The 113,450-nt window shown below is 66.4% G+C and carries 105 protein-coding genes and 2 tRNA genes (1 of these 107 only partly in view); 61 read left to right on the forward strand and 46 right to left on the reverse strand.

The window, feature by feature from the left end:
• Positions 1–1,243, forward strand: partial view of a glycoside hydrolase family 3 C-terminal domain-containing protein gene (locus MRBLWO12_RS18800; protein WP_363558251.1) — the 3' portion only. Its footprint begins 1,046 nt before the window's first position; only the last 1,243 of its 2,289 coding nucleotides appear in the window; its start codon lies beyond the left edge, outside the window; the stop codon is at positions 1,241–1,243.
• A 170-nt stretch (positions 1,244–1,413) separates the two neighbouring features.
• On the opposite strand, the gene MRBLWO12_RS18805 is transcribed toward MRBLWO12_RS18800, so the two are convergent.
• Genes MRBLWO12_RS18805 through MRBLWO12_RS18825 form a run of 5 tightly spaced genes read right to left on the reverse strand, consistent with a single transcriptional unit; the run spans position 1,414 to position 6,610 of the window.
• A complete protein-coding gene (locus MRBLWO12_RS18805; RefSeq protein ID WP_363558253.1) occupies positions 1,414–2,814 on the reverse strand; it encodes a rhamnulokinase in 1,401 nt (466 codons plus the stop codon).
• Positions 2,811–2,948, reverse strand: coding sequence for a hypothetical protein (locus tag MRBLWO12_RS18810; RefSeq protein WP_363558255.1), 138 nt, complete (start codon positions 2,946–2,948; stop codon positions 2,811–2,813). Before MRBLWO12_RS18810 ends, MRBLWO12_RS18805 begins: the two co-directional genes overlap by 4 nt.
• Positions 2,945–4,996, reverse strand: a complete 2,052-nt coding sequence (locus tag MRBLWO12_RS18815; RefSeq protein WP_363558257.1) for a bifunctional aldolase/short-chain dehydrogenase — start codon at positions 4,994–4,996, stop codon at positions 2,945–2,947. The genes MRBLWO12_RS18810 and MRBLWO12_RS18815 overlap by 4 nt, the downstream gene beginning before the upstream one ends.
• A 52-nt stretch (positions 4,997–5,048) precedes the next feature.
• A complete protein-coding gene (gene rhaI, locus MRBLWO12_RS18820) occupies positions 5,049–6,215 on the reverse strand; it encodes an L-rhamnose isomerase (protein ID WP_363558259.1) in 1,167 nt (388 codons plus the stop codon).
• Positions 6,212–6,610: an L-rhamnose mutarotase gene (locus MRBLWO12_RS18825; RefSeq protein WP_363558261.1), complete on the reverse strand. Its 399-nt coding sequence runs from the start codon at positions 6,608–6,610 to the stop codon at positions 6,212–6,214. Before MRBLWO12_RS18825 ends, rhaI begins: the two co-directional genes overlap by 4 nt.
• A gap of 156 nt (positions 6,611–6,766) precedes the next feature.
• Here MRBLWO12_RS18825 and MRBLWO12_RS18830 point away from each other — a divergent pair, with 156 nt between their 5' ends.
• Positions 6,767–7,771, forward strand: a complete 1,005-nt coding sequence (locus MRBLWO12_RS18830; protein ID WP_363558263.1) for a LacI family DNA-binding transcriptional regulator — start codon at positions 6,767–6,769, stop codon at positions 7,769–7,771.
• A gap of 28 nt (positions 7,772–7,799) precedes the next feature.
• Here the strand turns inward: MRBLWO12_RS18830 and MRBLWO12_RS18835 are convergent, their stop codons facing one another.
• The 6 genes from MRBLWO12_RS18835 to MRBLWO12_RS18860 all read right to left on the reverse strand — a co-directional run bounded on the left by MRBLWO12_RS18835 (position 7,800) and on the right by MRBLWO12_RS18860 (position 16,964).
• The gene (locus MRBLWO12_RS18835; protein WP_363558265.1) at positions 7,800–9,410 is read right to left on the reverse strand and encodes an MFS transporter; all 1,611 of its coding nucleotides are present in this window, start codon (positions 9,408–9,410) and stop codon (positions 7,800–7,802) included.
• Positions 9,407–10,141, reverse strand: a complete 735-nt coding sequence (locus MRBLWO12_RS18840) for an ion channel (protein ID WP_363558267.1) — start codon at positions 10,139–10,141, stop codon at positions 9,407–9,409. The genes MRBLWO12_RS18835 and MRBLWO12_RS18840 overlap by 4 nt, the downstream gene beginning before the upstream one ends.
• A complete protein-coding gene (locus tag MRBLWO12_RS18845) occupies positions 10,138–11,604 on the reverse strand; it encodes a DUF2252 domain-containing protein (RefSeq protein ID WP_363558269.1) in 1,467 nt (488 codons plus the stop codon). Before MRBLWO12_RS18845 ends, MRBLWO12_RS18840 begins: the two co-directional genes overlap by 4 nt.
• Before the next feature lies 1 nt (position 11,605).
• The gene (locus MRBLWO12_RS18850) at positions 11,606–13,009 is read right to left on the reverse strand and encodes a hypothetical protein (RefSeq protein WP_363558271.1); all 1,404 of its coding nucleotides are present in this window, start codon (positions 13,007–13,009) and stop codon (positions 11,606–11,608) included.
• 14 nt (positions 13,010–13,023) lie between these two features.
• Positions 13,024–14,148 (reverse strand): AI-2E family transporter, encoded by a 1,125-nt coding sequence (locus MRBLWO12_RS18855; protein ID WP_363558273.1) that lies wholly within the window; start codon positions 14,146–14,148, stop codon positions 13,024–13,026.
• A gap of 98 nt (positions 14,149–14,246) precedes the next feature.
• Positions 14,247–16,964 (reverse strand): LuxR C-terminal-related transcriptional regulator, encoded by a 2,718-nt coding sequence (locus MRBLWO12_RS18860; protein WP_363558275.1) that lies wholly within the window; start codon positions 16,962–16,964, stop codon positions 14,247–14,249.
• On the opposite strand from MRBLWO12_RS18860, the gene MRBLWO12_RS18865 reads away from it, so the two are divergent.
• Together MRBLWO12_RS18865 and MRBLWO12_RS18870 are read left to right on the forward strand one after the other, a co-directional pair.
• Positions 16,963–17,220, forward strand: a complete 258-nt coding sequence (locus MRBLWO12_RS18865; RefSeq protein ID WP_363558277.1) for a hypothetical protein — start codon at positions 16,963–16,965, stop codon at positions 17,218–17,220. The two genes, MRBLWO12_RS18860 and MRBLWO12_RS18865, sit on opposite strands and share 2 nt — an antisense overlap.
• A 43-nt stretch (positions 17,221–17,263) precedes the next feature.
• Entirely contained in the window at positions 17,264–17,644 is a 381-nt protein-coding gene (locus MRBLWO12_RS18870) for an SHOCT domain-containing protein (protein ID WP_363558279.1), read from the forward strand.
• On the opposite strand, the gene MRBLWO12_RS18875 is transcribed toward MRBLWO12_RS18870, so the two are convergent.
• Together MRBLWO12_RS18875 and MRBLWO12_RS18880 are read right to left on the reverse strand one after the other, a co-directional pair.
• Positions 17,595–18,731, reverse strand: a complete 1,137-nt coding sequence (locus MRBLWO12_RS18875) for a DUF998 domain-containing protein (protein WP_363558281.1) — start codon at positions 18,729–18,731, stop codon at positions 17,595–17,597. The genes MRBLWO12_RS18870 and MRBLWO12_RS18875 overlap by 50 nt on opposite strands.
• Positions 18,728–19,168 (reverse strand): DUF7144 family membrane protein, encoded by a 441-nt coding sequence (locus MRBLWO12_RS18880; RefSeq protein ID WP_363558283.1) that lies wholly within the window; start codon positions 19,166–19,168, stop codon positions 18,728–18,730. The genes MRBLWO12_RS18875 and MRBLWO12_RS18880 overlap by 4 nt, the downstream gene beginning before the upstream one ends.
• A 192-nt stretch (positions 19,169–19,360) precedes the next feature.
• On the opposite strand from MRBLWO12_RS18880, the gene MRBLWO12_RS18885 reads away from it, so the two are divergent.
• The 9 genes from MRBLWO12_RS18885 (at position 19,361) to MRBLWO12_RS18925 (ending at position 28,087) form a co-directional block, all read left to right on the forward strand.
• Positions 19,361–19,449: transfer RNA gene (locus tag MRBLWO12_RS18885), tRNA-Ser, on the forward strand.
• 404 nt (positions 19,450–19,853) lie between these two features.
• Positions 19,854–21,431, forward strand: coding sequence for an ABC transporter substrate-binding protein (locus MRBLWO12_RS18890; RefSeq protein ID WP_363558285.1), 1,578 nt, complete (start codon positions 19,854–19,856; stop codon positions 21,429–21,431).
• Between the two features lie 76 nt (positions 21,432–21,507).
• Positions 21,508–22,461 (forward strand): ABC transporter permease, encoded by a 954-nt coding sequence (locus MRBLWO12_RS18895; protein ID WP_363558287.1) that lies wholly within the window; start codon positions 21,508–21,510, stop codon positions 22,459–22,461.
• The gene (locus MRBLWO12_RS18900; protein WP_363558289.1) at positions 22,458–23,366 is read left to right on the forward strand and encodes an ABC transporter permease; all 909 of its coding nucleotides are present in this window, start codon (positions 22,458–22,460) and stop codon (positions 23,364–23,366) included. Before MRBLWO12_RS18895 ends, MRBLWO12_RS18900 begins: the two co-directional genes overlap by 4 nt.
• On the forward strand, positions 23,366–24,385 hold the full coding sequence (locus MRBLWO12_RS18905) for an ABC transporter ATP-binding protein (protein WP_363558291.1): 1,020 nt from the start codon (positions 23,366–23,368) through the stop codon (positions 24,383–24,385). Before MRBLWO12_RS18900 ends, MRBLWO12_RS18905 begins: the two co-directional genes overlap by 1 nt.
• Positions 24,382–25,422, forward strand: coding sequence for an ABC transporter ATP-binding protein (locus tag MRBLWO12_RS18910; RefSeq protein ID WP_363558293.1), 1,041 nt, complete (start codon positions 24,382–24,384; stop codon positions 25,420–25,422). Before MRBLWO12_RS18905 ends, MRBLWO12_RS18910 begins: the two co-directional genes overlap by 4 nt.
• Positions 25,419–26,921 (forward strand): M81 family metallopeptidase, encoded by a 1,503-nt coding sequence (locus MRBLWO12_RS18915; protein ID WP_363558295.1) that lies wholly within the window; start codon positions 25,419–25,421, stop codon positions 26,919–26,921. Before MRBLWO12_RS18910 ends, MRBLWO12_RS18915 begins: the two co-directional genes overlap by 4 nt.
• Positions 26,914–27,327 carry a RidA family protein gene (locus MRBLWO12_RS18920; RefSeq protein WP_363558297.1) on the forward strand — a complete coding sequence of 138 codons (414 nt, stop codon included), beginning with the start codon at positions 26,914–26,916 and terminating at the stop codon, positions 27,325–27,327. The genes MRBLWO12_RS18915 and MRBLWO12_RS18920 overlap by 8 nt, the downstream gene beginning before the upstream one ends.
• Positions 27,320–28,087 (forward strand): IclR family transcriptional regulator, encoded by a 768-nt coding sequence (locus MRBLWO12_RS18925; RefSeq protein WP_363558299.1) that lies wholly within the window; start codon positions 27,320–27,322, stop codon positions 28,085–28,087. Before MRBLWO12_RS18920 ends, MRBLWO12_RS18925 begins: the two co-directional genes overlap by 8 nt.
• Before the next feature lie 6 nt (positions 28,088–28,093).
• Here MRBLWO12_RS18925 and MRBLWO12_RS18930 read toward each other — a convergent pair whose 3' ends face one another.
• Both MRBLWO12_RS18930 and MRBLWO12_RS18935 read right to left on the reverse strand, forming a co-directional pair.
• Positions 28,094–28,855 carry an SDR family NAD(P)-dependent oxidoreductase gene (locus MRBLWO12_RS18930; protein ID WP_363558301.1) on the reverse strand — a complete coding sequence of 254 codons (762 nt, stop codon included), beginning with the start codon at positions 28,853–28,855 and terminating at the stop codon, positions 28,094–28,096.
• Entirely contained in the window at positions 28,855–29,943 is a 1,089-nt protein-coding gene (locus MRBLWO12_RS18935) for a PLP-dependent lyase/thiolase (RefSeq protein ID WP_363558303.1), read from the reverse strand. Before MRBLWO12_RS18935 ends, MRBLWO12_RS18930 begins: the two co-directional genes overlap by 1 nt.
• A gap of 30 nt (positions 29,944–29,973) precedes the next feature.
• On the opposite strand from MRBLWO12_RS18935, the gene MRBLWO12_RS18940 reads away from it, so the two are divergent.
• From MRBLWO12_RS18940 to MRBLWO12_RS18975, 8 genes are all read left to right on the forward strand, one after another.
• A complete protein-coding gene (locus tag MRBLWO12_RS18940; RefSeq protein WP_363558305.1) occupies positions 29,974–31,020 on the forward strand; it encodes a dihydrodipicolinate synthase family protein in 1,047 nt (348 codons plus the stop codon).
• On the forward strand, positions 31,017–31,958 hold the full coding sequence (locus MRBLWO12_RS18945; protein WP_363558307.1) for a succinylglutamate desuccinylase/aspartoacylase family protein: 942 nt from the start codon (positions 31,017–31,019) through the stop codon (positions 31,956–31,958). Before MRBLWO12_RS18940 ends, MRBLWO12_RS18945 begins: the two co-directional genes overlap by 4 nt.
• 27 nt (positions 31,959–31,985) lie before the next feature.
• On the forward strand, positions 31,986–32,840 hold the full coding sequence (locus tag MRBLWO12_RS18950) for an SMP-30/gluconolactonase/LRE family protein (RefSeq protein ID WP_363558309.1): 855 nt from the start codon (positions 31,986–31,988) through the stop codon (positions 32,838–32,840).
• An 85-nt stretch (positions 32,841–32,925) separates the two neighbouring features.
• On the forward strand, positions 32,926–35,712 hold the full coding sequence (locus tag MRBLWO12_RS18955; RefSeq protein ID WP_363558311.1) for an FG-GAP repeat domain-containing protein: 2,787 nt from the start codon (positions 32,926–32,928) through the stop codon (positions 35,710–35,712).
• Positions 35,712–36,749 (forward strand): sialidase family protein, encoded by a 1,038-nt coding sequence (locus MRBLWO12_RS18960; protein WP_363558313.1) that lies wholly within the window; start codon positions 35,712–35,714, stop codon positions 36,747–36,749. The genes MRBLWO12_RS18955 and MRBLWO12_RS18960 overlap by 1 nt, the downstream gene beginning before the upstream one ends.
• Before the next feature lie 48 nt (positions 36,750–36,797).
• The gene (locus tag MRBLWO12_RS18965) at positions 36,798–38,183 is read left to right on the forward strand and encodes a sialidase family protein (RefSeq protein ID WP_363558315.1); all 1,386 of its coding nucleotides are present in this window, start codon (positions 36,798–36,800) and stop codon (positions 38,181–38,183) included.
• Positions 38,184–38,256: 73 nt separating this feature from the next.
• Entirely contained in the window at positions 38,257–38,958 is a 702-nt protein-coding gene (locus MRBLWO12_RS18970) for an RraA family protein (RefSeq protein ID WP_363558317.1), read from the forward strand.
• Between the two features lie 45 nt (positions 38,959–39,003).
• On the forward strand, positions 39,004–40,143 hold the full coding sequence (locus MRBLWO12_RS18975) for a dienelactone hydrolase family protein (protein WP_363558319.1): 1,140 nt from the start codon (positions 39,004–39,006) through the stop codon (positions 40,141–40,143).
• A 37-nt stretch (positions 40,144–40,180) separates the two neighbouring features.
• Here MRBLWO12_RS18975 and MRBLWO12_RS18980 read toward each other — a convergent pair whose 3' ends face one another.
• The 5 genes from MRBLWO12_RS18980 to MRBLWO12_RS19000 form a co-directional block, all read right to left on the reverse strand.
• Complete coding sequence (locus tag MRBLWO12_RS18980; RefSeq protein WP_363558321.1) at positions 40,181–40,636, reverse strand: nuclear transport factor 2 family protein; 456 nt, start codon at positions 40,634–40,636, stop codon at positions 40,181–40,183.
• A 49-nt stretch (positions 40,637–40,685) separates the two neighbouring features.
• Positions 40,686–41,240, reverse strand: a complete 555-nt coding sequence (locus MRBLWO12_RS18985) for an RNA polymerase sigma factor (RefSeq protein ID WP_363558323.1) — start codon at positions 41,238–41,240, stop codon at positions 40,686–40,688.
• Positions 41,241–41,243: 3 nt separating this feature from the next.
• Entirely contained in the window at positions 41,244–41,714 is a 471-nt protein-coding gene (locus MRBLWO12_RS18990; RefSeq protein WP_363558325.1) for a hypothetical protein, read from the reverse strand.
• Between the two features lie 441 nt (positions 41,715–42,155).
• On the reverse strand, positions 42,156–43,748 hold the full coding sequence (locus tag MRBLWO12_RS18995) for an MFS transporter (RefSeq protein ID WP_363558327.1): 1,593 nt from the start codon (positions 43,746–43,748) through the stop codon (positions 42,156–42,158).
• A 3-nt stretch (positions 43,749–43,751) separates the two neighbouring features.
• Positions 43,752–44,558 (reverse strand): tyrosine-protein phosphatase, encoded by an 807-nt coding sequence (locus MRBLWO12_RS19000; RefSeq protein ID WP_363558329.1) that lies wholly within the window; start codon positions 44,556–44,558, stop codon positions 43,752–43,754.
• A 229-nt stretch (positions 44,559–44,787) separates the two neighbouring features.
• On the opposite strand from MRBLWO12_RS19000, the gene MRBLWO12_RS19005 reads away from it, so the two are divergent.
• The 5 genes from MRBLWO12_RS19005 (at position 44,788) to MRBLWO12_RS19025 (ending at position 49,008) form a co-directional block, all read left to right on the forward strand.
• A complete protein-coding gene (locus MRBLWO12_RS19005; RefSeq protein WP_363558331.1) occupies positions 44,788–46,407 on the forward strand; it encodes a sodium-dependent transporter in 1,620 nt (539 codons plus the stop codon).
• Positions 46,404–46,538, forward strand: a complete 135-nt coding sequence (locus MRBLWO12_RS19010; RefSeq protein ID WP_363558333.1) for a methionine/alanine import family NSS transporter small subunit — start codon at positions 46,404–46,406, stop codon at positions 46,536–46,538. Before MRBLWO12_RS19005 ends, MRBLWO12_RS19010 begins: the two co-directional genes overlap by 4 nt.
• 112 nt (positions 46,539–46,650) lie before the next feature.
• A complete protein-coding gene (locus tag MRBLWO12_RS19015) occupies positions 46,651–47,514 on the forward strand; it encodes an AraC family transcriptional regulator (protein WP_363558335.1) in 864 nt (287 codons plus the stop codon).
• A gap of 73 nt (positions 47,515–47,587) precedes the next feature.
• Positions 47,588–48,328: a hypothetical protein gene (locus MRBLWO12_RS19020; protein ID WP_363558337.1), complete on the forward strand. Its 741-nt coding sequence runs from the start codon at positions 47,588–47,590 to the stop codon at positions 48,326–48,328.
• 59 nt (positions 48,329–48,387) lie between these two features.
• On the forward strand, positions 48,388–49,008 hold the full coding sequence (locus MRBLWO12_RS19025; protein ID WP_363558339.1) for a GyrI-like domain-containing protein: 621 nt from the start codon (positions 48,388–48,390) through the stop codon (positions 49,006–49,008).
• Between the two features lie 2 nt (positions 49,009–49,010).
• On the opposite strand, the gene MRBLWO12_RS19030 is transcribed toward MRBLWO12_RS19025, so the two are convergent.
• Both MRBLWO12_RS19030 and MRBLWO12_RS19035 read right to left on the reverse strand, forming a co-directional pair.
• Positions 49,011–49,658 (reverse strand): LysE family translocator, encoded by a 648-nt coding sequence (locus MRBLWO12_RS19030; protein WP_363558341.1) that lies wholly within the window; start codon positions 49,656–49,658, stop codon positions 49,011–49,013.
• An 82-nt stretch (positions 49,659–49,740) separates the two neighbouring features.
• Entirely contained in the window at positions 49,741–50,133 is a 393-nt protein-coding gene (locus MRBLWO12_RS19035; protein WP_363558343.1) for a nuclear transport factor 2 family protein, read from the reverse strand.
• Positions 50,134–50,220: 87 nt separating this feature from the next.
• On the opposite strand from MRBLWO12_RS19035, the gene MRBLWO12_RS19040 reads away from it, so the two are divergent.
• From MRBLWO12_RS19040 to MRBLWO12_RS19095, 12 genes are all read left to right on the forward strand, one after another.
• On the forward strand, positions 50,221–50,601 hold the full coding sequence (locus MRBLWO12_RS19040) for a winged helix-turn-helix transcriptional regulator (RefSeq protein WP_363558345.1): 381 nt from the start codon (positions 50,221–50,223) through the stop codon (positions 50,599–50,601).
• Positions 50,602–50,712: 111 nt separating this feature from the next.
• Complete coding sequence (locus MRBLWO12_RS19045) at positions 50,713–50,997, forward strand: hypothetical protein (protein WP_363558347.1); 285 nt, start codon at positions 50,713–50,715, stop codon at positions 50,995–50,997.
• Positions 50,994–53,201: a glycogen debranching protein GlgX gene (glgX, locus tag MRBLWO12_RS19050; RefSeq protein ID WP_363558349.1), complete on the forward strand. Its 2,208-nt coding sequence runs from the start codon at positions 50,994–50,996 to the stop codon at positions 53,199–53,201. Before MRBLWO12_RS19045 ends, glgX begins: the two co-directional genes overlap by 4 nt.
• Positions 53,198–55,546: a malto-oligosyltrehalose synthase gene (gene treY, locus MRBLWO12_RS19055; RefSeq protein WP_363558351.1), complete on the forward strand. Its 2,349-nt coding sequence runs from the start codon at positions 53,198–53,200 to the stop codon at positions 55,544–55,546. The genes glgX and treY overlap by 4 nt, the downstream gene beginning before the upstream one ends.
• Positions 55,543–57,312, forward strand: coding sequence for a malto-oligosyltrehalose trehalohydrolase (gene treZ, locus MRBLWO12_RS19060; protein ID WP_363558353.1), 1,770 nt, complete (start codon positions 55,543–55,545; stop codon positions 57,310–57,312). The genes treY and treZ overlap by 4 nt, the downstream gene beginning before the upstream one ends.
• Positions 57,313–57,383: 71 nt before the next feature.
• A complete protein-coding gene (locus tag MRBLWO12_RS19065; protein WP_363558355.1) occupies positions 57,384–58,691 on the forward strand; it encodes a cysteine desulfurase in 1,308 nt (435 codons plus the stop codon).
• On the forward strand, positions 58,688–59,131 hold the full coding sequence (gene sufU / locus MRBLWO12_RS19070; RefSeq protein WP_363558357.1) for a Fe-S cluster assembly sulfur transfer protein SufU: 444 nt from the start codon (positions 58,688–58,690) through the stop codon (positions 59,129–59,131). Before MRBLWO12_RS19065 ends, sufU begins: the two co-directional genes overlap by 4 nt.
• A gap of 39 nt (positions 59,132–59,170) precedes the next feature.
• Entirely contained in the window at positions 59,171–60,109 is a 939-nt protein-coding gene (locus MRBLWO12_RS19075) for a GNAT family N-acetyltransferase (RefSeq protein WP_363558359.1), read from the forward strand.
• 66 nt (positions 60,110–60,175) lie between these two features.
• On the forward strand, positions 60,176–60,829 hold the full coding sequence (locus MRBLWO12_RS19080) for an NADPH-dependent F420 reductase (protein WP_414685499.1): 654 nt from the start codon (positions 60,176–60,178) through the stop codon (positions 60,827–60,829).
• Positions 60,830–60,948: 119 nt separating this feature from the next.
• The gene (locus MRBLWO12_RS19085; protein ID WP_363558363.1) at positions 60,949–61,605 is read left to right on the forward strand and encodes a GntR family transcriptional regulator; all 657 of its coding nucleotides are present in this window, start codon (positions 60,949–60,951) and stop codon (positions 61,603–61,605) included.
• A 122-nt stretch (positions 61,606–61,727) separates the two neighbouring features.
• Positions 61,728–61,973, forward strand: a complete 246-nt coding sequence (locus MRBLWO12_RS19090) for a hypothetical protein (protein ID WP_363558365.1) — start codon at positions 61,728–61,730, stop codon at positions 61,971–61,973.
• Entirely contained in the window at positions 61,970–62,842 is an 873-nt protein-coding gene (locus tag MRBLWO12_RS19095) for a hypothetical protein (protein WP_363558367.1), read from the forward strand. Before MRBLWO12_RS19090 ends, MRBLWO12_RS19095 begins: the two co-directional genes overlap by 4 nt.
• A gap of 33 nt (positions 62,843–62,875) precedes the next feature.
• On the opposite strand, the gene MRBLWO12_RS19100 is transcribed toward MRBLWO12_RS19095, so the two are convergent.
• Both MRBLWO12_RS19100 and MRBLWO12_RS19105 read right to left on the reverse strand, forming a co-directional pair.
• On the reverse strand, positions 62,876–63,415 hold the full coding sequence (locus tag MRBLWO12_RS19100; protein WP_363558369.1) for an MOSC domain-containing protein: 540 nt from the start codon (positions 63,413–63,415) through the stop codon (positions 62,876–62,878).
• Between the two features lie 58 nt (positions 63,416–63,473).
• Positions 63,474–64,313 carry an SDR family NAD(P)-dependent oxidoreductase gene (locus MRBLWO12_RS19105; RefSeq protein ID WP_363558371.1) on the reverse strand — a complete coding sequence of 280 codons (840 nt, stop codon included), beginning with the start codon at positions 64,311–64,313 and terminating at the stop codon, positions 63,474–63,476.
• A gap of 131 nt (positions 64,314–64,444) precedes the next feature.
• On the opposite strand from MRBLWO12_RS19105, the gene MRBLWO12_RS19110 reads away from it, so the two are divergent.
• Positions 64,445–65,026 (forward strand): asparagine synthase, encoded by a 582-nt coding sequence (locus MRBLWO12_RS19110; RefSeq protein ID WP_363558373.1) that lies wholly within the window; start codon positions 64,445–64,447, stop codon positions 65,024–65,026.
• A gap of 66 nt (positions 65,027–65,092) precedes the next feature.
• Positions 65,093–65,165: transfer RNA gene (locus MRBLWO12_RS19115), tRNA-Arg, on the forward strand.
• Positions 65,166–65,292: 127 nt separating this feature from the next.
• Here MRBLWO12_RS19115 and MRBLWO12_RS19120 read toward each other — a convergent pair.
• Positions 65,293–66,234, reverse strand: coding sequence for a LysR family transcriptional regulator (locus tag MRBLWO12_RS19120; protein ID WP_363558375.1), 942 nt, complete (start codon positions 66,232–66,234; stop codon positions 65,293–65,295).
• 126 nt (positions 66,235–66,360) lie between these two features.
• Here MRBLWO12_RS19120 and MRBLWO12_RS19125 point away from each other — a divergent pair, with 126 nt between their 5' ends.
• Together MRBLWO12_RS19125 and MRBLWO12_RS19130 are read left to right on the forward strand one after the other, a co-directional pair.
• Positions 66,361–67,353 carry a putative oxygenase MesX gene (locus tag MRBLWO12_RS19125; RefSeq protein ID WP_363558377.1) on the forward strand — a complete coding sequence of 331 codons (993 nt, stop codon included), beginning with the start codon at positions 66,361–66,363 and terminating at the stop codon, positions 67,351–67,353.
• Positions 67,354–67,372: 19 nt separating this feature from the next.
• Positions 67,373–68,410: a methionine synthase gene (locus MRBLWO12_RS19130; RefSeq protein WP_363558379.1), complete on the forward strand. Its 1,038-nt coding sequence runs from the start codon at positions 67,373–67,375 to the stop codon at positions 68,408–68,410.
• A gap of 7 nt (positions 68,411–68,417) precedes the next feature.
• Here MRBLWO12_RS19130 and MRBLWO12_RS19135 read toward each other — a convergent pair whose 3' ends face one another.
• The 5 genes from MRBLWO12_RS19135 to MRBLWO12_RS19155 form a co-directional block, all read right to left on the reverse strand.
• A complete protein-coding gene (locus tag MRBLWO12_RS19135; RefSeq protein WP_363558381.1) occupies positions 68,418–69,440 on the reverse strand; it encodes a LacI family DNA-binding transcriptional regulator in 1,023 nt (340 codons plus the stop codon).
• On the reverse strand, positions 69,437–70,357 hold the full coding sequence (locus tag MRBLWO12_RS19140) for a carbohydrate ABC transporter permease (protein WP_363558383.1): 921 nt from the start codon (positions 70,355–70,357) through the stop codon (positions 69,437–69,439). The genes MRBLWO12_RS19135 and MRBLWO12_RS19140 overlap by 4 nt, the downstream gene beginning before the upstream one ends.
• Complete coding sequence (locus MRBLWO12_RS19145; protein WP_363558664.1) at positions 70,354–71,235, reverse strand: carbohydrate ABC transporter permease; 882 nt, start codon at positions 71,233–71,235, stop codon at positions 70,354–70,356. Before MRBLWO12_RS19145 ends, MRBLWO12_RS19140 begins: the two co-directional genes overlap by 4 nt.
• A 76-nt stretch (positions 71,236–71,311) precedes the next feature.
• Positions 71,312–72,649: an ABC transporter substrate-binding protein gene (locus MRBLWO12_RS19150; protein WP_363558385.1), complete on the reverse strand. Its 1,338-nt coding sequence runs from the start codon at positions 72,647–72,649 to the stop codon at positions 71,312–71,314.
• Between the two features lie 42 nt (positions 72,650–72,691).
• Entirely contained in the window at positions 72,692–74,164 is a 1,473-nt protein-coding gene (locus MRBLWO12_RS19155; RefSeq protein WP_363558387.1) for a GH32 C-terminal domain-containing protein, read from the reverse strand.
• A gap of 217 nt (positions 74,165–74,381) precedes the next feature.
• Here MRBLWO12_RS19155 and MRBLWO12_RS19160 point away from each other — a divergent pair, with 217 nt between their 5' ends.
• The 5 genes from MRBLWO12_RS19160 to MRBLWO12_RS19180 are packed head-to-tail and all read left to right on the forward strand — an operon-like array spanning position 74,382 to position 79,788.
• Positions 74,382–75,098, forward strand: a complete 717-nt coding sequence (locus MRBLWO12_RS19160) for a response regulator transcription factor (RefSeq protein WP_363558389.1) — start codon at positions 74,382–74,384, stop codon at positions 75,096–75,098.
• The gene (locus MRBLWO12_RS19165) at positions 75,095–76,582 is read left to right on the forward strand and encodes a sensor histidine kinase (RefSeq protein WP_363558391.1); all 1,488 of its coding nucleotides are present in this window, start codon (positions 75,095–75,097) and stop codon (positions 76,580–76,582) included. Before MRBLWO12_RS19160 ends, MRBLWO12_RS19165 begins: the two co-directional genes overlap by 4 nt.
• A 39-nt stretch (positions 76,583–76,621) precedes the next feature.
• Positions 76,622–77,476, forward strand: coding sequence for a polyphosphate polymerase domain-containing protein (locus tag MRBLWO12_RS19170; protein WP_363558393.1), 855 nt, complete (start codon positions 76,622–76,624; stop codon positions 77,474–77,476).
• Between the two features lie 24 nt (positions 77,477–77,500).
• Positions 77,501–78,175, forward strand: coding sequence for a DUF4956 domain-containing protein (locus tag MRBLWO12_RS19175; RefSeq protein ID WP_363558395.1), 675 nt, complete (start codon positions 77,501–77,503; stop codon positions 78,173–78,175).
• An 11-nt stretch (positions 78,176–78,186) separates the two neighbouring features.
• Positions 78,187–79,788 (forward strand): CotH kinase family protein, encoded by a 1,602-nt coding sequence (locus MRBLWO12_RS19180; protein WP_363558397.1) that lies wholly within the window; start codon positions 78,187–78,189, stop codon positions 79,786–79,788.
• A gap of 98 nt (positions 79,789–79,886) precedes the next feature.
• Here MRBLWO12_RS19180 and MRBLWO12_RS19185 read toward each other — a convergent pair whose 3' ends face one another.
• Entirely contained in the window at positions 79,887–80,819 is a 933-nt protein-coding gene (locus MRBLWO12_RS19185; RefSeq protein ID WP_363558399.1) for a LysR family transcriptional regulator, read from the reverse strand.
• 77 nt (positions 80,820–80,896) lie between these two features.
• Between MRBLWO12_RS19185 and MRBLWO12_RS19190 the strand changes: the two genes are divergently transcribed.
• Positions 80,897–82,627, forward strand: coding sequence for an L-aspartate oxidase (locus MRBLWO12_RS19190; protein ID WP_363558401.1), 1,731 nt, complete (start codon positions 80,897–80,899; stop codon positions 82,625–82,627).
• A 93-nt stretch (positions 82,628–82,720) separates the two neighbouring features.
• Here MRBLWO12_RS19190 and MRBLWO12_RS19195 read toward each other — a convergent pair whose 3' ends face one another.
• The gene (locus tag MRBLWO12_RS19195) at positions 82,721–83,029 is read right to left on the reverse strand and encodes a hypothetical protein (RefSeq protein ID WP_363558403.1); all 309 of its coding nucleotides are present in this window, start codon (positions 83,027–83,029) and stop codon (positions 82,721–82,723) included.
• A gap of 75 nt (positions 83,030–83,104) precedes the next feature.
• A complete protein-coding gene (locus MRBLWO12_RS19200) occupies positions 83,105–83,737 on the reverse strand; it encodes a hypothetical protein (RefSeq protein WP_363558405.1) in 633 nt (210 codons plus the stop codon).
• Positions 83,738–83,792: 55 nt separating this feature from the next.
• On the opposite strand from MRBLWO12_RS19200, the gene MRBLWO12_RS19205 reads away from it, so the two are divergent.
• The 5 genes from MRBLWO12_RS19205 (at position 83,793) to MRBLWO12_RS19225 (ending at position 88,304) form a co-directional block, all read left to right on the forward strand.
• A complete protein-coding gene (locus MRBLWO12_RS19205) occupies positions 83,793–85,295 on the forward strand; it encodes an L-serine ammonia-lyase, iron-sulfur-dependent, subunit alpha (protein WP_363558407.1) in 1,503 nt (500 codons plus the stop codon).
• 66 nt (positions 85,296–85,361) lie between these two features.
• A complete protein-coding gene (locus MRBLWO12_RS19210) occupies positions 85,362–86,114 on the forward strand; it encodes an AAA family ATPase (RefSeq protein ID WP_363558409.1) in 753 nt (250 codons plus the stop codon).
• Positions 86,115–86,154: 40 nt separating this feature from the next.
• On the forward strand, positions 86,155–86,751 hold the full coding sequence (locus MRBLWO12_RS19215; protein ID WP_363558411.1) for a TetR family transcriptional regulator: 597 nt from the start codon (positions 86,155–86,157) through the stop codon (positions 86,749–86,751).
• A 39-nt stretch (positions 86,752–86,790) separates the two neighbouring features.
• Positions 86,791–87,573: an ABC transporter ATP-binding protein gene (locus MRBLWO12_RS19220; RefSeq protein ID WP_363558413.1), complete on the forward strand. Its 783-nt coding sequence runs from the start codon at positions 86,791–86,793 to the stop codon at positions 87,571–87,573.
• Complete coding sequence (locus tag MRBLWO12_RS19225) at positions 87,570–88,304, forward strand: ABC transporter permease (protein ID WP_363558415.1); 735 nt, start codon at positions 87,570–87,572, stop codon at positions 88,302–88,304. Before MRBLWO12_RS19220 ends, MRBLWO12_RS19225 begins: the two co-directional genes overlap by 4 nt.
• Before the next feature lie 20 nt (positions 88,305–88,324).
• Here MRBLWO12_RS19225 and hrpB read toward each other — a convergent pair whose 3' ends face one another.
• The 3 genes from hrpB to MRBLWO12_RS19240 all read right to left on the reverse strand — a co-directional run bounded on the left by hrpB (position 88,325) and on the right by MRBLWO12_RS19240 (position 93,329).
• A complete protein-coding gene (gene hrpB / locus MRBLWO12_RS19230) occupies positions 88,325–90,877 on the reverse strand; it encodes an ATP-dependent helicase HrpB (RefSeq protein ID WP_363558417.1) in 2,553 nt (850 codons plus the stop codon).
• A gap of 205 nt (positions 90,878–91,082) precedes the next feature.
• Positions 91,083–92,690 carry an SPFH domain-containing protein gene (locus tag MRBLWO12_RS19235; protein ID WP_363558419.1) on the reverse strand — a complete coding sequence of 536 codons (1,608 nt, stop codon included), beginning with the start codon at positions 92,688–92,690 and terminating at the stop codon, positions 91,083–91,085.
• A 210-nt stretch (positions 92,691–92,900) separates the two neighbouring features.
• Positions 92,901–93,329, reverse strand: a complete 429-nt coding sequence (locus MRBLWO12_RS19240; protein ID WP_363558421.1) for a MarR family winged helix-turn-helix transcriptional regulator — start codon at positions 93,327–93,329, stop codon at positions 92,901–92,903.
• Between the two features lie 584 nt (positions 93,330–93,913).
• Here MRBLWO12_RS19240 and MRBLWO12_RS19245 point away from each other — a divergent pair.
• Entirely contained in the window at positions 93,914–94,885 is a 972-nt protein-coding gene (locus MRBLWO12_RS19245) for an IS481 family transposase (protein ID WP_363558423.1), read from the forward strand.
• An 82-nt stretch (positions 94,886–94,967) separates the two neighbouring features.
• Here the strand turns inward: MRBLWO12_RS19245 and MRBLWO12_RS19250 are convergent, their stop codons facing one another.
• Together MRBLWO12_RS19250 and MRBLWO12_RS19255 are read right to left on the reverse strand one after the other, a co-directional pair.
• Positions 94,968–96,116, reverse strand: coding sequence for an amidohydrolase (locus MRBLWO12_RS19250; RefSeq protein WP_363558425.1), 1,149 nt, complete (start codon positions 96,114–96,116; stop codon positions 94,968–94,970).
• Positions 96,117–96,184: 68 nt separating this feature from the next.
• Entirely contained in the window at positions 96,185–97,651 is a 1,467-nt protein-coding gene (locus MRBLWO12_RS19255) for an MFS transporter (RefSeq protein ID WP_363558427.1), read from the reverse strand.
• A gap of 78 nt (positions 97,652–97,729) precedes the next feature.
• Here MRBLWO12_RS19255 and MRBLWO12_RS19260 point away from each other — a divergent pair, with 78 nt between their 5' ends.
• From MRBLWO12_RS19260 to MRBLWO12_RS19270, 3 genes are all read left to right on the forward strand, one after another.
• Complete coding sequence (locus MRBLWO12_RS19260; RefSeq protein ID WP_363558429.1) at positions 97,730–98,755, forward strand: Lrp/AsnC family transcriptional regulator; 1,026 nt, start codon at positions 97,730–97,732, stop codon at positions 98,753–98,755.
• A gap of 80 nt (positions 98,756–98,835) precedes the next feature.
• Entirely contained in the window at positions 98,836–100,239 is a 1,404-nt protein-coding gene (locus MRBLWO12_RS19265; RefSeq protein ID WP_363558431.1) for an L-serine ammonia-lyase, read from the forward strand.
• Positions 100,240–100,253: 14 nt separating this feature from the next.
• Positions 100,254–101,465, forward strand: coding sequence for a metal-dependent hydrolase family protein (locus MRBLWO12_RS19270; protein ID WP_363558433.1), 1,212 nt, complete (start codon positions 100,254–100,256; stop codon positions 101,463–101,465).
• 10 nt (positions 101,466–101,475) lie between these two features.
• Here MRBLWO12_RS19270 and MRBLWO12_RS19275 read toward each other — a convergent pair whose 3' ends face one another.
• The 3 genes from MRBLWO12_RS19275 to MRBLWO12_RS19285 form a co-directional block, all read right to left on the reverse strand.
• Positions 101,476–102,264, reverse strand: a complete 789-nt coding sequence (locus MRBLWO12_RS19275) for an alpha/beta fold hydrolase (protein ID WP_363558435.1) — start codon at positions 102,262–102,264, stop codon at positions 101,476–101,478.
• A 5-nt stretch (positions 102,265–102,269) separates the two neighbouring features.
• On the reverse strand, positions 102,270–103,124 hold the full coding sequence (locus tag MRBLWO12_RS19280; RefSeq protein ID WP_247955618.1) for an enoyl-CoA hydratase/isomerase family protein: 855 nt from the start codon (positions 103,122–103,124) through the stop codon (positions 102,270–102,272).
• Positions 103,125–103,261: 137 nt separating this feature from the next.
• Positions 103,262–103,945, reverse strand: coding sequence for a TetR/AcrR family transcriptional regulator (locus MRBLWO12_RS19285; protein ID WP_363558437.1), 684 nt, complete (start codon positions 103,943–103,945; stop codon positions 103,262–103,264).
• A 146-nt stretch (positions 103,946–104,091) separates the two neighbouring features.
• Here MRBLWO12_RS19285 and MRBLWO12_RS19290 point away from each other — a divergent pair, with 146 nt between their 5' ends.
• Positions 104,092–105,540, forward strand: coding sequence for an MFS transporter (locus MRBLWO12_RS19290; RefSeq protein WP_363558439.1), 1,449 nt, complete (start codon positions 104,092–104,094; stop codon positions 105,538–105,540).
• A gap of 273 nt (positions 105,541–105,813) precedes the next feature.
• Here the strand turns inward: MRBLWO12_RS19290 and MRBLWO12_RS19295 are convergent, their stop codons facing one another.
• From MRBLWO12_RS19295 to MRBLWO12_RS19315, 5 genes are all read right to left on the reverse strand, one after another.
• On the reverse strand, positions 105,814–106,254 hold the full coding sequence (locus MRBLWO12_RS19295; protein ID WP_363558441.1) for a hypothetical protein: 441 nt from the start codon (positions 106,252–106,254) through the stop codon (positions 105,814–105,816).
• Positions 106,255–106,455: 201 nt separating this feature from the next.
• Complete coding sequence (locus MRBLWO12_RS19300) at positions 106,456–107,127, reverse strand: response regulator transcription factor (RefSeq protein WP_363558666.1); 672 nt, start codon at positions 107,125–107,127, stop codon at positions 106,456–106,458.
• The gene (locus MRBLWO12_RS19305) at positions 107,108–108,286 is read right to left on the reverse strand and encodes a sensor histidine kinase (RefSeq protein WP_363558443.1); all 1,179 of its coding nucleotides are present in this window, start codon (positions 108,284–108,286) and stop codon (positions 107,108–107,110) included. The genes MRBLWO12_RS19300 and MRBLWO12_RS19305 overlap by 20 nt, the downstream gene beginning before the upstream one ends.
• 13 nt (positions 108,287–108,299) lie before the next feature.
• Positions 108,300–109,112 carry an ABC transporter permease gene (locus tag MRBLWO12_RS19310; protein ID WP_363558445.1) on the reverse strand — a complete coding sequence of 271 codons (813 nt, stop codon included), beginning with the start codon at positions 109,110–109,112 and terminating at the stop codon, positions 108,300–108,302.
• On the reverse strand, positions 109,109–110,026 hold the full coding sequence (locus tag MRBLWO12_RS19315) for an ATP-binding cassette domain-containing protein (protein ID WP_247957580.1): 918 nt from the start codon (positions 110,024–110,026) through the stop codon (positions 109,109–109,111). The genes MRBLWO12_RS19310 and MRBLWO12_RS19315 overlap by 4 nt, the downstream gene beginning before the upstream one ends.
• Before the next feature lie 872 nt (positions 110,027–110,898).
• Between MRBLWO12_RS19315 and MRBLWO12_RS19320 the strand changes: the two genes are divergently transcribed.
• The 3 genes from MRBLWO12_RS19320 (at position 110,899) to MRBLWO12_RS19330 (ending at position 113,205) form a co-directional block, all read left to right on the forward strand.
• A complete protein-coding gene (locus tag MRBLWO12_RS19320) occupies positions 110,899–111,639 on the forward strand; it encodes a metallophosphoesterase family protein (protein WP_363558447.1) in 741 nt (246 codons plus the stop codon).
• 333 nt (positions 111,640–111,972) lie between these two features.
• Positions 111,973–112,161 (forward strand): hypothetical protein, encoded by a 189-nt coding sequence (locus MRBLWO12_RS19325; protein ID WP_363558449.1) that lies wholly within the window; start codon positions 111,973–111,975, stop codon positions 112,159–112,161.
• 159 nt (positions 112,162–112,320) lie between these two features.
• Positions 112,321–113,205 (forward strand): phosphotransferase, encoded by an 885-nt coding sequence (locus tag MRBLWO12_RS19330; RefSeq protein ID WP_363558451.1) that lies wholly within the window; start codon positions 112,321–112,323, stop codon positions 113,203–113,205.
• Positions 113,206–113,450 lie beyond the last annotated feature (245 nt).

A 113,450-nucleotide genomic window follows, 5' to 3' on the forward strand; every position in this document is an offset into this window, starting at 1 on the left:
GCTCATCAACCCGACCAGGGTGGATGCCGCGCTCGACGAACTGCGTGCGGTCGGCGGCGACAATGTCACGTACGCGGCGGGCTTCGCAGTCGCAGGGGGTGCCGTCGCCGCATCGGGACGCAGCGCCGATGAACTGCGTGACGAGGCCGTGGCCGTGGCTGCCGCCGCCGAGGTCGCGGTCGTGCTGCTGGGCCTGCCCGCCGCCGAGGAATCCGAGGGCTTCGACCGTGAGCACATCGATCTGCCCGCCGAACAGCTCGCACTGCTGGATGCCGTGATCGCGGCCAACCCGCGCACGGTGGTCGTGCTGTCCAACGGTGGCGTGGTCGCCCTGCCGTTCGCCGATCGGGTGCCGGCGATCGTGGAGACCTGGCTGCTCGGTCAGGCCGGAGGTGGCGCGGTCGCCGATGTGCTCTACGGTGCCGTGAACCCCTCGGGCAAGCTGGCCGAGACTGTTCCGGTGCGCCTGGAGGACAACCCGTCCTTCGGAAACTTCCCCGGCGAGTTCGGGCACGTCCGCTACGGCGAGGGACTGCTGGTCGGTTACCGCTGGTACGACGCCAAGGGCCTCGAGGTGACATACCCGTTCGGGCACGGACTCTCGTACACGACGTTCGAGTACGGTGCAGCCTCGGCATCGGTCGCGGCGGATGGCGATATCGTCGTGAGGGTCGACCTGACCAACACCGGCGACCGTGACGGTCGCGAGGTCGTGCAGGTCTACGTCGCCCCGGCGCAGTCGATCGTGCAGCGCGCCCCGCGTGAGCTCAAGGCGTTCTCGTCTGTCGCGCTCGCCGCAGGGGAGACCCGCACGATCGAGCTGGTCGTGCGCCGCGAAGACCTGGCGTACTGGGATGTGCGCGTCGACCGCTGGGTCGTCGAGGGCGGCGAGTACGCGGTCGAGGTGGCGGCGTCGAGCCGCGACATCCGCTCATCCGTCACTGTCGAGGTCGCGGGTGACGACGTGCAGCAGGACCTGACGATGAACTCCTCGGTCGGTGACGTGCTCGCCCACCCGGTCGCCGGCCCCATCGTGATGGGCGCACTCGGCGGCTTCATGAGCGAGCTCAGTGGAGCAGATTCGGCGGCGGCATCCATGGTGCCGAACGACGACGCGATGCAGAAGATGATGGCGTCGTTCCCGATCGGGCGCCTCGTCGGCTTCCCGGGTGTCGCGGTGACCTACGAGCAGGTCGAGCAGCTGATCGCCGCCGCGAACGCAGGAGTCGTGCCGGCGCAGTAGCCCGTCATGCCGCGTCGAGACCCGCACCGTGCCACGCGCGCCGAGACCCACCGCGCGCGCCGAGACCCACCACGCCGAGCGTCGGGGGCGGTGGGTCTCGGCAGGCGCGGTGGGTCTCGAGGAACCGGGCGCCGGGTCAGCAGCGGTACCCGTGCGGTGTCGGGGCCGGGTCAGGCGCGAGGGGCGAAGCGCTCCGGCTCGTGCGTCGCGGCGACGAGGGCGCGCAGCTCCTCGAGCGACGAGGGTGCGGCGCCCAGGGCCCGGGCCTGCACGAGCACGTTGCCCAACGCGGTGGCCTCGACCGGACCGGCCAGCACGGGCAGATCGGTGCGGTCCGCCGTGGCCTGGCAGAGCAGGCGGTTGAGCGAGCCTCCGCCGACGAGGTGGATGCTGTCGAGCTCACGACCGGACAGAGCGGAGGCGGTCTGCACGGCCTGAGCGAACGCGGTCGCGATCGACTCCACGATCGACCGGGCGAACGCCGGGCGCGATGCGGGCGCGTCCGGACCGAGCAAAGCCGCGATGCGCGCGGGCATGTCGCCGGGCGCGCTGAGGCTGGGGTCGTTCGCATCGAACAGTGGCACGTCGTCGGTGACGGCGGATGCCGCGGCGAGGAGCGCAGGCAGGTCGATCGCCGTGCCGTCCTCTGCTTCCCACGTCCGCACGGTCTCGCTGAGCAGCCAGAGCCCGGTGACGTTGTGCAGGAAACGGTAGCGCCGGTCGACGCCGAGCTCATGTGTGAAGTTGGCCTCGCGCGCAGCATCCGTGAGCACCGGCTCGGTGAGCTCGATGCCGACCAGCCCCCAGGTGCCGCAGGAGATGTACGCCGAGTGCGGTGTCGACAGGGGAGCGGCGACCACCGCGGACGCCGTGTCGTGCGAGCCGACCGCGATCACCGGCAGATCCTTGCCGATGCGTGCGGCGAGCTCGGGGCGCAGGCGGCCGATGGTCTCGCCGGGGTCGATGAGCGTGGGCAGGATGCGCGACGGGATGCCGAGGCGGTCCGCCAGCGCCGTGTCCCAGTCGCCGTCCGTGACACCGAGCAGGCCGGTGGTCGAGGCGTTCGTGCGTTCTGCGACGGCGGTGCCCGTGAGCAGGAAAGCGATGAGGTCGGGGATCAGCAGCGCGCTGTCTGCCGCGGCGAGGTGCACGTCGACCCGGTACTGGTACAGCGTGTTGAACGGCAGGAACTGCAGTCCGTTGCGGGCGTAGAGCTCGGCGGAGGGCGCGATCTCATGTACCTCTGCGACACCGCGGACCGTGCGCTCGTCGCGGTAGTGGAACGGCTCGGCGAGGAGTTCGCCGCCCCTCACCAGGCCGTAGTCGACGGCCCACGAGTCGATGCCGATGCTCTGGATGTCGGGTTCACGGCGCACCGCCTCGGCGAGGCCGTCGAGCACGTGCTCGTACAGCGCGCCGAAGTCCCAGTGCAGGCCGTCCGCGCGCTCGACTGGACCGTTCGGGAAGCGCGAGACGAGCTCCAGGTCGAGCCCCCCATCGCCGATGCGCCCGATCATGACCCGTCCGCTGGTCGCACCGAGGTCGACCGCGGCGACAGCGTGCCGGGTCATGCGCGCGCCGCGTCGGTCGTCGAGTGCACGGCATCCGCGCGAGTGCACGGGTTCGCGACGTCGGCAGGGCGTGCAGTCGACAGCATCCCGTGCACTCGACGGCGCTCCACGCGCCGGCGGGAGGAGATGCTCATCGCAGGAACGCGGCGGCCACGCCGGAGTCGACCGGGATGTGCAGGCCCGTCGTGCGGCTGAGCTCGGGGCCGGTGAGCACGTACACGGCATCCGCGACGTTCTCGGGCACGACCTCGCGCTTGAGGATCGTGCGGTTGGCGTAGAACTGGCCAAGGTCTTCTTCGGCGACGCCGTAGGTCGCGGCGCGGTTCGCACCCCAGCCAGAGGCGAAGATGCCGGAGCCGCGCACGACGCCGTCGGGGTTGATGCCGTTGACGCGGATGCCGAACTCGCCGAGCTCGACCGCGAGCAGACGCACCTGGTGCGCCTGGTCGGCCTTGGTCGCGGAGTACGCGATGTTGTTCGGACCGGCGAAGACCGAGTTCTTCGACGAGATGTAGATGATGTCTCCGCCGAGCTTCTGGTCGATCAGCACGCGGGCGGCGGCCTTCGACACCAGGAACGAGCCCTTCGCCATGACGTCGTGCTGCAGGTCCCAGTCCTTCTCGGTGGTCTCCAGCAGCGGCTTCGACAGTGACAGTCCGGCGTTGTTGACGACGAGGTCCACGCCGCCGAACGCCAGCACCGCGTCGTTCAGTGCTGCCTGGATCGCGTCGGCATCTGCCACGTTCGCCGCGACGCCGATCGCGACGTCGGTGTTGCCGAGCTCGGCCGCCGCAGCCTGGGCCTTCTCGAGATCGAGGTCGGCGATCACGACGCAGGCGCCTTCGGCCGCGAGACGCGTGGCGATGGCCTTGCCGATGCCGGAGGCGGCACCGGTCACGAACGCGATGCGTCCCTGGTGCGACTTCGGCTTCGGCATGCGCTGCAGCTTGGCCTCTTCCAGCGCCCAGTACTCGATGCGGAACTTCTCGGCGTCGGAGATGGGGGAGTACGTCGAGAGCGACTCGGCGCCGCGCATCACGTTGATCGCGTTGACGTAGAACTCGCCGGCCACGCGGGCGGTCTGCTTGTTCGCCCCGTACGAGAACATGCCGACGCCAGGCACCAGCACGATCAGCGGGTCGGCGCCGCGGATGGCGGGGGACTCGGCGGTCGCATGCGCGTCGTAGTACGCCTGGTAGTCGGCGCGGTACTCGGCGTGCAGCTCGTGCAGGCGGGCGATCTGCTCCTCGGCGGTCGCGGTGGCCGGGAGGTCGAGGATCAGCGGCTTGACCTTGGTGCGCAGGAAGTGGTCGGGGCAGCTGGTGCCGAGGGCAGCGAGCTCGGGGGCGCGCTCCGAGGCGAGGAAGTCGAGCACGACCTCGGCGTCGGTGAAGTGTCCGACCTGCGGCTTGTCGGTCGAAGCGATGCCGCGGATGGTGCCGGCCAGGGCGGCCGCGCGCTCACGGCGCTCGGCCGCCGGAAGAGCCTCAAAACCGGTGCGCACGCCGCCGAAGGGAGCGGGCTTGCCGTTCGCCTCGATGTACGCGGCCGCGGTGTCGATGATCCACAGCGAGTGGGACTCGGCCTCCTCCGACGTGTCGCCCCAGGCTGTGATGCCGTGGCCGCCCAGGATGCAGCCGATCGCCTGGGGGTTCTTCTCCTTGATGGCGGCGATGTCCAGTCCGAGCTGGAAGCCGGGGCGGCGCCACGGCACCCACACGACACGCTGCCCACCAGCGCCGTCGCCGAAGATCTTCGAGGTCAGCGCCTCGCCGTCTGCCGCGGTCGCGATCGCGATGCCGGAGTCCGGGTGCAGGTGGTCGACGTGCGCAGCATCCACGAGGCCGTGCATCGCGGTGTCGATCGACGGAGCGGCCCCGCCCTTGCCGTGCAGGCAGTAGTCGAACGCCGCGACCATCTCGTCCTCGCGGTCGAGGCCCGGGTACACGTCGACGAGTGCGCGCATGCGGTCCAGGCGCAGCGCCGCGAGGCCCTGTTCGGTGAGCGTGCCCAGGTCGCCGCCCGAGCCCTTGACCCACAGCAGCTCGACCGGCTGTCCGGTCACCGGGTCGGTCTCGGTGCCTTTCGCGGAGGTGTTGCCGCCCGCGTAGTTGGTGTTCTTCGGGTCAGCGCCCAGGCGGTTGCTGCGCGCGATCAGCGCGGCGGCGGTCGGGTTCGTCATCAGAGTCGTGTCCTTGGTTCGAAGTCGCGAGAGGTGTCGAGAGGAGGAGCGCTCAGGCGCCCCAGCCGGCCTGCACGCCGCCCACGCGGTCGGCGGCGATCTGCTGCTGGTATCCGGATGCCGCGTACGCCGCCATCGGATCGCCCGCGAGCCCGCGCGACTCGCGCCATTCGGCGAGTGCCGGGCGCACATCGGTGTAGAACGCGTCCATGAAGACGGCGTTGGCGGCCAGTACATCCCCCGACTTCTGTGCGGCGGCCAGAGCGTCGCGATCGACGATCAACGCGCGGGCCGTCATCTCCTGCACATTCAGCACGGAGCGGATCTGGCCGGGGATCTTGTCCTCGACGTTGTGGCACTGGTCGAGCATGAAGGCGACGTCGGGGTTGTTCAGCCCGCCGCCGCGCACGACCTCGAACAGGATGCGGAACAGCTGGAACGGGTCTGCCGCGCCGACGATCAGGTCGTCGTCGGCGTAGAAGCGCGAGTTGAAGTCGAAGGAGCCGAGCTTGCCGAGGCGCAGCAGCTGCATGACGATGAACTCGATGTTGGTGCCGGGGGCGTGGTGGCCGGTGTCGAGGCAGACCATGGCCTTGTCGCCGAGCGAGCTCACCTGCGCGTACGAGGTTCCCCAGTCCGGAACGTCGGTGTGGTAGAACGCGGGCTCGAAGAACTTGTACTCGAGCACCAGGCGCTGGTCGTCGCCGAGGCGAGCGTAGATCTGCTGCAGCGACTCCTGCAGGCGGTCCTGACGGCCGCGGAGGTCGGCCTGGCCGGGGTAGTTCGACCCCTCGGCCAACCAGATCTTGAGGTCGCGACTGCCGGTCGCGTCCATCACGTCGATGCAGGCGAGGTGGTGGTCGATCGCCTTCTGGCGGATGGCCGCGTCTTCGTGCGTCAGTGCGCCGAACTTGTAGTCGTCGTCCTGGAAGGTGTTGGAGTTCACCGTGCCGAGCGCGACGCCCAGGTCCTCGGCGTGCGTGCGCAGGTCGGAGTAGGAGTCGACCACATCCCACGGGATGTGCAGGGCGACAGACGGGGCGAGCGCCGTGTACTTGTGCACCTGGGCGGCGTCGGCGATCTTCTCCCACGGGTCGCGCGGCGTGCCCGGCGTGCCGAAGACCTTGAAGCGGGTGCCGGAGTTGCCGAACGCCCAGCTGGGGAGTTCGATGCCCTGCTGCTCGAGAGCGGAGAGGTGTTCGGGGGAGAGGATGCTCACGATGCGCTGCCTTCTGAGTCGTTGCGGGGTGCGGAGTCGTTGTCGGATGCTGCGTGCTCGCCGCTGGCTGCGAGCTGGTCTTCGAGGTGGAACACCTCGGAGAGCGGAGTGGCGGCCTGGTCGGGGCGGCCATCGAGCCCGTCGAAGAAGCGGCTCATCTCGGCTTCCCAACGAGCGGCGACGGGGGATGCCGCGAGATAGGCCTGGGCAGCGGCGTCGTCATCGGTCTCGTAGTAGCCGATGAGCGTGCCGTGGGCGCCGAGGAAGAGCGAGTAGTTGCGGCGGCCGGCGGTGGCGATCTCCGCCAGCATCTCCGGCCACACCGGTGAGTGCCGGGCGAGGTACTCGTCGAGCAGCTCGGGGCGCACCTGGAGCTGGAAGGCGACGCGGGTCATGTCACATCTCCGTTGAAGGAATGAATCGTTTCAAAAGTGGTTCGTGATCGACGATAAGCGATACGTTGACGGCTGTCAAGGTGGCGTGAGACGCTGGGTAGGCGTGCCGAGATGATCCGTTTCACCGCGCATCTCGAGAGGGCGGCAAGGAGTTCCATGGCGGTCAACGTGCGCGAGGTCGCCGAAGATGCAGGAGTGTCGGTCGGCACCGTCTCGAACGTGCTGAATCGACCGGACAAGGTGGCCCCGGCCACCGTCGCCCGCGTGCAGGCATCGATCGCACGACTCGGGTTCGTGCGCAACGACGCGGCCCGGCAGCTGCGGGCGGGGCGCAGCCGGACCATCGGGCTCGTCGTGCTCGACATCCGCAACCCGTTCTTCGCCGAGATCGCGCGCGGGGCCGAGGAGCGAGCAGATGAACACGGCCTCTCCGTGCTGATCGCCAACAGCGACGAGCAGCAGCAGCGGGAGCTGATGCACCTCGACCTCTTCGAGGAGCAGCGGGTCGCCGGTGTGCTCGTGACCCCGCTGAGCGAGGCATCCCCCCAGTTGGCGCAGATCCGTGACAGAGGCACTCCGGTCGTCCTCGTCGACCGGGAGTCCGTCGACGGGGCGTTCGCCGCCGTGTCCGTGGACGACACGGAGGGTGGTCGGCTCGCAACAGAGCACCTGCTCGCGCTCGGACGGCGGCGCATCGCCTTCGTCGGAGGGCCGGCGTCTCTGCGCCAGGTATCCGATCGTCACGCGGGGGCGCAGGCCGCAGTGAGCGCGGCGGGCGCGGCGCTCGAATTCATCGCGACCGCGGTGCTCAGCGTCGAGGAGGGGCGCCGCATCGGACGGCACATCCTCGAACGGGAACCCGCGACCCGCCCCGACGCGATCTTCGCCGCCAACGATCTGCTCGCCCTCGGCATCCTGCAGAGCCTGGTGATGACGGGAGACGCCCGCGTGCCACAGGACATCGCGCTGATCGGGTACGACGACATCGACTTCGCCTCCGCCGCCGTCATCCCGCTGAGCTCCGTGCGCCAACCCGCTGCCCTGATCGGATCGACCGCCGTTGACCTGCTGCTGCGGAGCCAGGGAGAGCAGGCACCGGTGCGCGAGCACGTGCTGTTCCGGCCCGAGCTCGTCGCGCGGGCCTCGACGCTCGGCTCCTGAGCGGGCGCCATGCCGGCGGCACCGCGCGTCAGGGACGTGCGCCCGCCCGGCGTCTGACGGCGACCTCGGTCGGGATGCCGCGGGAGAACAGCAGCGACAGCAGGCTGATCAGGATGAGCCCGAAGAACGAGACCCGCAGCGACGACAGCTGTGACTCGCGGTAGATGTGCGAGAGAGTGCTCGCATCCTCGTCGCTCAGCCCCGCATCTTCCGCGATCGCCGTGACAGTGCTCGCCGGCACGATCGTGACGCCCTGCTCGGTGGCCGCACTGACGGCGGCCCGGGTCTCGGGCGGCAGCGCGCTGTCGGCGACGCCGGAAGCGAACGACGTCGACAGAGCTCCGATCAGGATCGAGCCGATGAGGGCCGTGCCCAGTGACGAGCCGAGATTCTGGAACACTCCCTGGAGTCCACCCACCTCGCTGGTCTGCGACTCCGAGACGCTCGACATGTTCACGTTCCCCAGCTGCGAGGCCAGGAGGCCGAGCGCGCTGCCGGCGAGGAACATCCCGACGGCGAAGAGGCCGCTGCGCAGGTCGCTCGTCGCGGAGCCGAGCAGCACGACCGCACTGACGACGAGCAGCACCTGGCCGGTGCGGACGATCGCGCGCGGTGTCATCCGCCGGGACAGTCGCGTACCCGCGATCGAGAACAGCACGAGCGACACCGACAGGGGGAAGATGCGGATGCCGGTCTCCAAGGCGTCGAGCCCGAGCGTCATCTGCAGGTACACCGGCACCATGAAGAACAGGCCTGCGGTCACCGCGTACTGCGCGCCGAGCACCGAGAGGCCGCTGCGGAGAGACGTGATCGAGAACATCCGCACGTCGACGAGAGGTGCGCGATCCTGCGCCGCGAGGCGGCGTTGGCGCGTGATGAAGACCGCGATGAGCACCCCGCCGAGCGTCATGAACCAGGCGCTCATCGAGATGCCCAGCGGGGCGACGGGGATGCCGCCGATCTCCGGCGTGGCGAGCGGCACGATCCATCCCCAGGTCTTGCTCTGGAGCATGCCGTAGACCACGAACACCAGCCCGACCGAGGAGAGGATCACGCTCAGGATGTCGATGCGTGCCGTCTGCCGTGTGCTCGCGTCGGTGATGATCCGGGCACAGGCGACGACCGCCAGCATGATCACGACCTCCGCCACGAACACGTAGCGCCAGTCGAAGTACGTGGTCACGGCTCCGCCGATCAGTGGACCGGCTGCGACCGCCGCTCCCGACACCGCACCGATGATCGCGAACGCGGTGACGCGATCCGCCCCCTGATAGTTGTCGGCGACGAGTGCGGCGATCGCGGGAATGACGAGAACGGCGCCGAGTCCCTCGATGACGGACCAGCCGAGGAAGAGGAACTGCACGTTCGGGCTCAGAGCGGTGATCAACGAGCCGACCGCATAGATGCACGAGCCCACCACGAACGCCCGCCGCCGCCCCCACACGTCACCGAGCTTGGCTCCGAGCAGCATGAAGGCGGCCATGGTCAGCGTGTAGAACGTGATCGCTGCCTGCATGGCGGAGACGCTCGTGTCGAGATCGGTGACGACGGTCGAGATCGACACGTTCATCACCGTGCCATCCAGCACCATCACGAACTGCGCGCACCCCAACACGCCGACGACGGCCCATCTCTTCACGGCGTCTCCTTCTGTCTGCGCAGCTCATCGTGTGCCGTGGCCGGGCCGCTCGCGCCGCGCATGATGCGGGCGACGGCCGTGATGAGGAAGAACTGCCCCGTGATCGCCTCGGCGACCGCCACGGTCTGGGCGCCGGTGCTGACGGGCACGAGGTTGCCGTACCCGGTGGTCGTGAGAGTGGTGAACGAGAAGAACACCTGGTTCGCGAGTGAATCGCCGTCGGCGCCCTCGAAGGTCGGTGTGGACGACAGCAGGGACAGCAGATTCAGCGCGAAGGCGAAGAACAGTCCGACGAACACGTAGGCAGTGATCGCGGCGAGCAGAGCCTCGAGGTTGAGCCCGCGCCGCGTCGCCTGATGGCCGATGATCACCGCGGGCGCGACGAGGAGAGCGAGCAATGATGCGGCGGACAGCACGACATCGAGTGCCTGCCCCTCGGCGCCGAGCAGCGTCGCCACGATCGTGGCGATCCCCGCGAGCGACAGCACGGCCCACGCGATGTGCTGTACGGACGGGCGCGCATCGGTGACGCGGAACACGACGGCGACCGTTGCGAGGATCAGGAGGAAGGCGATCGGATTCGGATCCGTGCTGCGCTGCCTCGCGCACAGCCCGTAACAGGCCACGAGGAGTGCGAGGAGCACCGTGTAGCCGATCGTGCGGGCCCCGTCGGCGCTGAGACGCGCGACGAGCCGTCGTCGTGCCCGGTCGCGGAGCGCGGGTGCGCTCACGGCGACACCTCCGCGGCGGGGAGGGAGGGCAGGCGCCCCGATGCCAGCGCGCGCTGGAAGTCGTCGAAGTCACGTTCGTTCTGATCGGCATAGGAATGCGCGAACGCGCTGATCGCCCGCTCGAACGCACGGCCGCGCCCCAGGTAGCCGGCGATCTCGAGGCGATCGCCGCTGCGGGCGTGGGCACGGGCGAGCGTCTCGCCGCACACGCGCGCGTACAGGGCGGCGCCGCGCGGAGTCATCGTCAGAGGATCGATCCCGCCTTTCCAGTCATGGAGCTGACGGATGTAGAAATCCCGGGTGCGCCCGTCGATCCCCGTGACCTGCTGCCACCCGAGGAAGATGTCACTGGACGCCTGCATCGCGCGCTGGCCCTCCACGACCCGCTCGCCCTCGTTCGTCTGCGTGCCGGAACCCAGGAAGCGCTCGAGCACCGAGGGCTGCGCCTCCTTGGCCTGGAGCAGCAGCGGATCGCCGTCGTCGCGTCCGCTCAGGAGGATGACCCAGGCGCGCGTGCCGACGCTTCCGACTCCCACGACCTTGCGCGCCATATGGCGATACCGGTACTCGGAGAGCGGATGCCGTCGACCAGGGAGGGTCTGCCGGTACGAGTCGAGCATCTCGCGCATGGCCGCGGCATCGTCGACGGAGCCCTCGGCCTGCGCGATGAGGTCTTCGACCGGCACGATGAGCGGAGGATCGGCGAGGATTCGCAGCCGCCCATCCACCACGCCGACCAGCTTCGCGAAGGCGCGCATGCGGTCGCGCTTGCGTGCCTTCTTCAGGGCGATATCGAGCCGTTCCACGGCCTCGTCATCGGCACGGCGACGGGAGCGCTCCGTACGGATGCGCTGGCGCGCGCGGTCCGCATCGAAGCGGTCGTACCAGGCGTCGAGGACCGGAGCGTCCGCTGCGCTGCGAATCGTGACCTCGTACCCGCGGACGGCGGAGGTGACGCACTCGCTGATCTCCTGCGCGGTGAAGCCACGCAGGCGTCCGGCCACCGCGAAGCTTGCGGCGAGACGCTTGAGGTCCCATTCGAAGGGACCGGGAAAGGTCTCGTCGAAGTCGTTCATGTCGAAGACCAGCTGCCGCTCCGGCGTGCCGAACAGGCCGAAGTTCGACAGGTGCGCGTCTCCGCAGAGCTGCACCGTGATGCCGCTGTGGGGCATGGTCGCGAGATCGGAGGCCATCAGAAGCGCACCGCCGCGATAGAACGTGAACGGCGACTCGGACATACGGGCATAGCGCAGGGGGACGATCTCGGCGATGCGGGTCACGGCCTGCTCCTCCAGCAGCGCGACCGGGTCGGCGCGATCCGACGGCGCTACCCAGGGACCCTGCGCTGATCGAGGGACCCGTGCTCGGCCCTGGCGCCCTCTGTTCCTGCGCGCGACGAAGTCCGGGGCGATGGGATCGGGCGCGTCGAGGTCGCGCGCGTCCGTGTTCGCCCCGGCGTCCATGTCAGCTCTCCTGGCCCGCGGCGGTGGCACTCACCGGCAGCTCGCCCGCGTCTTCGGCCGTGTCCTCGGCCGCAGCATCGTCCTCTGCAGGGGGGCGTTCCACGATCTCCAACAGCAGCACGACCAGGGCGGCGAGTACCAGTGTCCAGATCACGAGGCTCGGCGTCAGCGGGCGCACCAGCAGCACCACGGCTCCGCCGATGGCGGCGACCACGACGCGCAGCAGAGTGCGTTGGGTGTACATCCACCGCCCGGTGCGCCCCGTGGTCACGCCGTGACGCGCCAGCCCGGCACGCAGACGTGCGGCACCGGCGTTGGTCGCAGCCCGCAGCTGAGCGGGAACGGCGAACGGGCCGCTGAACCAGACGACGATCGCCACCACGAGGGAGAGCACGAGTACCGCGACGGCCGTGTCGCGCATCGCTCCGGTGAACGTCTCGAACATCACGCCCCCCGCGTCGGGCGGTACCGGCCCTGAGCGCATCGCGGCGTCGAAGAAGATGCGACCGATCGCGAATCCGGCGAGGAGGATCACCATGGACGCCGTCAGAGCGAGTGCGGCGGCGATCGCGGCTGCCCAGCGGCGATGCGCGGCGATGACCCCGGCGGCGAGCAGCAGGAGCGAGATCCAGGGCAGCCACACACCCGCCGCGACCGCGAGTCCGTAGGCGAGCTGCACGCTCGGCAAGGCATCGGAGGTCGCGACGACGATCGTGCGATCGACCGTCGGGATCGCTGCGGCGAAGCCCACGCCGCGGTCGGCGAGTGCTTCTTTGACGGCATCGATGATCGGAGCGAGTTGGATGCCGATCGTGCCGTCGGCTCCCAGGTCGAGCGCCACGGTCGTGTCGTTCTGCAGAGCACCGGTGAGCTGGGCATGGCTCACCCGGAGAGCGGATGCCCACACGTTCGCGAACGCCTCCGATTCCACGAATCTCGCGACCACGGTGCCGATGAGGGACTGGATGCCCTGACTCGCCGGCCCCTTCAGGAGTTCTAGTGCGCGCGTCGCCCTGTCGCCGGTCCCGAGGTCGATGATGCCGTCGATCACATCGGAGGTCAGGGTCGGGATGTCGACCTGCTCGTCGATCACCGCGATCACCTGGGTCGTGATGAGCGACTGGATGGCGGGGTCATCGGCCAACGGCGCGTAGCTCGTGACGAACCTTTCGGTATCGGTCAGCTGCACGTTCGCCCAGGTGGCGACGACGGCGATCGGCGCGAGCAGTGCGCCGATCGTGATCAGCACCGTGGCCAGCAGCGTGCGTCCCCAGGTGCGAGGCCGCCGCACACGGGGAGCGGATGCGGGGGGAGCGTCGTCGGACGCGAGCCCGCCCTTCAGTGCAGCGTTCTCTGCCTCCAGGGCCTGCAGGCGGCGCTGCAGCTCCTCCATCGTCGGGGTCATCCGATGCTCCGATCTCACGTCTTCGCGTCCTGGCGCGGTATGAGGACCTGCTTGATCACCAGCAGTATGGCAGCAGCCACGGGAATCGACACGAGCGCCCCGAGAAGACCGAGGAGGGTGCCGCCCACCAGCGCGCCGATGATGACGAGCGCGCCGGGCACCGCGATGGCCTTGTTCATGACCCGGGGAGTGAGCAGATATGCCTCGAACTGCATGTAGATCAAGTACAGAACAGCGAAGATCAGGGCCACCACGGGGCTGGTGAACAGCGCGACGATCGAGGCGATGACCCAGTACGTCGCTGGTCCGATGAGGGGGATCAGCGTGATCAGGAACGCGGCCAGCCCCATGAAGGCAGGGAAGGGGAGGCCCAGCGCGACATGGAGGATCGTCGAGAAGGCGGCGTTGCAGGCCGCGAGGACGACCATGCCGATCAGATAGGCGCCGACGGAGTCGGTGATCGTCTCGGTGAGCTCAGCGACCGTGCTCCGGTCACGCGCGGGCGCGAGCCGGTAGAAGGCCGCTTGGAAAGCGGTCAGCGACGCCAGGAAGTAGAGGGTCAGCACGACGACGATCAGCACGCCGGAGATCGCGTTGCCGATACCGAAGCCCACGGCCAGCACGCCCCCTCCGACCGTGAGGAGGTTGCGCGGATCGGCGAAGAAGGCGGCGAGCTGATCGAGAGCGGTGCCCACCACATCGCCGATCTGCGCCTCGAAACCGCGATACCAGGCCGAAGCCTGGAACTCCAGGATCGCGTCAGGTATCGACCGCGCGAACTCGCCGATCTGTCGCAGCGCCGGCGGCAGGACGAAGACGATCACGACGACGAGGATGACGAGGAAGACACCGAAGACGACGGCGATGGCGCGAGCCCGCGACATCCCGTGGCGTTCGAGTCGCTTGACGACCGGATCGAGACCGAGCGCGATGAAGATCGCGAGGGTGATGTAGATCAGGATCGTGGAGAGCGAGGTCAGGGCGACACCGAGGGCGAAAGCCGCGAGCCCACCGAGCGTGAGCGCGAACCCGAGACCGAAGGGGCGGTCGAGCGCCGCGAGTACGGGGCGGCGCCGGCGGATGCGGAGCGCGGGGGCGGGCGCCGGTGCATCGGATGCGGGCATGGTCGCGTCGCTCATCGTGACACTCTCCGGTGGGCGCATCATCGAGCGCGTCACCCTTTCCGGGCGATTTGTGTCGGCAGGGCCGGTGCGGGGTCAGAGCGTTCGTCCGCGAGTCAGAGGAATCCGAGCTCCTGGGCCCTCGCGACCGCCCCGTTCCGGTTCGCGACCTCGAGCTTTCGGTAGATGTGCGCCGTGTGCGTCTTGATCGTGTTGACCGAGACGAAGCAGCGCGCGGCGAGTTCGGTGTTCGTCATGCGCGAGGGAAGGTAGGCGAGAATCTCGAGTTCGCGGTCGGTGAGCTGCTCGGCCAGTTGCGGCGACACCCTGCGGAGCTGACGGTTCTGCTGAGACCGCCGCAGGACGGTGGCGCGGAATCCCGATGGCACGCCGGGAAGCTCGGCGACCATGCGGATGATCGCCGGGTCGATGCGGGCGAACAGCGCGACGAGGTCGTGGGCTTCGGCCCTGGCGAGTGCCTCGGACAGCAGACGGTGAGCCGTGGTCGTGTCGTGCTCTGCATGGGCGATCCAGGCGAGGAGGACGAGCCGCTCGACCGACTCCCGCGGCATCGCAGGGGTCGACGCGGTGACCGCGGCGAGGTGCTCCCTGGCGGCGCCGGGACGGCACGTGGCGAGCATAGTGGCCACGGTTTCCACGGCGAGCGGTGTCCATCCGTCCGTACGGATCACGTTCTCGCCGGGCAGCTGCGTGGCCGGGGCCGTGCCTTGAGCGCGTCGCGTCCTCGACGCCTCCGCGCGCAAGGCGACATCGACGATCGGAGGCGGTCGGCCGGTGCTCGGCGGTTGCGGAGGTCGGTCATCGCCGGGGTCGGCGAGCACACGGATGAGGTGCGCGATCCAGAGCAGTTGTGTGCGCCGGTTGGACTCGGCGCGAACCGTTCCCTCGTGAAGATACAGAGCGGCGCCCTGCGGCTCTCCGCGTTCGACGGCGACCAGGGCCGCAGCCAGATAGGCGTCAGCCGGTGCGGGGTGGGCGAGCAGCTGCGCATCGCTCGCGAGCTCCAGTGCTTCGTTCGCGAGAGCGCCGGCGGTGACCAGGCTTCCGGTCCAGGCATCGAGAAGAGCCATCGAGCCCAGCAGGTGCACCCGGTACGGCGAGTACTGGGCACCGGGTCCCGCGAGCGCGTCGACGAACCAGCGCCGCGCGCGTGTGAAGTCTCCGGCAAGGAAGTGGGCGCGGCCGCCGGACGTGCGGGTCAGTGTGTGCAGGAACGCGGGCTGGGTGAGGCCGAGCAGGTCCGGCGGTTCCCACGGCTCGTCCTGTCGCAGCAGGTGCATCGCCGTCTTCGCCGCCCGCAACGCCACCTCGGGGCCGGAGTGGAACTGCACGGTGGCGGCGAGGTACGCGTGCACGACGGCCGATTGCGGTGCGGTGAGTCCGGGGCGCGAGGCCTGCCCGCGCAGCACATCCTCACCTCGGGTGGCGTCGCCGCTCATCCCCAGCACGATCCCGCGGAGTATCTCCGCATCGGGCCGCGCGGCCCGAATCTCGGCCGGCACGGCATCCAGCCATCGGCTCACTGACAGCGTCCTGCTCTGCTCGAACACGTCACGTCCGCTGGCCAGGAGTAGATCGAGCACCCTGGTCCATTCGTGGGCCCGCAGCAGATACTCGATCGCGGTGGAGAACTCGCCCTCGCTGTGGTGCCACTCCGCAGCCGCCACCAGGATGCGATGCTCCTCGTCGCCCTTCCGAGCGCGCAGCCGATAGTGCAGCAGGTCGCGGAACAGGTGGTGGAACCGGAACCACTCCTGGCGGTCATCCAGGGCGATGACGAACATCGAGTCATGCTGCAGCTCGTCGAGGAGCGCCGCGGCGTCGTCCACGCCCAGCACGGATTCGATGAGGTCGGCCGACATCCGATCGAATGCCGAGAGGCGAAGCAGCAGTTCACGGCGCTCGGGCATCTGCTGAGCCAGCGCCTGTTCGCTGAGGTACTCGGCGATCATGTGATCCGTGCCGCGCAGATGCCGGGCGAAGCGCTCGGGGTCGGAGCGGTCGCGCAGCCCCAGGCCCGTGAGCTGCACGCCGGCAGGCCACCCCTCGGTGCGCTCCATCACGGCCGACAACGTGGTGCTGCTCACGGGAGCGCCCACGATCCGCTCGAGCAGCGTGGCCGCGCTCTCCTCGTCGAGCGCCAGGTCGGACTGCCGAAGCTCCAGCAGCGAATGACGGAGCCGATGTCGGCTGCGACCGAAGTCGAGGTCGACGCGCGAGGAGAACACCATGTGGGTGTGTGCCGGGAGGTGATCGGCCAGCCACCAGAGGTCGGAGAGGATGGCCGCGTTCGACACCGTGTGCAGGTCGTCGATGATCAACGTCATGCCCGGGTGCTCCCGGAAGACTGCCAGCAGTCCTTCGAGCGCGGACGTGCCGAGTGCTCCGTCGCTGAGCGCATGCGGAGTGCCCAGGTCTTGTCTTGCACCTGTCAGGGCGCTCAGGCCGGACACGAGTCTGCGGATGAACCGCTGCGGATCGTTGTCTGCTGCGTCGAGGTCCAACCAGACGAATCCGAGATCGCTGCGGGAGGTGACCCATTGCGACAGCAGCACGGTCTTCCCCGACCCCACAGGGGCGATGAGCGTGCTCACGGGCGCGCCCAGTGCATCGTCGAGCCGGCGGCGCAGACGCGGCCGATCGACGGCGTGCACCGGCGTATGGGGGAGGACGGTCATCGCGATCAGGGTCAGTATCGCAGTGCCGACGCAGATCATCCAGAGGGGGTGAGGACGAGCCGCGCCGCGCGTCGCATCATGGGGGAGTCCGTCCGTGCCGCGTCGGCGATCGAGCGAGTCAGAGAGGTTCCCCATGGTCCAGATCTTCGAGGTGATCGTCCGCGGGCACATGGGTGCGGATCTGGCCGATGCTCTCGACGGGTTCACCGTCACGGCCAGGCCGGGCGGGGTGACGAGCATCATCGGTCCGGTCGTCGACCAGCCGCGACTGCTGGGCCTGCTGGGAGCATTCGACGATCTGCATATCGAGGTGGTCTCGGTGAATCCGGTCGACAGCGCAGGGGAGAAGTCACCCGATGCGGGTGACGCCGCCGGATCACCCGCTCACTAGCTTCGGTGCTGGCACGCCCGTGTCCTGAGCAAAGGAGCTGCACATGAACATCTGGGATCTCGTCGGCTGGTTCTTCTGGTCCTTCGTCTTCATCTCCTATCTCATGGTCGTCTTCACGATCATCGGCGACATCTTCCGTGACAGCTCGCTGAACGGCTGGCTGAAGGCGGTGTGGATCATCTTCCTGGTCTTCCTGCCCTTCCTCACCGCGCTCGTCTATCTGATCGCCCGGGGCCAGGGAATGGCCGAACGTCGGGCGGAGCAGATCGGTGCGTTGCAGGAGGCTCAGGCCGCCTACATCCGTCAGGCGGCCGGGAGTGCGTCGCCGGCCGACGACATCGCCAAGGCCAAGGGCCTGCTGGACTCCGGGGCGATCACTCCGAGCGAGTACGAGTCGTTGAAGGCGAAGGCTCTCGCACACTGATGTCGGCGTCGGCGCGGTGGTCGGCGGATTCGTCGGCCATCGCCGCGGTGTTGCGCAGGAACAGCAGCAGCCAGGTGAAGATGATGAGGAATGCGATCAGTTCGACGGCGGTGAGGTTGTAGTACCCCGTCGCGAACAGCACGGCGATCACGACGATGCACAGCACCATCACATAGCCCAGCATCACGAAGACGCGGGGAGCGGTGGGGATGTTCCGCCGCAGTCCGATGATCAGTGCGACGAAGAGTACCGCCATCCCGGAGGCGACGGCGTTGTGGATGGCCAGGTATTCGTCGACCGGGAACAGTCCCACACACGCGAGCAGGATGCCGAGCACCAGGAGCTCGGTGCGGACGATCCGCCGCCCCCGCCGTTGCCTGTCGGTCGTCGCCGGTATGCCCGCGGTGCCGAAGTGGGCGATCGTGGTGACCAGCAGTCCGGCGATGATCACCGTGAGATTGAACGTCAGCGCGGAGATGTCATCCGAGATGCCCAGGGTGCTGAGGTTCTTCTTCCACCACTCCGGATCCGTCGCGCTGAGCATGCTGGCGCATACGCCGACAACCAGGAAGAGCATCAGCACGAGCGAGAGCAGCATCGGGGTCATGCTGGTGGCCGAGGCCACGGTCAGATACGCGGTGCAGGCGACCACGACCCCGGTCAGGAGCGCGGCGGACAACGGGAACACCACCGCTCCGACGAAGCTGCTCTCCAGCACGTAGGCCGCTCCGATCCACCCCAGTAGTGCGATCACGCCGTGGGCGACGGCGACGCCTGCGACATCGAACCAGCGCATGCGGGGGAGCAGGCGCGAGTCCTCCTGCCCCCGTTCGGCCGTCGCTCTGCCCACGAACCAGCGCGCCACGACGAACACGACCACCGCGGTCAGGGCCGCGCCGATCGCGGCGAACTGTCCGACCGATCCGGGACCGGCGATCGCGCGCGGGCCTCCGGCGAAGACGAGGAGCGCGATCGCTGCGGCGATGACGAACGCCACGGCGGCGACCAGCAGCGCGGCGGACTCCCGGGACTCTGCCGTGGAGGCGGGGCGCCGCAGGATCTGTCCGAGGGTGAGCCGCTCGGTCACACGATGCTCCCGCGCTCGCTCGGCGATCGGCGCTCGGACAGTTCGTGACCGTGCGCGGTGAGTGCATAGATGATCAGGATGTCGATCGCGATGACGAGCACTGACCACCACGGCTGTACCGGCAGCAGGAGCAGCTGACTCGCGGCGTTGATCACGGCGAGGATGACCGCCACCACCCGGGCCCAGGTGGCGCCGCTGAAGAGAGCGAACGCGGTGAGGGTCAGCAGGCCGCCGACGACGACGCTCCACCATCCCCACCCGGTGCGGTCGAACAGGAACAGGTCTCCGTCGACCACGACGTACGAGGCCTGCGGGCCGAGGAGGATCACCAGGCCCTGCAGCAGCGTGAAGATCCCGCTGATCAGGATGATGACGCCGGCGAAGGCGGCCCACCCCGTCCAGGCGGATGATCCTGTCGAGTATCGGGTCGAGGACATGATTCCCACCTCTCCGCCGGAGCTCCGGCGAGACGATGCGCAGGGTCCGATCCCCGCGCGCTCGCCGCGATTCTCGCGCCGTCCCCCGGGCGCCGCATCACCCGAAGCGAATGAGATCGGGCCGTGGTTCGTACCTCCTGGTCGAACCCGTTATGATGGCTAGGTGCATCCGTGCTTTCGGGTCGGATGCCTGGAGACGTCGCATAGTCCGGCCGAGTGCACCACCCTGCTAAGGTGGAGTCCCCTCACGGGGACCAGGGGTTCAAATCCCCTCGTCTCCGCAGAAAAATCAGGCACTTGATCCCTCGTTCTCCGAGTGGGCAAGTGCCTTTTCTGTTGTGCGAGATCTTCATCGGGGCTCGGCTCCTAGTTTGCTCCGGATCGTCGCTGAGTAGACCACGCGTCCGCCTTCTCCATCGTCGGAGGTGTGGACGCCTCCCCGACGTTCGGGGTGAGTGCGGCCGGGGCGCGCCGGATTCGTGAGGTGAGGAGGCGGGGATGGACCGAGTCAGCTGCGGCATGATCGCGGCTGGGTCGATCGCATCACGATTTGGGTGAGTTTCATTTACATGCTTGACAACGGCCCATATTGGAACGGATTATATCAAAATGAAACACATTTTCCATTGAATGAAATCATGGACGCTGACAGTCAGACAACCCGATCACCCTGGAAGGAAGCCCGATGAGAAGTCCTGCCCTTAGTCGCATTATTGCGGGAGCAGCTGCGGTAGTCGTCGCAACAGCAATGCTAGCCAGTTGTTCGAGTCCCGAGTCGAGTACGACCACGAAAGATCTCCGGTTCCAGCTTTTCCAAGCGCCGACCAGCTTCGACCCGTTCCACGCCGAGGGCGCAGCCGACGGCGAGATCGTGGGTCTGCACTTCCGTAGCCTCATCGCCAACGAGAGTCAGGAGTTCGTTCCGTCGCTCGCAAGTTCGTGGGAGTTCACGCCTGATGCCACATCGGTCACGTTCACACTGGCTGAAACGAATTGGAGTGACGGGGAGCCCTTCACCGCTGATGACGTCGTCTACAGTCTGGAGACGTGGGCAGATCCGGCGACCGAATCACTGCACGGTGGTGAGCTCGCGGGGGTCGTCGGATATGAGGAATTCGTGGCAGGTTCCGCACCCAGTGTCTCGGGAATCAAGGCCCTCGATGAAACGACGGTCCAGATTGATCTGACAGAACCAAGCGTCGTCTTCCTTTCCAATCTGCTCTACCTGAAGATCATTCCCGAACACATCTACGGGGAGATCGATTCGGCCGACTTCGCGGGCAACGAAGAGTTCCGTAGCCCTAGCGTGGGCATCGGTCCTTACATCTTCTCGCGATGGGTGGATGACGACCAGATCGAGTTCGTTCCGAATCCCGAAAGCCTCGAAGACCACCCTTTGGATCACATCTACGCTCAGTATCTGACTGGCGATGTTGCGCGCGCTCAGCTCCAGACCGGCGAGATCGATATTGCTCAGCTGGCCTCCGCTGACGTCGAGACGGTGCGACAGGAAGATGTGGTGGATGTCCAGGTCGGTCCGGGAATCGGCGCCATGGCTCTTTACAGCGCGCTCGACAACGGGAAACTGGCCGATGCCCGCGTACGGCAGGCGATCTTGTACGCGATCGATCGCCAGGCGATCGTCGACAACGTTCTCAATGGGAACGGGAGGGTGCCCCAGTCGATGCTCTACACGCCGGAGTGGGCTACTCCCGATGATCTGATCGAGTTCGACTACGATCCTGAGAAGGCCAAGGAGTTGCTGGCTGACGCAGCGTGGGACGCCAGCACGGTCGTCTACTTGGATATCATCCCAGGCCAGCCGGACCGTGATGCGGTCATGAACGTCGTGCAGGGTCAGCTCGCTGCTGTCGGGATCGATGCGCAGCTTCGCGCCTCTCAGCCGGCTCAGCTCACGGAGCTTGTCGAGAACAGAGAGTTCGATCTGCTGATTTCGATCATGGGATTGGTCGGTTCGGAGCCGGGGAACATCAACCGACGGTTCATGTGTGACGCGTCGTCGAACATCTCCGGCTACTGCAACCCAGAACTTGATGCGCTGCTGCTTCAAGGCGTCAAGACAGACGATCAGAGCGTGCGCGAGCCGATCTATCAAGAGGCCAACCGGATCCTCAACGCTGACCAACCGGCGATGCCGCTGTACGTGGAACAGCCTGCCTACGGATCGGCGAAGCGTGTCACTGGCTTCGACCCCGCAGTCGGGACGTTGAACGCTGCACAGCACTGGAACATCGCCGATTGAGATCAGGGCTACTCTCCCCGCAACAGTGGGGAGAGTAGCCCCACCCCCGCAAGTCGCGTATCAGAAGAGGTGAGGGTTGCTTTCATTTATCGCGAGACGTACGTTCTCGTCCCTGGTGGTCCTTCTCGTCGCCAGCGTCCTCATCTTCGCTCTGACCCGGATGATTCCCGGGGACCCGGTCAGCATGTACTTCGACCCGTTGAACTTCGTCGGCGACCGTGACGCTGCCATAGCCGCCAAGAGGGAGGAACTGGGCCTCAACGACCCGCTTCCGGTGCAGTACTTCGCATGGTTGCGCGAAGCACTGCAGGGGAACCTGGGCATCTCGATCCGATCCGGTCGTCCCGCCGGCGAACTGATCCTGAGTCGTCTCCCCGCCACTCTCTATCTGATGGGCATCAGCACGCTTATCGCCATCGTGGTCGGAGTCGGAGGCGGCATTCTCGCCGCGCTGAGGAAGAACACCATCTGGGACTACGCGGTGTCGTTTGCGAGCCTCGCGCTCATCTCCATCCCCACGTTCTTCTTCGCGCTCCTCGGCATCTTCATCTTTGGGCTGACGTTGCACTGGTTGCCCACTGCGGGCATGGGGTCTCCCGGGGGCGGCTGGGTGGACTCCCTCAAGTATCTGGTTCTGCCCGCCGGCATCCTCGGCCTCGCCGCGTCCGCGGGGTACATCCGGTGGGCCCGTTCGAGCATGCTCGACGTGCTCAACCAGGAGTACATGATCACTGCGAAATCGAAAGGGCTGCGGCCGGGGTACATCACGCTGCGACATGGGCTGCCCAACGCGATGATCCCGTTGGTCACGGTGATCGCCACCAGCATTCCGAGTCTTCTGGGTGGCGCGGTGATCATCGAGACGATCTTCGCGTGGCCTGGCACCGGTCGCCTGGCGGTCGAAGCGCTCACCAACCAGGATTACCCCGTCATCATCAGTTTCGTCATGCTGACGACCGTAGTCGTCTTGCTCTGCAACCTCGTCGCCGATGTTGCCTACGCCGCGATCGACCCGAGGATCAAGCTATGACCGATGTCATCCGTGAGGACTTCGATACCGTAGGCGAGATCAACGACACATCGCGGCATCATGCGCAGGCGAACACCCCGTGGTCGCGATTCACCGCATACCGACTTGCGTTCCCCAGTTTGATCGTTCTCGTCCTTCTTGTCGCCGCGTGCCTGATCGGGCCGGTCTTCTACATGATCGATCCGAATGCCGTTGATCCGATCTTGTACCGCAAGCCGCCCAGCCCTGAGCATCTGCTCGGTACCGACTCGGCCGGACGCGATGTGCTCGCGAGGCTTCTTCACGGTGGCCGGATATCTCTTCTCATCGGACTCGTCGCCGCGCTCGCCGCGACCTTCATCGGAGTTCTTCTGGGAGCACTCGCCGGGTTCTTCCGAGGCCGTACCGACGCCCTCCTCAGCCGGATCACTGATGTCGTTCAGGCCTTCCCCACTCTTATCGTCATCATCACGCTTGCCGCGTTCCTCGGCCCGAGCTTCGGGCTGCTCATCGTATCGATGGCGCTGATGGAGTGGACGGGGGCCTACCGAGTGGTTCGGGGCCTTGCGCTTTCGCTCAGGGAGCGCGATTCGATCCAAGCGGTGACAGGGCTGGGGGCGACAAATTGGCGCATCATCTCGAAGCACGTCGTTCCGTCCGTTCTCGGCCCCGCGACGGTCGTCGCGACGCTCCTTACGGCCGGAGTCATTCTGACGGAAGCAGGGCTCTCTTTTCTTGGGTTGGGTGTACCTCCACCCACTGCGAGCTGGGGAAGCATGCTGAGCGAAGCTCAGTCCCTGCAGATCCTGCAGACGGCACCATGGCTGTGGTTGCCGCCTGGAATCGCCATCACCTTGACCGTGTTGAGCGTCAACTTCGTCGGCGACGGTCTTCGCAATGCGGTCGATCCGAGGCAGGAAAGCTGATGAATACAGAGCCGCAAGACCCCCTGCTCCACGTCGATGATCTGCGCGTCGAATTCGGAGACCCGAGGGAACCGCTGGAAGTGATTCGGGGTGTATCCCTCCGCGTCGAAGCCGGGCGGACGATGGGAATCGTCGGCGAATCAGGATCCGGCAAGAGCGTCACCGTGATGTCTCTCCTGGGGCTCCTGCCCAAAGCGGGTCGGGTCACCGCGGGTACGGCTCATTTCATGGGCCGAGACCTGCTGCAGCTGTCCGAACGTCAACTGCAGAGTGTTCGCGGAGGGGAGATCGGAATGATCTTCCAGGACCCGATGACTGCGTTGAACCCGATCATGTCGATCGGTCAGCAGATCGATGAGAGTCTGAAGCGACATTCCCTCGACCTCAACAAGCGGGGCCGGCAGAAGCGGATTCTCGAGCTGCTGGACATGGTCCGGATCCCCAGACCGGATCAACGGGTGAACCAGTACCCGCACGAACTCTCCGGCGGTATGCGTCAGCGAGTGATGATCGCGATCGCGATGGCCAATAGCCCTCGACTCATTCTGGCGGATGAACCAACGACCGCCCTCGACGTCACCGTGCAGGCTCAGATATTGCGGCTTCTCCTTGAGGTGCAGCGAGAATCGGATGCCGCGCTCGTGCTCATCACCCACGATCTCGGAGTGATTGCGGAAGTCGCGGACCACGCCACGGTGATGTATGCCGGCACCGTCGTCGAAACAGGGACCGTACGTGATGTCTTCCACCGGCCGTCGCACCCGTATACAACAGGGTTGCTCCAGTCTCGGTTGACACTCACCACAGGCGAGCGTCACGAATTGCCCACCATTCCTGGTCAGCCGCCGGATCTCAGGTTGCTCCCGACAGGATGCGCCTACCGTTCTCGGTGCCACATCGCGGGATCGCGCGACATCTGTCGAACAGACCGGCCTTCCTTGATCGACGTCGAGCCAGCGCACGCCTCAGCGTGCTTCTTCGCCGACGAGCTCGCAGTGCCGCAGGGAGTGAACCCATGAACGAGACCATCCTCGAAGTGCGCGGGTTGAGCAAGGACTACCCCGTCGCGCGATCTGCACCGTGGCATCCTCGACGAGCGGTGCACGCCGTCACCGACGTGTCATTCTCCATCGCCAGGGGAGAGACCTTGGCGCTGGTCGGAGAGTCAGGATGCGGCAAGTCCACGGTCGGCAAGAGCATCATGCAGTTCCTTCCCGCGACCTCCGGTGAGATTCTCCTCAACGGCCGTGATCTGGCCGCAATGAATCGGCGAGAACTGCGTCGTGCGCGCCAAGATCTGCAGTACATGTTCCAGGACCCCTATGCGTCGCTGCCGTCTCGGATGACCATCGAGGAGATCATCAGCGAGCCACTCGTGATTCACGGAATCGGGTCAGCCAGGACCCGGCGTGCGCGCGCACACGAGTTGCTCGGCTTGGTCGGCCTCAGATCTGACCTTTCCACCCGTTATCCTCATGAGTTCTCCGGCGGCCAGCGTCAACGAGTGGGGCTCGCACGCGCACTCGCGCTGGAGCCGGAAGTGCTCATTCTCGATGAACCCGTCTCTGCTCTGGACGTGTCGGTGCAGGCGCAGGTCATCAACTTGCTCATGCGCCTTCAGGACGAGTTGTCGCTCGCCTACCTTTTCATCTCCCACGACCTGGCCGTCGTTCGCCATCTCGCCCACCGCGTCGCAGTGATGTACCTCGGCAAGGTTGTCGAGATCGGGGCAGTGGATGATGTGTTCGAGCGCCCCCAGCACCCGTACACCCACATGCTTCTCGGCTCCGTGCCGGTGACCGACCCCGACCTGAGGGAGAGCTCCCGTCGGACCTCGGCAATCGGCGAACTGCCGGATCCGATGAATCCTCCTTCCGGATGTGTGTTCCGCACGCGATGCGTACGAGCGGAAGATGTGTGTTCCGGCCACGCGCCGCCGCTCAGGACGATCGCCGTGGGCGAACCGGATGTGGCCTGCTACTTCCCCATCTCGGAGAACGCGGTAGTCGCCGAGAATGCGCCTGCTCCCGCCGGATATCCGGCGGTCGACCAGTGAAGCGGATCGCCGTCCTCGGGTTGGGGCATGAGACCAATACGTTCTCCAACGACTTGGCGACCGGGGAGCTGTACGCAGACGGAGGGATCCAACGAGGCGACGAGATCATCGAGGTTCATGCCCAGTCGCAGTCGACGTACGCAGGCTTCTTGGCGCCATTGGCGCGATCGGACGTCGAGCTCGTCCCCCTTCTGGCGGCGTGGACGAACCCCCGCGGGCGAATCGAGAAGCGTGCTTTCGACAGCCTCTTGTCTGAGATGACCTCGTTGCTCGATGCCGGCGGCGAGTGGGACGCGATCCTCCTCAACCTGCATGGCGCTGCTGTTGCGGAAGACGTCGAAGAAGCAGATTTGCGGATCGCCCAAGCTGTTCACGAACGATCCGGTGGCGCGCCGATCGGACTCGTCGTCGACATGCACGCCAACTTGTCACCAGGCATCGCGGAGCTCGTCGATGTCCTCATGCCCTACCAGACCAACCCGCACGTCGATCCTGCTCAGCGCGGGCTCGCCTGTCGCGGAGCACTGCTCGGAATCTTGGACGGCGCACCGAGGCCGACCGTCCACATCGAGAGCATCCCACTTGCCGTCAACATCGTGAGACAGGACACCAGCGAACAGCCGATGCGCGGACTGCTCGACCAGGCGAGGACGATCGCCACCCGAGAAGCAGCCCTGGACGTGAGCATCCTGGAGGGTTTCCCGTACGCAGATGTGAAACAGATGGGGATGTCCGTATCCGTTACTCATCCAGGGGGAGCCGACGCGGCAAAGCGGGCGGCCAGGCTGATGGCGAAGGCCGTCTGGGAGGTGAGACGGGACTTGCAAGGCGGAGGCGTGGATATCCCGTCAGCGCTGGCTGAGTCGAGCTCCAGGCAACCGGGTGACCCGGTGCTCCTTCTCGACGTGGGTGACAATGTCGGAGGTGGTGGGCCGGGCGACACGACGCACCTGCTCGCGGCCGCGATCGCGATCGGTGCACACGACCTCGTCTTCACCATCCAAGACCCGGCAGCGGCGGTCAGTCTTGCGACGGCGGCCATCGGCAGCAAAGTGAGTGCGCTGGTAGGCGGGTGGTCGAGCGAGCAAGCCGGCGAACCTGTCGAGCTGGCCGGTGAGCTCATCTCCGCAACGAACGGCATCTATGAAGAGCCTGTCGTGGCCCATGGCGGGTTGCGGCACTTCGATACGGGGACAACCGTTGCGGTCAAGACGCTCCACAATCTCATCGTCGTCGTCACATCGAAACTGGTGCAGCCCGTCAGCATGATGCAGTTGACTTCGCACGGAATCGATCCGGCCACGCTCCGCGGGATCGTCGCAAAGGGCGTGAACGGCCCGCGTGCAGGTTTCGAGTCACACACCCGGGGCCATGTGGCCGTCGACACGCCCGGGATAACGAGGCTCTCGATCGAGGGCCTCCCGTACCGTCGCCGGGCCAGGCCGATGTACCCGTTCGAGCACACCGAATTCGATCCTGAAAGGCATGCCAATGCGTAAGGCGCTCTCCACTCCGCACAGCGAGGCAACGCTTCCGTTCTCCTCGGCAGTCTGGGCGGGGGACTTGCTCTTCGTGTCCGGCCAGGCCTCCGTCGATGAGTCTGGTGCGTACGTCGAAGACACGTTCGAGGGTGAGTTCCTGCGGTCCATTTCGAAGCTGCAGGAGATACTCTCCTGGGCGGGGCTCAGTATGGATGACGTTGTTCAGGTGACCGCGTACCTCGCGGACGAGTCCGACCGTGCCGAGTACAACGCCCTCTATCGTGGATCATTCGGGGTACCCTATCCTGCGCGGACGAGCATCGTATGCGGGATCGCAAACCTCAAATTCGAGCTCGACGCTGTGGCTTACCGGTCGAAGTCCCCGGAAAGCCGCATCGAGCAGGGAGAGGAAGAACATGGCTGAGCCCGCGGCAGACGGTTCGTACTCGATTCGAGCAGTCGATCGTGTGTGCGACCTACTTGATCTCGCCGCCGATTCGCCGGCCGGGCTCTCGCTCAGCGACGCCGCCCAGGGTGCGTCCATTCCCAAGAGCACCGCCTTCCGCTATCTCGCGGCGCTCGAAGCGCGGCAGTACCTCGAACGAGACCCATCCACATCGACCTATCGGCTGGGGCTGGCGTTTCGCGCGACCGACCCGCGGGGGCGAGAGCGCCTGCTCGACGTGGCCGAGCCGATCATCGAGGCGCTCCGGGACGAATGCGGCGAGACGACGAATGTCGGCGTGCTCGACGGCGGATTCGTTGTTCACGAACTGGTCGCTGAGTCGCCTCAGATGATGCGGTTGGCTGCGCGAGTCGGAGATCGTGGATTTGTGCACAGCACCGCCCTCGGGAAAGCTATTTGTGCTCAGCTGCCCGAAGATCGAGTTGTCGCGATCCTTCGTGCGAAAGGCATGGATCCGTTCACAGCGAAGACGATCACCGACGAAGGGCGCTACCTCAAGGAGCTTGAGAAGGTCCGAGCCTCCGGATTCGGTGAGGACGATGCGGAGAATCAGGATGGGGGGCGTTGCGTTGCAGCGGTGATCCCCATCAGCGGCCTCCATTGCGGTATCAGCGTCAGCGCGCCCATCGAGCGACTGCCGAGGGAGAAAGTGGCTGGAATCGTGGAAGCGCTCCAGGCGGCGGCGGCGCAGATCGCCGAGCAAGTCGAGCCCCGCTGAGTCGCCTCAGCGCATCAGCCACCCGCCGTCGACCACGAGATCCTGGCCGGTTATGAAGGCGGCGTCTTCGCCAGCCAGGAAGAGGATTGCCGCGGCCACGTCCGCGGCTTGTCCACGGCGTTTGATCGCCTGGTGTGCGGTGATCGACTCGTCGAGCTCTCGGCCTGTGCCGTGAAGGGTGGCTTCCCGTTCGGTCTGGATCGCGCCGGGCGAGACGCAGTTCGCCCTGACACCGAAGGGGCCCAGTTCCCGTGCGAGGGAGCGAATCATCCCCGAGATGGCAGCCTTGGACGTCGTGTACGCCAGCGCGTCCGCTGACCCGAGAGTGGCCAGCACAGACGAGACCGCGATGAATGATCCTCTCGTGCTCAACAGATGATCTCTTGATTCTCTTGCCAGCAACCACGTGCTTCGAACGTTCACGCGTGAGATCGCGTCCCACTCGTTCAGCTCCGTCTCGAAGAATGGTCCACGAAATGTCCGCGCGGCATTTGCGACGACGACGTCGATCCGCCCCCAGTGCTCGGCCGCGGAGCTGATCAGGTGGACAGGCGCGGCAGGGTCGAGAAGATCAGCCTCGACACCGACGCACTCGATTTCAGGTCGGGGCAGGGTTGCGATCACCTCAGCCCCGAGTCTGCGCGCCTCATCGGTGGGTTCGTGCGCGAGAGCGACACGATAACCGGCCGCATTGAATGCGCGTGCTGCAGCCGCGCCGATACCGCTGGATGCGCCGGTGATGACTGCAACGTGGGAATCCGTGGGCATCATTTCATCCTCCTCGCGGTTCCGCCGGGCGAAGCCGCATCCAAGAGAGCCCCCACTTCGCCGACGGAACTGAGCGGCGGCACCGCTGTGCGATCGGTCGATGTGAAATCGTCGGGGGTCTTCCATCCAGCTCCCGTCGCGATGAGCACGATCGTATCCCTGTCGTCGTACAGGTCCGCCTCACGCAGCGCACCTGCCAGCGCGCACGCGCCGGCAGGTTCCAGAAGAATGCCTGCGCGGGCGAGATCGGCTTGCGCCTGCTGAGCGTCGTCGTCCTCGATCTCCACGAGTCCATCTCGGGGTTCGGAGAGAGCGGTGCGGACGTCGTCGAAGAGAATAGCCACCTGCAGCCCGGACAGCACGGTCGATGACCTGTCGACGGAGGACTTTCCGTCGGTGTCGAGTGAGGCTCTCACCGTCGGGTTGCCGGCCGGCTGGACAGCCCTGAGCGCCGGGCGTCGTGCACCGAGGCGACCGTACCCCCGAGCGAGCGACGCGATCAGGCCACCGCCACCGACCGGCGCGTACACCGCGGTTGCTTCAGCCGATTGTTCGGCCAGCTCGAACGCGATCGTCTCCGCCCCTCGCATGATCTCCGGGGCGAAACGGGCGCCGGTGAGAAAGGCGAGCCATCGGCGCTCCGCGGCGATGGCTTTGACGGTTTGGGCCACAGCCAGAGTGCTGGCGGCATCGTGTCCGAGTCCCTCGAACGGCTGAAGGCGTCCACCGGTTGCCGTGATTTGCCGGAGCTTGCCAGGGGGCGCGTCTGGAAGCGTGAGCAAGATGGCCGGAAATCCGGCTGCTGCGGCGTAGGCGGCGATCGCGGCGCCGCCGTTTCCTGACGAGGTGCCGATCGCTCCTGTGAGGCCCCGCGCGAGTACCAGGGATGCGGCGACCGCCGCGATGCGGTCCTTGAACGAGCCGCTGGGGTTGAGGTGCTCACACTTCAACAGAACCCGAGCACCATTGAATCTGGCACTGAGGCTGCCGGACACGTCAATGAGCGGAGTATCCCCCTCTCCCAGAGTGACTCTGTTCATGTCCTCTATATGAGGGAGGTGGGCTGCCCACCGCCAGATCCCCGTCATGATCACCTTCCAGGCCTTTAGGACACCGACTTGCGGAGCGCGTCATCCGAATTGTTCCATTGCATGAAATCGAGATTTCAATATAGCATCATCTTGTCAGTTCTCGACCTACGCAGAGGAACCCAACGAATGCCCATTTCAGTCCAGAACTTGTCGGCCCGAGGCGGCGTCGTCACTCCGATTGTGACTCCGCTCAACACCGACCACAGCATTGACGCGGACAGTCTCACCCGCCTCGTCCGATCAATCGCCCGCGCCGGCGCCGACGGGATCCTCGTCCTCGGGTCGACGGGAGAAGGCGGGCATCTGACTTTCGATGAACAGCAGCACGTCGTGCGCATCGCCCGCGACGCAGAGGCAGAGCTCATCCTCATCGCGACGGTTCCCGCGCTCAACACCCGGCAAGCCGAGCGCATGGCTGGTGCATTCACTCACCTGGGCGCGGACGCGATCCTGTCCGCGCCGACTTTCGCGTTCGACCTTTCTGCATCGGAACTCGAGTTGCACTTCCGTGCGCTCTCGCGAGCAACCACCGCTCCGCTCATCGCCTATCAGGTGCCGAGTCGCGCCCCGGCGTCCATCGATGCGGAGACGCTCGCTCGGCTCGCGCTCGACGGCGTGATCGCGGGAGTCAAAGACAGCTCGGGCTCGTTGGAGAGCCACGCCGCTTTTGCTGAGGCGACCAAAGATGTCGACGGGTTCGTGCGCATGTCCGGCAGCGAGACGGATCTCGTCAAGGCGTCCGCGGCAGGGTTCACCACCTTCGTGCCGGGGCTCTCCAACATCGTGGCCCCGGTCCATGCGGCACTCGTGCAGGCGCTTGCCGTTTCTGACCTTGAGACAGCTCATCGTCTCGATTCCGCGCTGAGTGCGTACGCTGCTCTCTACACGACCCCTGATGAGGGCGCGGGCCGAACATCCCGGGCCATCGGGGCGCTCAAGGCCGCGCTCACCCGACTCGGCCTGATCGACGGGCCGACCTTGAGCTTCCCCATGCAGGAGCAGCCTGGGATGGACCAACATGCACGACGGGCGGTCGCGATGATCGATGAGACCCACCTCGTAGGCGTTGCATGAGCTCACTGGACGACAGCGCCGACATCGTGATTCCGGTGGCGGGGTCTCCTGGAATCGCGATGCGTGTCTCTCGCGGTCGCTCACCGGGGCCAACGCTGACGATCCTCGGTGGAGTCCACGGCGACGAATTCGAAGGGCAGCTCGCTGCAGCGCTCATCGCCGAGACGCTTGGTCCGCAGATCGAGAGGGGAGAGCTCCGGGTCATCCCGCGCGCAAACCCGATCGCAGCAGCGAGCCAGACGCGTCACACCCCTGATGACGACAAGAATCTCGCGCGGTGCTTTCCTGGTAGTCCGGACGGCACGACGACTGAACGCATCGCGCGGGCGCTGACGGAATCAGCGGTGGAGGGATCGGACGTCCTCATCGACCTGCACTCGGCCGGGAGGGCACTGAAGATGCCGCTGATGATCGGATATGACGCCGCCGACGCCCATCGGTGCGCCCCGCTTGCCGCCGCCTTCGGTGTTCCGATCATCTGGGAACACGATGTGATCGGTCCGGGGCGGAGCATCAGCACCGCAGCGGATCGTGGCATCGCGGCACTCTATGTCGAGTGCTCGGGCGGAGGCACAGTCAGGCGCGAGGAGCTGGAGGCGTTGGTTGGGGGAGTGCGTCGGGTCGCAGTCGCTCTCGGCATGGTCGACGGCGAGGTCGTAGATGGTGCTGCCCCGCGAACCATCCGCGGCGGCGACGGCAATCTCGACGCGTCGATCACGTGCAGCGGGGCGGGGATCGCCGTCTTGTTCGTCGATGTCGCACAAGAGGTCGCCGCCGGTGCGACGCTTGCCGAGATCCGGGGCGCTGACGGGCAACTGCGAGAATCTTTGACCGCCCCGTTCGCCTCGCTTGTGATGGCCGTGCGCAGGGATGCGCCCGTCGTTCAGGGCGATTTCATCGCCATGCTGGCGCCACTGCACGGTGCGGGTCCGCAGTAGATCGGTGCACGAGGTCGAGGGGTGAAGGTGAGTGGTTCAACGTCGTCGAAGAGCGTGCGCGTGCTCTCGGCGGCGCCCCGATGCGCGCTTGCCGAGAGCCCGCGCTGGTCGGAGGAGGGGTGGTGGTGGGTCGACGTCGAGGTCGGTGACATCTGGAACCTTGCGCGATCCTCGCTGCCGCGGGGCCAACCCTCTGCGGTGAGGGCCTTCACGTTCGGGCGCAGGGTCTCCTACGTCCAGCCCCTGCAGAAGTCCGGGCTGCTCCTCGCTGTCGGCGCCGACATCGTCGAGCTGGGTCGGCATCAAGGCGGCGCACGGAAGCGCGCGAGCATCCCCGTGATGACTGGTGAGGTGCTGAACGATGGTGCTCTGCACGCCGACGGCACACTCGTGATCGGATCGGTTGGACCGAACCGTCGGGCTGACGGATGGCTGTGGTCGGTCTCTGCCCGAGGCAGGGTGACCCGTATTGCCGGACCGTTCTCGATGAGCAACGGAATGACATGGTCGAGTGGAGAGATGCTCCTGCATGCGGACTCAGGGACGCGCACGATCTGGGCGCACACCTTTCGAGACGGATCGATCCGTCGGAGCGAGGAGTTCGCGAAGTTCGAAGAGCGCGACGGCATGCCCGACGGAATCTGCGGTGATGGGTTCGGAGGGGTGTGGGTGGCGATGTATGGCGCTGGTGTCGTCCATCACCTCGACTCCGCCGGTAGGCGACAAGGAACCATAGAGGTGGGCACCGCCCAAGTCACCAGCGTCGCCCGAGGGGGAGATGGCGGCCACACGCTGCTCATCACGACCGCACGTGAGGGTGCTCCCGATCACTCCGATGTCGACCCACTTGCCGGTCGACTGTTTCACGTGGACGTCGTCTGACTGACATTCGATCGAGCGTTGACAACGCGATGTCACCCGCCCTACGGTTGAATGAAAATATGATTCCACCTAATGAAACAGGGCCATGACGCGACGCAACCAGCCGGTCGGAGAGATCGGCGACTACTCGTTTGAAGACTTCCGCCAGGGAACGCTCGGCAACGGGGGGCAGAACATCTACCTCTCGAAGGCGGGGGTTTTGCAACGGATCTCGTACTCGAGCATCTCTGGATCGGGCTATGTGGATCTGCCCTTTGCGAACTCGCACGATGACGGACCGGTTCTGCCGGCCTACGTCTACGTCTCGCCCCTCCTCGATACCGATCGCGTGGAACTCGACTCATTGGGTGCCTATGCCGGCGCAACGGCGGATCTCAACGGCAACGGGCTGGACGATATCGTCATCGCCAATCAGTTTGACGGCGTCACGAACGAACTGCACGCCCAGATCTACTATGCGGGCGCAGATGGCTACTCACGGAGCCGTATGCAGCAGTTGTGGGCGCCTTCGAGCAAAGACGTGGTCATCGGACGGTTCACATCGAGGGAACGCCCCGCGATCATCCTGCTGTCACGGGAGCGACTGCGACTGTTCGAACAGGGCTCTGACGGGTTCGCGTCCCATAGCTATCGCGACTTGACGATCGACCTTGAGATCGAATCCATCGTTGCTGCGGACCTGGACGGGGACGGGTTCGATGATCTCATCGTCCGCTGTGCAGACAGCGCCGTCATCGTCTTCTGGGGTGGAGCCGATGGGCTGTCGGCGGAGCGCAGCACGCGGGTCCCCGCCGAGTACACGGGGACCCGGCGGTTGGAGGCCCTCTATGACCTGGCCGCCATGGGCGGTGGCGGTGGCACCGTCGACAGCGCCACGAAGTACGTCCAGACTCCCCAGACGGAAGTCCGCCTCAAGGTGATCGATTTCATGGAGCGGCCGAGCATCTTCCTCTGCCCCGAGGCGACCACATACTTCGTGAGGTTCGACGAGGCGCGCAACGTACATCTCTCCGCCGCTCTCGACACCGGGCCGGTGATCAGCGCCGCGTCTGGACCCGTACTCGGGGCGGGGCGATCCGACCTGGTGCTCGTGACGCACCAGGATGAAGGGCAAGGGCAGGTGTCCCGCCTCTATCCACACGGCGCAGAGACGTCAGAGCTCGGCGCATCGATCGCGTTCGAGACGGCATACGCCAACGACGTCGTGATCGCGGATCTGGACGGCAACGGATATTCGGATGTCATCGTCTGCCAGGGGCAGCGGCCGGATCACTACACGACAGAGGCTCTCGTCTTCCCCAGTTCCGACACCGGATTCACCGGCGTTCCCAATCGGCTGCCGACTCACTGCGCGCAAGACGTACTTATGATCCGGTGGCCCCTGGATGGTCTGCCCAAGCCCGTCTTCATCAACCATCTGAGCAACACGGTGCGGGGAGACGTGAACACCTTCGTGTACCTCGGTGCTGCAGACGGATTCTCCGCTGACCGACGCCTCGAGTTTCCGGGGTGGGCGGCGACGGAACTGAAGTTCGTCGACTTCTGGGACCGGGGTGCGCCGGACATCTTCATGGCCAACTCGAACGAGAACTGGCTTGAAACCGACAAGGGCTCGTTCATCTACGTGCGCCGAAGCGATGAATTCCCGATCGAGGATCGAATCGAGCTCGCGACAACGCACAACATGTCGGGCGTTGTCGCGGACTTCTCTCGTTCCGGGTACCTCGATCTTGTGACGAGCAGTTGGGAGCAGTCCTACCTACAGCTCTTTCGGGGCGGGCCTGAGGGGCTGGCAGAGCCGGAACGCATCGACTTGGTCGTAGACGGTCGCACGTACGCGGATGCCAGGTTCATGAGCGTCGCCGACCTCAACAAGGACGGCTGGCTCGATCTCGTTGTCCCCGACCTCGGGCGGGGTGGAGTTCTCATCCTCTGGGGAGGGCCGGACGGATTCGATGCCAACCGATCCGTCGTGCTGGAAAGCGGCAAGGTCGTGTCGACCCGCGTCGCTGATCTCAACAACGATGGCTGGCTGGATCTTATCGTCGGCGGATACAAGGGGGACGACCCCACGAATGCGCACAACTGTTTCGTGTACATCTACTGGGGTGGACCGGAAGGCTACTCGAACTCCAGGCGCGCGCAACTGCCTTCGTTCTTTGCTGCAGATGTCAGTGTTGCTGACCTCAACAACGACGGAGTCCTGGACATCATCGTCGCCAACTATGTGGCGCATCAGACCCGCGACATCGACAGCTACATCTATTGGGGTGATGAGAACGGGGAGTACCATCCGCACCGAGTGACGCGCTTGTTCCATCACTCCGCGTGCGGCATCCTTGCCGCCGACTTCAACGAGGACGGCTACATCGATCTCGCCATCGCAAACCATCGCTACTACGGCAATCACGATTGCGAATCCTATGTCTGGCACAACGGACCAGACGGCTTCAGCGAGTCACACAGAACCAGCCTGCCGACCGGAGGTGCGCACGGACTCAGTCATCTCGACTTCGGAAACATCTATGACCGGGGGCCGGAAGAGTTCTTCGAGTCACGCGTGTTCCGCTCGAACGGCGTGCTGAAGAGCATCCGCGTGGAAGGAAGCATCCCGGCAAAGACCTGGGTGCGCTCTCAAGTGCGCACTGCAGCCGCAGAGTCCGAGCTTGCGACAAGTCCGTGGCGAACCGGAGAGGTTGTGAACGGGTGGCTCGAGAGCGAGGAAGCGACGGACATTCCTCTTGAGGGGTTCGTTCAGTACCGGCTTGCGTTCGGTGCCACCAACAGCGTCGCCACCCCGAGGGTGTCGGCGGTCGAGCTGCGAATCGTCGAGCTTCAGGACGACGCCAACGTCACAGGGAAGGTCAGCTAGTGCGTATCGTCGAGCGAGGAACCATCGACAACGCGGATTCCGCTTTCGCCCAGACCGCCGTTCTAGAGGACGGTAGCCTCCTGTCTGCTTTCAGTGACGCAGGAGGGCAGTTCGCGACAGGTGGCACAAGTCTCTCGCGCTCGCGCGACGGCCGCACGTGGAGCCCGCGCGAGACGCTTCTCGGTGCTGTGGCACACCCGCGAACGACCAATTTCCTGAAAGCGTCCGCATCGACGCGAACCCGCACCGTGTTCGCCTACGGTGCGCGCCAGCAACAACCCGAAAGTGTCGTCTTCGATGACCGGCGGTATGACGCAGTACTTTGCCGATCCATCGATGGCGGATCGACGTGGTCCTCGCCGGCCACCGTTCCGTTCCCCACGCATGCGCTCGAAATATCTCACGGGGTGCTCGCGCTCCGCTCGGGCCGGCTCCTCGCTCCCGCTGCGACGATCGAGGAAGGGCGGTTGGGCGAGCGGGTGCTGGTCGCGATCTCGGACGACGATGGGCTGACATGGCCCCGCCACGCGACCGCACTCGTTGATCCGGATGGTGAGCTCGGATTCCTGGAGCAGAAGCTCACCCAATTGAACGATGGGCGCATACTCGCGACGGCGTGGGCTGTCAGCTTGGCCGATGCCTCAGATCGGAGCAACCACTTCGCGATCTCTGACGATGAGGGTGAGACGTGGAGCGCGCCTCACAGCATGGAGATCTTCGGGCAGACGCTGAGCGCAGTTCAACTCCCGGACGAAAGGTTTCTGCTTGCGTACAACCGACGTTACGGGGAGCAAGGGGTCGTGCTGGCGCTGGCGCAGTTGAACGGCCTCACCTGGAAAGTCGAGCAGGAGATCCTCGGATATGACCCCGACATTCGGCGGCTGAGTCGTACAGGCGAGTCGCTTGCCGAGGAGATGCTCGACTTTCAGTTCGGGTTTCCCATCCTCCTGCTACGAGACCGCGAGTCCGCGCTCCTCACCTACTGGTCTGTCGAAGACGGATCATGCGGCGTGCGCTGGGCCTCGATTCGGTTCTAGGACGTCCGGGGCCTCCCGGCGATCGAAAATGAACGAAAGGAGCTGTAGATGACTATTGCAACGGCAAGGATCGGCCGCCTCACAGTGGCCGCGGTAGCAGTCTTAGGGCTGGCCATCGGAGGTGGTGTGCTCGCGAACGTGCCGAAGGCTGAAGCTGCGGTAGGTTCGCCGACTGTCAGTGCATCGACGACGCTCGGTTGGGCGACACGGACTCCGCTCGGGCAGACGTACGCGGCGAACTCGTTCATCGTCGACTCGCACGGCATAGATACGAAACAGTCGTTCAGCTATTCGGGGGGAGCGTTCACTCCCATCACGCGTACTGCCGGCACGTACGTGGACGGCTCCACCCATGTCACCGTCGGAATGCCGAGCGGAGAAATGTGGGCAGTCGATCTCACAACCGACAACATCTCCTTCGATTCGGCGCAGTCCAAGTGGACCGGTACGTTCTTGAAGTTCGCCTCCCCGACCGGCTCGTCGGTGGGATCCAGCGAGTTCACCATCAGCGCGCTTCCCGGGAACTCGAACGGGTACTGGCAGCCGTACTCCGTCTTCATCGACAGTGGATACCTCTACATGTCCTTGTACCGGCTCACCACGGGCAGCGAGACGTGGTCCGTGGCCGGTACGCCCACCACGATTCCCAACGCCAAGATCGGCGACACATGGATGGTTCGCGCCAGCCTCTCCACGCCGACGTCTTTTCAGTTCATCGGCGGAATCGCGAACAAGGCGGCGTATCAGACCGCGTTGACGGCAGCGGGCTACGGGCCGTACGACCTTCCGCTTTACTACTCGGTCGGCCCACGTTGCATCCCGACCGATGGAACGAAGATCGTATGCATCACCAGGTCGAGTGCGGATGACGACGATTCGACGAGGAAACTCGATGCGACCAAGATCTTCAACCCCGCGCAGTCCAGCCAAGATGCGCAGCGCTCACGGTTCTATGGCGGATATGTTGCACCTGGCGTCTACCAGCAGACGCTCGAAAAGGGGAAGTACTACTCGCCGAAGAACACCGTGAAGATCCCGCCGATGATGGTCTCGATCACTTCTGACGGTGGCACCACGTGGACGCACAAGATCATCGCCGACAACGGTGGCATCGACGGCAATCTTGCCTACGACAGCGCCAACAATCTGCTCATCGTCGCCTACGGTGGACAGACCTATCCGCGCAAGGGGGTCGCTGTCCAGTGGTCCGAGGATCTGGGGACGACCTGGAGTTCGCCGCTTACCGTCACGGATGCTGACGACGCGTACAACACCGGCACGCCGACGATCTTCAAGACCGCTGCGAAGACATTCGTCTTGGTCTACGACTCACTGCCGCGCTACTTCGAGATGGTGTCGCGCACAGGCAATCCGTCGCCGGCCGTCATGCCGGCCGAATGGCGACTGATGACTCGCACGATCACCTTCCCCTGACAGGCGAGACGGGCGGGGCTCTCGCCCCACCCGTCTCGTTCATGGACCGAGATTCTCAAGAATTAGGATTGCGTTGACTATTTCATCTAGTGGTAAGCTCGTTTCATCAAGAGAAACGGAAGATGCCATGACAATTGATCGATCCCAGTGGTCTGGGCTGTTCTCTGGTGTCCTCAGTGACATCCTCGACGAACTGGGCGTGTTCGGACAAGCGTCTACGCAGCAGTTCAAGCATGTGGACCCCGGCGTAAGAGTCATCGGGCTCGCTGCGACGGCACGAGCGGTTCCCGTCAGCACGCCGCCGTCGGAGCCTTACGCGAAGTTGCTCGGAGCGATCGACGGCCTCTCTCCAATGGAGGTTCTGGTACTTTCCGCCCCCGAATCCTCCACGAGCTCGCTGTTCGGCGGCCTCCTGGCGACGGCGGTGTCGCAAGCCGGCGGTGCCGGTGCTCTGATCGACGGCTACATTCGTGACGCCGATGAAGTCCGCCGCATCGGCGTGCCGACGGCATTCCGAGGATCGAGTCCCCTCGACAGTTTCGGGCGCGACGAGGTCGTGGAGACGGGCGGTCCGGTCTCGATCGGAGGCGTTACCGTCCGCCCCGGAGATTTCGTCCTGTGCGATGCTGACGGGCTTGTCGTCGTCCCCTCCGAACACCTCGAACGGGTCTTGGAGCTCGCAGCGAAGAAGCTGACTCGGGAGTCGCAGATGCGTGCAGCGCTGAACGGCGGGATGGGCGTGGCAACAGCGTTCCAGGAGTTCGGCGTTCTCTGAGATCGCCGCTCGTCGAGCTGCTGACCAACCGATTGATAGCCTGAGATGCGTCCTTCCCTCGCCGAGTTGACCCGTCCGACCCGCGAGTACGTCGGGGTGGACTACCTGTGGGAACGACCAACGATTTCAGCCTTATGGTTCAAGGTCGAGCCGGAGTCGCGGTCTGCTACGACGGTATTCGCCTACCTCGCACAACCGTCAGGAAGCCGGACCTCTCGGCGACCAGGTGTCGTCCTCATTCATGGCGGAGGAGGGCGAGCGTTCCCAGAGTGGGCGACCATGTGGGCACAGCGCGGATACGCGGCGCTCGCCATCGACTTGAGCGGGAGCACGCCGTCTCGTGGTCTCGCCGAGACAGCGGGGCCGCCGCAGAGTGCCGAAGGAAAATTCGGAAGCATCCGAGACGGCGTGGAACACACGTGGATGGTCCACGCCGTCTCGGCTGCTCGGCACGCGCTTTCTGTGTTGGGCGCCCTCCCCGATGTCGACGCATCACAGCTCTACCTGACCGGCATCTCATGGGGCTCGCACGTCGCACAGCTGGTCACTTCCGTCGACGAGCGGGTTCGACGCGCGGCCTTCGTGTACGGAGCCGGCTTCCATTCCGAGAACTCTTACACGTCGGCGTACTTGTCGAAGCTCCCTGATGCCGACGCCGCTCTTTGGTCGAAGATGTTCGATCAGAAGCACTACCTGGCGCAGATCGCCGCACCAACGCTATGGATCACCGGCGTCAATGATCCGCACTATCGACTTGACCTCTTCGATCGGAGCGCTCGCCTCGTTTGCGCGCCGGTGACCCGCCACGTTTCGCTATCACTTCGCCACAGCCACGAAGAAGGATGGTCGCCCGTTGAGATCGCCGCCTTCTTCGCGGAAAGCGCACAGGCGGGTCCGGCGCTTCCCGTTCTCTCGCCTCCCGCGATCGTCGACGGTCGGCTCTCGTCGACCGTGCGCTTTGACCTGCCCGACCGAGGTGCGACCCTTCGCTATACGAGCAGCAGAGGCTCTTGGGAGAACAAGTCCTGGGAAAGTCGAGCAGCGGACCTCGACGGCGACCTGATCTCGGCGTTGCTACCAGCCGGGTGGACCTCCGCGTATCTCGAAGCAGAGGATGCCAGTGGCATCCGCGTCTCCACGAGTCTCGTCGTGCCAGCCTTGGGTTCTACTTCGACGATCTCGTGACCACGAACAGGAGACTCCTCTCTTCGTCCGACTGCTCTTAGCCGAGGATCGGATCTGCGAGAGCGTCGGGCTTTCCCGAATCGGCGACGATCTGCAGTGCTCGCTCGAGGATCTGGAGATCTTCCACGGTCTCCACAGAAGAGACCTTCCCCCACCGGAGGGTCATGAACTGGAAGACGAGGTTCTCGTAGCGCTCCCCGTTCGGGAGGGGGCCGCTGACGCGGTTGCGCACTGCGATCCGGGTCTTCCACGGGCCTCCGTTGACGAGCACTTCGAGGACTTCGAACTTCGCTCCAGGAAGCAGGTCGAGCGTTCGCTCCCACCATCGCACCATGGCGTCCTTCGTGACTCGTCGACCGCCGAGGGCGTGAGTGCCGTGAAAGACGTACTCGAACGGAGAATCCAATCCATCGACCATCGCCTGGTAGTTGCCGGCGTTGATCTGATCGAACGTGCTGCGCACCCTGCTCCGGACTATCGCTGCGTAGACCATGCTTCCGATTCTCCCCTCCCTGTCGTCCGTGCTCCAGATGATCGAGCGTTCATCTGGAGTGTTCCTCTGACGTGTTCCTCGTAGGGAGGGCGCTGTCGGTCGGCCGCCTCGCCGCCACAGACTCGGGCAGGAGTGCTGCCCGCAGTATCTCGCGGGCCCGCTGATACCGACTCCTCGCTGTCGATGCCCCAATCCCGATGTGATCTGCCGCCGCCGCGAGCGTGAACCCATCCCAGTGGACGAGTTGTACGAGTTCTCGGAGGTCGGAGGGGAGCCTTCGCACAGCGTCGAGCACCTCGGCGTGCTGGTCCGCGGGCGGGCTCTGCAACGGGCTCACCCGAGTCGCCGCACGCAGCCGGCCAGCGAGTCGCGTTCGCCGACGTTCCGCACGATCATGCTCGAGAAGAACATTGCGGGCCACCCCGAACAACCACATTCGCGTGTCCTGTGCGTTGTCGGGCATGACGTGGATTCGGCGCCAGGCGACGAGCATCACGTCTGCGAGAAGATCCGGGGCGTCATCGCGCCCGACTCTCCGTTCGAAGTAGTTGAGTATGGCGTAGCCGTTCGCTTCCAACGCCGTGTGCAGTTTGGTGTCTCGCACGGCTTACTCGTCGCCGCAATCCGCTTGCATGTCGAGCGAGTAAGGGGTGAGGATTCCCCGTGCGCGCAGGTGGTCCGACACGAGTTCGCTGACGGCGAGGTTCAAGGCGCTCTGATACTCGAAGTCGGCGTTGTACAACTCTGTGCCGGGGCCGGCCGGCCGCAACTCGCCATTGTCGTCGTACATCGTCTGTCCATCAGCTCGCGCTTCCGCGATGGCCCCATCCACATCAGCCATCTCCACGATGTCGTTCGCCGCGATGAACGCCCTCACCGCTTCGGTCGTCTCAGCGGATGCCCCGCTCACTGCTCCCGCGCGATACTCGCAGGTAGCGCCACTCGGCAGAGTGACCGTGAAAGTCGCGTCCGGGTTCATCGCCCACGGGTGCCATTGCCACGTCGCGGCCACAGCAGCGGTGGCCCCGCCTCCCACGGCAAGAAGCGCGGCCAGGCCTGCCGCAGCGGATCGGCTCATGCGCCGCCGCGGACGCGCCTGGCGCTGTGCTTCCCGAGATGTCCGCGTGATCGCAGCGTCAAGCGCCGGGGATCGGTCCGAAACGGGCGGCTGGCCGGTGCTCAGAATCTGGTCTAGCGTGTCGCGCTGTGACATGTCGTCCTCCGTTGCGTTCTGGTCTTCACCTTCCTCATGGCCGACTGGGGCGAAAACGTCCGTCGCGTCGAAGAAGTCGTGACATAGCCGTGAACAGGAGACTCCTCTCTTCGTCCCACGGTCCATCCGCAGCCTCACGCACGGGTGGGCCTACCACGCTCGACCGCATGACTATCAGTACAACGCGGAAAGCGGAACGACGGGCAGCTGCGTGACTAGCTCGGAAGCCCGAACGGATCTGGCGAACCGGGTGCGACAGCGAAGACGGTGCTCATGGTGCCGCCACGCGGTCGTGCTCGCGGGGCACTAGGAGGCGTGAGCCTGGTTGTCGGCGACCGCGCCCCGTTCCTTGGCGTGGGAGGGGACGGCGAAGATCACGACTATGAAGCCCAGCACGACTGCGCCGGCGCCGAGGAGGAAAGCGGAGAACGAGCCGTAGATGAGGGCTTGTCTGGCCCCTTCGAGGATGTGGTCGGCCGCGTCCGGATTCTGTGTGGCGACGTGCGCTGCAGCGGCGAAGGATGACTGCAGGGCGAGCATCATGTCGTTCGTCACGTCTGATGCCCGTGCGCTGTCGCTGATGAGGGCGGCGGTGGCGGTCGCGAAGCCGGTCGCGAGGACGGCGCCCAGCAGCGATTGCATGATCGATGCCCCCAGGTCGTTCTGGAGGTCGGTGGTGCCGGACGCCATGCCCACCCGATTCACGGGTGTGGCGCTGGTGAGCGCGCTCGATGATGCGGTGCTGACGAGTGAGACGGCGGCGCCGATCAGGATGAAGCCGACGGCGATCAACCAGTAGGGCACATCTTCGCGCCACAGCAGCATGGTGATGTAGGCCAGCGCGAGCAGGATGTAGCCCAGCAGCATCGTCGAGCGTGTTCCCTTGGAGACGAGGATGCGCGCGGCGAACGGTGCGGCGATAAGCAGTCCGAGAGCTGCGGGCAGCACGGCGAGCCCTGCCTGCAAGGCGGAGTACTGCAGGACGTTCTGCATGAACTGCACGCTGACGAAAACGGCGCCTGAGAGCGAACCGAACACGATGAAACCGCTGATCGCGGGTGCCCAGAACATGCGCTGCTTTGCGATCCTCAGGTCGTAGAGAGGGTTCTTCGCATGGACCTGTCGCCACGCGAAGAGCCCGAGAACGACGACGGCAGCGATGAGCAGGACGACACCGACCGCGGTTCCGCCGGGTGCGAAGCAGAATCCGATGCTCAACACGAGTGCGGCGATCCCGAGCGTGGAGAGCACCCCGCCCAGGTGGTCCACCGGCTCTTCGGACTCCTTCACGTGGGATGGAACCGAGCGCACGATGATCAGGATCGCGATGAGGGCAAGAGGGATGCTGGTGAGGAACGACGCGCTCCAGGGCAGGAAGGCCAGCACGGCACCGGCGACGACGGCACCTGCGATCGAGGCCATTCCGGCGACGGCCCCCCACAGCGCGATCGCCTTCTTGCGCCCGGCCCCGTCGGCCCACAGCGCCGTGATCAGCGCCAGGGTGGTCGGGAACACCATGCCCGCAGCGAGGCCGGTGAACACGCGAGCGAGGATCAACAGCTCGATCGTCGGCGCGAGTGCGGACAGGGCGCTCGCGACGACGATCAGGACCAGACCGATCGTGAGGACCTGTTTGCGTCCGTAACGGTCAGCCAGCGCGCCGAAGTACAGCACAGACATCGCCAGCCCGAACGGTGCGCCGATCGAGACGAGGTTCAGCATCGCCTGAGAGGAGCCGAAGACCTCGCCGATCGCCGGTAGCGCGACAGGGCCGGCGGCGATGTTGAGCTTGCACACGACAGCGGCGAGGATGAGCGCCGCGAGGATAGGGCCGGCGCCCCGCGGAGCTGCCTGCTCCTGCAATGCGACGTGGCTACCTGAAGAGACTGTGTCTGGCATCACTCACACGGTCTCTGTGAAGCGGCGGCGAAGCATGCCGATCTGCATGTCGGTGAGCCCCAGCCCATCCCGCGCATAACCCTCGATCGTGCCGTATCGGCTGCGGAGCTCATCGAGCGCGGCGTCGAAGTAGCTGTCACGCACTCCGAGGATCGGGGCAAGGAGTTCCGTGTGCACGCCTTTCGCCGTGAGGGCATCGAGCATGGGCTGGAGAGCAGGCGTGAGATCCGTGTTCGTCTCGAGGTAGTCCGCACGCACATCCGCCTCGCTCGCGCCGAGCAGCAGCAGGAACGATGTCGCGGCCCAGCCTGTGCGGTCCTTGCCAGTGGTGCAGTGGACCAGCGCAGCACCGGTGCGATGCTCGTCGATCAGATCGAGATAGAACGAACGGTAGGCGGCGAGAGCGGAGGGCAAGCTGACGAACTTTCGGTTCGCGTCTGCGAGATAGCCCTCTGCCCGTCCGCCGCCGAGCATCCTCTGGAGTGCTCCCGGCTCGGCGAGCAGGGTAGGGATCTGCGCGGCCACATTGTCCTGGCTGTCAGCGACGACGTCGAGCCACACCGAGCGGACGCTGTCCCCAACACGGTCAGGTGCGTCCTCGCGCTCCGCCGCCGTGCGGAGGTCGTACACGGTTCTGATGTCGAGTGATTCGATAACGGCCTCGTCGGCGGCGTCGAGCTTCGCCAGCGATGCAGAACGGTAGAGCAAGCCTGCTCCCACGACACCGTCTGCCACGCGAATGCCGCCGAGATCGCGCATGTTCGGAGCGCTCGCCAGGGGCACGCGACGGTCGGCAGATGCGGTGGTCATGATGATTCCTTCAATGGCTGAGCGGTGTCTGGATCTCACACCGGATCCAGTGGTGCGCCCGTGGCGACGACGGGTCCTCGGGACCATCTCAGCAGCAGCGAAGAGTGTCTGCGGCGATCTCATCCTTCACGGATGAGATCTCGTTCGGCCGCGGGGCGGGCAGCGTCGATCGAGGGCGCACCGCGCGCGCACCTGGCCCGTCCTGGAGGACTCCGGTAGGGTCGCGGGCATGGCGACAGCAACGATGCAGAAACCACGTCGCGAGGCCTTCGGTTCGCGGAACGTGTTCATCCTCTCGGCGATCGGCTCCGCTGTCGGACTCGGCAACATCTGGCGATTCCCGTACGTCGCCTATGAAGGAGGGGGCGGGGCGTTCCTCATCCCGTACCTCTGTGCTCTGCTGACAGCCGGCATCCCGCTGCTGTTCTTCGACTACGCGATCGGTCACCGGTTCCGTGGCTCGGCTCCGCTCGCGTTCCGGCGGATGCATCGAGCCGCCGAGCCTCTCGGATGGTGGCAGGTGCTCATCTGCGTGGTCATCGCCGTCTACTACGCGGTGATCATCGCCTGGGCGGCCATGTACACCTGGTTCTCCGCACAGCTCACCTGGGGGCCGGGGAACGAGAACGACTTCTTCTTCACCGACTTCCTGCAATCGGCCGACGTCGCGGAGGTCGGGGTTTCGACCGATTTCGTCCCGCAGGTCGGGATCCCGCTCGTCGTCGTCTGGCTCCTCGTCATCGGCATCATGGCGCTGGGAGTGAAGCGCGGCATCGGACGCGCGAACATGATCCTGATGCCCCTGCTGACGGTGATGTTCGCGATCCTCGTCGTGCAGTCTCTCTTCCTTCCGGGAGCGGCAGAAGGGCTCAACGCCTTCTTCGCGCCGAACTGGGAGGCGCTCGCCGACCCCGCGGTCTGGGCCTCGGCGTACGGGCACATCTTCTTCTCGCTCTCGGTCGCCTTCGGGATCATGGTCACGTACTCCTCGTACCTGAAGCGCAAGACCGACCTCACCGGCTCCGGCCTCGTCGTCGCCTTCGCGAACTCGGGCTTCGAGATCCTCGCGGGCATCGGCGTGTTCGCGGCGCTCGGCTTCATGGCGCAGGCGCAGGGGACGGATGTCGCCGGGGTGGCGACATCCGGCATCGGCCTCGCTTTCATCGCTTTCCCGACGATCGTGTCGCAGGCGGCGGGCGGGTCGATCATCGGCGTGCTGTTCTTCGGCGCGCTGGTCTTCGCCGGGATCACCTCGCTCATCTCGATCCTCGAGGTCATCGTCGCCGCCCTCCAGGACAAGCTGGGCTGGGGACGCATCCGCACGACGCTTACCGTGTCGATCCCGCTGGCGGTGATCTCGATGGCGTTGTTCTCGACGACGACGGCGATCTCCGTCCTCGACACCGCAGATGCGTTCGTCAACTCCTTCGGGATCATGGCGGTCGCGTTGGTCGCCGTGATCGTCGTCGCCTGGTTCCTGCACAAGCTGCCGGCGTTGACGGAACACCTCAACAGGCGTTCGAGCTTCCCCGTCGGCAGACTCTGGAAGATCCTGATCGCCGTTCTCGCGCCGCTCGTGCTCGGCTACCTCCTGATCACCGGACTCATCGAGAAGATCTCGGAGCCTTACGGAGGCTATCCCTCCTGGTTCGTCGGAGTGTTCGGCTGGGGCATGGTGATCGCGTTGGTGATCATCGCCCTCCTGCTCTCGGCACTGCCATGGGGCACCCGATCGCACGCGAAGGACGATCCCGAGTACGACGACTTCCTCGAGGAGGAGAGTTACCAGCCCGACCCCGAGACGGCCTCGATCCCTGTGCACACCGACCGGAAGGAGACGCGCGCATGACCACGACAGCGATCGTCATGATGATCATCGCCATGGTCACCGTCTGGGGCGGCCTGATCGCCGCGATCGTGAACCTCGCTCGTCATCCTGAGGAGTCCGAGACGGAGCCCGCGCCGCCCGTCGAGCTCTGACGGAGAGTGGTCCTCTCGGCTCTCGTCGGCGCGGGAGCCGATCGGATCGGTCGTGAACGATCGGGTCTGCGGCCTCCCCTCGTGACGACGATGGAGGGGTAAGGAGGACCGCATGATCGGAACGCTCAACGCCCTGGTCGATCTCGTCGAGCAACGCACGGATGACGAGATCGACGTGACCGCGTTCGCCCGCGAGCACGGCACGACGGAGTACCACCTGCGTCGGATGTTCTCGTCACTGGCCGGTATGCCGCTCTCGGAGTACGTGCGCCGCCGCCGGATGACCCTCGCCGGGGCCGAAATCGTCGCCGGTGCATCCGGTCTGCTCGATGTGGCTGTGCGTCACGGGTACGGATCGGTCGAGGCGTTCGGCCGCGCGTTCCGGGCCGTGCACGGCATCGGGCCGGCGGATGCGCGCCGAGACGGTGGTCCTCTCCGCACACAACCCACGCTCCGGTTCCGCCTGAGCGTCGAAGGGAGCACCCCGATGCACGTCACCATCACCACCCGACCCGAGCTCGTCCTCGCCGGTCATGCCGCCACCGTGCCGCTGATCCACGAGGGGGTCAATCCACAGAGCCAGGAGCACATCGCCGGAATCCCCGCGGAGGAGCATGCGAGGCTCAAGGCCCTCTCCGACGCCGAGCCCTCCGGCATCCTCGCCATCACCGCAGACATCGAGCCGGATGCGCCGGAGGGAGCGCCCCTCACGTACCTGCATGGCGTCGCGCTGCAGGCGTCCACACCGGTGCCGGACGACCTCGACCGGATACCTCTGGAGGCCGGTTCCTGGGCCGTCTTCGCCACGGAAGGGCCGTTCCCCGAGACGCTGCAGAACCTGTGGGCGGCGACCGCGACCGAGTGGTTCCCGTCGAACCCGTGGCGACTGCGTCTCGGCCCGTCGATCGTGCGCTATCTCGAGTTCACCGGCACGCACGCCGCGTGCGAGCTCTGGCTCCCGGTCGAGCCCGCGTGAAGGGCGCTCACCGTGGGGCTCAATCGCCCGATTAGGTCGCCCGTGCATTGGGGGCTCTCGCTAGACTTCGGCAATGTCTGACCCTGTCGCAGCTGTCTGGGCGCCCCTCGCAGTCGGTCTTTGTCTGTTCGTGTTGGCGGAAGTCGTTCGGGTGTGGTGGACGAGCATCAGCGCACGGCGGGCTCGACGTCGCCAGATCATCTCCTTGATGGGCAGAGCGGTCGCTTTGCAATCAAGGGCAATCGATGACGGTAAGTTCGATCGCGCCTACATGGCGGAATCCGAACGTCCTCTCGCTAGAGTTCGAGCCCGCTACGACGATCTAACCGCTCAAGCACTAGATCTGTTTGAAGAGGGCGAAGAGGTCGTCGCCTTCTGGACCGCGGCCGAGTTCTACGGAGGGTGGTTCTCGCCCCTCGAAGCGCTCCAGGCGCAAGGAACTCCGCGGAGCAAAAACAAGCAGAATCTGAGGCTGGTGGCTACATCGGACCTCGCGCGGGCGTGGGCTCCCGCGCGACCTGAGGAGCTATCGGAGTGGGCGCGCGTGCAGTGGCCATGGGACCGTGGAAACCGCAGGGGGCCGCGATACGCGACAAACGGGACACCCGGTGATCAGACACGACATACCGTCGTCGTGCCGAACTCAGACGTTAACGCTGACATGCTGCGACCGTTCATCCTGTATCTGAAAGACGGCGCCAGTCCATTTGACGCCCCCTCAGCGCGCGAAACGCGCAGACTCGATGAGAAGTACACATCCGAGAACGAGGCGTACTGGTCAATGCGTGAGTCGATGCTGCGCATGCATCGATAGCGCCCAACGGTGTCCGAGCCCCGTGCCACACTGGCCCCAGTGCCGGAGGAGGCTACGACATGGCGATCGATCTGAAGAAGACACTCGACGCGTATCAGGCGAAGAGGGGTGTCTTCCGCATCGTGGAGATCCCTGCGATGCGGTACCTGATGATCGATGGTGCAGGGGACCCGAACTCCGCGCCCGCGTACTCCCACGCCGTCACGGCGTTGTTCTCGCTGGCGTACACGCTGAAGGTCGCGAGCAAGAAGAGGCTCGGCATCGATACGGTCGTGATGCCACTCGAAGGCCAGTGGCATGCGCCCGACATGGAGTCGTTCACCACGCACCGCGACAAGTCGGCCTGGTTCTGGACCCTGATGATCATGGTCCCCGATCACGTGACCGACGAGATGTTCACGGAGGCCGTCGACGCTGTGGCGAAGAAGAAGGATGCCTCGCCGAGCCTGTCATCCGTCAGGTTCGAGACTCTCGCCGAGGGGCTCTGCGTGCAGACGCTGCACGTCGGCTCCTACGACGACGAGGCGCCCGTGCTCGCCGACCTGCACGACCGCTTCATTCCGGAACAGGGTCTCGCCATGCGCGGGCTCCACCACGAGATCTACCTCAGCGATGCGCGCCGCGTCGAGCCGGCGAAGCTGCGCACGATCCTCCGGCAACCGGTGTCGCGAGTCGACTGAGATCAGGCGGCTGCGGGCTTCTCGCTCCACACCAGCAGGAAGGCCCCGAGGCCGATCATCATGCCGCCGCCGGTGGCCGACATGGCCGAGATCCGCCGCGGCGACCGGCCGAACCAGTCGCGGGCCGCGCTCGCGAGAAGCACCCACACCGCATCGCACGTGACACCGATGACGACGACGATCGAGCCGAGCACGAACAGCTGGAGCGGCACCGAACCGGCATGCAGGTCGACGAACTGGGGGAGGATCGCGAGGAAGAACGCGATCGACTTCGGGTTGGTGATTCCGACCACGAAGCCCTCGAACAGCAGGCGCCACCCGGACTTGCGCTGGACTGCGCCGGTGACGGCGGCGGCAGCATCCTTCCGGTGCCGGATCGCCTGGATGCCGAGGAACACCAGGTACCCGGCTCCGGCGACTTTGACGATCGTGAAGAGCACGACGGACTGCGCGATCACAGTGCCGACGCCGAGGGCGACCGCGAGCACCAGGATGATCGAGCCGACGGCCGTTCCCACGATGCTGAGGAATCCGCCGAACCGCCCGAGCGCGATCGAACGGCCGATCGTGAACAGAACGGTGGGCCCGGGGATCACGACCATGATGAAAGCCGCAGCGATGAACGCGAGGAGCGTGGGTGTGGCGATCATGAAGCGAGCCTAGGGCGTCGGCGGGCGCGGGAGACAGAGCCAGGTCGTGGACGACCGGCGACCGTCCACGACCCGGGTGGTGTCAGACCGTGCCCCAGAACCGATCTTCCGCGGCCTGGTCCTCGCTGATCAGCCACACCTCGGCGATCCGTCCGTCCGCGACGCGGAACACGTCGACACCGTGCTGGTCGAGATCCGGCTGGCCGGCTCGCTGTGCGCGGAAGCGCACGGTCGCCGACACGAGCGCGCCACTCTCCGTGGCGGACTCGGTCTCGAGTACGAAGGTGCCGCCGCTGAGCTCCATGAACCGGCCCAGGTGCGCGAGGATCGCGTCGGGTCCAATGTGGTCGCCCGAGACCTGGTTCGCGCCGGGCTGGTGCCAGATGGCGTCCGGGCTGAAAGTGGCGGCCAGAGCGGCCATGTCTCCTGCGGCCATGGCCGCTCCGTACTGTCCCACGACGTCGATCGCCGACATGATGTTCCTCCAGATGGCTCGGTATTCTGAGCATCCAGCGTCTCGATCGGGGCGTGGTTACTTCAACGTCACCGGACGGAGCGACGCATGAGCACCGAGTGGACCGTGTTCTCCGCCAAGTGCCCATCCAGGGCCTCGCTCGCCCGGATCGCCAACAAGTGGACCGCGATGATCGTGGTGCTCCTGCACGAGCAGCCGCTGCGGTTCGGTGAACTGCATCAGCGCGTCGACGGCATCGCGAAGAAGGTGCTCGTCGACACGTTGCGCGCCCTGGAACGCGACGGCATGGTCGCGCACGGCGTCGAGCCCGACGGGCACGCTCGCTACCGCCTCACCCCGCTCGGACTCACCCTGCACGAACCGCTCCAGGCGCTGCAGGTCTGGGCGGAGTCCCACGTCGACGACGTGCGCGATGCGCAGGACCGGTACGACGAAGCGGCCGACGAACGGGTGCTCGACGGCCGTTGACCTCGGTGGATGTTTCCGGATGGTAACCGCTGTGTGACCGTTCTGGCAACGCCGTTCTCTTGATGGATGTGTGCGTCTAGCGTGGGCGGCACCGACGAAAGAGGAGTCCGCATGTCTGCGAAAGCCCCCACAGCTCCTGAATTCGACTCAGAGTGCCCCGCCGATCAGGCGGAAGAGCAGACCGCCCCCGATGAAGTGCGCACGGAGCGCGTCGATCTCGACCGCTACGTCGTGGTCACCGACGTCCCGATCGGCTACGTGGAATGGGTGGCGCCGGTGTTCGTCTGCTACGCGGGGCACCCGTATCGGAACTCCGAGGAGATCGCGCAGACGCATGGTTTCGATGAGGCCGTGAAGCTGGTCCTCGACCGCGACTCGCGGAAACGCGCTCTGTGAGCCACGAGGTCTGGCCGGGGTCACCGTACCCGCTGGGCGCGACCTTCGATGGGCAGGGCACGAACTTCGCCCTCTTCAGCGAGGGAGCGGAGAAGGTAGAGCTGTGCCTCTTCGACGAGCACGGCGAAGAGGAGCGGGTGCCGCTCTCGGAAGTGGACGCGTTCGTCTGGCACGGATACCTGCCCTCCGTGCAGCCGGGACAGCTCTACGGCTATCGCGTGCACGGCCCGGCCGAACCCGCCGAGGGCAAACGGTTCAACGCGAACAAGCTGCTGCTCGACCCTTACGCCAAGGCAGTCGCCGGCGACATCGACTGGGGGCAGTCGCTGTTCGGATACGACTTCGGCGATCCCGACTCGCGCAACGACGATGACTCCGCCGAGGCGATGGCCAAGGGCGTGGTGATCAATCCGTTCTTCGAGTGGGCGGGTGACCGTCTGCCGAAGACCCCGTACGCGCAGACCGTCATCTACGAGGCGCACGTGAAGGGGCTGACCTTCACCCATCCCGACATCCCCGAGGATCTGCGCGGCACCTATGCCGGCGTCGCTCACCCCGCGATCATCGAGCACCTCGTGCATCTGGGCATCACCGCCCTCGAGCTCATGCCGGTGCACCAGTTCGTGAACGATTCAACGCTGCAGGACAAGGGGCTGTCGAACTACTGGGGCTACAACACGCTCGCCTTCTTCGCCCCGCATGCCTCCTACTCCTCGAGCGGTCAGCACGGTCAGCAGGTGCAGGAGTTCAAGGCCATGGTGCGTGCGCTGCACACCGCGGGCATCGAGGTCATCCTCGACGTCGTGTACAACCACACCGCGGAGGGCAGTCACCTCGGGCCGACCCTGTCGATGCGAGGTATCGACAACGAGGCGTACTACCGCCTCGAGGAGGACCGGCGGTACTACACCGACTACACCGGAACCGGGAACAGCCTCAACGCCGGGAGCCCGCACGCGCTCCAACTCCTCATGGATTCGCTGCGCTACTGGGTCACGGAGATGCACGTCGATGGCTTCCGCTTCGATCTCGCATCCACGCTGGCCAGGGAGTTCTACGACGTCGATCGGCTGTCGACCTTCTTCGAGCTCGTGCAGCAGGACCCGGTGGTGTCGCAGGTGAAGCTCATCGCCGAGCCGTGGGATGTCGGGCCCGGTGGATATCAGGTCGGCAACTTCCCGCCGCAGTGGACGGAGTGGAACGGCAAGTACCGCGACACCGTGCGCGACTTCTGGCGCGGGGAGCCGCAGGCGCTGGGCGAGTTCGCGTCGCGTCTGACCGGATCGGCCGACCTGTACGAGCACTCAGGGCGACGCCCCGTGGCATCGATCAACTTCATCACCGCGCATGACGGGTTCACGCTGCGCGACCTCGTCTCGTACGACGAGAAGCACAACGAGGCGAACGGCGAGGACAACAACGACGGGGAATCGCACAACCGCTCGGACAATCTGGGGGTGGAAGGGCCGACGGACGACGAGCAGATCAACCGACGTCGAGCGCGTCAGCAGCGCAACTTCCTCGCGACGTTGCTGCTGTCGCAGGGCGTGCCCATGATCGCGCACGGCGATGAGCTGGGGCGCACGCAGGGCGGTAACAACAACGGCTACGCGCAGGACAACGAGATCACCTGGATCGACTGGGAGTCCGCGGACGTGCCGCTGATCGAGTTCACCGCCGCCGTGGCGCGCCTGCGGCGGACGCATCCGACGTTCCGACGCAGCCGGTTCTTCAACGGACGCCCGGTGCGTGCCGAAGACGGCGAGCGCGTCCCCGACGTGGCCTGGCTGCGGCCGGATGCCGCGCCCATGGCTCCGGAGGACTGGGATTCGGGATTCGGCCTTGCCGTGGGGATGTTCCTGAACGGGGGAGGGATCCGCGAGCGGGATCTGCGTGGGCGCCCGGTCGCCGATGTGAACTTCCTCGTGTACTTCAACAGTGGCGACGAGCTTGAGATTACGCTCCCGGATGGGCGCTACGCGCCGAGCTGGCAGGTCATGGTCGACACGGCGGGTGAGCGGGGGAACGAGCCCGCGCTCGCCGCGGGGTCGGTGTTCACGCTCGATGCGCGGGCCCTCGTGGTGCTGCGGGAGATCGATGGGGCGGAGATCGCGCCCGATGATTCGGTCGACGCGTCTCTGCGCGTGCAGAGCGAGCAGGCCGTGTTCGCATCCCCCGCACCGACCGCGGAGCATCGCGCATGACTCGGCGACCGCTGTCGACGTACCGGCTGCAGATCCGCGCGCAGTTCACTCTCGACGATGCGGCGGGCCTGGTTCCGTACCTCGCCGAGCTCGGCGTCTCATGGGCGTACCTGTCGCCGCTGCTGGCCGCCGTACCCGGTTCTGATCACGGCTACGACGTGGTGGATCACTCCCGCGTCGATCAGAGCCGCGGGGGAGAGGCCGGACTGCGCCGGTTCGCCGACGCCGCACACGACGCAGGACTCGGCGTCCTCGTGGACATCGTCCCCAATCATGTCGGTGTCGCGATACCGAGGGAGAACCCGTGGTGGTGGGACGTCCTGCGCCTGGGTCGCGGGTCCCGGTACGCCACGGCCTTCGACATCGACTGGCGCCACGGGAACGGCAAGCTCCGGCTGCCGATCCTCGGGTCGGTCGCCGAGGCCGCACTCGACAACGGCGACTTCGTGGTGGACACGACCGCATCGGATGATGCCCCCGATGGCACGCTGTCGTACTTCGAGCACGTGCTCCCGCTCGCTCCGGGCTCGGGAGAGCTGGCGTCAGACCTGCCCGCTCTGCTGGCCGCCCAGCACTACGAGCTGCGGTTCTGGCAGGACCAGAACGCCGAACTCAACTACCGCCGCTTCTTCGCCGTGTCGGAGCTCGCCGGCATCCGGGTGGAACTGCCCGATGTGTTCGCGTCCTCGCATCGTGAGATCGGGCGCTGGATCACCGAGGGTCTCGCTGACGGCATCCGCGTCGATCATCCTGATGGCCTCGCCGACCCCGGCGGGTACCTGGAGGAACTGGCAGGGGTGACAGGAGCCGTGTACACCCTGGTGGAGAAGATCCTCGAGCCCGGAGAGGCGCTGCCGTCGTGGTGGCGCACCGATGGGACCACCGGGTACGACGCGCTCGGCGAGATCGACCGTGTCCTCGTCGATCCCGACGGCGTCGCGGCGCTGTCCCTCCTGGATGCGCGGCTGCGAGCGGACACGGGGCTCCCCGAGGGGCAGAGCTGGCCGGAACTCATCCACACGACCAAGCGGATGATCGCCGACGGGCTCCTGCAGTCGGAGATCCGTCGCTTGGTGCGCAGCCTTCCCTTCGGTGTCGTGGACGCCGAGGACGCACTGGCCGAACTCGTCGCCTGTTTCCCGGTCTATCGCTCCTACCTTCCGGCAGGACGTGCGCATCTGGACGCGGCGTTCGCAGAGGCACGGAAGCGGCGTCCCGAACTCGTGGACGCCTTCGACGAACTGCGTCCCCTGCTCGCCGATGAGCGCACCGAGGTCGGCGTCCGGTTCCCGCAGACGACGGGTGCCGTGATGGCGAAGGGTGTGGAGGACACCGCGTTCTATCGGTGGACACGGCTCGGCACGCTGACCGAAGTGGGCGGCGACCCCTCGATCGCCGCGCTGTCGACCGAGGAGTTCCACGCGGCGCAGGGCGCCCGTCTGGCCGGCTGGCCGCACGCGATGACGACTCTCTCCACGCACGACACCAAGCGCTCGGAAGACGTGCGCGCCCGCCTGAGCGTGCTGTCGGAGATCCCGGAACGCTGGTCCGAGGTGCTGGGCGAGCTGCGTTCGATCGCGTCGACCGGTCATGGCCCGCTCGATGCCCTGCTCTGGCAGGCCGTGGTCGGAGCGTGGCCGATCGCCTCGGATCGCGTGCTCGCCTACGCGCAGAAGGCCGCGAGGGAAGCGGCTGAGGCGACGGGGTGGCAGCATCCGGACGCGGTCTTCGAGGAGGGGCTGGCGGCGATCGCCGATGCCTCCGGCGCAGCCGCGCGCGCCACGGTGGAGCGCTTCGTCGCCGAGATCGACGGCTTCGGCCGCTCGAACTCGCTGTCAGCCAAGCTGTTGCAGCTCACAGGGCCCGGGGTGCCCGATGTCTATCAGGGCACGGAGCTGTGGGACCACTCGCTGGTCGATCCGGACAACCGCCGTCCGGTCGATTTCTCCGAGCGCGCACGTCTGCTCCGAGACCTCGACGCCGATTTCGCCCGCGGTGTTCTGCCGCCGATCGATGACTCAGGGCGGGCGAAACTGCTCGTCACCTCGCGCGCCCTGCGGCTGCGACGTGACAACCCCGAGCTGTTCGCGCTGTACCGCCCCGCGGTCGCGGTGGGCGTGGCGTCCGCTCATGCGGTTGCAGTGGATCGAGGGGGTGTGACGGTGGTCGCGACGAGGCTACCCGTCGGTCTCACCCGTCTCGGCGGATGGGGCGAGACACGGTTGATGCGCCGCGATGTCGCCGCGGTCGACGCGCTGACCGGTCGCCGCATCGAGCCAGGACCCGTGCGGGTGGAGGAACTGCTCGCGGACTATCCGGTGGCGCTGCTGGTGGACGATCGATGATCGAGGTGTGGGCTCCCCACGCGCGACGGATGCGAGTGCGCACCGTGACCGACGACGGGGCGCAGATCGCCGAGCATGAACTCAGCGGTCCTCACGCGCGGGACGGCGTCGCCGGCTGGTGGTCGGCGGACCTCGATCTGGATGACAGCGAGCGCTACGGCTTCCTGATCGACGACGGCGACCAAGTGCGCCCGGATCCGCGCTCACGACGCCAACCCGACGGAGTGCACGGCCCGTCCGCCGCCTTCGACGGCGACCGGTTCGTCTGGACCGACGGCGCGTGGACAGGGCGCCAGCTCGCCGGCGGCGTGCTCTACGAGCTGCACATCGGCACGTTCACGCCCGACGGCACCCTCGATGCGGCGATCGCCCGGCTTGACCACCTCGCCGAGCTCGGCATCACCCACGTGGAGCTGCTGCCGGTCAATGCGTTCAACGGAGCATGGAACTGGGGCTACGACGGGGTGCTCTGGTACTCGGTGCAGGAGAGCTATGGCGGTCCGCGCGCGTACCAGCGGTTCGTGGATGCCGCGCACGCCAGAGGCCTCGCGGTGATCCAGGACGTCGTCTACAACCACCTTGGACCCAGCGGCAACTACCTGCCGGAGTTCGGCCCGTATCTGCGCGCGGGCGAGGGCAACCCCTGGGGTGACTCCGTGGATCTCGGCGAGGCGGCGGTGCGCGAGTACATCCTCGAGAACGCGGAGATGTGGATGCGGGACTTCCACGTCGACGGCCTGCGTCTCGATGCCGTGCACGCGCTGCACGACGAGTCGCCCGTGCACATCCTGCAGGAGCTCGCGCTGCGCACCGACGCGCTGTCGGCCCGGCTGGATCGGCCGCTGACCCTGATCGCCGAATCCGACCTGAATGACCCGACGCTGATCCTGCCGCGAGAGGCGGGCGGCTTCGGGCTGACGGCGCAGTGGTCCGACGACTGGCACCATGCCGTGCACGTGGCGCTGACGGGGGAGACCACGGGCTACTACGCCGATTTCGCGGCGGCGGATGCCGTGCCGAAGGTGTCGCGACACGGCTTCTTCCACGACGGGACGTACTCGTCGTTCCGCGGCAGAGTGCACGGCAGTCCGATCCCCGACGCGGTGCCGAACTGGCGTCTGGTCACTTTCGCGCAGGATCACGACCAGGTCGGCAACCGTGCTGCCGGTGACCGGCTCTCGGCGACGGTGTCACCGGCACGACTCGCTGTCGCCGCCGTGCTCACCCTGACGGCCCCTGGCACGCCCATGCTCTTCATGGGCGAGGAGTGGGGGGCTTCGGCACCCTGGCAGTTCTTCACCTCGCATCCCGAGCCCGAGCTCGCCCGCGCCGTGCGCGAAGGCCGGGTGGCCGAGTTCGCACGGATGGGATGGGATCCCGCCGACGTGCCGGATCCGCAGGACCCGGCGACGTTCCGGCGCTCGCACCTGGACTGGAGCGAGAAGGATGCCCCCGCTCACGCGGCGCTGATGAACCTGTACCGCGACCTGATCACACTGCGGCGCACGCGTCCCGAGCTCACCGACCCCGACATGACCCGCACGCGCGTCGCTGTGATCGCGAACGAGGGTGACCCGAGCGCTCGTGCGTACCGGATCGACCGGGGCCCCTGCGCGGTGCTGATCAATCTCACGGCCGGTGCGGTCGTCTTCGACATCGACCCCGGTCACGCGGTGCTGCTGTCCACCGCCTCCGCGGAGCCGGCTGGTGGCCGCCTGCGGGTGCCGTCCGAAGCGGCGGTCGTACTGGGTCCAGCACGGGCCTGAGCTGCGGCATCCGTCGGCGCGCGGCGAGACGTCGCGACCCGCACCTCGTCGCCAGATGAGAAGCTAGAAGGATGAGCGTTTCCCCTGCCGCCGACGTGCTCGCCCCGCTGAGCGAGGACGAGGTTCGGCGCATCCGCGAAGATTTCCCGATCCTGCAGACCCAGGTGAACGGGCATCCGCTCGCCTATCTCGACTCCGGGGCGACCTCGCAACGACCCTTCACGGTGCTGGATGCCGAGCGCGAATTCGCCTCGACCACGAACTCCGCCGTGCACCGCGGGGCGCACACGCTGGCAGCCGAAGCCACCGAGCTGTTCGAAGACGCACGGGCCACGGTGGCCCGCTTCATCGGTGCCGACGACGACGAGATCGTCTGGACCTCGAACGCGACCGAGGCCATCAACCTCGTCGCCTACTCGCTCTCGAACGCCTCGGTCGGGCGGGGTGGGGTCGAAGCCGACCGCCTCCGGCTGCGCGAGGGCGACGAGATCGTCACGACCGAGATGGAGCATCACGCCAACCTGATCCCCTGGCAGGAACTCGCCGCCCGTACCGGAGCGACGCTGCGTGTGATCCCGCTGGACGACGAGGGAGCGCTCCGACTCGACGAGGCCGCCGCGATCATCACCGACCGCACGAAGATCGTCGCCGTCACGCATGTCTCGAACGTGCTGGGCGTGATCAACCCGGTCGAGCAGATCATCGCGCTCGCGCGTCAGGTCGGCGCCCTCGTGCTGCTCGACGCCTGCCAATCCGCGCCGCATCTGCCGCTCGACGTGCGAGCGCTCGATGTCGACTTCGCGGTGATCTCCGGCCACAAGATGCTCGGACCCACCGGCATCGGCGCGCTCTACGGTCGCCGCGAACTGCTCGCGGCGATGCCGCCGTTCCTGACCGGCGGATCGATGATCACGACCGTCACCACGATGCAGGCCGAGTACCTGCCGCCGCCGCAGCGCTTCGAGGCGGGAACGCAGCGGGTGTCGCAGGCGATCGCGCTCGCCGCAGCCGTCGACTACCTCACCGCGGTCGGCATGCCGCGCATCGCCGCCCATGAGGCCGCCTTCGGTCGCCGCCTGGTCGATGGACTGAGCGGGATCGACGGCGTGCGCGTGCTCGGCGCCGGCATCCAGCTGCCGCGCGTGGGGCTCGCGAGCTTCGACGTCGACGGCATCCACTCGCACGATGTCGGGCAGTTCCTCGACGACCGCGGTATCGCGGTGCGCGTGGGGCACCACTGCGCGCAGCCGTTGCACCGCCGCCTCGGCATCACCTCGTCCACGCGGGCGAGCACCTACCTCTACACGACCGAGGCCGAGGTGGAGGCCGTGATCGACGGCGTCGCCGCGGCCATCGACTTCTTCGGAGTGCGCGCATGACATCCGGCGACCTGCAGAACCTGTACCAGGAGCTCATCCTGGATCACTCCCGCACCCCGTACGGCTTCGGCCTGCGCGAGACCATCGCGGCGCAGTCGCATCAGGTCAACCCGACCTGCGGCGACGAGGTGACCCTGCAGGTGCACCGCGCGGCCGACGGCACCGTCGAGGCGATCGCCTGGGAGGGCCACGGCTGTGCGATCTCGCAGGCGTCGGCGTCGCTGCTCGCCGAGCTCGCCGAAGGTCTCTCGGTGCCCGACCTCGAGGTGCGCATCGATGCGTTCCGAGAGGCGATGCGCTCGCGCGGCAAGATCGAGCCGGACGAGGAACTGCTCGGCGACGCGGCGGCGCTCGGCGGGGTGTCCCGTTACGTGGCTCGGGTGAAATGCGCGATGCTCGCGTGGGTCGCGGCCGAGGACGCACTGCGCAAGTCGGCCTGAGCGGTCGACCGCTCCGCTACGAAGGCGGAGGATGGACGTATGACCGTACGCCTGACTCCGTTGCCCTCTGCACGCTACGACGACTGGAGTGCGGCCACCAGGGAACGGCTCATCCGTCTGCGCCAGGAGTCCGGATCGCGCCTCGGTGAAGAGGCGGTCACGCAGGCGGAGCAGTACTTCACCGAGTTGCTGCCCCAGGGGCTCGATTCCACGGCTTCGCAGGTGCTGCTCATCGCGGATGGCGCCGACGAGCTCGGCACGCTCTGGCTCGGTGCCAACGCCGGGCGCCTCTTCGTGATCGATCTCGCCTTCTCGATCGCGCCGTCGACGTCGCAGGGCGACGAGATCGTGGCAGCTCTCCGGGCCATCGCAACAGGAGAGGAGGCCTCGCTGATCAGCATCGGACTGTTCCCGCAGGATGCGGAGGGGCGTCGTCTCGTCGAAGGGCGGGGCTTCCGCGTCGCCTCCATCCAGATGCTGCTCGAACCGCTGCCCGACAGGATCGTCGCCGATCACGTGATCGTGGCGCCGATGACCCCGGAGCGCTACCCGAGTTTCGCCACCGCGTCCGAAGCGGCGTTCGCGGTGGACCTCGCTGAGTCCGGCCGGTACACCCCCGAGGAAGCCGTCGTGGAATCTCGGCGGCAGTTCGTGCTGGAGCTCCCCGAGGGGCTGGACACGCCAGGGCAGGAGCTGTTCACGGCCACGGTCGACGGGGTCGAGGTCGGCATCCTCTGGATCGGGATGCGGGATCGAGGGGGTCGCCCCCACGCCTTCATCCTCGACGTCGAGGTCGCTGCGGATCACCGACGGAAGGGGTACGGGCGGGAGCTGATGCATGCGACGGAGCGCGAAGCGCGCCGGTTGGGTGCCGGCTCGGTCGGCCTGCACGTGTTCGGTTTCAACGATGCTGCGGTCACGCTGTACGAGGGGCTGGGATACCGGCGACTCGAGGAGCAGTTCATCCTCGACCTCTGAGATACGACATGCCAGCGGGGTTGTGACGCCCGGAGGCTGCGAGGGAATACCCGAGCGCCCACGGCGTTGGCCCCACACATGACAACTCTCGGAATCATCGGTGCAGGACACATCGGATCGCAGGTCGCGCGTGTGGCGGTCGCCCACGGCTACGACGTCGTGATCTCCAACTCGCGCGGACCGGAGACGCTCTCCGCGCTCGTCGAGGAACTCGGGCCGCGGGCACGGGCTGCGACGGCGGTGGAAGCCGGCGAGGCAGGCGACGTCGTCGTGGTCACGGTTCCGCTGCGTGCGCTCGACCAGGTTCCGGTCGAGCCCCTCGCCGGAAAGATCGTGCTGGACACCAACAACTACTACTTCGAGCGCGACGGACACATCGAGGCACTCGACAAGGGTGAGACCACGACATCCGAACTCGTGCAGCAGCACCTTCCGACCTCGAAGATCGCGAAGGCGTTCAACCACATCTATGCGGCCGACATCACCACCGACGGCGCGCCCGCAGGCACGGAGAACCGTCGGGCGCTCGCGACGGCGGGCGATGACGCCGAAGCCGTCGCGTTCATCACCGCCTTCTACGACGAGATCGGATTCGACACGGTGAACGTCGGCCCGTTGAGCGAGTCCTGGCGCGTCGAGCGCGACCGCCCGGCGTACGTCGTGCGCCAGAACGCGGCGGAGCTCGAGGCCAACCTCGCGATCGCGAACCGTCTTCCCTGAGTTCTCGGCTCGGGATGAAGGGGGAGGTCGTCGACGGCGGCCTCCCCCTTCTCGTGGGTAGCGTGACGGGATGGGATACCAAACTTGTCCCCGGTGCCGCCGAGTGAGAGAATCGCGGGATGACGGCGGCGGGGGCTACCGGCGAACTCGAGTCGGTCAGGGTCACGCGAATACTGCGCGATGACATCATTCTCGGGCGCCGCGCGCCAGGATCCCGGCTCGTCGAGCGCGACATCGCTGCCGAACTGAACGTCTCCAGGCTGCCGGTGCGGGAGGCGATCCGCGCGCTGGTGAGCGAAGGTGTCGTCGTGGCACGCCCGCGCACCTGGGCGGTCGTGCGCGAGTTCACTCATCGCGACATCAAGGACTTCGCAGAGGTACGTGAAGCGATCGAGACGCTCATCTTCGTCTTCGCCGCCGAGCGCCACGATGAGGCGGGGATCGCCCGACTTCGCGCGGCGTACGAGCGCGAGCGGGACGCGGCGGCGACGGGCGACGCCGAGGGCGCGCGTATCGCTGCCGCGGAGTTCCATGAGATCGCGGCCGAGCTGGCGGGCAACGAGATGCTGGGCGAGCTCATCGCTGTATTCATCACCCGTCTGCGCTGGCTCTTCGGGCAGCACGACGATCTGCCGGCGATGGCGGAGGAGCACCGCGTCATCCTCGAGACTTTGGCCGCGCGTGACGTCGAATCGATCCGGACGCTCATCCCGCAGCACCTGGCGAACGGGCAGGCCGTCGCAGAGCGTCGACTCGCCAACGGCTACCAGATCTGACGTCGGTCGGGACGGGAAGCCACCTGGTGTCGCCCGCGAGCGGGGGACGTCACGCCACAATCGCTATATATTGATGCGTATCGGAATCGTTCCGGAACTGTCGCGTTGTCCTGGGGAGCGAGATGCGGGGTCTTGCTGTCGCTGTAGGAAGCCTGCTGCTGGCGGGCGGAGCGGTGCTCGTCGTGATCGCCGATCAGGAGCGTGCTGCGGCGCTGGATGAGGTCAAGGCCCAGGTCGTCAAGACCCAACAGCTGTTCGACGACGCCCGTGCGCAGAATCTTCGGCTGGCGGAACAGCTCACAGCCCTCCGGTCCCAGATCGCCGAGCAGGATGCCACGCTCTCCGACTCCACGGGGTTCCTGCAGTGATCCGTCGACTCGTATCGGTCTCCGTCGCGGTCGCCATGGTGCTCTCGGTCGGCATCCTGGCCCGCGCGAACGGCCTCGACGCCGAGCGCGCGGAGGCCGTCGCAGAGCTCACCGCACTCGCCGACACCACCCGCACCGCGCTGCAGCGCACGGACTACCTCGAAGGGGCCGTCGAGCGTGCCGAGGAGGATACCGCGGACCGAGCCGCTGTGCTCGAGGTTCGTCCGGCGTTCCTCACGGAGATCACCGCCTTGAGCACGGCGTTGGCCGGTGCGAAGGGCAAAGTCGACACCGCGGCGCATCGGGCCGCAGCCCTGTCGGCGCAGCAGACCGTGCTCGATGAGCGCGCCGACCCCGACACGGTGAAGAACGCCACCGCCACGGTGCACGCGCTCACCGCGAAGGTCGGCGAAGAAGTCGCCACCTGGCAGGCCGTCCAGCTCGCGCAGAGCGCGGGCCCCGGCGGGCCGGCATGGAGCACGAGCGGACCCGACGGCTACGCACGGGTGCGTGCCGCACTCGACCGCGTCGGCGGCGGGGGCGTGGGGCTCTACGAGTCATCCTCGTGCGCGGGGGGCAACGCGCCCGCGTGCGCGAACAGCAGCGGCTACATCAAGTACCGTGCCGACATCGCGAACTGGAGCGAGGGCCGACTCAACTGGGCGATGGCGCACGAGCTCGCGCACATCTATCAGTTCCGGGTCTGGGGTGCGCTGAACTCGTCAGGGGCGTATCACTCGATGTTCGGCGGCGATCCGGAGTTCCTGGCGAACTGCATGGCCGTCGTGCGCGGCTACCCCGGCGGCGTGGGCTGCAACGGCGATCAGCAGGCCTGGGCCTCTGGTATCTGGGTCGGCGCAGTGCGCTGAGCGCAGGCCCGGCACTGTCCCACTGGGTCGCGATCAGACGCGCGTGAGGGGGAAGTGCGGTGTCGGCGGTAGCTCGACGTCGATCGTGTCTCCGGCGGCCACGGTTCCGCCGCGGGAGATGATGCCCATGACCCCGGCGAGTCGGACGACGCGGCCCTCATCATCGGTCGTGATCACCTGCTTGAGCAGGCCGGACTGGAAATCGTTGATCTGCTGGCACGGGTTGCGGAGGCCTGTGATCGTCACCACCGCATCGCCGAAGTGCAGTCGAGCGCCGACAGGAAGTGCCAGCAGGTCGATATCCCTGGTGGTGATGTTCTCGCCGAGTTCACCGGGTACGACGCCGTGACCGCTCGCGCGCAGCTGGTCGAACAGTTCTTCATGGATCAGGTGCACCTGTCGCAGGTTCGGCTGCGACGGGTCTGCAGCCACCCGTGAGCGGTGCTGTACGGTTGCGCCGCAGTGCGCGTCCCCTTCGACACCGAGCCCCTCGAGGAGTGTGATCGACTCACGTGTCAGCTTGCTGAAGGTGTGCGAAGCATGGGAATGAACTGCGACAACCCGAGGAGCCATGTCTCGATCGTTTCACGAAACATCGGGACTCTCGACCGCTCGCCTTCCGTGGCACGCGCTACCGCAGCGGTGTGGTGGTGTCGATCGCCTCGCGCAGCGGGCCACGCATCACGCGCCAGTACGCCGACGGAGCCACCCGCACGAGCACGTCGATGAGTCGCGCTTCACGCCCGACCATCGTCCGGCCGCGTCGGCGCTTCGTCGCCTGCACGATCCGGGCCGCAGCGTCGGCGGGCTCGGTGTGGTACATCGCTGCCTGCGCCTCGGCGGCTCGTGCGGCGACAGCGGGGTCGATCGCGGCGGCGTACCTGCCGTGCAGGATGATGCCGGTGCGCACACCGGCCGGATACACCGCGCCGACCGAGACCGAGGTTCCCTCCAGCTCGTGCCGCAGCGCCTCCGAGAACGCGCGTACGGCGAACTTGCTCATCGCGTAGGGGATGCGCCCCGCCGGAGAGGCGAGCGCATAGACGCTGGCCAGGTGCGAGATATGGGCGGCCGGTGCCTTCCGCAGCGCCGGCAGCAGGGCCTTGGTGATCGAGACGGTGCCCCAGAGATTCACGTCGGTCAGCCAGCGCATCTCCTCCATCGTCAGCTGATCGAGATTGCCGAGCATCGACGAGCCGGCGCACGTGATGAGGGCGTTGATCCGCGGATGCGCGGCGGTGATCTCGGCGGCGGTGGCGAATACGGCGTCGTCATCGCGGAGGTCGACCACGTGGGTGGTCACCGTGGTGCCGCTCAGCCCCGCGGCGACCTCGGCGAGAGCGGCGGCATTGTGGTCGATCAGCGCGAGATGCGCGCCTTCGACCGCGAGTAGCCGGGCGATCGACGCGCCCATGCCGCTGGCCGCACCGGTGATCACGGTCGTGCTCCCGGCAAGGTGGAGGTGCTTCATGCTTCTCCTTCTGGCGCGCGGCGGTGCGCGTCGTCTGGGTGGTCGTCGGGCCGGGTGAGATCCCGATCCGAACCATTCTGTCCGACGCTTCGAGCAAGCGATACCGGTACGCTCGTGAGGAGGAGGTACCGGTGGGACGGACAGCGGATGCCATCGCTGAAGGTGTCGCGATCGCGACCGCTGCAGCGCGCCTGGCCGTCAAGAATCACATCCTCGTCGGCACGATCGCCGAGAACGGAGTCTTCGACACCGACAAGTACATCGACGACGCCCGAGAGGCATTGCGCGCGATGGCCGAGGAGTCCGAAGAGGCCGCAGCGAACGTGACCGCTCTGCGCAAGAGGGCGCGCGGTCGCCACTCCGACCCGTCCGGTACGCACGACTACCGCGACCGCGATGTGCGCAATCTCCGTCGCAGGGCGAAGCAGTCCAGCGGCGTCGCCGCGAAGCTGCGTGACGTGATGCAGGACCGCGACCAGCTGCGCGTCATCGTCGAGGAGGCTCGTGAGGCGGCCTGGGCCGACGTGCGCCACAACCTCGACCGCCGACTGCGGGTCGAGGGGATGCGTCCGGATCAGGACCCCGATTACGACCGCATGCGCGAGGCGCGGATGCAGGCGCTGCGGCTCGTCGATCTGCAGGCGCTGTCGTCGCAGCAGCGCGCCAAAGCCAAGCGCAAGAAGAAGCAGAAAGCCGACGCCGAGGCCGAGTGAGGCCCCGTTTCGCTTTCCCGTCGCGACTGTTGTAGGCTGTTCTACGGCCCGCTGAGCGGTCCAGGAGCGCCCGTAGCTCAATGGATAGAGCATCTGACTACGGATCAGAAGGTTAGGGGTTCGAGTCCCTTCGGGCGCACATCAGTTGAAACGGCTTCCACTTCGGTGGAGGCCGTTTCTGCGTTAACGGCTCCTTTTTCCGAGGGGTCAAGACACGCCGCGCCCGCGGTCGAGGCAGCGGCGTGTTCTGACCCCTGAGGGTCGGGCTACCCGAGCAACTCCACCCCGAACCCGGCCACCACGGCGCGCAATTCGGCGAGGTAGCGCTGCGCCTGCTCGGTGAGCGGGATGGCGGAGTGGTCGATCCATCCGATCTCGATCCGCTCATCGATGTCGAGCGGGATCGCGACGATCTCCGGGTCGAGGTCGTCGCTGATGATGCCTGTGGAGATCGTGTAGCCGTCGAGTCCGATCATGAGGTTGAAGATGGTGGCGCGGTCCGCCACCCTGATCTCCTGCTTGCTCGACAGGGTGGAGAGGATCTCCTCGGCGAAGTAGAACGAGTTGTTCGCGCCCTGGTCGAAGGTGAGCCGCGGCAGGTCGGCGAGATCGTCGAGCGTGACGTGATCTCGCGCGGCGAGCGGGTTCTTCCGCGAGATGAAGATGTGCGGGTCGGCGAGGAAGAGCGGATGGAACGCGAGCCCTGAATCCCGGAGGAGCTTGTCGATGACGTTCCGGTTGAAGTCGTTCCGGTACAGGATGCCGAGCTCACTGCGGAGCGTGCGGACATCCTCGATGATCTCCCACGTGCGCGTCTCCCGCAGCGAGAACTCGTACTCGGCCGCATTGCTGCCCTTGACCATGCGCACGAAGGCGTCGACCACGAAGGAGTAGTGCTGCGCCGAGACGCCCAGCAGGCGTCGCGACGGTGCCCGACCGAGGTAGCGCTGCTCGAGCAGGGCCACCTGCTCGGTGACCTGCCGCGCATATCCGAGGAACTCCACCCCCTCTGTGGTGAGCGTCACTCCGCGGGCCGAGCGGAGGAAGAGAGTGCGGCCGATCCGCGTCTCCAGATCCTTCATCGCCGCCGACATCGTCGGTTGGGAGACGTAGAGCAGGTCCGCGGCCGCGCTGATCGACCCCTCCGCGGCGACCTCGATGAAGTAGACGAGCTGCTGCAGGGTGATGCCGTTGGATCCGCGAGCCATAGGTGGATCCTATAACAATGCATAGCCGCGGCTACTTACCCGATATCCGCGCCCTGCCTGCACGATGGAAGCACAGACTTCCGCGCGGCCGATTCCGGCCGATCACAGCTATCAGATGGGCCGCTCATGGCGAACGAATTCACGTTCAACATCTCCACCACCCGCTTCGACGAGGACTACGCGCCCTCCGAGAACTCCCGCATCACCACGAACTTCGCCAACCTCGCCCGCGGCGAGCACCGCCAGCAGAACCTCCACAACGCGCTGACGATGATCGAGCGTCGATTCAACTCCCTCGCTCACTGGGACAACCCCACCCAGGACCGCTACGGCGTCGAGCTCGAGATCGTCTCGGTCGAGTTGGAGTTCTCCACGGGCGATGAGGACAAGGCGTTCCCGCTGCTCGAGGTCCTCGACATCCAGATCGTCGACCGGGTCACCGGCGCACGTCATCACGGGATCGTGGGCAACAACTTCTCGTCCTACGTGCGCGACTACGACTTCAGTGTGCTGCTGCCGGCGACCACAGAGGCTGCGGGCAAGTTCACGCTTCCCGTCGAGTTCGGCGTGCTGCACGGCAAGCTGTTCCAGCACTTCCTCGCCTCGGACGCGTATCAGGAGCGGTTCTCGAGCTCGCCCGTCATCTGCATCAGCGTCTCGACGAGCAAGGAGTACCAGCGCACCGCGAACCACCACCCGGTCCTCGGCGTGGAGTATCAGCAGAACGACTACTCCCTCACGGATGAGTACTTCGGCAAGATGGGTCTGCAGGTGCGCTACTTCATGCCCCCCGGAAGCGTGGCGCCGCTCGCGTTCTACTTCAAGGGCGACCTGCTGAACGACTACTCGAACCTGCAGCTGGCCGGCACCATCAGCACGATGGAGACGTTCCAGAAGATCTATCGTCCGGAGATCTACAACGCGAACGCGGCGGCGGCACACGTCTACCGGCCGACGCTCGATCAGCAGAACTTCTCGTCGACGCAGATCGCGTACGACCGCGTCGAGCGCAGCCAGCTCGCCAGTGCGCAGGGCAAGTACACGGAAGAGCACTTCATGAAGCCGCACCAGGATGTTCTCGATCGCTGGGCCGCCGATTACCCGACCCCGGTCGCCTGAACTGCGGAGCATCACGGACATGACCACTCTTCTTCCCACCTCGATCGTGGGCAGCCTCCCGAAGCCCTCGTGGCTCGCGCAGCCGGAAACCCTCTGGTCCCCCTGGAAGCTCGAGGGCGATGCCCTGATCGAGGGCAAGCAGGATGCGCTGCGCATCGCCGTGCAGGAGCAGCGCCAGCGCGGCATCGACATCATCAGCGACGGCGAGCAGACCCGCCAGCACTTCGTCACCACGTTCATCGAGCACCTCGACGGCGTCGACTTCGATCAGCGTGAGACCGTGCGGATCCGCAACCGCTACGACGCGAGCGTTCCGACCGTCGTGGGTGCGGTGAGCCGTCAGAAGCCGGTGTTCGTCGACGACGCGAAGTACCTCCGTCAGCAGACCGACCAGCCGATCAAGTGGGCGCTTCCCGGTCCGATGACGATGATCGACACTCTCGCCGACCGTCACTACAAGAGCCGCGAGAAGCTGGCGTGGGAGTTCGCGACCATCCTCAACCAGGAGGCGCGGGAGCTCGAGGCTGCAGGGGTCGACATCATCCAGTTCGACGAGCCCTCCTTCAACGTCTTCTTCGACGAGGTGCAGGACTGGGGCGTGGCGGCGCTGGAGCGTGCGGTCGAAGGGCTGAGCGCCGAGACCGTCGTGCACATCTGTTACGGCTACGGCATCAAGGCGAACACCGACTGGAAAGCCACCCTCGGTTCGGAGTGGCGTCAGTACGAGGAGTCCTTCCCGCTTCTGCAGCAGTCCTCCATCGACGTCATCTCGCTGGAGAGCCAGAACTCCCATGTACCGATCGACCTCCTCGAGCTCGTCCGAGGCAAGAAGGTCATGCTCGGTGCCATCGATGTGGCGAACGAGACGGTCGAGACGCCGGAGCAGGTCGCCGAGACCCTGCGCAAGGCGCTCGCCTTCGTGGATGCCGACAAGCTCATCCCGAGCACGAACTGCGGCATGGCTCCGCTGCCCCGCGATGTCGCGAGCGGCAAGCTGGGTGCGCTCAGCGCGGGCGCGGCCATCGTTCGCGAGGAGCTCGCCGCTGCGAGGGTCTGACCTGCGATCAGATCGACTCGCGCCGGATCGGAGGACACACGATACGCAGCTGCGATGACGATTCCGGAGGCGAATCGATCCCCAGCAGCACGCGCACGCCCGCAGCACCCAGCTCGTAGTGGGGGAGCGCGACCGTCGACAGCGGCGGACGCAGATGTGCGGCGATGACATCCTGATTGTCGAAGCCCATGACGGCGATGTCCTCGGGAATGCGCAGCCCCTGTTCCCGCAGGCCGTCATAGAGTCCCATGGCCACCCGGTCGTTGTGGCAGAAGACCGCTGTCGCGCCGGATGCCAGCACGTTCGATGTGGCTGCGTACCCGCCTTCCTGCGCCGGCTCTGAGGGGAAGACCAGAGCCTCATCGAAACCGATGCCTGCCGCCTCCAACGCTCCCCGGTAGCCGGCAAGGCGACCCGACTGCGCCGGTGACGGCGTGGTGGTGTTGATGAATGCGATCCGACGATGGCCTGCCGCCAGCAGCTCCTCGGTCGCGGTGCGCCCGCCCTGTTCCTCGTCGGGGACCACGGAACGCAGTCCGCTCCCGTCGGCGAAGCAGTCGACGAGCACCGCATCAGTCTGGTGCAACGCCGGGGGCACGACGATCTCGCGGTGGTACCACGTCGAGTAGAGAATCCCGTGCACCTGATGCTCGAGCATCATCGCGATGGCATCGTTCTCGACAGCCGTGTTGCCGTCGGTGTTGGCCACGAGAAGTACGTAGCCGTGCTTCCACGCCTCATCCTGGGCGCCGTGGATGATCTGGCCGGCGAACGGCGTCGTCGCGATCGCATCGGCGACGAGGCCGATGAAGCGCGACGTGCCCTGAGAGAGCGTCTTCGCGAGCGCGTTCTGCCGGTAGCCGAGGTCGATGACCGCCTGTTGCACTCGCCGCCGCGCGTCCGGGCCGATGCGGGACCCGGGCTTGTCGTTGACGACATGTGAAACCGTCGCCACCGAGACCCCGGCCGCCTTCGCGACATCGCGCATCGTGACCGAGGGGGTGTGCTTGCCCTGCTCAGAACCGCTCATCCCTTGGTCGCTCCGCTCTCGAGTCCGTTGATCATGGCCTTGTTCAGTACCAGGAACACCAGCAGCAGGGGTGTCACCGTCACGCACACCGCCGCGAACGTCGCCGTCCAATCAGTGTTGCCCATCGCCCCGATGTAGTTCTGCAGGCCGAGCGGAATGGTCTTCAATCCGTCGGAGAGAACGAACGTGTTCGCGAAGATGAAATCGTTCCAGATGAAGATGCTGTTCACGAGCACCACGGTAATGATCGTATTCACCGAGAGCGGGAACGTGATCTGCGCGAAGATGCGATAGGGACCCGCGCCGTCCAAGGAAGCGGCTTCGTACATCTCCCGCGGAATGTACTCGTAGAACGATGAGAACAGATACACCGCCATGGGGAGCGAGAACGCGGCGAGGGGAATGATCATCGACATGTGCGTGTCGAGCAGGCCGACTTGCGAGTAGTCGATGAACAGCGGCACGAGGGCGATCTGCACTGGCACGATGATGCCGAGCAGGAACAGTGATCGGACGAGGGCGCTGAACCGGAATCCGAGCACCTGCAGAGCGAACGCGGCCATCATGCCGGCGACGACGATCAGCACGCTCGCGCCCAGCGTGACGATGAGGCTGTTGAGGATGTTGAGCCATAGATTCCCGGAGGCGAAGGCTCGGGTGTAGTTCTCGAGGGTGAACTCGGTCGGCAGCGCGAACGGGTTGCCACCGGCGAAGTCGCTGGCGGTCCGGAAGCTGGTGAGTAGCAGCCACAGGAGCGGGTACACCTGCACGATGACGATCAGCACGACGGTCACGCTGAGGAGGGTTCTCTGCACACGCACCCGGGAGGAGCCGGACGAAGTGGTTCGACGGCGCGGCGGCAGGGGGAGTGCCGGCTCGGTCGGACGAGCGGGTTCGGTGAGTACTGACGCGGTCATGAGTCATCCCTTCGACGAAGGAGCAGGAAGATGAGGCCGACGGCGATGAGGCACTCGACGACGATGAACACCGAGATGGCACTCGCGTAGCCGTAGTCGGTGTGGACGAACGCGGTCTTGTACATGTACGTCGTCAGCAGTTCGGAGGACTGGCCGGGGCCGCCGTTGGTGAGCAGGTACGGGATGTCGAAGCCGCGCAGGGCGAAGGTCGTCGCCATGATCGTCGTGGTGATCCAGACCGGACGGATGTAGGGGAACCGGATGCGCCAGAACACCTGCCACCAGGATGCGCCGTCGAGTCTCGCGGCCTCTTCGAGGTCCTTGGGCACGGCGATGAGGGCGGCGTAGATGATGAGCATGTACAGCCCTGTGAAGCGCCAGCCTTCAGGGATCGACACCGCGGCCAGCACGGTCTGCACGTTCGAGAGCCAGGCCGTCTGCAGATGTTCGAGCCCGATCCACGCGAGGAACTGATTGAGCAGACCGACGGGATCGAGCGAGTAGATGCGTTGGAAGAGGAAAGCGATCGCCACGGTCGAGATCACGGCGGGCAGCAGGTACAGCGTCTTCACCAGCTCGCGAGCCCGGGGGAGCGCCGTCAGGAGTCCAGCGACGGCCAGCGCGCCTCCGAGCTGCAGCACCAGGCAGATCACGAGGTAGCCCAGCGCGTTTCCGAATGCGGTCCAGAAGACGTCGTCGCGGGTGAGCATCTTGACGTAGTTGTCGAGGCCGACGAATCCCATGTCGGTGATGCCGTCCCAGCTGAAGAAGCTCAAGACCAGCGACTGCAGGATCGGCAGCAGGACGGCCACGCCGTAGAGCAGCAGCGGCGGAACGAGGAACACGGCAACCGAGAGGCGAGAGCGACGCGGCAGCATCGAGGTCAGAGCACGCTTCGGCTTCCGTGGCCGGGGCGAGCGCGGCGACGCCGCACCCACCCCGGCCTGCGCGAGATCAGTCATCGATGTTCTCCGCGAGGCTCGCATCCATGGTCTTGATGAACTCGTCCGGGGTGATGTCCCCCTGCACGAGCAGTGTCAGCTCCTGCTGCAGGCGCGTGTTCGTCGCCGGGTCCAGCTGCGTGTCCCAGGGCATCGCGATCTTCGGTCCCACGTTGTCGGCTTCGGTCACAGCGCGCGAGTACAGCTCGGTGGCATTGCCGGGAATCGTGGTCTCGACGTTCGTGGTGGGCGAGAGCGCACCGGTCGCCGCGTACAGCTCCGGGTAGCGTTCGAGCGCGAACGCGAGGAAGTCGCGGACCAGCGGGTCGTACGTCTGTGCGTTCACGGCCATGCCGATGCCGGACGGGGTCACATACTCGTTGTCTTCGGTGACGGCGCCATCGATGGTCGGGAGTGTGAAGTAGTCGACATCATCACGCACGGCGGCGTCGAGTGAATCGGTCGCGAGGTTGCCGAGTTCCCAGGTGCCGATGTTGTACACGGCTGCGCGTCCCGAGGTGAAGAGCGCCTGTGCGTCGGCGTAGCCCGTCGACGAGAAGCCCTCCTGGAAGCATCCGGCCTGACCGAGGCTGTACAGCCACTCCGCCGCCGCGCGTCCCGCGGGATCGGCGAACGACGCATCCCCGTTCTTGAGGTCCTGGATGTACTCCGGCCCTGCCATGCGGAACGGGTAGTAGGCCATGTAGCGCTCGAGAGGCCACTGGTCCTGACCGTCGAGGGCGATCGGCGTGATGCCTTCAGCACGGAGCGCCTCGCACATCTGCGGGAAGTCATCCAGCGTCGCCGGAACCGTGACGCCGGCGTCTTCGAACAGCGCGGAGTTGTACCAGAAGAACTCGAGCTGGAACTCGAACGGCACCATGTAGAGCGAGCCGTCGTCGAAGCGCTGGTAGTTGACCGCGGCTTCGCGGTACTCGTCGCTGAGGCCGAGATCTTCCAGCAGCAGGTCGACATCGACCATGCGTCCTTGCTCTGCGAGCTTCTGCGCGAACGGTGTCGCATCCGTGTCGAAGAGCTCCGGAAGCTTGTTCGCGGCCGCCAACGTCTCGTACTTCTGGATGTAGGAGGGGCGGTCGGGCGTCGTGATGAGGTTGAGCGCGAACCCGGGGTGCTCGGCGGCGTACTCGTCGGCGATCTGCTCCATCGTCGTGATGACGCCGCCATCTGCCGGCCGCGAGAGCAGCCAGGAGATCTCGCGGGGGACGACCTCGCCGTCCGGGTCGACATCTGTGGGGTCGGCGCTGCCGGATGTGCCGGTGCAGCTGGTGAGTGCGAGTGCGGTGACAGCGAGTGCGGCGAAGAACGTCACCGCGCGGGGGGTGGTGTGCATGTCGGAATCTCCTTTGATCGTGTGCGGTGCAGCGGGATGGTGTCAGTTCGTGGACGTGAGAAGGTCGTGCGTCAGGGCCGTGACTTCGGCGACGGGTCCCCGTGTCGATAGCGAGAACTCGGTGATCGTCACGGTGCCTTCGCCGACGAACGCGCCGATACGGCCGGTCGGGCGGTCGTAGATGCGCGTGCTCAGCACCACGGCGTCGTCGACGGTCGCAACGCAGATGTCTCCCTCGACGATGACCTCGAGGGTGTGCTCCCCGTGACCGAGAGGTACGGGGCGCTCGAGCTCGATGACGAAGGGGACATCGCCCGAGATCTGCCATTGCTCCGTGCCGGTCTGGCGCCGGGGCCACCGGTCGAGGACGAGTCGATCGCGTCTCGGTTCGAGGCGCAGCACGTAGCTCTCGTCGCCGTCGACGCTCGCCCGCAGGAGCACACCGCATTCCCTGGTGCTCTCCGTGATGTCGAAGCGGGCCACGACGCGGAAGGAATCCGGGCTGTCGTCGTCGCTGAGCGCGTCGACGTACCCGTCCGGTGCGCTCAGGATCGTTCCGGCGGGAATGCTGCTGATCGGCTCGTCGAACGTCGCGCGGAGCTCTTCGGCGGGGTGGAACGCGAGCGTGCCGTCGGAGCGTTGCTCCGCTTCGAGCACCGACATCGTGCCGGCCCACTGCCAGGCGCCGTCGTCGGCTGCTCCTTCCCGTGTCGCGATCCACCCGAAGAAGAGACGGCGGTCTCCACGGGCGGCAGACTTCGCCGCGTAGAAGGCGCGACCGTCGAGCGTGTCATGCTCCGGCACGACCCACGGGCCGTGGAGGCTGCGGGCCATGCGGTACCGGGTGGTGAAGGCATCGCTGAACTCGGATGAGACCAGATACCACCAGTCGCCCCATTGGAACACCTCGGGGCATTCGTAGGCGACCGTCCGACGCGGGTCCCAGAAGGGAGCGGCGGGCTGCCAGTGGGTGAGGTCCAGCGACGTGCACTGTGCGATGACTCCGCGGCGTCGAGCCGGTCCGTCGGTATGACGGGCGGTGATGAGCATCCGCCACAGCTGCGTCTCCGCGTCCCAGAAGACGTAGGGGTCTCGCCAGTCGCCGGTCTCGTATCCGGCGGTTGCGCCGAACGTGTCGGCGGTGTGGCGCTCCCAGGTCTGCATGCCGTCGACACTCGTGGCGTGCAGGACGAGTTGCAGCGGCAACCCGTCCGCGCCGAGGCGATCCGGATTCTGCCCCGTGTAGAACGCGTGGTGGATGCCGTCGTCGTCGCGCACGATGCTGCCGGTGTAGATGTTGAAGTCCGCGGACTGGCGCCCGCCCGAGTCGATGGCCACTCCCGTCTCGCGGAAATCGACGAGGTTCTGCGTCACCACCCGCTTCCAGGGCATGCCCTCTTTCGGCGTGCGACGCGTCTCGTGCAGGTAGAAGAGATGGAACTCTCCGTCTTCCTCGTACGGGATGACATCCCCTACCCAGGCGCCTTCCGGCTGATAGAACCCTCGCTGGCTCATTGTCACCTCATCATTGATGGTTAATCGGTTACGCACGACGCTAGCGGCACGAGGAGGCGCTGGTCAAGCGGTTAAGCAAGTTAAGCAGCGGAACTTCTCCGAGGCGTCATCAGGAACTCATAGCTCCGTCATGCGGAGCCCATACGAGCCCCGGCTACCGTGGCGGATCACGGTGAGTCGAGGAGTGGATGTGTCGGTGCAACGCAGCAGGAACAGGATGACGCACGCCGACGGCTCCGCTGTGCGTGTGCTTCTGGTCGACGACGAGCCGGCCCTGTGCGACATCCTCGCCATGGCGCTGCGACATGAGGGCTGGGACGTGACGACGGCGTTGACCGGTCGGGAAGCACTTCGCGCGGCGAAGATCTCGGTGCCCGATGTGATCGTGCTCGACGTCATGCTCCCCGATCTCGACGGAACCGACGTGTTGATACGCATGAGGGAGAGCGGCATCGCCGCGCCGGTCTTGTTCCTGACGGCGAAGGATGCTCTCGCCGACCGGCTGGTCGGACTCAACGCCGGCGGCGACGACTATGTGACGAAGCCGTTCGATCTGGACGAGTTGATCGCGCGGCTGCAGGGGCTGGTGCGGCGCACCGTACGGGTCGGCGCAGAGAGTGCCGGCCCGATCATCGCGGTCGGTGATCTCACTCTGGATGAGGAATCACGCGAGGTCACACGAGCCGGTGTGTACATCGAGCTCTCTCCGACAGAGTTCGAGCTGCTGCGTTACCTCATGCACAACCCTCGTCGAGTGCACGGAAAGCTGCATCTTCTGGAGCAGGTCTGGGCGTACGACTACGGCGGGAAGTCGACCATCGTGGACTTGTACATCTCGTATCTCCGCCGCAAGATCGACGTTCTCGGGGCGCCCATGATCCACACCGTCCGCGGGATCGGGTACCTGCTCAAGCCGGCGGCGCCCGCAGAATGAAGACCCGCCGGTCCTGGTCGCTCCGTCGGCGGCTGTTGTTCGGGTTCACGCTGCTCGTCGCGGCGATCGCGGTGACGAACGGCACGCTGACGATCACGTCGTCACACACCCAGCTGGTCGCCCGGCTCGATCAGCAGCTGACGTCTGCCGCAGAGCGCACCGCCGACGTGCTGTCGAGGATTCCCGACAGGGAGACCATGCCGCCGCCGTCGACTGCCCGCCCGCCCGTCACCGATCTCCTTCCGGGCCAAGGCGCAGGGGCGATCGGCATCCTGTTCGTCGACGACGAGATGATCGCGGCCGGGTATGTCGGTGCCGACGGAGAATCGCATGACCTCACCGATCCCCAGCTGAGCGCGCTGACGGAGGATTCGCTCGTCGGCTCGCCGCAGACCGTGGACCTCGGCGGTGATCTCGGTCGCTACCGGGTCGTCCGCACCGAAGCCGACGGCGGGCGCGCGGTCGTCATCAACGGGCTGGCGCTGGCGGATGTCGAGGCGACCACGGCAAGCCTCATCGCCAACACGGCGATCGTGAGCGCGGTCGGACTGTTGCTCGCGGTCTTCCTCGGCTTTCTCCTGCTGCGGGTTGCCCTGCGTCCCATGGACAGGGTGGCGGCGACGGCCACACGCGTCTCACAGCGTCCGCTGGAGTCCAAGGTCTCGCTCCCCGAGCGCGTTCCCGTCGCCGACACCTCCGCGGACACCGAGGTCGGACGAGTGGGGCTCGCTCTGAACGAGCTTCTCGATTCCGTTGAATCGGCGCTCGTCTCCCGTGAGGCGGGGGAGCAGAAGCTCCGCCGTTTCATCGCCGATGCCAGTCATGAGTTGCGCACGCCGCTCGCGGTCGTCAGGGGGTACGCCGACCTCGCCCTTCGTGACGTGATCGATGCACCGGCAGCGATGCGGCACCCCCTGCAGCGCATCGGTGCGGAGGCGGCTCGCATGTCGTCACTGGTCGAGGATCTGTTGCTGTTGGCGCGTCTTGACGAGGGTCGCGAGCTTCGCATGACGCGCACGGGGCTGGCGATGCTGGTCGCCGATGCCGTCGCCGACGCGCACGTGGCAGGGCCCGACCACCGCTGGCACCTCGAGCTGCCCGACGACGACCTCGAGGTCGAGATCGACGCCGATCCGGAACGCGTGCATCAGGTACTCGCGAATCTGCTGTCCAACGCCCGCACCCATACGCCGGCGGGGACGACGGTCGAGGTGGGTCTGCGGAGCGGTTCCGACTCGGTCGTGCTCACGGTGACGGACGACGGCCCCGGCATCCCGCCGAACGCGGTCGACGAGTTGTTCGAACGCTTCAGTCGTGTCGATGAGTCGCGCGCGCGAGCGACGGGAGGAAGCGGTCTCGGTCTCGCGATCGTCCGTGCGATCGTCGATGCCCATGGCGGCGCGGTCAGGGTCGTGAGCAGGCCGGGATACACGCGCTTCACCATCGAGCTTCCCCGGATGGCTCATGCAGAACGCACAAGATGAGCATCGAACGGTCAAAGTGCTGCTGTTTACGGTCTGTTCATGCACAGTTCACCTCATGTCGCCAGCGTCGGGCGCACGGACACTGCGAGCCGACTTCACGCGTTCAACCGCTTCGAGATCAAGTACCTGGTGCCCGAGGATCGCGCCGATGAGTTGCGCGCCGCGCTCGATCAGCAGATGGACGAAGACGCTCATGCGGGCAACGGCGGCTACCCGATCACCAGCGTCTACTACGACACCGCCGACCTGACCTTCTACTGGGAGAAGATCGAAGGCCTGCGGTTCCGCCGCAAGCTGCGCATCCGCCACTACGGGACCGGCGACGACCTGACCGCGCGATCGCGCGTCTTCGTCGAGATCAAGCAGCGGGTCAATCGCGTCACGCAGAAGCGGCGGGTGGCGCTTCCCTATCGCGACGCGCTCCTGCTCTGCTCGCGGGAGGGCTACCACCCGCAGGAGGAGATGAGCAGCCGTCGCCGGGCCTTTCTCAACGAGGTCGGCACGCTGGTGCAGACGCTGGATCTGCGCCCGACGGTCACGACCGCGTACTACCGCCAGGCATGGGTCGGACGAGATGCCGACCTCGGGCTGAGGGTCACGCTCGATCACCGCCTGCGCGGCAGAGACCGCGACTTACATCTCTCGGATGCCAGCCTCAATCGCCTCACCCTTCCTCCGCGTCTCTCGGTGCTGGAGGTCAAGGCCAATGAGCGCGTGCCGACCTGGGTCACCGACCTCACGGCTCGCATGAGTCTCGATGTCGTCCGCATCTCGAAGTACTGCCAGAGCGTGCAGGCGTTCGGGCTGGCGCCGCGATCGATCATGCACGCCGCCGACGAAGTCGACCAGATCCTCGCCCGTTCCTCATCCACCATTCCCGCATCCGCGCTCTGAGCGCACCGAACCGAAAGCAGCTCCATGGATCTGTTCCAAGACCTCACCGGGACGTTCTCCGTCCTCGACATCGCACTCACGCTCACGCTGTCGTTCGTGCTGTCCGCGTTGATCGGATGGGTGTACAAGAAGACCCATCGCAACATCTCCTACAGCCAGTCGTACGTGCAGACGCTGGTCATCATCGGCATGGTGGTCGCGGTGATCATGCTCGTCGTGGGCTCCAACATCGCCCGGGCCTTCGCGCTGGTCGGTGCGTTGTCCGTCATCCGGTTCCGCAACGCCATCAAGGAAACTCGCGACGTCGGGTTCATCTTCCTGGTGATGGCGATCGGGATGGCTGTCGGCACCCGGTTCTACATCTTGGCCGCGGCCGCGACCGTCGTGATCCTCCTCGTCACCTATCTGATGCAGCGCTTCGATTGGTTCAAGCTCGACATCCAGCGCCAGGTCGTCAAAGTGCAGGTGCCTCCGGACTCGCACTACCAGCAGGACGTCGCCGACGTGCTGGTGTCGCGCACGCATGAATTCGAGCTCGTCAGCGTGGAGACAGCGCGCGGTGGCGCATTGACGGAACTCTTCTATTCGGTGCGGCTCAAGCCGGGAGTCACCACCGCAGAGCTCATCGACGCGCTGGGGGAGGTCAACACGGGGCAGAAGGTGACCGTGCTGACCGGCTACGACCAGACGGATATGTGAGGCGGCTGACGATGTTCCTGACGACTGTGCGCAAACGGCTGCCGATCCGGCTCCGTCAGAACTGGAAGGTGCTCGCCGTCACGGCGGTCGGTGCGGTCGTGGCTGTCACGGTCTTCGGGAACGTCGTCATCCGTCCGACCTCGACGAGCACCGCTGCCGTCTCCGATGCCGAGCTGATCACTGAGGATGTGGAAGGCGCCGTCGATCTGTTCGCCGCCGATGCGGCGCATGAGGTCACGCTGTCGTACTCGCAGGAGGACTACGACGAGATGCTGGATGCCTATTTCACCGAGGGGGAGAAGGAGTGGATGGTCGCCGACATCACGATCGACGGCACCACGATCGATTCCGTCGGCATCAGGCTCAAAGGCAACTCCACCTTGTCGTCGCTCGTCGATGATCGGGAAGGATCAGCGACCTTCGGCGAGTCCGCGCCGGGCGGGATCGGCGGCATGGGCGCAGGAGACGGCGAACTCCCGGAGGGCATGGAGATGCCGGAGGGGATGGAGATGCCGGAAGGCATGGAGCCTCCGGAGGGGATGGAGCCCCCGGAGGGGATGGAGATGCCGGAAGGCATGGAGCCGCCCGGTGGCGGGGGTGACGGTGAGGCCGGATTCGGGGTAGGGATCGCGCTCTCGACGGATGCGCCCGAGAATCTGCCCCTGCTCGTCAGCTTCGACGAGTATCAGGAGGGGCGGGCGTATCAGGGCATGACACAGCTCTCGATCCGCCCCTCGTCATCCAGCTATGAGTCGTCGCTGAACGAAGCGGTCGCCCTCGAACTCACCGCCCGATCGGGGCAGACGACACAGCAGTTCTCGTACACGTCGTACACCGTCAACGAACGGCCGACGACGACACGACTGGTCGTGGAGAGTCCGGATGCGCAGTACGCCGACGAGTTGGAGGGGGAGAGCGTGCTGTTCAAGATGCTCGCCTCCGGCTCGTTCACCTATCAGGGCGATGACCAGACCGAGTACACGGATGACTTCTCACAGGTGAACCTGATCGGCAGTCAGGATCTCCAGCCCGTCATCTCGTTCCTGCAGTGGCTCGACGAGGCGTCCGACGAGGAGTTCGCGGCCGGACTCGACGAGCGGCTCGATGTCGAGGGGTTCGCGGAGTACCTCGCGTTCCAGGAGCTCATCGGCAACATCGACACGATCTCCGGCCCAGGCCGCAACGGCTATCTCTCCTACGACCTGGGCACGGGTCGTATCAGCGTCATCTCCTGGGATCTCAACCTCGCCTTCGGTGGGATGGGAGCGGGGCCCGGCGCGCTTGCCGGTGAACAGGTCACCGCCGATGATGGCGAGGCGACGGATGCGGAGTCGAGCGCCGCGGCCTCTCCGCCCGAAGGCGAGATGCCGGACATGGCAGGAATGATGGGGAGCGAGAACGCGCTGGTGACGCGCTTCCAAGAGAACTCGGAGTTCGCCGCGCTCATCGACGCAGCGTCGGCGAGATTGCAGAAGTCGCTCATCGCGAGCGGAGACGCGCTCGGTGTCGTGGAGGAGGTCGCCGCTCGGATCCCCGTGACCGAAGGACTCCCGCAATCCACGGTGGACGCGGATGCCGACGCCCTGCGGGAACAGCTGGCCGCAGCGGAGTGAACTCCCGACCGCCTCGCTCGCAGCTCGTGGTGAGGGGTCAGAACACGCCGCGCCCGACCGTGGTGCTGCGGCGTGTTCTGACCCCTCGCGGTCGAAACTCAGTCGTTCAGCGAGGTGATCGCGGGGTCGCGGCGCGCGACTTCGGCTGCTGTCGACACGATCACGCGGCGCATGGCCGCCACCGCGATCGCGGGTGTGACATCGGAGCGGTGTGCGAGGCTCACGGTGCGCGTCATCATCGGATGCGACAGGCGCACGGATCGCAGCGCGGGCCTGTCGAGCAGCACCATGGCGGGCACGACCGCGACGCCGAGGCCACGCTCGACGAAGCGCAGCACCGCGTCCATCTCGGCGCCGGCCAGCAGGGGCACGGGTGCGAGACCGGCGGAGCGGAAGGCCGCATCCGTCGTGGCGCGCAGCTCATAGCTCTCGTCGAAGGCGATCAGCGGCAGGGATGCGAGGCCGGGAAGGTCGAGCGAGGGGGCCGTGGTCACGGGTGGCTCAGCGGCCGACGAGACGACCACGAGCTCCTCGGTCAGCAGCGGCATCCGGGTCAGACTCACTCCCGCGGGAGGCTGTCCCTCTGAGGCGGTGACGAGTGCGATGTCGAGCGCGCCCACCGCGAGCTGTTCGACGAGGGTGCGCGACCCCGCCTCCGTGAGCTGCAGCTCGACGCCGGGGTGGGCGGCATGGAACACGCTGATCGCTTCGGCCACGAGGCTGATGCACAGCGTCGGAGTCGCGCCGAGCCTGACGCGACCGCGTCGCAGGCCGGCGAGCTCGCCCATCTCCTCGCGTATCGCCTCGGCCTCGGCGAGCATCCGTTGCGCGCGGGGGAGCAGGGTCTCCCCGGCGGCGGTCAGAGCGATGTGGCCGCGGGCGCGGTGGAACAGTTCTGCTCCGAGTTCCCGCTCCAGCGTGGAGATCTGACGGCTCAGCGAGGGCTGTGCCAGATGGAGGTGTTCCGACGCGCGGGTGAAGTTTCCGAGGCGGGCGACTTCGACGAACCCGCGGAGTTGCTCGAGGTTCATGACCATAGCCTACCCGCATCGTTACGACGCCAACTATGCATTGGAGTAATTAGGATCGCCTAACTAGCGTCGAATGCATGAGTACACGCGAACGTCAGATCTCCACCACGGTCCTGGTCATCGGCACCGGAGGATCCGGCCTGCGAGCGGCGATCGAGATCGCCGAACACGGTGTCGACGTCCTCGCCGTCGGCAAACGCCCGCGCCAGGATGCGCACACCTCCCTCGCCGCCGGCGGCATCAACGCTGCCCTCGGAACGATGGACTCCGACGACACGTGGCAGCAGCACGCCGCCGACACCATCAAGGAGAGCTACCTGCTCGCCAACCCGCACACGGTCGAGATCGTGACCCAGGGAGCCGAGCGCGGCATCCGCGACCTCGAGCGCTGGGGCATGGACTTCGCTCGCGAAGACGACGGCCGCATCTCGCAGCGCTTCTTCGGTGCGCACACCTTCCGTCGCACGGCCTTCTCGGGCGACTACACGGGCCTCGAGATCCAGCGCACCCTCGTGCGCAAGGCAGAGCAGCTCGAGGTGCCGATCCTCGACAACGTCTACATCACGCGTCTGCTCGTGCGCGACAACGTCATCTTCGGCGCCTACGGCTTCGACCAGGCCGACGGCACGCGCTACCTGATCCATGCGGATGCCGTGATCCTCGCCGCCGGCGGCCACAACCGCATCTGGCGCCGCACCTCCTCCCGCCGTGACGAGAACACCGGCGACTCCTTCCGCCTCGCGGTCGACGCCGGTGCCCGCCTGCGCGACCCGGAGCTCGTGCAGTTCCATCCGTCCGGCATCATCGAGCCCGAGAACGCCGCCGGCACGCTCATCTCCGAGGCGGCACGCGGAGAGGGCGGCATCCTGCGCAATGCCCTCGGCGAGCGGTTCATGCCCAAGTACGACCCGGAGCGCATGGAGCTGTCGACCCGCGACCGCGTCGCGCTCGCCGCGTACACCGAGATCAAGGAAGGACGCGGCACGGAGAACGGTGGCGTCTGGCTCGACGTCTCGCATCTGCCGCGCGAGACGATCATGACCCGCCTGCCGCGCGTGTACCAGACGATGATGGAGCTGCAGATGCTCGACATCACCACCGATCCGATCGAGATCGCGCCGACAGCTCACTACTCGATGGGTGGAGTGTGGGTGCGTCCGGAAGATCACCAGACCGATGTCGAGGGGCTCTACGCGATCGGCGAGGCATCCAGCGGCCTCCACGGCGCGAACCGCCTCGGCGGCAACTCGCTCATCGAGCTGCTCGTGTACGGGCGCATCGTCGGGCAGGCGGCGATGGCCCATGCGGCCGGGCTGGAAGCGCAGCAGCGGTCGGCCGAGGCTGTCGAGGTCGCCAGGGCCGAGATCGCCGATCTCCTGGCCGCGGACGGCCGCGAGAACGTGCGGGCGCTGCAGCGCGCCATCCGCAACACGATGACCGAGTACGCAGGTGTCGTCCGCGACGAAGAGGGGCTGCGCGCCGGACTCGCCGAACTCGACATGATCGAAGGACGCATGGAGGACATCGGCATCCACCCCGACATCGCCGGGTTCCAGGACCTCGCGCACGCGTTCGACCTCAAGGCATCGGCGCTGGCCGCCCGCGCCACGATGGAGGCCGCGCTCGAACGCCGGGAGACCCGCGGATGCCACAACCGCAGCGACTTCCCCGACACCGATCCGACGCTGCAGGTGAACCTGGTCTGGAGTCCGCGCGACGGCATCACGCACGAGGCGATCCCCGAGATCCCCGCCGAGATCGCCGAGCTCATGCGCGAGGTCGACACCACCGGCAAGCTCGTCGAGTAGCTCCCGACCGCGAGTCCCGACGGGGCCGAGGGGTCAAGACGCGCCGCTGGCCGGCCGCTCCGTGCGGCGTGTCTTGACCCCTCACCGGGAATGTCAGCCGACCTGCGGTTCCTCGGTGTCGATGACGCCGATCCCGACGGCCTCGTGGTCGGGCTCGGGCTCGTCACGCTTGGGCGCGACCGGCTCCTCACCCGGGTCCTTCTCGGTGCTCGGCTCCTGCAACTGCTCGGTGCTCGGCACCTCTTCGGGGTCTGCCTGCTCGGCCGACTCTTCCTGCGCGGCGGAGGCGTCCGGCTCGGGCGACTCCGCCGTCAGCTCGCCCGCGTCGGCGCCCGACGAGGGAGTGGGGGTGGGAGCCTGCGTCTCGGGAGACGGTTCCTGCTCCGGTGTGCTGTTCGTCATGATCGTCCCTTTCACGATGTCTTCGCGATCAGGATGCCGTCGGAACCGCCCCGCATGAAGGGGCTTGACGCGGCCTCAGAAGTGCATCTGCTTGAGGGTGCCGTACTTGATCAGCAGCTCTTCGAGGGCGTCGCCGTCCTGGTACTCGACGTGGACGGCCTTCCCCGTGCCCCCAGCGAGCACGATGTCGGGTCCGTTCGAGAACAGCAGCGTCGACCAGGGCGAGGCGAACACGGTCGCGCCCGCGGCATCCCTGGCCGTGACGCCGTCGCCATCCAGCGAGAGCTCGACGATCTTGTCCGACCCCTTCACAGGGAAGGCGACGGGAAACTCGGTCCCCTCCCACTCGCGGAAGTACGCGGTCAGTCCGATCTTCGCCTGGGGGAACCCGGCACGCAGGCTGCGGCCGATCCGTGAGACGTGCACCTCGTGCTCGACGCGCTCGCCCTGATCATCGGTGACCGCGACCGTCACGCTCCCGCCGATCGGGTAGGTCTGACGGAACAGCTCCTCCTGGCGCTTGTCGTCCGGCGTCAGGTCGCTGCTCTCCAGGAACGGCTGCTCGCCGATCCACCCGGTGCGCACGCTCCAGGTGCGGGTCGTTGCCTTGCTCTTCTTGCGGGAGCTGAGCACGCCGAAGACGACGATGAGCACGAGCACGAGCGCGCCCGCCACGAGGAACAGCATGATTCCGGTGTCATCACTCATGCGATCAGGTTAATGGGAGTGAACCGAAACGGGGAAGGCGGCGTAACCTGGACGCGTGACTGCGTACGTCTCGGCCTTCGACCTGTTCTCCATCGGAGTGGGGCCCTCCAGCTCCCATACGGTGGGTCCGATGCGCGCGGCCCTGGACTTCGTCCACCGGCTCGGCGCGAGCGAGACGCTCGCCGCGGTGTCGCGGATCGAGTGCACGCTGTTCGGTTCGCTGGGAGCGACCGGCATCGGACACGGTACGCCGGATGCCGTCGTGGCGGGGCTGCGGGGATTGTCGCCGGAGAGCTGCGATCCCGCGGAGGTTCGCTCCGCCTGGACCGAGTACCCGGCGGGCGAGCCGCTCACTCTCGATGGCCAGCAGCAGATCCCGTTCGCGAAGACCGACATCGTCTTCGCCCCGCGCACCCGGCTGCCAGGCCACCCGAATGCCATGACGCTCACCGCGTGGGATGCCGCCGGCGCAACGGTCGCCGAGGAGACGTACTACTCGATCGGCGGAGGATTCATCCGGCGCGAGGGGGAGGGCACATCGATCACGGCGGCCGCATTCCCCTACTCCTATGCGGATGCCGCCTCGCTGCTGGCGTTGTGCGATGAGCACGGACTGTCGATCGCCGAGGTCGCGCGGCTGAACGAGACCGCCGTGCGCAGCGAGGAAGAGGTGGCTGCGGGGCTGGATGCCATCTGGAACGCCATGTCGGCCTGCGTCGACGCCGGTCTGCACTCCGACGGCGTGCTGCCCGGCATGCTCAAGGTGAAGCGGCGGGCGAGCACGATCCGTGCGCAGCTCGACGAGGTAGAGGCTGAGGGACACCGTGAGCTCCCTGGCGAATGGCTCGGGGCCTTCGCCCTCGCCGTCAACGAGGAGAATGCGGCGGGCGGACGGGTTGTCACTGCTCCGACCAACGGCGCGGCCGGCATCCTGCCCGCGGTGGCGATGTACTGGTGGCGGTTCCTGGCCGACTCCGGACTCGGCGCCGGCAACGCGGTCACGCCCTACGGCGAGCTGGTGGGCAGCGCGCTGCTGGGCTTCGGCCCCGATGGTCGCAGCCTCGCCGCGCAGGTGGATGCCGACCTCGATCCCGAGCAGACGGCCGAGGCGAACCGTCGCCGCGGCATCCGTCGCTTCCTGCTCACTGCGACCGCGCTCGGCTCGCTGTTCAAGGCGAACGCCTCGATCTCGGGAGCGGAGGGCGGATGCCAGGCCGAGGTCGGCTCGGCCTGCGCAATGGCGGCGGGCGGTCTCACCGCGGTGATGGGCGGCACGAACCGTCAGATCGAGAACGCGGCGGAGATCGCGATGGAACACCATCTCGGGCTCACGTGCGACCCCATCGGCGGACTCGTGCAGATCCCCTGCATCGAACGCAACGCGATCGCCGCCTCGACCGCCGTGACCGCCGCGCGTCTCGCGCTGCGGGGCGACGGCAGCCACTACGTGTCGCTGGATGCCGTGGTCGAGACGATGCGCCAGACCGGCGCCGACATGTCGACCAAGTACAAGGAGACCAGCGAGGGCGGTCTCGCGGTCAACGTCATCGAGTGCTGAGGGCGGCCCGCACGGGGTGTCGGTGATCGCGGGTAGCCTCCTCGAAGACCGATCGAGGAGGGTGTGATGGATCCGTTCTGGGACCCGCGCAGCACGCGCCGGCGCCAGCAGCCGGTCGTGGCCGTGCGTCCGACCGACGACGCTCCCACGCCGGGCGCGCAGTGGCCGACGAGCATCCCGGCCGTCGCGCAGGTGCTGCGGGAGGGTATCGACCTCGACCCGGGAGTGACGTTCCTCGTCGGCGAGAACGGCAGCGGCAAGTCGACCATCGTCGAAGGCGTCGCGATCGCGTACGGGCTCTCGCCCGAGGGTGGGTCGCGCCAGGCGAAGCACAGCACGCGACCGACCGAGTCGCCCTTGTCGGAGTGGCTGCGGCTCCAGCGCGGCGTCGGTGCGAACCGGTGGGGTTTCTTCCTCCGGGCCGAGACGATGCACTCGTTCTACACCTACCTCGAGGAGAACCCCTCGGCGCGCGGGGACGTCGCCTTTCACGAGATGAGCCACGGAGAGTCGTTCCTCGCTCTGCTGGAGAGCAGGTTCGACGAACCGGGGTTCTACTGTCTCGACGAGCCAGAGGCGGCGCTGTCCTTCTCCTCGACGCTCGCCCTCATCGCCGTGCTGCAGCGCATCGTCGACGAGGGCGGTCAGGTGCTGTGCGCCACGCACTCGCCCGTGCTCGCGGCGCTCCCCGGTGCGCGCATCCTCGAGGTCGGCGACTGGGGCATCCGCTCCGCCGAATGGAACGATCTCGAACTCGTGAACCACTGGCGGTCATTCCTCGATTCGCCGCCGCGCTACCTGCGTCATCTGCTCGACTAGCGCCGACGCCCGCTCGGGCGCAAGTCGTAGGCTGGCGGGCATGACCGAGCACACCTCCCCGAAGCGGCGCGGACGCCCGCGGGGGGTGTCCGACGCTCGGGAGCGGATCATCGCCGCCGCCGTCGAGGAGTTCGGCGAGCACGGTTACGAGGCCGCGACGATCCGGCTCATCGCCGCGCGAGCAGGAGTGGATTCGGCGCTCGTGCACCACTACTTCGGCACCAAGGCCGACCTCTTCGCCGAGGCAGTCGGCATCCCGCTCCGACCCGATATCGATGTGCCGGGGATCCTCGCCGGACCCCGCGACGAGATCGGCGAGCGACTGATCCGCTACGTGCTGCAGGGGTTCGAGCAGCCGGAGATCCGCCGCCGCGGCGTCATGCTGCTGCGCACGGCGATCGGCAGCAAACTGACGACTCCGCTGCTGGCCGGCTTCCTGTCGCGCGAACTGCTCTCGCGGGTGGCGAAGAGTCTCGACGTCGACGATGCGGAGCTGCGGGCTTCGCTCGTCGCCTCGCAGATCGCCGGGATGCTGATCGCGCGGTACGTGCTGCGGCTGCCCGCGCTCGCCGCCGCATCGGTCGATGACCTCGTGGCGCGGGTCGGCCCCACGGTGCAGCGCTACCTCTTCGACTGAGCGTTGACGTCGTTCGCGCGCAGGCGCATAATTCATCGCATGATGAATAATCTCGCGGTCGAGGTCTCGCAGCTGCGGGTGCAGCGCGGGAAATCATCGGTGTTCGACGGGATCGATCTCGCGATCCCGCGGGGGCAGATCACCGGTCTGCTGGGCCCGTCGGGCTGCGGCAAGACCACGCTCATGCGCTCGATCGTCGGCGTGCAGCGGATCGCGTCCGGACAGGTCACCGTGCTCGGCGAGCCGGGCGGGTCGCGCCAGCTGAGGCACCGCGTGGCCTACGGCACTCAGGGTGCGGCGGTCTACGGCGACCTGAGCGTGCGCCAGAACCTGTCGTACTTCGCTGCCCTGCTGAAGGCCCCGAAGGGCGACGTCGACCGTGTCATCGCCGAGGTCGGACTCGGGCCGCAGGCCGCTCAGCTGGTCGACTCGCTCAGCGGTGGTCAATCGACGCGCGTCTCGCTCGCGATGGCGCTGCTCGGCGCACCCGAGCTCGTGGTGCTGGACGAGCCCACGGTCGGTCTCGACCCCGTGCTGCGTTCCGAGCTGTGGGAGCTCTTCCGGGGCCTCGCCGACCGCGGCGTCACCCTCATCGTCTCGAGCCATGTCATGGACGAGGCGCTCCGCTGCGACCGGCTGCTGCTTCTGCGCGCGGGCAGGATCATCGCCGACACCACCCCGCGCGCCCTGCTGGTCGACACCGGTACGGACGATCCGGAGGCTGCATTCCTGGCCCTCATCGAACGCGACCGATGGCTCTCCGCAGACACCAGGCGGTCCCGCCGAGAAGCACGCACCGACGAGGGGGAGGTGTCGGCATGAACGGCCTGCGGATGTTCGCGACGGCCGGTCGAGTGCTGACCCAGCTGCGCCACGACCCGCGCTCGATCGCGCTGATGCTGATCGCGCCGAGTCTGCTGGTCGGCCTGTTCGCCTGGCTGTTCAGCGATCAGGAGGGCGTCTTCGATCAGTTCGGCGGAGCGATCCTGGCGCTGTTCCCGTTCATCGTGATGTTCCTGATCACCTCGATCACCACGTTGCGGGAGCGTCGGTCCGGCACGTTGGAGCGGCTGATGACCACTCCGCTCGGCAAGGCCGATTTCATCCTCGGGTATGCACTCGCATTCGGGCTGATGGCGCTGCTGCAGGCCGTGATCACGGTCTCGTTCGCGGTGGGCGTGTGCGGTCTCGATGTCGACGGGCCGCTGTGGCAGCTCGGACTGGTCGCGATCGTCGACGCCCTGCTCGGCACCGCTCTCGGTCTGCTCGCCAGCGCGTTCGCGCAGACCGAGTTCCAGGCGGTGCAGTTCATGCCGCTGCTGGTCTTCCCGCAGATCATCCTGGGTGGGCTGTTCATGCCGCGCGACCAGATGCCCGACGTGCTCCACGCGATCTCGGACTGGCTGCCGTTGAGCTACGCGATCGACACGATCAACGCGGTCGCGGCGGGGGACGAGGGGTGGGATGTGTTCGGCCCGCTGCTCGTGGTCGTGGCATTCGCGGTCGGTGCCCTCGTGCTGGCAGCGCTGACGCTGCGGCGGCGCACACGCTGAGACGCCGACTGGGGCCACTCTCAGCGGGCGGAGCGGTTCTTGGTATGCCTGGTCGGGGCCGTGGCCCAGGGATCCTCGGGCCACGGATGCTTCGGATACCGCCCGCGCATCTCGGCGCGTACCTGGGCGTACGGACCCGACCAGAACGAGGTGAGGTCGTCGGTGACCGCGAGCGGGCGTCCGGCGGGGGAGAGCAGGTGGAAGAGCACCGGTACACGGCCGTCGATCAGCCGGGGAGTCTCGGCCCAGCCGAAACACTCCTGCAGTTTCACCGCGACCACGGGGCGGGCGTCGGCGTCGTCGAGCGCCGGGTATGAGATGCGGATGCGGGACCCGCTGGGCACTTCCAGACGCTCGGGCACGAGCTCATCGAGGCGCGCGGCCTCCGGCCACGGCAGGAGCCGGCGCAGCGCCGATGTCAGATCCAGTCGTGCGGCAGGGGTGCCGCCCGCCAGAGCATCGAGCTCCGGCGCGAGCCAGGCGTCGAGGGCGGCGAGGAGCCCGGCGTCCGAGACATCCGGCCACGGTGGCCCCAGCTCGCGATGCAGCAGTGCCAGACGGCACCGCAGCTCGGCGGCCGGCGTCGACCAGGTGAAAATGCCCAGCCCCTCGCGCTGCAGCGTGCGGCGCACGGCATCGCGCCCCTCTTCGGCCGAGGCGCGCACCGGTGCCGAGGAACGCAGTATCGCTCCCACGCGGCGCTCACGACGCGCCTGCACTCGGCCTCCGACGAACTCCGCCTCGACGCGGTCGGTGAGCAGATGGCCGGCGGCCTGTTCCATCTGCTCCTCGGTGAGCACGGCGGCCGACCGGATGATCGCCCCGGACCCGGCCGCCGCACGTCCGGAGGCACGGGCGACGTCGGCGATGGCCAGCCACTCGACCGCCGCGAGCGGACCGGTCACCCCGGCGCGGGTCCCCGACGCCAACAGGAACGTCGACCCGCTGGCGTTGTGGTCCGCGCGGCGCGCGACGCGCTCGGGGAAGGCCAGCGCGATCACGAGGCCGACACCGTCGAGGTCGGAGCGCGCACCCGGCGTCGCCGAGATCAGGCGCTCGAGACGATCCGCGTCGCTGCGCCACCGACGGGCTTCCGGCGTCCGCCCGCCGCGTAGTGCGATGAGTGCCTGCGCGACATCCGAGTCCGCGGTGCGCAGATCACCGCCCAGCAGTGCGACGACCTCGGCGGCGAGCCGAGCGCCCACCACCGGGCTGCCGTCCCGCAGAGCGCGCGCGAGTCGAGGGTCTGTCGGGATGCGAGCCAGGGCGCGGCCTTCGTCGGTGGCGCGGCCCTCATCGTCGATCGCGCCGAGTGCGCGCAGCACCGTGACGGCAGCGGCCAGGCTGTCGGTGGGCAGCGGGTCGATCAGCCGTAGTCCGGTCCCGCCCGGCGCACCCCAGCAGGCGAGCAGCAGGGCCGCGTCAGCGAGGTCGGTCGAGGCGATCTCCGGCGTCGGACGGGCGGGGGCAGCGGCGTACGTGCGCTCGTCGACGCAGCGGACGACGGTTCCCGGTCCCTGGCGGGTGCCGCGGCCGGCGCGCTGCACACACGATGAGCGGGAGGCTGCGGTGGTGACGAGCCCCGTCATCCCGCGCGCCGTATCGCGCTGAGGAGCACGGGCCAGACACGTGTCGACCACCAGCCGCACGCCCGGCACGGTGAGCGAGGACTCCGCGAGCGAGGTCGTGATGATGATGCGGGCCGCCTCGTCCGGACGGCGGCCGCGGATCACGGCGTCCTGCTCGGCTGCGGGCATCCGACCGTGCAGCTCCCGCACATCGAAGGCGTCGGTCGCGTCGCGGATGCGGCGGGCGATCTCGGACACCTCGCGGGCGCCCGGCGCGAAGACCAGCACGTCGGCCGTCGGATCGTCGCCGCGCAGCTCCCTGGCAGCGGAGGCGGTGGTCCGCGCGACGTGATCCAGGAACGCCCAGGTGACTCCGCGTTCGTCGAGACGCGGAGCCGGACTCGGAGCCCAGCGCTCGGTGAGCGGGAAGGCGGGCACATCGTGGTCGACGATCGGAGCGGGCCGGCCATCCGTACCGAGGACAGTGGCGATACGCGCGGCATCGAGGGTCGCCGACATGGCGATGAGCGCCAGGTCGTCGCGCAGCTCGCGCACCTCCGAGAGCAGGCCGATCAGGAGGTCGGTCTCGAGCGCGCGCTCGTGCACCTCGTCGATGATCACGGCATCCACACCCTGGAGTCCTGGGTCGTCCAGCAGCCGTCGCAGCAGCACGCCGGCCGTGACGAACTCGATTCGCGTCTCCTTCGCGACCGCGCGCTCGCCGCGGACGGTGAACCCCACGCGAGTGCCGAGCGGCGAACCGTCGAGCTGTGCGAGACGGCGCGCGGCTGCGCGGGCGGCGACCCGTCGCGGTTGGGTGACGATGACGCGGCCGGTCGAGCGCGACGCGAGCAGTGGCGGCACGAGCGTGGTCTTGCCGGTGCCTGGCGGGGCACTCACCACCGCTGACGTGCTCGTGTCGAGCGTCCGGGTGAGCTCGTCGAGCGCGGCCGCGAACGAGAGACCTGCGCCGATGGTGGCGAGGTCGAAGGCGGCGGACGTCATCGTCCCAGTCTGCCCGGTCGGCGGCATCCGGGGTCGTCCACAACTCAGGACGGTTGCGTCCGGTCCGGTCGGATCCGGCGTCCCGGCCGGCCGACGGCGAAGACTCTCCTGAGTTGTGGACGGCAGCCGGAGCGGCCCGTAAGAAGACAGCGGATGCCGCGACCGGAATCGGCCGCGGCATCCGCTGTTCTGTGGTGACCGGGGACTACTCTGCGTCAGCCGCCGGTGCGGCGGGCGGCGGGGGAGGAGTGGTCGGCTTCGGAACCCGCGTCTGTGCAGGCGCGGGAGCGCTGGCCGTAGCCACACCCTCGCCGATGCCGCGGCCGACGGCCTGACCCTGGATGATTCCGGCGAGGTCGAGCCCTGTGGCCGAGTGCACGCTGTCGAACACCGACCGCATCGCGATCGCGCTGTCGGCGCCGACGACCTGCGATGCGCCGTCGTCCCCCGAACCTCCGATGATCGACACGTTGCCGATCGCCGCGTAGCCCTTCGAGAACTCCGCCATGATCGACGGCAGCACCTCGAGCACTCGCTGCGACAGGAAGGCATCCTGGTTCGACGCGATGGCCTTCGCCTCCGCCTCGAGGGCGGCCGCTCGCGCGTCACCCTCGGCGCGGATCGCGTCGGCCTCGGCGTTGGCGCGCAGTCGGCGCGCTTCGGCTTCGGCTTCAGCCTGGGAGCGCAGTGCGTCTGCCTCACCCTGTGCCTTGGCGACAGCCGCGGCAGCTTCACCGTCGGCGCGGGCCTTGTCGGCCTGTGCCTGCTGCTCGGCGATACGGGTGCGTGCCTCTGCCTGCTTGACCTGCTCGATCGCGGCGGCCTCGGCCGCACGTTCGCGGGTGTACAGCTCGGCCTGCGCGCGCGTCTCCGCTTCGTACCGCTGCGCATCGGCGACGCGCTTGACATCGGCGTCGAGCTGGGCCTGGCGGTTCTCGGCCTGCTGCTGCAGCACGGCCTGCTGCGCCTGCTCGCGGGCGAGGTTCTCGGCCTGCTCGGCTTCGGCGCGTGCCCGGCCGATGCCGGCGTTCGAGTTCGCGGTGTTGGTGTCGAGCGCGGTCTGCTCGATCAGGTTGGCTTCCTTGTTGGCGATGTTCTTCTGGTTGATCGCACGGTCGGCGTTGGTCTGCGAGATCTCCGCGGACTGACGCTTCGCCTGGATCTCGGGAGCACCGAGCGACTGGATGTAGCCGACCTTGTCGGTGATGCCCTTGATCTGGAACGAGTCGAGGATCAGACCCTGCTCGGCGAGCTCCTGAGAGACGTCGGCGGCGATCTGGTCGGAGAACTTCTTGCGCTCACGCATCAGCTCGACGACCGAGAGCGTCGCGACGATGCCGCGGAGGGCACCTTCCAGCTGCTCGGTGGTGAACTGCTCGATGGCCTTGTCCTGCGAGGCGAATCGCTCCGCCGCCCGGCGGACCAGGATGGGGTCGGAACCGATCTTCACGATCGCGACACCGTCGACGTTCAGGGTGACGCTGTCGAGAGACTGCGCCTCGGCGTTCAGGGAGACCTGGCGCGAGCGCAGCGAGATGATCTCGTGGCGCTGCGTGATCGGGTTGACGAGCGACTTGCCGTTCACGATGACAGTGACGGGCGACTCCGACATCTCGGACGTGCTCGATCCGTCGGTGGCGACGACTGCGCGTTGCACCTTCTGCTTGCGTCCCGAGATGACGAGCGCCTCGTCGGCGCGGGCCACCTTGATCCAGCTGCGTGCGAACAGCAGCAGGATGAGCAAGATGACGACGGCGGCGACGATCGCGATGCCGACGATGATGAGGATGCCGACTGCTCCGGCGATCTCCATGAATGACCTCCCTGGTTCCCCCCGAGGGGGCGGTCTCGAGCGCGCCGTGGTGCGCGCCTTCACTCCACCCTGTCAGAAAAGTACTTCTGCCGTTCCGGGGAGGCGCTGGGGAGGAGAACTCGTTCTCGGCCGGGGACTTCACGCCGGATCATCCGCCCGACGGGGATGACTCCTCCCGAGGCGTGGGCGACGGTGCGACGCGGCGCCGGTTCAGCCCTTGCGGAGCTTCTCGGCGAGGTCGCGCAGCGTGCGCAGTTCGTCGTCGCCGAGGGTCGACATCCGTTCGGCGATGGAGCGCCCGTGCACGGTGGCGAGTGAACGGAACGCCCTCGCGCCGGCCTCCGTGGCCCGGATCAGGGAGCCGCGGCCGTCGTCGGGGTCGGCGCACTTCGACACGAGTCCGCGCGTGACCATGCGATCGACGAGCCGCGAGACGCTCGGCTGACTGATCAGCATGTTCGAGGTGACGTCGCGCAGCCGCGCGGTCATGTCGGGGGAGCGAGTGACGGTGAGCAGCACGTCGTACTCGGCCTGAGCGAGGTCGCCGTGCTCGAAGTCCGCCATCATCTCGGTGAAGAGCTCGTGCTGCGCCCGGAACAGGCTCTCCCAGGCCTCCAGGGCGAGCTTGCGATCGGTCATCCTCACAGAATAGTGCGAACAGTAAAGGGCCGGTCGGAGAGGCTCCCGACCGGCCCTTGTCCCTTGCACCAAGAGTGTCCTGCAATCACATGCGGTGAGTGCCACAGCAAACATTCACCGTGTGATCACTGTATAACGGCGAGATAACGAATGCAACGGTTTGATCACGGAAGTTTTCGGACCTGTCCTGTTTGTCCTGTCTCGCCGGATCTGCCGAAATCTCACCTACCTGCAGATCGTCTTACCGGAGTTGCAGATTTTCATCGGAGTTGTCGCTAAGCGGCGGGTGTCGGTGCCGCGCCCGACAGCGGAGTAGCTTTCACGTCAAGTTGGCACCCGCGCCACGGTGTCCGCGATGACGCTGACGGCCTTGGGGGAACAGACGCGAGGGCGGATGCCGAGACCACTCAGCCATGGGTTTGTCTCTAGCCCGCCCTCGCGGGTCGTGGGTCCCCCGGGGACGAAGGTTGGGTACTCTCTCCCGGTCCTAGCTGTACTGACCCGGATCATTGTTGACGTAGGAGAGACCTTCGGTGTCGAGTGGGAGCTGTCTAGGTTCCGGTTCGATCACACGAAGGTCTCTCATGTCCCACGCTAATGCCCGGTTGGCTCCGGCCGGCAGATTGATCATGGTCCAGCGCATCCAGTCCGGGCGTGCGGTCGCGCATGTGGCGGCGGAGATGGGGGTCTCCCGCACGACCGCGTGGCGGTGGTGGCGCAGGTTCCGGGAGGAAGGGCGGGCGGGTCTGATTGACCGGTCCAGTGTCGCCAGGTCGCATCCCGCTCGGACGGGCCCGTGTCGGGAGACACGGGTGCGGATCATGCGACATCTCACCCGTCGCGGTCCGGTGTTCATCGCGGCGAAGCTGGGGATGCATTCCTCGACCGTCGGACGGGTATTGGTCCGACACCACACCCCGCTGTTGCGAGAGACGGACCCGGTCACCGGGACCGTGATCCGCGCAGTGCGGCGTTCCGCCCGCCGTTACGAGCACGACCATCCCGGCTCGTTGATCCATATTGACGTGAAGAAGCTCGGACGCATCCCAGACGGAGGCGGATGGCGCGCGCACGGCCGCAGCGAGAAAGTCCGCAGCCGTGGGATCGGCTACGACTACATCCATGCCGTGATCGATGACCACTCCCGCCTCGCTTACGCCGAGATCCACGACGACGAGAAGGGCACCACCGCAGCCGGAGTCCTCGAACGCGCAATTGCGTTCTATGCCGCCCTCGGCGTCACCGTCGAGCGGGTCATCAGCGACAACGCCTTCGCCTACCGGCACTCGGCCGCGTTCCGCGCGGTCCTCGACGCCCACGGCATCACCCAGAAGTTCATCAAACCGCACTGCCCCTGGACCAATGGGAAAGTCGAAAGACTCAACCGCACCCTCGCCACCGAATGGGCCTACGCCCGCGCCTATACCTCGAACGCCGAACGCACAGCTGCCTTGCCCATCTGGCTCGACTACTACAACCTAGACAGAGCCCACCTCGGCATCGACGGCAAAACCCCCATCGACCGAATCAACAACGGTCGAGGTCAATACACCTAGCTGCCAGCGGCTCGGCGGTGTCTACAGACAGCCGCGCAGCCCGTCTGCCGGCCGCGCCGTCTCGCGGGGTTGTGGCTGCGGATCATCGGTTCGGTGCCGCGGAGGACGCGTTGGAGCTGGTCAGCTGGTGCCCCGCCTGTAGAAGCGCCACGACATCGACAGCGGTGAGTGCCATCGCGAGTGCGCCGTCAACGATTGCGGCGTCGGCTGCATCGCCGATCGCGTCACCGGCGAACTCAGGGGTGTGCGGAGCAGAGGAGCATCCTTCGATCGCGATGAGCGGATGGATGGATGGAACGACGTGCGACACATTGCCCATGTCGGTCGACCCTCCCGGCGAGGCCGCGTAGGGGTGCGGCGTGCGCCCGAGCGAGGCGATATTGCGGTCCCAGGCCTCGGCCAGCACCGGGTTCTGCACTAGTTCGGCATAGGTGGGTTCGGCATGTTCCCACGCCCATGAGCACCCAGTCGCGGTCGCCCCACCCTCGAAGCAGGCAAGGATCCTGCGCTGCGTGCTCTCGAGCGCGTCGAGTGTGTCCGCGCGCACCTCGGCTCGCACTCGCGTCGACGATGGGATGATGTTCGTTGCCTCACCGCCGTGGTCAATGAAGGCATTTGCACGGACTCCGTCGGGGAGGTGCTGGCGGAGAAGGCCCAGCGCGACGAGTCCGATTGTCGCCGCGTTCGCCGCGTTCATCCCATCGGGGCTCGGGCCCCCCGCATGACCGGCCTGCCCCTGGAAGGACACGTCGAATCGGGCGACGGCCTGCGTGCGCAAGTCGGCACAGCGCAGATCGTCGCCGGGCCCTCCGTGCACCATAAGGGAGAAGTCGACGTCATCCCACGCGCCAGCGTCCAGCATGAGGATCTTTCCCCCGCCGTGCTCCTCCGCCGGCGTTCCGAGTAGCTTCACGCGGATGCCGAGGTCGTCAACGACATCCGCCAGCGCAATGGCTGCACCGACGCCGGCGGCGGCGATGATGTTGTGACCACAGGCGTGGCCCATGCCGGGGAGTGCGTCGTACTCCGCGCAGATCGCGACGGTGATATCTCCCTGTCCGATCGTGGCCTCCACGGCGGTGTCGAGACCGAACGCACCCTCCCAAACCTCGAACCCGGCTGCACGCATCGTCTCAGCCACCACCGAGGCTGCCCGGTGTTCAGCGAAAGCGAGCTCCGGATGTGCGTGGATCTGCGCACTCAGCGCCAGAACGTCTGCTTCCCAACTCATGCGGGAGGCGATCACCGTGCTCCGCACGTCGGAAATCGCGGCGGGCAAAGAGAGAGATGGGAGAGCTGTCATCGTTCTTCAATCGGTTCGGGGGTGTGTGAGTGGGAAGCGTCGTCGATCGGGTCTGCGGAGCGGGCGACCCGGACACGCAGCCCGATAACTGCAAGAGCGAGCGAGATCACCAGGCAGATCGCCCAAACCGCGACGAACGATGTGGGGGTGGAGCGGGGGACGGTCGCCCCACTATCGGAAGCTGTAGCAACGAATAGCGTCATTACGAGGGCGAACACCGCCCCGGCAGCTGCTCCTGCTGCAGTGCGCGCGGTGTTGAAGAGTGCTGAGGCGATTCCCACGGAGTCCGCAGGAGCGTTGCGAACCACGACCGCGGGAAGAACCGCAAGTAGGACACCCGCGGAGACGCCTCCGAGTGCCATTGACGCGATAAACAGCGCGGCCGCTCCGGCAAAGACAATCATGAGAGCGAAGCTCACGGCAGCTGTCGCTCCAGCGAGAGCGATTGCGCGGTGGGCGGAGATCCGTCGCACGAGCCGATCCCCGAGGAGCGTGCCGGCAAAGGCGGCCAGCGCATAGAGCACGATGATCGCACCGGCGGCGGCGGGTGGGATGCCGAGGCCGTAGCCGTCGCGCTCGCTGTCGCCGAGGAGCCAGAGGAAGCTCGCTGTTTGACCGCCGTAGGTCTGAGCGCCGAAGAGCAGCGAGGCGATGATCGGCAGTCCGATGCCACCGTGCGTGAGCATCGTGAGATCGACCAGAGGATCGGTGATCCGGCGTTCCACGACGACCCAGAGCGCCAGTACCGCCGTGCCACCGAGGGTCAGGGCGAGGGTACGCGCGTCTCCCCATCCCCAGGTGCTGGCGTTCGACACTCCTGTCAGTATCGCGAGCAGCCCAATAGTCAGCAGGACGGCTCCGACGATGTCGACGCGCCCGCGCTTTCGCACAGTGGTCTCGGGCACGAGGAACACGACAACAGGTACGCACAGGGCGATGAACACCGCGGGGACCAACAGCACGATTGCGAGCTCGCCGGTCGCGCCGAAGAGCAGGCCGGACATGAGGGAGCCGATCGCGGCGCCGAGGGTGAGCGCGCCGACGAGCACTCCGATACTTCGGCTCGCTGATCGCTCGTCTCTGGCGCGGACGATCGCGAACTCCAGGGGTAGGAAGGCCGCCAGCGGTGCCTGTAGCGCTCGCCCGAGGAGGAATACCTCGAATGTGGGTGCGAAGGCAACGACGATAGATCCCACGGCAACGAGCCCCGTTGCAATGACCAACAACCGCTTATGCCCGAACATATCGCCGAGTTTGGCCAGGATGGGAACGCAGGCGACGGTCATGAGCATGTACATCGCGCTCACCCAGTTCAGTGCACCGGCGCCGACCCCGAACTGCTGGCCGATCGCAGCGAGCAAGGGCGAGAACCAACCCTGCAGCGCGCCGCTGCCAAATTCCATGACGACGAGAAACCCGACGACACCTATTGCCGGGCGCCCACGAACGAGACTCTGCGACACGAATTGCTCCTTTGTCGATCCGATGCGATGGGTTATGTTCACCCACGAGTACGAGGAAGGCGCGTAGAATGCAGCTTTATGAACAAGGTTGACCGTTCTACGCAGTTAGCGAGTCTCGACGAGACCGATAAGAGACTGATCCAAGCACTGCAGATCAACCCCCGCGCCCGATGGGCTTCCCTCGCGCCCATCATCGGCGTCGACTCGGTAACGTTGGCCCGCCGCTGGGAACGACTGTCCGACCACGGACTCGCCTGGGTGGCCGGCCATCCAGGCCCCGGAACACGGGGGCCGTCAGCGATCCTCGAAATTGAAGCCGAACCCGGCGCCACTCTCGAGATCGCACACTCCCTCGCCGCCGACCCCGAGGCCTTCACGATCGACCACACCGCAGGAGGGCGAGACCTGCTGGCCATCGTGGGCGCGAGCGATCTCGACTCGCTGAGCGAATACATCATGGGGAGGATGCGTCGGCTCTCGGGCGTGCGCGCGACACGCACATTGCTCCTGTCCTCCCCGTTCACAGACGCCGGGCAATGGCGGCTGCGTTCCCTGTCAACCGATGAGACGTCCGCCGTCGAGCGCACCCTCGATGTGCCGACCGCCGCGCGAGGCGAGGTCGACCCGCAACTGGAAAACGCCCTCCTGCACGCGCTCGGGCAGGACGGGCGCGCCACAGTGACGAACATTGCTAGAGAGCTAGGGGTCGGGCAACGACGCGTACGCGAAGCGCTCACTACCCTCAGCACACAGGGGCGCCTGGTGGTTCGCACCGAAGTTGCTCGCGCTCACTCCGGCTGGCCGGTGCACGCGTGGTACTTCCTACGGGTCCCGGCGGGCGTCGCCGAGCGCGTGGGCTCTGCCATGACGAGGCTCGGAGAAGTACGCATGGCGGCATCGACGATCGGCCCGTACAACCTGGTGCTGTCGGTGTGGATGCGCGCACTCGCCGATGTGCAACGACTCGAGGCGGCAATCGAGGAAGGGGTGCCTGGTGTGTCGATCGCCGACCGATCGGTGGTCTTGCAGAGCCTCAAGAAAGAGGGCCGCTACCTCGGTGCCGGGGGGCTTGCAACTAACACCATGATTCCCATGCTGATCTAGATACTGCGTGAGAATCATCGGTTTCGCAGGGAAGCCTCTAATCAAGGCGGCTGCCGTACCAGCTGCCTAGCGTATGTCGTATGACGCATACGCAGCCGACTGTCGGAGTCTTCGACCTCTTCACGGTCGGGATCGGGCCCTCGAGTTCACACACCGTCGGCCCGATGAAGGCCGCCGCCGACTTCGCCGCGTCGCTCGAGGTCCGCGACCTGCTCCCGCGCGTGTCGACAGTGCGCGTCGATATCTTTGGCTCACTTGCCGCAACTGGCGCCGGGCACGGCACCTTCACCGCCGTGCTGCTGGGGCTGACGGGAGCGCGCTCCGACGAGATCACCCCCGACGAGGTCGCGGCACGGCTCGACGAAATTACACGTACCGGAACTGTCGCGCTCGGCGGACAGCATCCCGTTCCTTGCGCAGTCGAAGACTTCGTCCTCCGCCCCTTGACTGTTCACCCCCGCCACACCAATGCGTTGTCGTTCACCGCGGTCGATGCGACCGGTACTGCGCTCGCGACAGAAACCTACTTCTCGGTGGGTGGCGGGTTCATCGTCCGCGAAGGCGAGGAGCCGGGCTCGGCGTCGGCAACGGGAGACGTCCTCCCGTTGCCGTTTTCTTCCGGGGCAGAACTCCTGGCCAGGTGCGAGGAGACAGGACTCGCCGTAAGCGAGGTGATGCGTGAGAACGAGCGCGCTCGGCGGCCTGACGATGAAATCCATGCGGGCCTGCGTCACATCTGGGACGTGATGGAGTCGAGCGTGCGGTCATCGATCGGGCGCGACGGCGTGCTCCCCGGCGGCCTGAAGGTTCGGCGGCGGGCGGGTGCGTGGGCGGCGCGTCTGGCCGCGGAGGATCCCGATCACGGTCACGAACACTGGCAGCAGCGTGTGAACCTCATCGCACTCGCCGTCAACGAGGAAAACGCGAGCGGTGGGCGCGTGGTGACGGCACCGACGAACGGCGCGGCAGGCATTGTTCCGGCGGTGCTGTACTACGCCCTGCACTACACCCCCGCCGCGGCGTCCGACGGCGAAGGGGTGCGCGAGGACGTTATCGAGAGATTCCTGCTCACTGCGGCCGCGGTCGGCTCGCTCTATAAGACGAACGCCTCGATCTCCGGCGCCGAGGTCGGATGCCAAGGCGAGGTCGGGTCGGCGTCGTCGATGGCCGCGGCGGGGCTGGCCGAGATTCTCGGCGGCACGCCACGTCAGGTGGAGAATGCCGCCGAGATCGCCATGGAGCACAACCTCGGCCTCACCTGCGACCCAATCGGCGGGCTGGTGCAGGTTCCCTGCATCGAACGCAATGCGATCGCGGCATCGAAGGCCATCAATGCCGCACGGATGGCGCTGTGGGGCGACGGAGAGCACCGCGTTTCGCTCGACCAGGTGATCGCGACGATGCGCGACACCGGCGCGGACATGAGCGACAAGTACAAAGAGACTGCGCTGGGCGGCCTCGCCGTCAACGTTGTCGAGTGTTGAGAGGAACAGCAGTCATGCGCACACGTACCGTCTTCACTGGAGGGCGCGTCTTCGACGGCGTCACGACCGCGCAGGCCGATGTGGCCATTCACGGGGACCGCATCGTGGATGTCGGGATAGGGCTTGACGGCGATGAGGCGGTCGACTGCACGGGAGCCTTCATCGTCCCCGGACTCTTCGACTGCCATGTCCACATCATGGCGAGCGATTTTGACGTGGCCCGGAGCGAACAGGAGCCCTTCTCCCTCCCCTATTACGAGGCGGTGCGCAATCTTTCGCTCCTCCTCGATCAGGGCATCACCTCAGCGCGCGACGCGGCCGGAGCTGATGCCGGCGTGAAGCGCGCGATCGCGAAGAACCTCATCGAAGGACCACGACTGCAGACCGCAATCGTGATGCTTTCCCAGACCGGCGGTCACGGCGACCTGCATCTCCCCTCCGGCGGCAGTCGCTCGATGGCGATGATGATGCCACACCCGGGACGACCGCGCTCGGTCCGCGATGGAGTGGATGACGTACGCCGCGGCGTGCGGGAAATCCTGCGCGCAGGTGCCGACGCAATCAAGGTGGCGACCACCGGTGGAGTCATGTCGACGGGCGACGATCCCCGTCACGCACACTTCCGCGATGACGAGCTCGCCGTGATTGCGGAAGAGGTCGCCGCGGCGGGAACATACTTCTTCGCCCACGCCCAGGGCACGGAGGGGATCAAGGCCGCCTTGCGGCATGGAGCACGGTCGATCGAACATGGGTATCACCTCGATGACGAGGCGATCGACCTCCTGCTCCGCACTGGGGCGTGGCTCGTACCGACGCTGTCCGCCACCCAAGCGATCGTGGACGCCGCCGACCGCGGCGTGCCGATCCCCGCCGAAAGTCAGGCCCTTGCCCGAGAGGCTGTCGGCGCCCACCGGGCGAGCTTCGCTCGAGCCGTCGACGCAGGCGTCAAGGTCGCCATGGGTACAGATTCGCCGCCGTACGGCCACCCCTCCGACAGCAACCTCGACGAACTGTTGCTGATGACACAGGCGTCTGCGATGACGCCGGCGGATGCGTGGCGCGCAGCCACGGCGAACTCTGCAGCATTGCTGCGGCAGGACGACCTCGGTGCGCTCGCACCGGGAAAGATCGCCGACCTCGTCGTCGTGAACGGCGAAGTCGACGATCTTCGCGGGCTGCGCGGGCGCATCCGATCCGTCATCCTCGGCGGACGACGCGTGCGCTAACCGTTAGGCCTCACGCAGCGCCGAGGAAGGCCGTGATGGCCGACGCGGCACGAGCAGGATGCTCGTTCTCCCACGCGTGCCCGCAGCCGGCAAGCACCAGTGCATCCGCCCGACGGATCTCGTCGACCATCGACAGGGCATCCGCCATGGGCACCGCGGCGTCTTCACGTCCATGGATGACCAGCGTGCGGGCATCGATCTCGTCCAGTCGGCCGCGTGTATCGAACCCGCGCGTGGCAGCGAAACGTCGCATCAACCGATCACCACGATCCGCTCGTACTGGCGCCCCGTCCGTCGGCGCGGCAGAGGTCGCGGCAGGCACCAGGTGTGCGAGGGTGGCCCTGGCGCGCGCCTCGTCGCCACGCTCGAGTGCGAGGAGCAGATCGGCGACAGGGCCAGCGGTGCGCTTGGCGCGGAACGGGGCCTGAGAGGTCGCGCCGAGCACGAGCCCACCCAAGAGGTCTGCGTGACGGAGAGCGAAGGCCTGTGCCACCATCCCCCCGAACGATGTGCCCAGAACGTGCGCGCGCGGATATCCGAGTGCCTGGACAAGCGCAGCGAGATCATCGGCGAGATCATCGGTCGTGTACGTCGACGGTTCGAACTCGGTGTTACCACGATCTCGCTGATCGTAAGTGATGACCGTGAACGCTGATCTCAGGTGCACCCGAAGCTCGTCGAACAATTCCTGCCCGACCTGGAGCCCATGGAGGAGGAACAGCGGGGGCCCGGCACCGTCGACACGGAACGACGTGACTCCCGCGCCAGTCCGGATGACAGCTTCCCTAGCCCCCGCCATCCAAATCACCAGATCTTACGCTCGCGCGCGTCCGCGACCAGCTCGGGGTCGGGGATGAGCGTCTTCGCCGCGACCGTGGCCAGCGACTGCTGCGAGAAGTGGAACCCGAAGTCCTCGGTCACGAGCTTGCGCCACGGCCGGTTCAGGATGTTGTGCGTCGACCAGCGCGCGAACCGCGGCCGCTTCATGATGTCGCGGGCGAGCTGCCAGGCCTTGGGGAGCAGGTCCTCGCGAGGCAGCACGTCGCTGACGAGACCATACTCCAGAGCCTTGCGGGCCGGGATGCTCGTCCCGCCATAGACGGCGTAGGCTGCCCGCTTGGTGCCCATCAAGTGCTGCAGGGCGAGAGCAAGCCCGTCGCCGGGCGAGGTTCCGACCATGAAATGCGGGTCCATGAAGTCTGCATCCTCGGCGGCGAGGGTCACGTCGCACATCAGCGCGAACTCCGTGTGGATGCCCGGCCCGTTCACCACCGCGATGGTGGGGATGTCGATGTTGTTCACGAAGTTCTCGATCAGCTTCCACGCATCGATCGTCTGCTGGAAGATGTAGTCCGGAGTCTCGTCGACCAGCGGCTTGGGCCAGGTCTGACGGGGATCTCCCCGGAACCAGGCTTCCCCGGTTCCCGTGATGATCAGAACGTGGTTCTCGGGGTCGTTGCCGACGTCCTGCCACACCCGATTCCACGCGTTGTGCGCTGCCCAGTTGTGCACGTACTCGCCGCCGTCGGTGTGGAGGCGCAGCTCGAGGATGCCATCCTCTCGACGCATCTCGAAGAAATCGGCGTAGCGCTTCGAATACTCCTCCAACGGTGTGGGCGCGACGTGACCGTCCCAACCGAAGCTCGCGGTGTCAACCATGGTGAGTCCCTTCGTCGGAGCGAGCCAACCCCGCCCGTTAATGAGACACTGTATCTCGATAAGCCGGGAGTTGATTGGGTATCGCGCAAATCGCTGGGAACCGGCCCGTTCGACGAGGTTCGCGAAGGTTCAGACGCTCAATCGACGTGGTCGCGCCACAAACCGGCGACGACGAGTTCCACGATCGCCTGCGCATCCTCAGGGAGGAAAGGGCGCTCTCGGCGCAGGACGAACCACTGCACGGGACCGATGAGCATCATATTGACAAAGGGGGCCTCCGCGGGGGGCAGCTGTCCAGCCTCTGTCGCCCGGTCGAGGCGTCGCTGCAGTTCGCCGGTGCGGCGATCCAGGAGTTCTACTCCCACATGGTGAAGCCCATCGTTCCCATCGGTGCGGCGCAGGAGGATCTGGAGCACCGCGCGACCGGCAGGCGTGATGGACGCCTCGGCGAAGGATTGCAGGAAGGTCGTGAGGTCACGGACGATATCGCCGGTGTTCTCGATCTGCACAGTTGTCTCGGCGAAGTGTGTAAGTACGTCGCGGAAGAGATCGTCGCGGTTCGGCCATCGACGATAGACCGTCGCGCGCCCGACCTGTGCGCGGGAAGCAAGTTCCTCGTATTGGAGACCGTCGATACCGCTCTCGGCGACGATCTCGAGCGCCGCCGCTCGCAACCGCTCCGTGACAAGTCGAGTGCGCCCTCCGGGGCGCCGCGCACGCAAGTCATCAACCGTCATGAGGCCACCTTGTCTTCCGATGCCCCTCAGCGCAACCGCGAGCTGCAGCCGCCGAGCGACATCAGCCGATGTTAGTCGTTTCATTCATCATCGGCTCCTCGAGCGAACATTCCTTCAACAACCAGGCTTCGTACGACTGTTTCCTGCGTCGCCTACCGGTGGCAACATCGCACTCCCACAATGTCCAGAACATTCGCGACGCCCTGTCGCGCCTACTCCCGGAGTGAGCCATGACACAGAATCCCGCCAGTGCGATACGCCTCAACGAACGAGAACACGACGGATGGAGCGGACGCCTCGTCTGGTGGGTCGCGATCCTCATCGTCGCGAACACCCTTGTCGACACCGTGATCGTCGCTCCCTTGCTCGTGCTGCCGCAGATGGCCGAGTTCTTCGGCACGGATCAGAGCGCCTGGCTCAACGCGAGCGCCGTTCTGGCGGGGGCGATGTGGGCACCGCTCTTGGGTAAAAGCGCCGATATCTACGGCAAGCGCCGCGTCCTCGTGCTCGCGCTGCTCGCCGGCGGTGTCGGCGCTCTCATCTGCCTCGTCGCCCCCAACATCGGGATCTTTTTGCTCGGTCGTGTCATCCAGGGCACGGCGGTGGGCTCGGTCTTCATCACCGTCGTTTACATCCGACAAATGTTCCCCACCCGGGTCGGCATGACGTCCGTCGGTATCGTCACCTCCGGCTCGGCGATCCTTGGAATCGCGTCGCCCTTCCTCTTCGAAGCGGTCGTCAACGCATTCGACTTCCGCGCGGTGTTCGTCGTGTCCGCTACCCTCGCGTTCGTAGCGGCGATCTCGGTGCGCGTGTTCCTGCCCGAATCGCCCGTTCATGCTCGCAGTCGACTCGATGTGCTTGGCGCCATACTGCTCGGGTTGGGTCTCGCAGGTGTTCTGGCCTACATCAGCCTTGGGCCCACCGCAGGATGGACGAACGCCGGACTGGTGGTCATACTTCTGATCGGCGTCACGCTTCTGACGGCCTGGGTGTTCTCCGCACTGCGCACCCCACAACCTGTGGTCGATCTGCGCCGGCTGACGCGGCCGATGGTTGCGATGCTCTTGGTCGTCGTGCTCGGCACCGGGGCATACCAAGCGCTGCTGCAGCTGATGGGCCTGATCGGACAAACGCCGCCCGAGGCCGGCCTCGGCTACGGTCTCGCAGGAGAATCGAGCTCACTCGGTCTCATGTTCGCGCTCCCCGCACTGGGCGCGGCGATCGGAGGAATCTTTGCCGGCTGGCTCGGCGCCCGCATCGGCCCTGCACGCACGCTCGCCGGCGGTGCCTTCATCGGCCTGGGATCGGGTTTCGGCCTCCTCTTGTCCACTGGGTCCTTCCTACCCGCGGCCATCTGCGCCGGCCTGCTCGGACTAACTGCCGGAGCGCTCGTCACCTCCGGCTTCAACCTCGCGACCACGCTCGTGCCGGAGGAGAGACAGGGCGTCGTCGCCTCCCTCGTGCAGGTGATGCTCGGCGTCGGGTCTGTCGTGATGAACATCGTCGGCGGGAGTATCCTGAGCGCCACCACGATTCCTGACAGCTCGGGACCGTCGGCAGCCGGGGTGAACATGTACATCATTGTGATGCTTGGCGCGTTCGCTGTCGCAACCGCGATCGCCCTGGGGCTATCTCGACACATCCGCTGGACGACCCGGACGGACAGCTCTCACTGAGTCCAGCACCCGAGTTCTTCGTGCGGCGCTATTCAGCTCTAGGGACGCGGCGTTGCATCCATAACTGTCGGCAACGCGAACGGCGCGATCTATCCGGGATCCGAACAGAAAAGCGCTGCGCAACCCGGTCCTCGTCACCGAAAGGGGGCGAGGACCGGGAACGATGCTTTCCGACCTCAGCTGGGCGATCGCGGCGTCCCGGATGGTGTCGGCGGCGTGGCAGTACTCGGAGCAAAACATGGGGTGAGATCCGTTCACGAATCTCACCGGCAGCTAGTGCGTAAGTAGCACCTTCACGATGCCTATTGCTAGAGCAACAAAAGCCAGAGCCACGCCAGCCCAGAGAGCCCTAAGCGTGAGAGCCACACCACTGAACCGCTGCATGAACAGTCCGACGAACCCGATGCGTACGGCGAGGATGAGGATCGCGGATGTCTGCACCCATATAGGTGGCACCCATCCCAGCCACGCCACAAGGTAAAGCGCGGCTGGGATCAGTGCTGCCGTCGCAATCGGGCGGGCCGTCGCGAGTACCTCGCGCACGACCTCGCGACTAGCTGGATGCTCCGATTCGTCGACACCCTGCCCGAGACCGTGGGAGACGACGTGTGCGAGTACGTGAGCAAGGAATGTCAGAAAGCCGGTGGCCAGCACCGCACCAACTGCTGCCCCATGGCGAATCTGCTCGGGACCCACTGCGATGGCGGCGCTCAAAACGGTGATGTTCCCGTACACATAAGACGAGAGCCATTCACGTGCCCGCCCTACCGGGATATTTGTTCGCTGGCGACGATCTCGGTGATGCTTGCGGTCTCGACCGTGGATATCGTTCTGCCTGTCGCGAGAACGGAATCGCATGTGGATAGTTCCTTTCTGGGATGGGTCACGTACTCGCGGCGGAGACGAGGATGCGGGCTAGTGCTTAGCGGAGCCAGGTGCGAGCCCCGCGTGAAACGCCAGAATCACCGCCTGGACGCGGTCGCGGGCGCCGATCTTGTTGAAAATCCGTCCTACGTTGCTCTTCACGGTCGATTCCGCGAGGTGCAGCGTCGCAGCGATCTCGGAGTTCGTAGCTCCGCGCGCGATCTCGACGAAGATCTCATGCTCACGGGCGCTCAGCCGCGTAGTGGCGGCTTTTGCTGACAAGTTCTGTGGCTCCTGTTGGGATAGCCCACCCGCCAAGCGCGAGAGCAGGCGCCTGGTCGCGCTCGGTGCGATCACGGCATCACCTGCCGCTACGGAGCGGATGGCCGAAAGGATATCGCCAGGCTCCGAGTCTTTCGTCAGGAATCCGCTCGCTCCGGCTTCCAGCCCCTCGATCACATACTCGTCGAGATCGAAGGTCGTTAGGAGAAGCACCCGGGCCTCGGGAACATCCGCGACGATCTGTCTGGTCGCCTCAATCCCATCCATACCGGGCATCCGTACGTCCATGACGACAATGTCGGGACGCAGACGGAGCGCTTGGCGGACCGCATCCGAACCATCCACCGCCTCACCCACGACCTCGAGCCCGTCTTGCCCGGTGAGGAACATCCGCATGCCCATCCGGTGCAGCGCTTGGTCATCAACGAGAAGTACTTTCATCGAATTCACCGCCCTCGTTCGGGATCACCGCGCTGACCAGCCAGCCGGCGGCGGTCGCACCTGTGTGGAACACGCCCCCGAGCGCGTCGACACGTTCCCTCATGCCGACGAGACCGTGGCCATCGGTCGACACCGCGGGTTGACCTGCGCCAGGCACGGCGCCGCGGTCCGCGATTGATACAACCACTTCTTGGGCGCTAACGACGACACGCACCGTGACGGCGGTGCCTTCTCCGCCGTGACGCAGCGAGTTCGTGAGCGCCTCCTGGATGATGCGATACACCGCCAACTGGTGAGCTCGCGGCAACCTATGGAGGTCGCCGCGACGTTCGTCATCGATTTGGAGACCTGCGCTTCGCACCGTGTCGATCAAGGCGCTCAGGCGAGAGAGGTCCGGTTGAGGCGACAGTGGGGCGGGAGCATCACTATCGCCTGAGCGCAGAAGCCGAAGGACTTGCCGTAGTTGACTGACTGATGCCCGGCTCACCTGGCCTATGGCGGCGAAGGCGCGTTCCGCTTCGTTTGGCGACGACCGCAAGACGTTCTGTCCACCCGCGGCCAAAGACGCGATGACAGATAGGTCGTGCCCGATGAGGTCGTGCATCTCACGAGAGATCCGCGACCGTTCTTCTGCCGCGGCTTCTCGCGCGACGTCAGCGCGGCGCCGCTGTTGCGCCTCCCGGGTACTGCGCAACTGCCTTCCCGCAAGGAGCGCGGCCGCGCTCATCGCGACAACTGGCAGCATTGCCGCGCCCCGTTCACCGAGCGCGAGCATCCCGGGCGAGGCTGCGCCCGCGAACGCGACGAGAGCCAAGATGCCGATCAGCGCCGAGCTAGCCGCGAGCGCGTCAGACCGCCTTAGCCCTACGTGGTACAGGAGGACCCAAATCGCGAGGTACCCCCATGGCGAAGGCTCCCCGATGAGTGCACTCGCCACGCCGCCAATGGTGAGCGCGGCGGTTGCCACGACGAGAGCGACAAACGGAGCCCGGCGACGAAAAGCGACAGCGCCGCAGGCGGCGAACAGGAACGGCGCCCCGACGGGTGACAGACCCGCCGAGGCGCTCGTACATGCGAGGGCAATCAGGATGGTGAGCGCAGCGTCCCAAACCAGAGGATGCGCAGCGTCGAAGGCACGTAGTCCCTCTCGTCGTGTCACGCTCACCCTCCGCTTAGCCGTCGAACTTCTTCAAGCGCCACCATGCCAGGCCGCCGAGGGCAGTCAACCACGTCAAGAGGATGATGATCGCCGTAGCGGCCCCGTACGGTTCCGTGCTCATCCCACCGGATCGCATGATGTTGATCGCTGCAAGCGGCATGTAGTCGGTAATGCTGGACAAGGGCTCGGGGAGGAACGCCGGCAGGATTTGGGGTCCCATTTGGAACAGGCCGAAGTACAGGCAGATCGCTCCCGCAGCGTTGCGCAATAGCCACCCCAGCAGCACGCCGAACAAAGCCCCGTAAGGCAACATGAGCGTGCCGCCAAGCACTCCCCACCACATCTCCGGAGCGAAGAGAGACATCCCCACGGCCGATGGAACCGTCCCCATCGCCTGGAGCAGCAGATAGAGGAGGACGGTGGTGGCGAAGGCGAGGACTGTGGAGATCCCGGTGACGACTGCAGCTTTCGCAAGCATCACGCCTGTGCGGCGGGGCGCGGTGGTCAGACTCGTGCGGATCGAGCCGCTTGCATATTCGGTGGTAACGCTGAGTACGCCAAAAACGACAAGCACAAGCATTCCGGCCGGATAGATACCTGTCCAGCCGAACGGGATGTGTCCTGCGTCGGCACCTCCCAGGGTCGTGCCGTCGATGATCATGTAGGAACAGAGCCCGATCGTCAGCGCGAAGGCGGCCGCCAACGTCACCCAGAGCGATCGAATTGTCCATAGTTTGCGCCATTCAGACCGCAGTAGTCCGACGCCGGTGATGCGCTCGCGGTCACGCGCTGCGGAAAAGGTTGGGACGGTGACTGCGGTCATCATGCTGCGGCCTCCTCCTGGGACGAGTACTCGACCGCGTTTCGGGTGATCTGCATGAATGCCTCCTCGAGTGACGCCCTTTCTGCGGATAGGGCGTACAGCGTGGCTCCCTGACCTGCCGCGATATGGCCGACTTCCCGCGCCGAGAAGCCGCTGATGAAGAGAGTGTCCTCACCTGACCGTCGAACCTCGACCCCGGATCGTTGGATCACATCAGCGAGACGCGACGCATCAGGACTCACGACGCGTGTGGTCTCCGGCGCCACCGACTCGATGACATCTTCGACGGTTCCCGCCGCGAGCAGGCGGCCTTGCCCGATCACGACGAGGTCCTTCGCGATCAAGGAGAGCTCGCTCATTAGATGTGAGGAAAGAAACACGGTTCGCCCCTCAGCGGCAAGTCGTACCAGGAGATGACGGAGCCAGAGCACCCCATCTGGATCGAGGCCGTTGACCGGTTCGTCGAGCACGAGAGTGGCCGGGTCCCCCAGAAGAGCCGTGGCGATGCCGAGCCGTTGGCTCATGCCCAACGAGAACCCACCCGCTCGTTTGTTTGCGACGGCTCCGAGGCCCACCATCTCGAGGACCTCGATTGCCCTTGCGCGGGCGATGTTATGTGTCTCGGCGACGACGAGGAGATGGTTGAGGGCGGTGCGCCCGGGATTCACCGCCCTCGCGTCGAGCATCACGCCAAGGTGGCGAATTGGGTCGGGAAGGTCTTGATACCGGCGTCCGCCGACGGTGATGCGACCATCTGTGGGTCGGTCGAGACCGACGAGCATGCGCATAGTGGTGGATTTGCCCGCTCCGTTGGGCCCGAGGAAGCCCGTGACGACGCCCGGACGAACGGTGAAGGTGAGGTTATCGACGACGGTCTTTTCGCCGTACCTTTTGGTGAGGTGGTGACTGGTGATCATGTCATCAATCCTGTTCTCTTCCTGTTCGCTCGACATCTCACTGCGGTACCGCGCACTACCTCCCGTGGTACCCCTCCGGCATCCTCATGTCACAGTCGACTGAGGCTCGCTGGGCACGAAGGTGCGCGAGCCAACGCACCCCGTAGGCGCCGACAAATGCCCTGATGCCGTCGATCATGGTGGGGCGGAGCCGCTCTCGGTTTACCGCAAGCAGGTTCGGCTGTTCGCTGAACGCCAGAAGCGCGGTGAGCGCGAAGAAGTGGCCCGTCGTGCGTCGCGGGTCTTCGGCATCGAGGAGCCCGAGGTCGGCGAAATGCCTGATGCGTTCCGCGATGGCGTTCTCAGCCGTCGCAGTCTCGATGTCGTCAGCAGTGGCCGAGACTCGCCAGCGTCGCTAAGCGACCAAGGCCCAGACGGCGCCCGCCCAGCAAAGAACGTTCGCGCCACTTTTGCCAACTCTCGTGAGACAGATGACTAGATGGGGCGTCCCCGCTTTCGCATGATCTCGCGGTTGCGCTGTCTCACGTCATGACAGATCCAGTGAGATCGGACAACATGTCCGATCTCACGAAGTTGCCGGAGCCGCACGGACGCTGTCGGAGCGCCTCACGAAAGTGACGGAGTCTCAGGAAGCCTGTCTGATCGCGGTGGCGCCATCTCCCGGCCGCACCCATCGTTTGCGGCGACTGGCCTCACACCGACCTGAGACGGCCGCCGATAAAGCCCCTGACGGCCGAGTATCGCTGAGGGCCTCTGGCGGCGTCGATGGCTGGCGTCTCGGGCCGTTCGCAGACTTCTAGGACGAAGAAGAGAGCGCTAGCGGGTGGTCTGGTACCCGACACCGGTGGCCGTCCAACGAGAGGTGACTACTGATGTTGACGATCGCGCATCTCAGCGATCCGCACCTTGATCTTTCGAGTGATCGGGAGCCACGCTTCGCGGCTGTTCTGCGTCAGGTCAAGGGCCTTCCGGCCGTCGACGCGCTTGTTGTCAGCGGCGACCTTGCGGACCACGGGCTGGTGGAAGAGTACGAGAGTTTCTTCGCGCACCTTCCGCCCGACCTGCCGGTACTGGTGGGGGCCGGCAATCATGATCTCTCCGAACCGCTGTCCGCTGCGCTGACATCGGCGGGAATGTCGTCGCAACCCAACGCCATTCTGCAGCTCGATGGTGCGACCATCATCGGGCTGGACTCGCACATCGACGGTCGTGATGACGGACTTCTCACTGGGGCCACTATGGGCTTCGCTCGCGACGCGATTCGTGAGGCTTCCGGGCCCGTGGTTCTCATGTTGCACCACCCGCCGGTTCCCATCGGGCATCACATCGTGGACGAGCACTTCGCACTCGCGAACCCGCAAGACCTGGAGCTGCTCATCCGGGAGTCTCCGGCAGTGATCGCTGTCTTCACGGGCCACGTGCACGCCGCGTTCACAGCGATGTTTGCGGGAGTACCAGTTCTGGGTAGCCCCGGCATCGTGTCCACGATGCGTCTCGGCAGCCGGACGAACCCCATCGCAGATTTCGACGCCATGCCAGGGTTCGCGCTCCACTCGATTGACCGGCAGAACGTCAGGACGGTGTTTCACTACCTCACACCAAAGGATCTATGACCGTCCTCGCGGCGGTTCTTCTCCTCCTACCCTTCGTTCTCTCGCCGGGTGCGAGCTTTGCACTTACCCTCAGCGGCGCTGCAGGCGGTGACCGCACGGCAGGTCTGCGCGTCGGGATAGGCACATCGATCGGTATCGCTCTGATCGCGGCTGTGGCCGGACTGAGCGAGTGGGGCATTTCGTCGCGGCCAACGAGCTGATCCGCGCGTGGTTTGAGATCATCGGCGGTCTATTGCTGATCGGCTTCGGCACCTTGCCCCTCCTCAAGTCGTGGCGGGGGCGGAAGAAGGGCGGCTCTCCCCGGAGTGCCACACATCCCACCCGACTCGTCCTGTGGTCGCCGCCGTCCATGTTGCGATGCTTCTCGGGTGGCTCGCTCTCGTCGCCGCGCTCGTCGCGAAGGTCCCGGCGATCGCGAATCGACCCCGGATCATGACCGTGCTTCAGGCTGTGGCGACCGGGTTCTTGGTCGTGTGGGGAGTCCAGAGCTGCGTCGCGGGAATTGCCACACTGTTCGCGTGACAAACGGTAGATTGCGCGGTCAGCCCATCTGCCGAAAGTGATCGATTCCGGCAGCACTATCAGCAGCGCACCACTCGCCCGTCGTTCCGGGAAGCTGTGTCTCACCAACCGACAACTCTCGTGAGATCGGACACGGGGGCCGTCTCCTATGCTGGCCCGATGGCTGCCGCATCCGAAGAGATCACTTCTTCGTTGGTTCGTTCCGTCGTATCGGAGCAGTTCCCTCAGTGGGCGGAGTTGCCGATCCGCCCGGTGGAGGTTCAGGGGTGGGACAACCGCACCTTCCGGCTGGGTGACCGACTGACTGTGCGCCTCCCGAGCGCTGACGGCTACGTCGCCGGCCTCGTCCGGGAAGAGCACACCCTCGCGATCCTCGGCTCCCGCTTTCGCGTCGCGATCCCCCGCGTGGTGGCGACAGGGGCCCCCTCGGCGGTGTTCAACCGACCTTGGTCCGTTCGCGAGTGGATTGAGGGGCATACGTTGACCTCGGTGGAAACGCGCGAGCGAGAGAACGTCATCAGTAGCGTGGGCGACGCCCTGAGGGAGTTGCAGGCCTGCGACACGGTCGGAGGCCCCTGGGCGGGAAGCGCATCTGCCTACCGCGGCTGCCACATCAGCGCGGTTGGCGAGGACGTGCAGGGCCGGCTCCCCCTCCTGGCCGGGCGCCACGCTGAGGGATGCCGGGCACTCTGGGATGCGGCCGTCACCACGGTGTGGACCGAGCCGCCGGTGTGGGTCCATGGCGATGTCGCGCCAGGGAACATGTTGTTCGATGGCAGCGGCCAATTGACGGCGCTCATCGACTTCGGACAGACGTGCGTCGGTGATCCCGCCAGCGACCTGGCCTTCGCGTGGTTGAGTTGCAGTTCTCGCGAACGGGATCGACTGCACGACCGGCTTGAGCTGCCGGAGGATGCCTGGCTACGAGGAGCTGCCTGGGCGTTGTGGAAGGCCCTCATCAGCTCTCCCGAAGAGATGCTCACCAAATATGGGCGCTCACGTGATGCCGTGCTGAGCGACGTGGCCAGCCTGATGGCGGGATGAGGACGACGCGCTTTTCCGTGCCTCCCGCCAGCGATCGGTGAAGGCTGGCGCCCGCGGCGTCACATCGCGCACGCCGGGACCTTCGACCCTGGCCGTGAGTGCGCGGGCATCGGATGGTGGGGAGTATCTCGTCGCGGCATCTCGTCTGCGGCACTATGCGAAGGATTCCCATGACTGCTCTGCAGACTCCCCCCGCGCGATCGACTGAATCCTCCCCGGCCGCGAAGGGAGACGAGACGCGCGTC

Origin of the sequence: Microbacterium sp. LWO12-1.2 (assembly GCF_040675875.1) — a bacterium.
GTDB lineage: Bacteria > Actinomycetota > Actinomycetes > Actinomycetales > Microbacteriaceae > Microbacterium.

Coding starts and splice junctions, on each gene's coding strand:
- MRBLWO12_RS19120 (WP_363558375.1), bottom strand. CDS start 66,234: ATGGCTCGCGGATCCAACGGCATCACCCTGCAGCAGCTCGTCTACTTC.
- MRBLWO12_RS19090 (WP_363558365.1), top strand. CDS start 61,728: ATGCGGGGTCTTGCTGTCGCTGTAGGAAGCCTGCTGCTGGCGGGCGGA.
- MRBLWO12_RS18805 (WP_363558253.1), bottom strand. CDS start 2,814: ATGACCCGGCACGCTGTCGCCGCGGTCGACCTCGGTGCGACCAGCGGA.
- MRBLWO12_RS19170 (WP_363558393.1), top strand. CDS start 76,622: ATGCACAGTTCACCTCATGTCGCCAGCGTCGGGCGCACGGACACTGCG.
- MRBLWO12_RS18925 (WP_363558299.1), top strand. CDS start 27,320: ATGGCTGAGCCCGCGGCAGACGGTTCGTACTCGATTCGAGCAGTCGAT.
- MRBLWO12_RS19030 (WP_363558341.1), bottom strand. CDS start 49,658: ATGATCGCCACACCCACGCTCCTCGCGTTCATCGCTGCGGCTTTCATC.
- MRBLWO12_RS19320 (WP_363558447.1), top strand. CDS start 110,899: ATGTTGACGATCGCGCATCTCAGCGATCCGCACCTTGATCTTTCGAGT.
- MRBLWO12_RS19190 (WP_363558401.1), top strand. CDS start 80,897: ATGAGTACACGCGAACGTCAGATCTCCACCACGGTCCTGGTCATCGGC.
- MRBLWO12_RS18860 (WP_363558275.1), bottom strand. CDS start 16,964: ATGGGGAACCTCTCTGACTCGCTCGATCGCCGACGCGGCACGGACGGA.
- MRBLWO12_RS19125 (WP_363558377.1), top strand. CDS start 66,361: ATGGCGAACGAATTCACGTTCAACATCTCCACCACCCGCTTCGACGAG.
- MRBLWO12_RS19330 (WP_363558451.1), top strand. CDS start 112,321: ATGGCTGCCGCATCCGAAGAGATCACTTCTTCGTTGGTTCGTTCCGTC.
- MRBLWO12_RS19265 (WP_363558431.1), top strand. CDS start 98,836: ATGACGCATACGCAGCCGACTGTCGGAGTCTTCGACCTCTTCACGGTC.
- hrpB (WP_363558417.1), bottom strand. CDS start 90,877: ATGACGTCCGCCGCCTTCGACCTCGCCACCATCGGCGCAGGTCTCTCG.
- MRBLWO12_RS18825 (WP_363558261.1), bottom strand. CDS start 6,610: ATGACCCGCGTCGCCTTCCAGCTCCAGGTGCGCCCCGAGCTGCTCGAC.
- MRBLWO12_RS18880 (WP_363558283.1), bottom strand. CDS start 19,168: ATGTCCTCGACCCGATACTCGACAGGATCATCCGCCTGGACGGGGTGG.
- MRBLWO12_RS19280 (WP_247955618.1), bottom strand. CDS start 103,124: ATGGTTGACACCGCGAGCTTCGGTTGGGACGGTCACGTCGCGCCCACA.
- MRBLWO12_RS19210 (WP_363558409.1), top strand. CDS start 85,362: ATGGATCCGTTCTGGGACCCGCGCAGCACGCGCCGGCGCCAGCAGCCG.
- MRBLWO12_RS18900 (WP_363558289.1), top strand. CDS start 22,458: ATGACCGATGTCATCCGTGAGGACTTCGATACCGTAGGCGAGATCAAC.
- MRBLWO12_RS19020 (WP_363558337.1), top strand. CDS start 47,588: ATGTCTGACCCTGTCGCAGCTGTCTGGGCGCCCCTCGCAGTCGGTCTT.
- MRBLWO12_RS19005 (WP_363558331.1), top strand. CDS start 44,788: ATGGCGACAGCAACGATGCAGAAACCACGTCGCGAGGCCTTCGGTTCG.
- MRBLWO12_RS19105 (WP_363558371.1), bottom strand. CDS start 64,313: ATGAAGCACCTCCACCTTGCCGGGAGCACGACCGTGATCACCGGTGCG.
- MRBLWO12_RS18935 (WP_363558303.1), bottom strand. CDS start 29,943: ATGACGGGGATCTGGCGGTGGGCAGCCCACCTCCCTCATATAGAGGAC.
- MRBLWO12_RS19045 (WP_363558347.1), top strand. CDS start 50,713: ATGTCTGCGAAAGCCCCCACAGCTCCTGAATTCGACTCAGAGTGCCCC.
- treZ (WP_363558353.1), top strand. CDS start 55,543: ATGATCGAGGTGTGGGCTCCCCACGCGCGACGGATGCGAGTGCGCACC.
- MRBLWO12_RS19100 (WP_363558369.1), bottom strand. CDS start 63,415: ATGGCTCCTCGGGTTGTCGCAGTTCATTCCCATGCTTCGCACACCTTC.
- MRBLWO12_RS19225 (WP_363558415.1), top strand. CDS start 87,570: ATGAACGGCCTGCGGATGTTCGCGACGGCCGGTCGAGTGCTGACCCAG.
- MRBLWO12_RS19175 (WP_363558395.1), top strand. CDS start 77,501: ATGGATCTGTTCCAAGACCTCACCGGGACGTTCTCCGTCCTCGACATC.
- MRBLWO12_RS18845 (WP_363558269.1), bottom strand. CDS start 11,604: ATGGACGCCGGGGCGAACACGGACGCGCGCGACCTCGACGCGCCCGAT.
- MRBLWO12_RS19145 (WP_363558664.1), bottom strand. CDS start 71,235: ATGCTGCCGCGTCGCTCTCGCCTCTCGGTTGCCGTGTTCCTCGTTCCG.
- MRBLWO12_RS19085 (WP_363558363.1), top strand. CDS start 60,949: ATGACGGCGGCGGGGGCTACCGGCGAACTCGAGTCGGTCAGGGTCACG.
- MRBLWO12_RS18910 (WP_363558293.1), top strand. CDS start 24,382: ATGAACGAGACCATCCTCGAAGTGCGCGGGTTGAGCAAGGACTACCCC.
- MRBLWO12_RS18995 (WP_363558327.1), bottom strand. CDS start 43,748: ATGCCAGACACAGTCTCTTCAGGTAGCCACGTCGCATTGCAGGAGCAG.
- MRBLWO12_RS19160 (WP_363558389.1), top strand. CDS start 74,382: ATGACGCACGCCGACGGCTCCGCTGTGCGTGTGCTTCTGGTCGACGAC.
- treY (WP_363558351.1), top strand. CDS start 53,198: ATGACTCGGCGACCGCTGTCGACGTACCGGCTGCAGATCCGCGCGCAG.
- MRBLWO12_RS19065 (WP_363558355.1), top strand. CDS start 57,384: ATGAGCGTTTCCCCTGCCGCCGACGTGCTCGCCCCGCTGAGCGAGGAC.
- MRBLWO12_RS18920 (WP_363558297.1), top strand. CDS start 26,914: ATGCGTAAGGCGCTCTCCACTCCGCACAGCGAGGCAACGCTTCCGTTC.
- MRBLWO12_RS19025 (WP_363558339.1), top strand. CDS start 48,388: ATGGCGATCGATCTGAAGAAGACACTCGACGCGTATCAGGCGAAGAGG.
- MRBLWO12_RS18955 (WP_363558311.1), top strand. CDS start 32,926: ATGACGCGACGCAACCAGCCGGTCGGAGAGATCGGCGACTACTCGTTT.
- MRBLWO12_RS18865 (WP_363558277.1), top strand. CDS start 16,963: ATGGTCCAGATCTTCGAGGTGATCGTCCGCGGGCACATGGGTGCGGAT.
- MRBLWO12_RS18930 (WP_363558301.1), bottom strand. CDS start 28,855: ATGCCCACGGATTCCCACGTTGCAGTCATCACCGGCGCATCCAGCGGT.
- MRBLWO12_RS18815 (WP_363558257.1), bottom strand. CDS start 4,996: ATGACGAACCCGACCGCCGCCGCGCTGATCGCGCGCAGCAACCGCCTG.
- MRBLWO12_RS19235 (WP_363558419.1), bottom strand. CDS start 92,690: ATGGAGATCGCCGGAGCAGTCGGCATCCTCATCATCGTCGGCATCGCG.
- MRBLWO12_RS18945 (WP_363558307.1), top strand. CDS start 31,017: ATGAGCTCACTGGACGACAGCGCCGACATCGTGATTCCGGTGGCGGGG.
- MRBLWO12_RS18975 (WP_363558319.1), top strand. CDS start 39,004: ATGCGTCCTTCCCTCGCCGAGTTGACCCGTCCGACCCGCGAGTACGTC.
- MRBLWO12_RS19200 (WP_363558405.1), bottom strand. CDS start 83,737: ATGAGTGATGACACCGGAATCATGCTGTTCCTCGTGGCGGGCGCGCTC.
- MRBLWO12_RS19310 (WP_363558445.1), bottom strand. CDS start 109,112: ATGATGACCGCAGTCACCGTCCCAACCTTTTCCGCAGCGCGTGACCGC.
- MRBLWO12_RS19135 (WP_363558381.1), bottom strand. CDS start 69,440: ATGAGCGGTTCTGAGCAGGGCAAGCACACCCCCTCGGTCACGATGCGC.
- MRBLWO12_RS18890 (WP_363558285.1), top strand. CDS start 19,854: ATGAGAAGTCCTGCCCTTAGTCGCATTATTGCGGGAGCAGCTGCGGTA.
- MRBLWO12_RS18850 (WP_363558271.1), bottom strand. CDS start 13,009: ATGACCCCGACGATGGAGGAGCTGCAGCGCCGCCTGCAGGCCCTGGAG.
- MRBLWO12_RS19260 (WP_363558429.1), top strand. CDS start 97,730: ATGAACAAGGTTGACCGTTCTACGCAGTTAGCGAGTCTCGACGAGACC.
- MRBLWO12_RS19285 (WP_363558437.1), bottom strand. CDS start 103,945: ATGAAACGACTAACATCGGCTGATGTCGCTCGGCGGCTGCAGCTCGCG.
- MRBLWO12_RS19240 (WP_363558421.1), bottom strand. CDS start 93,329: ATGACCGATCGCAAGCTCGCCCTGGAGGCCTGGGAGAGCCTGTTCCGG.
- MRBLWO12_RS19000 (WP_363558329.1), bottom strand. CDS start 44,558: ATGACCACCGCATCTGCCGACCGTCGCGTGCCCCTGGCGAGCGCTCCG.
- MRBLWO12_RS19015 (WP_363558335.1), top strand. CDS start 46,651: ATGATCGGAACGCTCAACGCCCTGGTCGATCTCGTCGAGCAACGCACG.
- MRBLWO12_RS19300 (WP_363558666.1), bottom strand. CDS start 107,127: ATGAAAGTACTTCTCGTTGATGACCAAGCGCTGCACCGGATGGGCATG.
- MRBLWO12_RS19155 (WP_363558387.1), bottom strand. CDS start 74,164: ATGAGCCAGCGAGGGTTCTATCAGCCGGAAGGCGCCTGGGTAGGGGAT.
- MRBLWO12_RS18855 (WP_363558273.1), bottom strand. CDS start 14,148: ATGAGCGACGCGACCATGCCCGCATCCGATGCACCGGCGCCCGCCCCC.
- MRBLWO12_RS19150 (WP_363558385.1), bottom strand. CDS start 72,649: ATGCACACCACCCCCCGCGCGGTGACGTTCTTCGCCGCACTCGCTGTC.
- MRBLWO12_RS19245 (WP_363558423.1), top strand. CDS start 93,914: ATGTCCCACGCTAATGCCCGGTTGGCTCCGGCCGGCAGATTGATCATG.
- MRBLWO12_RS18830 (WP_363558263.1), top strand. CDS start 6,767: ATGGCGGTCAACGTGCGCGAGGTCGCCGAAGATGCAGGAGTGTCGGTC.
- MRBLWO12_RS19140 (WP_363558383.1), bottom strand. CDS start 70,357: ATGACCGCGTCAGTACTCACCGAACCCGCTCGTCCGACCGAGCCGGCA.
- MRBLWO12_RS19250 (WP_363558425.1), bottom strand. CDS start 96,116: ATGAGTTGGGAAGCAGACGTTCTGGCGCTGAGTGCGCAGATCCACGCA.
- MRBLWO12_RS19010 (WP_363558333.1), top strand. CDS start 46,404: ATGACCACGACAGCGATCGTCATGATGATCATCGCCATGGTCACCGTC.
- MRBLWO12_RS19275 (WP_363558435.1), bottom strand. CDS start 102,264: ATGGCGGGGGCTAGGGAAGCTGTCATCCGGACTGGCGCGGGAGTCACG.
- MRBLWO12_RS18905 (WP_363558291.1), top strand. CDS start 23,366: ATGAATACAGAGCCGCAAGACCCCCTGCTCCACGTCGATGATCTGCGC.
- MRBLWO12_RS19075 (WP_363558359.1), top strand. CDS start 59,171: ATGACCGTACGCCTGACTCCGTTGCCCTCTGCACGCTACGACGACTGG.
- sufU (WP_363558357.1), top strand. CDS start 58,688: ATGACATCCGGCGACCTGCAGAACCTGTACCAGGAGCTCATCCTGGAT.
- MRBLWO12_RS18810 (WP_363558255.1), bottom strand. CDS start 2,948: ATGAGCATCTCCTCCCGCCGGCGCGTGGAGCGCCGTCGAGTGCACGGG.
- MRBLWO12_RS19185 (WP_363558399.1), bottom strand. CDS start 80,819: ATGAACCTCGAGCAACTCCGCGGGTTCGTCGAAGTCGCCCGCCTCGGA.
- MRBLWO12_RS19130 (WP_363558379.1), top strand. CDS start 67,373: ATGACCACTCTTCTTCCCACCTCGATCGTGGGCAGCCTCCCGAAGCCC.
- MRBLWO12_RS19315 (WP_247957580.1), bottom strand. CDS start 110,026: ATGATCACCAGTCACCACCTCACCAAAAGGTACGGCGAAAAGACCGTC.
- MRBLWO12_RS18990 (WP_363558325.1), bottom strand. CDS start 41,714: ATGAGCCGATCCGCTGCGGCAGGCCTGGCCGCGCTTCTTGCCGTGGGA.
- MRBLWO12_RS19195 (WP_363558403.1), bottom strand. CDS start 83,029: ATGACGAACAGCACACCGGAGCAGGAACCGTCTCCCGAGACGCAGGCT.
- MRBLWO12_RS18870 (WP_363558279.1), top strand. CDS start 17,264: ATGAACATCTGGGATCTCGTCGGCTGGTTCTTCTGGTCCTTCGTCTTC.
- MRBLWO12_RS19180 (WP_363558397.1), top strand. CDS start 78,187: ATGTTCCTGACGACTGTGCGCAAACGGCTGCCGATCCGGCTCCGTCAG.
- MRBLWO12_RS19220 (WP_363558413.1), top strand. CDS start 86,791: ATGATGAATAATCTCGCGGTCGAGGTCTCGCAGCTGCGGGTGCAGCGC.
- MRBLWO12_RS19040 (WP_363558345.1), top strand. CDS start 50,221: ATGAGCACCGAGTGGACCGTGTTCTCCGCCAAGTGCCCATCCAGGGCC.
- MRBLWO12_RS19165 (WP_363558391.1), top strand. CDS start 75,095: ATGAAGACCCGCCGGTCCTGGTCGCTCCGTCGGCGGCTGTTGTTCGGG.
- MRBLWO12_RS18965 (WP_363558315.1), top strand. CDS start 36,798: ATGACTATTGCAACGGCAAGGATCGGCCGCCTCACAGTGGCCGCGGTA.
- MRBLWO12_RS18980 (WP_363558321.1), bottom strand. CDS start 40,636: ATGGTCTACGCAGCGATAGTCCGGAGCAGGGTGCGCAGCACGTTCGAT.
- MRBLWO12_RS19270 (WP_363558433.1), top strand. CDS start 100,254: ATGCGCACACGTACCGTCTTCACTGGAGGGCGCGTCTTCGACGGCGTC.
- MRBLWO12_RS19035 (WP_363558343.1), bottom strand. CDS start 50,133: ATGTCGGCGATCGACGTCGTGGGACAGTACGGAGCGGCCATGGCCGCA.
- MRBLWO12_RS19290 (WP_363558439.1), top strand. CDS start 104,092: ATGACACAGAATCCCGCCAGTGCGATACGCCTCAACGAACGAGAACAC.
- MRBLWO12_RS19215 (WP_363558411.1), top strand. CDS start 86,155: ATGACCGAGCACACCTCCCCGAAGCGGCGCGGACGCCCGCGGGGGGTG.